Source organism: Arcobacter cryaerophilus gv. crypticus, assembly GCF_002993025.1.
Classification (GTDB): Bacteria; Campylobacterota; Campylobacteria; order Campylobacterales; family Arcobacteraceae; genus Aliarcobacter; species Aliarcobacter cryaerophilus_B.
Window position 1 is genome coordinate 57672 of sequence record NZ_NXGI01000017.1, and the last position, 101692, is coordinate 159363.

105 protein-coding genes, 1 tRNA gene and 1 pseudogene (1 of these 107 running past the window's edge) are annotated in these 101692 nt (G+C 25.4%); 38 read left to right on the forward strand and 69 right to left on the reverse strand.

Annotated features, from left to right (window positions below; genetic code table 11):
* The 3 genes in view from CJ670_RS07715 to CJ670_RS07725 are tightly spaced (at most 43 nt apart) and all read left to right on the forward strand, a layout consistent with a single transcriptional unit that may run on beyond the window.
* Nucleotides 1–579 carry the final stretch of a cryptochrome/photolyase family protein gene (locus CJ670_RS07715; protein ID WP_105939530.1) on the forward strand. It extends 816 nt beyond the left edge of the window, so the window shows 579 of its 1395 coding nt (coding positions 817–1395); its start codon lies off the left edge, out of view; its stop codon occupies nt 577–579.
* A gap of 43 nt (nt 580–622) precedes the next feature.
* On the forward strand, nt 623–1858 hold the full coding sequence (locus CJ670_RS07720) for a putative DNA modification/repair radical SAM protein (RefSeq protein WP_105939531.1): 1236 nt from the start codon (nt 623–625) through the stop codon (nt 1856–1858).
* Nucleotides 1855–2586 carry a TIGR03915 family putative DNA repair protein gene (locus CJ670_RS07725; protein ID WP_105939532.1) on the forward strand — a complete coding sequence of 244 codons (732 nt, stop codon included), beginning with the start codon at nt 1855–1857 and terminating at the stop codon, nt 2584–2586. The genes CJ670_RS07720 and CJ670_RS07725 overlap by 4 nt, the downstream gene beginning before the upstream one ends.
* A 1-nt stretch (nt 2587) precedes the next feature.
* On the opposite strand, the gene CJ670_RS07730 is transcribed toward CJ670_RS07725, so the two are convergent.
* The 8 genes from CJ670_RS07730 to polA all read right to left on the reverse strand — a co-directional run bounded on the left by CJ670_RS07730 (nt 2588) and on the right by polA (nt 12419).
* On the reverse strand, nt 2588–3973 hold the full coding sequence (locus CJ670_RS07730; RefSeq protein ID WP_425352278.1) for an ABC1 kinase family protein: 1386 nt from the start codon (nt 3971–3973) through the stop codon (nt 2588–2590).
* Between the two features lie 170 nt (nt 3974–4143).
* Nucleotides 4144–4407, reverse strand: a complete 264-nt coding sequence (locus CJ670_RS07735; RefSeq protein ID WP_105939534.1) for a hypothetical protein — start codon at nt 4405–4407, stop codon at nt 4144–4146.
* Nucleotides 4408–4417: 10 nt separating this feature from the next.
* Nucleotides 4418–5488 (reverse strand): EAL domain-containing protein, encoded by a 1071-nt coding sequence (locus tag CJ670_RS07740; RefSeq protein WP_105939535.1) that lies wholly within the window; start codon nt 5486–5488, stop codon nt 4418–4420.
* A 65-nt stretch (nt 5489–5553) separates the two neighbouring features.
* Nucleotides 5554–6264 carry a LytR/AlgR family response regulator transcription factor gene (locus CJ670_RS07745; RefSeq protein WP_105939536.1) on the reverse strand — a complete coding sequence of 237 codons (711 nt, stop codon included), beginning with the start codon at nt 6262–6264 and terminating at the stop codon, nt 5554–5556.
* A complete protein-coding gene (locus CJ670_RS07750; RefSeq protein WP_105939537.1) occupies nt 6261–7256 on the reverse strand; it encodes a sensor histidine kinase in 996 nt (331 codons plus the stop codon). The genes CJ670_RS07745 and CJ670_RS07750 overlap by 4 nt, the downstream gene beginning before the upstream one ends.
* Nucleotides 7257–7286: 30 nt before the next feature.
* Nucleotides 7287–8699: a phytoene desaturase family protein gene (locus CJ670_RS07755; protein WP_105939538.1), complete on the reverse strand. Its 1413-nt coding sequence runs from the start codon at nt 8697–8699 to the stop codon at nt 7287–7289.
* Entirely contained in the window at nt 8696–9649 is a 954-nt protein-coding gene (locus CJ670_RS07760; RefSeq protein WP_105939539.1) for a YbgA family protein, read from the reverse strand. The genes CJ670_RS07755 and CJ670_RS07760 overlap by 4 nt, the downstream gene beginning before the upstream one ends.
* Nucleotides 9650–9734: 85 nt before the next feature.
* Entirely contained in the window at nt 9735–12419 is a 2685-nt protein-coding gene (gene polA / locus CJ670_RS07765) for a DNA polymerase I (RefSeq protein WP_105939540.1), read from the reverse strand.
* Between the two features lie 141 nt (nt 12420–12560).
* Here polA and radA point away from each other — a divergent pair, with 141 nt between their 5' ends.
* Nucleotides 12561–13910 (forward strand): DNA repair protein RadA, encoded by a 1350-nt coding sequence (gene radA, locus CJ670_RS07770; RefSeq protein WP_105939541.1) that lies wholly within the window; start codon nt 12561–12563, stop codon nt 13908–13910.
* 15 nt (nt 13911–13925) lie between these two features.
* On the opposite strand, the gene CJ670_RS07775 is transcribed toward radA, so the two are convergent.
* Nucleotides 13926–14339, reverse strand: coding sequence for a thioesterase family protein (locus tag CJ670_RS07775; protein ID WP_105910753.1), 414 nt, complete (start codon nt 14337–14339; stop codon nt 13926–13928).
* Between the two features lie 65 nt (nt 14340–14404).
* On the opposite strand from CJ670_RS07775, the gene ybeY reads away from it, so the two are divergent.
* The gene (ybeY, locus tag CJ670_RS07780) at nt 14405–14824 is read left to right on the forward strand and encodes an rRNA maturation RNase YbeY (protein WP_105910754.1); all 420 of its coding nucleotides are present in this window, start codon (nt 14405–14407) and stop codon (nt 14822–14824) included.
* A 1-nt stretch (nt 14825) separates the two neighbouring features.
* Here ybeY and CJ670_RS07785 read toward each other — a convergent pair whose 3' ends face one another.
* Nucleotides 14826–15233, reverse strand: a complete 408-nt coding sequence (locus CJ670_RS07785; protein ID WP_105910755.1) for a Fur family transcriptional regulator — start codon at nt 15231–15233, stop codon at nt 14826–14828.
* A 182-nt stretch (nt 15234–15415) separates the two neighbouring features.
* On the opposite strand from CJ670_RS07785, the gene CJ670_RS07790 reads away from it, so the two are divergent.
* From CJ670_RS07790 to CJ670_RS07850, 13 genes and pseudogenes are all read left to right on the forward strand, one after another.
* The gene (locus CJ670_RS07790) at nt 15416–16999 is read left to right on the forward strand and encodes an endonuclease/exonuclease/phosphatase family protein (RefSeq protein WP_105939542.1); all 1584 of its coding nucleotides are present in this window, start codon (nt 15416–15418) and stop codon (nt 16997–16999) included.
* Nucleotides 16996–18339 (forward strand): murein biosynthesis integral membrane protein MurJ, encoded by a 1344-nt coding sequence (gene murJ / locus CJ670_RS07795; RefSeq protein ID WP_105939543.1) that lies wholly within the window; start codon nt 16996–16998, stop codon nt 18337–18339. The genes CJ670_RS07790 and murJ overlap by 4 nt, the downstream gene beginning before the upstream one ends.
* A gap of 53 nt (nt 18340–18392) precedes the next feature.
* Nucleotides 18393–20102: an ABC transporter ATP-binding protein gene (locus CJ670_RS07800; protein ID WP_105939544.1), complete on the forward strand. Its 1710-nt coding sequence runs from the start codon at nt 18393–18395 to the stop codon at nt 20100–20102.
* A gap of 44 nt (nt 20103–20146) precedes the next feature.
* Complete coding sequence (locus CJ670_RS07805; RefSeq protein WP_105939545.1) at nt 20147–21205, forward strand: quinone-dependent dihydroorotate dehydrogenase; 1059 nt, start codon at nt 20147–20149, stop codon at nt 21203–21205.
* Nucleotides 21205–22518, forward strand: coding sequence for a M16 family metallopeptidase (locus CJ670_RS07810; protein WP_105939546.1), 1314 nt, complete (start codon nt 21205–21207; stop codon nt 22516–22518). The genes CJ670_RS07805 and CJ670_RS07810 overlap by 1 nt, the downstream gene beginning before the upstream one ends.
* Before the next feature lie 10 nt (nt 22519–22528).
* Nucleotides 22529–23416 carry a 4-hydroxy-tetrahydrodipicolinate synthase gene (gene dapA, locus CJ670_RS07815; protein WP_105939547.1) on the forward strand — a complete coding sequence of 296 codons (888 nt, stop codon included), beginning with the start codon at nt 22529–22531 and terminating at the stop codon, nt 23414–23416.
* A complete protein-coding gene (locus CJ670_RS07820) occupies nt 23416–24195 on the forward strand; it encodes an enoyl-ACP reductase (RefSeq protein WP_105939548.1) in 780 nt (259 codons plus the stop codon). The genes dapA and CJ670_RS07820 overlap by 1 nt, the downstream gene beginning before the upstream one ends.
* The gene (gene pgsA, locus CJ670_RS07825; protein ID WP_105910763.1) at nt 24195–24737 is read left to right on the forward strand and encodes a CDP-diacylglycerol--glycerol-3-phosphate 3-phosphatidyltransferase; all 543 of its coding nucleotides are present in this window, start codon (nt 24195–24197) and stop codon (nt 24735–24737) included. The genes CJ670_RS07820 and pgsA overlap by 1 nt, the downstream gene beginning before the upstream one ends.
* An 8-nt stretch (nt 24738–24745) precedes the next feature.
* Complete coding sequence (rseP, locus tag CJ670_RS07830) at nt 24746–25804, forward strand: RIP metalloprotease RseP (protein WP_105939549.1); 1059 nt, start codon at nt 24746–24748, stop codon at nt 25802–25804.
* A gap of 107 nt (nt 25805–25911) precedes the next feature.
* Nucleotides 25912–26316 carry a DUF1090 domain-containing protein gene (locus CJ670_RS07835; RefSeq protein WP_105939550.1) on the forward strand — a complete coding sequence of 135 codons (405 nt, stop codon included), beginning with the start codon at nt 25912–25914 and terminating at the stop codon, nt 26314–26316.
* Between the two features lie 245 nt (nt 26317–26561).
* Nucleotides 26562–27245 (forward strand): YggS family pyridoxal phosphate-dependent enzyme, encoded by a 684-nt coding sequence (locus CJ670_RS07840; RefSeq protein ID WP_105939551.1) that lies wholly within the window; start codon nt 26562–26564, stop codon nt 27243–27245.
* A gap of 738 nt (nt 27246–27983) precedes the next feature.
* Nucleotides 27984–28739, forward strand: a pseudogene (locus CJ670_RS11095) (methyl-accepting chemotaxis protein); the annotation flags it as partial.
* A gap of 14 nt (nt 28740–28753) precedes the next feature.
* Nucleotides 28754–29149: a PAS domain-containing protein gene (locus CJ670_RS07850; protein WP_105910768.1), complete on the forward strand. Its 396-nt coding sequence runs from the start codon at nt 28754–28756 to the stop codon at nt 29147–29149.
* 8 nt (nt 29150–29157) lie between these two features.
* Here the strand turns inward: CJ670_RS07850 and CJ670_RS07855 are convergent, their stop codons facing one another.
* The 4 genes from CJ670_RS07855 to CJ670_RS07870 are packed head-to-tail and all read right to left on the reverse strand — an operon-like array spanning nt 29158 to nt 31534.
* Nucleotides 29158–29496: a hypothetical protein gene (locus CJ670_RS07855; RefSeq protein ID WP_105910769.1), complete on the reverse strand. Its 339-nt coding sequence runs from the start codon at nt 29494–29496 to the stop codon at nt 29158–29160.
* Complete coding sequence (locus tag CJ670_RS07860) at nt 29484–30677, reverse strand: sensor histidine kinase (protein WP_105939553.1); 1194 nt, start codon at nt 30675–30677, stop codon at nt 29484–29486. The genes CJ670_RS07855 and CJ670_RS07860 overlap by 13 nt, the downstream gene beginning before the upstream one ends.
* Entirely contained in the window at nt 30634–31302 is a 669-nt protein-coding gene (locus CJ670_RS07865; RefSeq protein ID WP_105910771.1) for a response regulator transcription factor, read from the reverse strand. Before CJ670_RS07865 ends, CJ670_RS07860 begins: the two co-directional genes overlap by 44 nt.
* Nucleotides 31292–31534: a DUF1104 domain-containing protein gene (locus CJ670_RS07870; RefSeq protein ID WP_105910772.1), complete on the reverse strand. Its 243-nt coding sequence runs from the start codon at nt 31532–31534 to the stop codon at nt 31292–31294. The genes CJ670_RS07865 and CJ670_RS07870 overlap by 11 nt, the downstream gene beginning before the upstream one ends.
* An 83-nt stretch (nt 31535–31617) precedes the next feature.
* Here CJ670_RS07870 and CJ670_RS07875 point away from each other — a divergent pair, with 83 nt between their 5' ends.
* Nucleotides 31618–33384 carry an ABC transporter ATP-binding protein gene (locus CJ670_RS07875; RefSeq protein WP_105939554.1) on the forward strand — a complete coding sequence of 589 codons (1767 nt, stop codon included), beginning with the start codon at nt 31618–31620 and terminating at the stop codon, nt 33382–33384.
* Between the two features lie 86 nt (nt 33385–33470).
* On the opposite strand, the gene CJ670_RS07880 is transcribed toward CJ670_RS07875, so the two are convergent.
* From CJ670_RS07880 to CJ670_RS07900, 5 genes are read right to left on the reverse strand one after another with little or no spacing between them, the layout of a single operon-like run.
* The gene (locus tag CJ670_RS07880) at nt 33471–34691 is read right to left on the reverse strand and encodes a sensor domain-containing diguanylate cyclase (RefSeq protein ID WP_105939555.1); all 1221 of its coding nucleotides are present in this window, start codon (nt 34689–34691) and stop codon (nt 33471–33473) included.
* The gene (locus CJ670_RS07885; protein WP_105939556.1) at nt 34688–35206 is read right to left on the reverse strand and encodes a Rab family GTPase; all 519 of its coding nucleotides are present in this window, start codon (nt 35204–35206) and stop codon (nt 34688–34690) included. The genes CJ670_RS07880 and CJ670_RS07885 overlap by 4 nt, the downstream gene beginning before the upstream one ends.
* Before the next feature lie 15 nt (nt 35207–35221).
* Nucleotides 35222–36850 carry an OmpA family protein gene (locus tag CJ670_RS07890; RefSeq protein ID WP_105939557.1) on the reverse strand — a complete coding sequence of 543 codons (1629 nt, stop codon included), beginning with the start codon at nt 36848–36850 and terminating at the stop codon, nt 35222–35224.
* Nucleotides 36851–36856: 6 nt separating this feature from the next.
* Nucleotides 36857–37429, reverse strand: coding sequence for a hypothetical protein (locus CJ670_RS07895; protein ID WP_105939558.1), 573 nt, complete (start codon nt 37427–37429; stop codon nt 36857–36859).
* 27 nt (nt 37430–37456) lie between these two features.
* Nucleotides 37457–38167: a YebC/PmpR family DNA-binding transcriptional regulator gene (locus CJ670_RS07900; protein ID WP_105939559.1), complete on the reverse strand. Its 711-nt coding sequence runs from the start codon at nt 38165–38167 to the stop codon at nt 37457–37459.
* A 125-nt stretch (nt 38168–38292) separates the two neighbouring features.
* On the opposite strand from CJ670_RS07900, the gene CJ670_RS07905 reads away from it, so the two are divergent.
* From CJ670_RS07905 to CJ670_RS07925, 5 genes are all read left to right on the forward strand, one after another.
* Nucleotides 38293–39027 carry an MlaA family lipoprotein gene (locus CJ670_RS07905; RefSeq protein WP_105939560.1) on the forward strand — a complete coding sequence of 245 codons (735 nt, stop codon included), beginning with the start codon at nt 38293–38295 and terminating at the stop codon, nt 39025–39027.
* Nucleotides 39020–39610, forward strand: coding sequence for a Tgt2/MlaC family protein (locus CJ670_RS07910; protein ID WP_105939561.1), 591 nt, complete (start codon nt 39020–39022; stop codon nt 39608–39610). The genes CJ670_RS07905 and CJ670_RS07910 overlap by 8 nt, the downstream gene beginning before the upstream one ends.
* 3 nt (nt 39611–39613) lie before the next feature.
* Nucleotides 39614–42103: an efflux RND transporter permease subunit gene (locus tag CJ670_RS07915; protein ID WP_105939562.1), complete on the forward strand. Its 2490-nt coding sequence runs from the start codon at nt 39614–39616 to the stop codon at nt 42101–42103.
* Nucleotides 42100–42663, forward strand: coding sequence for an LOG family protein (locus CJ670_RS07920; RefSeq protein WP_105939563.1), 564 nt, complete (start codon nt 42100–42102; stop codon nt 42661–42663). The genes CJ670_RS07915 and CJ670_RS07920 overlap by 4 nt, the downstream gene beginning before the upstream one ends.
* Nucleotides 42664–42832: 169 nt before the next feature.
* Nucleotides 42833–43471 carry an HAD family hydrolase gene (locus CJ670_RS07925; protein ID WP_105939564.1) on the forward strand — a complete coding sequence of 213 codons (639 nt, stop codon included), beginning with the start codon at nt 42833–42835 and terminating at the stop codon, nt 43469–43471.
* A 4-nt stretch (nt 43472–43475) separates the two neighbouring features.
* On the opposite strand, the gene CJ670_RS07930 is transcribed toward CJ670_RS07925, so the two are convergent.
* The 3 genes from CJ670_RS07930 to CJ670_RS07940 all read right to left on the reverse strand — a co-directional run bounded on the left by CJ670_RS07930 (nt 43476) and on the right by CJ670_RS07940 (nt 44918).
* A complete protein-coding gene (locus CJ670_RS07930; RefSeq protein WP_105939565.1) occupies nt 43476–44048 on the reverse strand; it encodes an NUDIX domain-containing protein in 573 nt (190 codons plus the stop codon).
* A 156-nt stretch (nt 44049–44204) separates the two neighbouring features.
* Nucleotides 44205–44594: a hypothetical protein gene (locus tag CJ670_RS07935; RefSeq protein WP_105910784.1), complete on the reverse strand. Its 390-nt coding sequence runs from the start codon at nt 44592–44594 to the stop codon at nt 44205–44207.
* Between the two features lie 9 nt (nt 44595–44603).
* A complete protein-coding gene (locus CJ670_RS07940; RefSeq protein ID WP_105910785.1) occupies nt 44604–44918 on the reverse strand; it encodes a DEAD/DEAH box helicase family protein in 315 nt (104 codons plus the stop codon).
* A 210-nt stretch (nt 44919–45128) separates the two neighbouring features.
* Here CJ670_RS07940 and thiD point away from each other — a divergent pair, with 210 nt between their 5' ends.
* Genes thiD through CJ670_RS07955 form a run of 3 tightly spaced genes read left to right on the forward strand, consistent with a single transcriptional unit; the run spans nt 45129 to nt 49068 of the window.
* Nucleotides 45129–45881 (forward strand): bifunctional hydroxymethylpyrimidine kinase/phosphomethylpyrimidine kinase, encoded by a 753-nt coding sequence (gene thiD / locus CJ670_RS07945; RefSeq protein WP_105910786.1) that lies wholly within the window; start codon nt 45129–45131, stop codon nt 45879–45881.
* A 59-nt stretch (nt 45882–45940) separates the two neighbouring features.
* On the forward strand, nt 45941–47179 hold the full coding sequence (locus tag CJ670_RS07950) for a glutamate-5-semialdehyde dehydrogenase (protein WP_105939566.1): 1239 nt from the start codon (nt 45941–45943) through the stop codon (nt 47177–47179).
* Complete coding sequence (locus CJ670_RS07955; protein ID WP_105939567.1) at nt 47176–49068, forward strand: glycoside hydrolase family 17 protein; 1893 nt, start codon at nt 47176–47178, stop codon at nt 49066–49068. The genes CJ670_RS07950 and CJ670_RS07955 overlap by 4 nt, the downstream gene beginning before the upstream one ends.
* A 32-nt stretch (nt 49069–49100) precedes the next feature.
* Here the strand turns inward: CJ670_RS07955 and CJ670_RS07960 are convergent, their stop codons facing one another.
* Complete coding sequence (locus tag CJ670_RS07960) at nt 49101–49718, reverse strand: hypothetical protein (RefSeq protein ID WP_105910789.1); 618 nt, start codon at nt 49716–49718, stop codon at nt 49101–49103.
* 155 nt (nt 49719–49873) lie between these two features.
* Between CJ670_RS07960 and CJ670_RS07965 the strand changes: the two genes are divergently transcribed.
* The 3 genes from CJ670_RS07965 (at nt 49874) to CJ670_RS07975 (ending at nt 51623) form a co-directional block, all read left to right on the forward strand.
* Nucleotides 49874–50590 (forward strand): carbon-nitrogen hydrolase family protein, encoded by a 717-nt coding sequence (locus tag CJ670_RS07965; RefSeq protein ID WP_105939568.1) that lies wholly within the window; start codon nt 49874–49876, stop codon nt 50588–50590.
* A gap of 75 nt (nt 50591–50665) precedes the next feature.
* On the forward strand, nt 50666–51163 hold the full coding sequence (locus tag CJ670_RS07970; RefSeq protein ID WP_105910791.1) for a transglycosylase SLT domain-containing protein: 498 nt from the start codon (nt 50666–50668) through the stop codon (nt 51161–51163).
* 127 nt (nt 51164–51290) lie between these two features.
* Entirely contained in the window at nt 51291–51623 is a 333-nt protein-coding gene (locus CJ670_RS07975) for a DUF2325 domain-containing protein (protein WP_105939569.1), read from the forward strand.
* 57 nt (nt 51624–51680) lie between these two features.
* Here CJ670_RS07975 and CJ670_RS07980 read toward each other — a convergent pair whose 3' ends face one another.
* Genes CJ670_RS07980 through CJ670_RS07995 form a run of 5 tightly spaced genes read right to left on the reverse strand, consistent with a single transcriptional unit; the run spans nt 51681 to nt 55756 of the window.
* Nucleotides 51681–53117, reverse strand: coding sequence for an AMP-binding protein (locus CJ670_RS07980; protein ID WP_105939570.1), 1437 nt, complete (start codon nt 53115–53117; stop codon nt 51681–51683).
* The gene (locus tag CJ670_RS07985; protein WP_105939571.1) at nt 53114–54253 is read right to left on the reverse strand and encodes an MBOAT family O-acyltransferase; all 1140 of its coding nucleotides are present in this window, start codon (nt 54251–54253) and stop codon (nt 53114–53116) included. The genes CJ670_RS07980 and CJ670_RS07985 overlap by 4 nt, the downstream gene beginning before the upstream one ends.
* Complete coding sequence (locus CJ670_RS10855) at nt 54253–54393, reverse strand: hypothetical protein (protein WP_165785199.1); 141 nt, start codon at nt 54391–54393, stop codon at nt 54253–54255. The genes CJ670_RS07985 and CJ670_RS10855 overlap by 1 nt, the downstream gene beginning before the upstream one ends.
* Nucleotides 54394–54402: 9 nt before the next feature.
* Complete coding sequence (locus CJ670_RS07990) at nt 54403–55530, reverse strand: D-alanyl-lipoteichoic acid biosynthesis protein DltD (protein ID WP_105939572.1); 1128 nt, start codon at nt 55528–55530, stop codon at nt 54403–54405.
* Complete coding sequence (locus CJ670_RS07995) at nt 55523–55756, reverse strand: acyl carrier protein (protein WP_105910796.1); 234 nt, start codon at nt 55754–55756, stop codon at nt 55523–55525. Before CJ670_RS07995 ends, CJ670_RS07990 begins: the two co-directional genes overlap by 8 nt.
* Nucleotides 55757–55897: 141 nt before the next feature.
* Here CJ670_RS07995 and CJ670_RS08000 point away from each other — a divergent pair, with 141 nt between their 5' ends.
* Nucleotides 55898–56398 (forward strand): gamma carbonic anhydrase family protein, encoded by a 501-nt coding sequence (locus tag CJ670_RS08000; protein WP_105939573.1) that lies wholly within the window; start codon nt 55898–55900, stop codon nt 56396–56398.
* Nucleotides 56399–56579: 181 nt separating this feature from the next.
* On the opposite strand, the gene CJ670_RS08005 is transcribed toward CJ670_RS08000, so the two are convergent.
* From CJ670_RS08005 to CJ670_RS08025, 5 genes are read right to left on the reverse strand one after another with little or no spacing between them, the layout of a single operon-like run.
* Nucleotides 56580–57131 (reverse strand): phosphoglycerate mutase family protein, encoded by a 552-nt coding sequence (locus tag CJ670_RS08005; RefSeq protein ID WP_105939574.1) that lies wholly within the window; start codon nt 57129–57131, stop codon nt 56580–56582.
* Entirely contained in the window at nt 57115–58725 is a 1611-nt protein-coding gene (locus CJ670_RS08010; RefSeq protein WP_105939575.1) for a methyltransferase, read from the reverse strand. Before CJ670_RS08010 ends, CJ670_RS08005 begins: the two co-directional genes overlap by 17 nt.
* Nucleotides 58718–59692, reverse strand: a complete 975-nt coding sequence (locus tag CJ670_RS08015; protein ID WP_105939576.1) for a radical SAM protein — start codon at nt 59690–59692, stop codon at nt 58718–58720. Before CJ670_RS08015 ends, CJ670_RS08010 begins: the two co-directional genes overlap by 8 nt.
* Complete coding sequence (locus CJ670_RS08020) at nt 59689–60870, reverse strand: glycosyltransferase family 4 protein (protein WP_105939577.1); 1182 nt, start codon at nt 60868–60870, stop codon at nt 59689–59691. The genes CJ670_RS08015 and CJ670_RS08020 overlap by 4 nt, the downstream gene beginning before the upstream one ends.
* Nucleotides 60867–61835: an NAD-dependent epimerase/dehydratase family protein gene (locus tag CJ670_RS08025; RefSeq protein ID WP_342587570.1), complete on the reverse strand. Its 969-nt coding sequence runs from the start codon at nt 61833–61835 to the stop codon at nt 60867–60869. The genes CJ670_RS08020 and CJ670_RS08025 overlap by 4 nt, the downstream gene beginning before the upstream one ends.
* A gap of 294 nt (nt 61836–62129) precedes the next feature.
* Here CJ670_RS08025 and CJ670_RS08030 point away from each other — a divergent pair.
* Nucleotides 62130–62214 (forward strand) — tRNA-Leu (locus tag CJ670_RS08030).
* 172 nt (nt 62215–62386) lie between these two features.
* Here the strand turns inward: CJ670_RS08030 and CJ670_RS08035 are convergent.
* From CJ670_RS08035 to CJ670_RS08050, 5 genes are all read right to left on the reverse strand, one after another.
* The gene (locus CJ670_RS08035) at nt 62387–62617 is read right to left on the reverse strand and encodes a winged helix-turn-helix domain-containing protein (RefSeq protein WP_165785200.1); all 231 of its coding nucleotides are present in this window, start codon (nt 62615–62617) and stop codon (nt 62387–62389) included.
* Between the two features lie 170 nt (nt 62618–62787).
* The gene (locus tag CJ670_RS08040) at nt 62788–63798 is read right to left on the reverse strand and encodes a hypothetical protein (RefSeq protein ID WP_105939580.1); all 1011 of its coding nucleotides are present in this window, start codon (nt 63796–63798) and stop codon (nt 62788–62790) included.
* A complete protein-coding gene (locus tag CJ670_RS08045; RefSeq protein WP_105939581.1) occupies nt 63791–64600 on the reverse strand; it encodes a hypothetical protein in 810 nt (269 codons plus the stop codon). The genes CJ670_RS08040 and CJ670_RS08045 overlap by 8 nt, the downstream gene beginning before the upstream one ends.
* Nucleotides 64597–64755, reverse strand: coding sequence for a hypothetical protein (locus CJ670_RS10860; protein ID WP_165785201.1), 159 nt, complete (start codon nt 64753–64755; stop codon nt 64597–64599). Before CJ670_RS10860 ends, CJ670_RS08045 begins: the two co-directional genes overlap by 4 nt.
* Before the next feature lie 68 nt (nt 64756–64823).
* Complete coding sequence (locus CJ670_RS08050; protein WP_105910801.1) at nt 64824–65225, reverse strand: hypothetical protein; 402 nt, start codon at nt 65223–65225, stop codon at nt 64824–64826.
* 138 nt (nt 65226–65363) lie between these two features.
* On the opposite strand from CJ670_RS08050, the gene CJ670_RS08055 reads away from it, so the two are divergent.
* A complete protein-coding gene (locus tag CJ670_RS08055; RefSeq protein ID WP_105939582.1) occupies nt 65364–65870 on the forward strand; it encodes a ribonuclease HI in 507 nt (168 codons plus the stop codon).
* Here the strand turns inward: CJ670_RS08055 and CJ670_RS08060 are convergent.
* Genes CJ670_RS08060 through CJ670_RS08075 form a run of 4 tightly spaced genes read right to left on the reverse strand, consistent with a single transcriptional unit; the run spans nt 65867 to nt 68107 of the window.
* On the reverse strand, nt 65867–66718 hold the full coding sequence (locus CJ670_RS08060; protein WP_105939583.1) for a sensor histidine kinase: 852 nt from the start codon (nt 66716–66718) through the stop codon (nt 65867–65869). The genes CJ670_RS08055 and CJ670_RS08060 overlap by 4 nt on opposite strands.
* A complete protein-coding gene (locus CJ670_RS08065) occupies nt 66708–67373 on the reverse strand; it encodes a response regulator transcription factor (protein ID WP_105939584.1) in 666 nt (221 codons plus the stop codon). Before CJ670_RS08065 ends, CJ670_RS08060 begins: the two co-directional genes overlap by 11 nt.
* Nucleotides 67366–67731 carry a hypothetical protein gene (locus tag CJ670_RS08070; protein WP_105939585.1) on the reverse strand — a complete coding sequence of 122 codons (366 nt, stop codon included), beginning with the start codon at nt 67729–67731 and terminating at the stop codon, nt 67366–67368. The genes CJ670_RS08065 and CJ670_RS08070 overlap by 8 nt, the downstream gene beginning before the upstream one ends.
* Nucleotides 67732–67735: 4 nt before the next feature.
* A complete protein-coding gene (locus CJ670_RS08075; protein ID WP_105939586.1) occupies nt 67736–68107 on the reverse strand; it encodes a hypothetical protein in 372 nt (123 codons plus the stop codon).
* Between the two features lie 120 nt (nt 68108–68227).
* On the opposite strand from CJ670_RS08075, the gene CJ670_RS08080 reads away from it, so the two are divergent.
* Together CJ670_RS08080 and CJ670_RS08085 are read left to right on the forward strand one after the other, a co-directional pair.
* Nucleotides 68228–69988 carry a Na/Pi cotransporter family protein gene (locus CJ670_RS08080; RefSeq protein ID WP_228154227.1) on the forward strand — a complete coding sequence of 587 codons (1761 nt, stop codon included), beginning with the start codon at nt 68228–68230 and terminating at the stop codon, nt 69986–69988.
* On the forward strand, nt 69975–70208 hold the full coding sequence (locus CJ670_RS08085) for a hypothetical protein (RefSeq protein WP_105939587.1): 234 nt from the start codon (nt 69975–69977) through the stop codon (nt 70206–70208). The genes CJ670_RS08080 and CJ670_RS08085 overlap by 14 nt, the downstream gene beginning before the upstream one ends.
* Here the strand turns inward: CJ670_RS08085 and brnQ are convergent.
* Genes brnQ through pgeF form a run of 4 tightly spaced genes read right to left on the reverse strand, consistent with a single transcriptional unit; the run spans nt 70198 to nt 73530 of the window.
* A complete protein-coding gene (gene brnQ, locus CJ670_RS08090) occupies nt 70198–71493 on the reverse strand; it encodes a branched-chain amino acid transport system II carrier protein (protein ID WP_105939588.1) in 1296 nt (431 codons plus the stop codon). The two genes, CJ670_RS08085 and brnQ, sit on opposite strands and share 11 nt — an antisense overlap.
* A complete protein-coding gene (locus CJ670_RS08095) occupies nt 71494–71964 on the reverse strand; it encodes a tRNA (cytidine(34)-2'-O)-methyltransferase (protein WP_105910809.1) in 471 nt (156 codons plus the stop codon). It lies immediately after the preceding gene.
* The gene (purU, locus tag CJ670_RS08100; RefSeq protein WP_105939589.1) at nt 71964–72797 is read right to left on the reverse strand and encodes a formyltetrahydrofolate deformylase; all 834 of its coding nucleotides are present in this window, start codon (nt 72795–72797) and stop codon (nt 71964–71966) included. The genes CJ670_RS08095 and purU overlap by 1 nt, the downstream gene beginning before the upstream one ends.
* Nucleotides 72798–72852: 55 nt before the next feature.
* A complete protein-coding gene (gene pgeF, locus CJ670_RS08105) occupies nt 72853–73530 on the reverse strand; it encodes a peptidoglycan editing factor PgeF (RefSeq protein ID WP_105939590.1) in 678 nt (225 codons plus the stop codon).
* A gap of 60 nt (nt 73531–73590) precedes the next feature.
* Here pgeF and CJ670_RS08110 point away from each other — a divergent pair, with 60 nt between their 5' ends.
* Nucleotides 73591–74202 (forward strand): class I SAM-dependent methyltransferase, encoded by a 612-nt coding sequence (locus tag CJ670_RS08110; protein WP_105939591.1) that lies wholly within the window; start codon nt 73591–73593, stop codon nt 74200–74202.
* 23 nt (nt 74203–74225) lie between these two features.
* Nucleotides 74226–75023 (forward strand): shikimate dehydrogenase, encoded by a 798-nt coding sequence (locus tag CJ670_RS08115; protein ID WP_105939592.1) that lies wholly within the window; start codon nt 74226–74228, stop codon nt 75021–75023.
* A 496-nt stretch (nt 75024–75519) separates the two neighbouring features.
* Here CJ670_RS08115 and CJ670_RS08120 read toward each other — a convergent pair whose 3' ends face one another.
* From CJ670_RS08120 to CJ670_RS08225, 23 genes are all read right to left on the reverse strand, one after another.
* On the reverse strand, nt 75520–75933 hold the full coding sequence (locus tag CJ670_RS08120; protein WP_105939593.1) for a hypothetical protein: 414 nt from the start codon (nt 75931–75933) through the stop codon (nt 75520–75522).
* Between the two features lie 10 nt (nt 75934–75943).
* Entirely contained in the window at nt 75944–76513 is a 570-nt protein-coding gene (locus CJ670_RS10965) for a cyclic-phosphate processing receiver domain-containing protein (protein WP_207763621.1), read from the reverse strand.
* Between the two features lie 20 nt (nt 76514–76533).
* Entirely contained in the window at nt 76534–77238 is a 705-nt protein-coding gene (locus tag CJ670_RS08130; RefSeq protein ID WP_105939594.1) for a hypothetical protein, read from the reverse strand.
* A 59-nt stretch (nt 77239–77297) separates the two neighbouring features.
* Nucleotides 77298–78236: a hypothetical protein gene (locus CJ670_RS08135; protein WP_105939595.1), complete on the reverse strand. Its 939-nt coding sequence runs from the start codon at nt 78234–78236 to the stop codon at nt 77298–77300.
* A gap of 54 nt (nt 78237–78290) precedes the next feature.
* Entirely contained in the window at nt 78291–79934 is a 1644-nt protein-coding gene (locus CJ670_RS08140) for a type IV secretory system conjugative DNA transfer family protein (protein ID WP_105939596.1), read from the reverse strand.
* A 113-nt stretch (nt 79935–80047) separates the two neighbouring features.
* Nucleotides 80048–80641 (reverse strand): ClpP family protease, encoded by a 594-nt coding sequence (locus tag CJ670_RS08145; protein ID WP_066246780.1) that lies wholly within the window; start codon nt 80639–80641, stop codon nt 80048–80050.
* Nucleotides 80642–80657: 16 nt separating this feature from the next.
* Nucleotides 80658–80870 (reverse strand): hypothetical protein, encoded by a 213-nt coding sequence (locus tag CJ670_RS08150; RefSeq protein ID WP_105913816.1) that lies wholly within the window; start codon nt 80868–80870, stop codon nt 80658–80660.
* 271 nt (nt 80871–81141) lie between these two features.
* Nucleotides 81142–83520 (reverse strand): DEAD/DEAH box helicase, encoded by a 2379-nt coding sequence (locus CJ670_RS08155; protein WP_105939597.1) that lies wholly within the window; start codon nt 83518–83520, stop codon nt 81142–81144.
* 18 nt (nt 83521–83538) lie between these two features.
* The gene (locus tag CJ670_RS08160) at nt 83539–85008 is read right to left on the reverse strand and encodes a hypothetical protein (protein ID WP_105939598.1); all 1470 of its coding nucleotides are present in this window, start codon (nt 85006–85008) and stop codon (nt 83539–83541) included.
* Complete coding sequence (locus CJ670_RS08165) at nt 85009–86703, reverse strand: AAA family ATPase (protein WP_105939599.1); 1695 nt, start codon at nt 86701–86703, stop codon at nt 85009–85011.
* A 12-nt stretch (nt 86704–86715) separates the two neighbouring features.
* Nucleotides 86716–89538, reverse strand: a complete 2823-nt coding sequence (locus tag CJ670_RS08170; RefSeq protein ID WP_105939600.1) for an AAA family ATPase — start codon at nt 89536–89538, stop codon at nt 86716–86718.
* Entirely contained in the window at nt 89535–90728 is a 1194-nt protein-coding gene (locus tag CJ670_RS08175) for a metallophosphoesterase family protein (RefSeq protein ID WP_105939601.1), read from the reverse strand. The genes CJ670_RS08170 and CJ670_RS08175 overlap by 4 nt, the downstream gene beginning before the upstream one ends.
* A complete protein-coding gene (locus CJ670_RS08180; RefSeq protein WP_105939602.1) occupies nt 90725–91198 on the reverse strand; it encodes a ribonuclease H family protein in 474 nt (157 codons plus the stop codon). The genes CJ670_RS08175 and CJ670_RS08180 overlap by 4 nt, the downstream gene beginning before the upstream one ends.
* Before the next feature lie 31 nt (nt 91199–91229).
* On the reverse strand, nt 91230–93323 hold the full coding sequence (locus CJ670_RS08185; protein WP_105939603.1) for a phospholipase D family protein: 2094 nt from the start codon (nt 93321–93323) through the stop codon (nt 91230–91232).
* Nucleotides 93324–93573: 250 nt separating this feature from the next.
* Complete coding sequence (locus CJ670_RS10865; RefSeq protein WP_165596109.1) at nt 93574–93726, reverse strand: hypothetical protein; 153 nt, start codon at nt 93724–93726, stop codon at nt 93574–93576.
* A 278-nt stretch (nt 93727–94004) separates the two neighbouring features.
* Nucleotides 94005–94310: a hypothetical protein gene (locus CJ670_RS08190; RefSeq protein ID WP_105939604.1), complete on the reverse strand. Its 306-nt coding sequence runs from the start codon at nt 94308–94310 to the stop codon at nt 94005–94007.
* Nucleotides 94311–94320: 10 nt separating this feature from the next.
* Nucleotides 94321–95730: an AAA family ATPase gene (locus CJ670_RS08195; protein ID WP_105939605.1), complete on the reverse strand. Its 1410-nt coding sequence runs from the start codon at nt 95728–95730 to the stop codon at nt 94321–94323.
* On the reverse strand, nt 95727–96419 hold the full coding sequence (locus CJ670_RS08200; protein WP_105939606.1) for a hypothetical protein: 693 nt from the start codon (nt 96417–96419) through the stop codon (nt 95727–95729). The genes CJ670_RS08195 and CJ670_RS08200 overlap by 4 nt, the downstream gene beginning before the upstream one ends.
* A gap of 369 nt (nt 96420–96788) precedes the next feature.
* The gene (locus CJ670_RS08205; protein ID WP_105939607.1) at nt 96789–98516 is read right to left on the reverse strand and encodes a hypothetical protein; all 1728 of its coding nucleotides are present in this window, start codon (nt 98514–98516) and stop codon (nt 96789–96791) included.
* Entirely contained in the window at nt 98517–98846 is a 330-nt protein-coding gene (locus CJ670_RS08210) for a plasmid mobilization protein (protein WP_105939608.1), read from the reverse strand. It lies immediately after the preceding gene.
* Nucleotides 98847–99263: 417 nt separating this feature from the next.
* A complete protein-coding gene (locus CJ670_RS08215; protein WP_105939609.1) occupies nt 99264–99968 on the reverse strand; it encodes a hypothetical protein in 705 nt (234 codons plus the stop codon).
* 26 nt (nt 99969–99994) lie between these two features.
* Nucleotides 99995–100807, reverse strand: a complete 813-nt coding sequence (locus CJ670_RS08220; RefSeq protein ID WP_105939610.1) for a hypothetical protein — start codon at nt 100805–100807, stop codon at nt 99995–99997.
* A gap of 19 nt (nt 100808–100826) precedes the next feature.
* Entirely contained in the window at nt 100827–101204 is a 378-nt protein-coding gene (locus CJ670_RS08225; RefSeq protein WP_105939611.1) for a hypothetical protein, read from the reverse strand.
* Between the two features lie 125 nt (nt 101205–101329).
* Between CJ670_RS08225 and CJ670_RS08230 the strand changes: the two genes are divergently transcribed.
* Nucleotides 101330–101554 (forward strand): hypothetical protein, encoded by a 225-nt coding sequence (locus tag CJ670_RS08230; RefSeq protein WP_105939612.1) that lies wholly within the window; start codon nt 101330–101332, stop codon nt 101552–101554.
* Nucleotides 101555–101692 lie beyond the last annotated feature (138 nt).

Here is a 101692-nt window from a genome sequence, read left to right on the forward strand (position 1 = left end):
TGGCGTGAGTTTATGCTAAGAGTTTATGAAGATGACGGAGTAAAACTTAGAAATTCAAACTTCTTTGAGTTTAAAAATCCTATGCCTAAAAAGATAATTGAAGGAAAAAGTGGAATAAAACCACTTGATGATGCTATGAAAAAACTAAACCTCACAGCTTATAATCACCATATAGAAAGGCTTATGATTTTAGGAAATATATTTTTATTACTTGAAATCAAACCAAATGAGGTTTATGAGTTTTTTATGAAAAACTATATTGATGCTTATGATTGGGTGATGGTTGGAAATGTTTATGGAATGAGTGGTTTTAGTGATGGTGGAAGCATAACTACAAAACCATATATAGCAAGTTCAAACTATCTTTTAAAGATGAGTGATTATAGTAAAAATGAGAGTTGGTGTGAAATTTTGGATGCACTTTACTGGAGATTTTTATATAAATACTCTTTTAAATTTGATAAAAATCCAAGAATGAAGATGCAAATAGCACTTTTAAATAAAATGAGTAAAGAGAAGTTAGAAAATCATCTTTTAGTTGCACAAAAGTTTATAGATGAAACTTTTATTGCAAATTGACATATTTTTGGAAGAAAAAATTTATTTAAAGTAAAATTACAAAATGAAAAATGATATATATGAAAAAATGGAAATTTTAGCCAATAGTGCAAAATATGATGTATCTTGCAGTTCAAGTGGAGTTGAAACAAGCTTCAAAAAAGGGGAACTTGGAGCAACTCACACAAGTGGAATTTGCCACACTTTCACACCTGATGGCAGATGCGTATCACTTTTAAAAGTACTACTTACAAATATTTGTATCTATGATTGTGCATATTGCATAAATCGTGTTTCAAATGATATTCCAAGAGCTGTTTTTTCTCCAAGAGAACTTGCAGACATTACGATTAACTTTTACAAAAGAAACTATATAGAAGGACTTTTTTTAAGTTCAGGCATTGTAAAAGATGAAGATCACACTATGACTTTGATTTTAAAAGCTTTGAAAATTTTGCGATATGAGTATAAATTTAACGGTTACATTCATATAAAATTAATTCCTGGTTGCTCTATGGAGTTAGTTGAAGAGATTGTAAAACTAGCAAATAGAGTAAGCTCAAATATAGAGCTTCCAAGTGATAAATCCCTTAAACTTTTAGCTCCTAATAAAACAAAAGAGAAAGTCTTACAACCACTAAAATTTGCACGAGATTTAAGCCTAGCAAAAGAGCAAAAACCAATAGGAATGAGCACACAACTAATCGTTGGAGCAACACCTGAAAGCGATAGAGATATACTTAAACTTAGCTCCGCTTTATATGATAAAGCTTTGTTAAAAAGGGTTTATTATAGTGCTTATATTCCTGTAAACAATGACAAAAATCTTCCATCAATTGTTACAAAACCACCACTTTTAAGGGAACATCGACTTTATCAAGCTGATTGGTTGCTTAGATTTTATGATTTTTCTTGGGATGAGATAGTTACAGATGAGTTTCCAAATCTTGATGAAGAGCTTGATCCAAAAACTTTTTGGGCATTAAACAACCTAAAATATTTTCCTATGGAAATAAATACAGCTTCAAAAGAGGAGCTTCTTAGAATTCCAGGAATTGGAGCTAGAGGAGTTATGAAGATTTTAAGTGCTAGAAGATTTAAGAAATTAAGCTTTGATGATCTGAAAAAACTAAAAATTTCAATTAAAAAGGCTAAGTTTTTTATCACTTGCAATAAAGATTTTCAAAGACAAGTTCCATTTTATAGGGAAAACCTCAAACTTGCACTTATAAAACCAGAACCAAAAAAACTGGTTCAAGCTTCACTTTTTGATTATAGTTCAATTACAGGTGAAATATGATTTTACTTTATGATGGAACTTTTGAGGGATTTTTATCTTTGGTTTATGAGGTTTATTATAAAAAATTAAAACCTATAAAGATATATAAAACTCTTCCAAATGAGATGATTTTTGAAGAGATTTTAGAAATAAACACTTCAAAACATGATGCTACAAAAGTTTTAAATGCCATAAAAACAAAATTTCCAAATGAGTTAATTCAAAGGATTTTAAATATTTTTATGTGTGATTCAAAAGAATTTGAACTCTATTTATTAGAGTATATTATTATTGGTTTTAAAGAATCAAAACAACTATACAATATCAATAACTCTTGCGTTTTTTATATAAATAATCTTGAAAAAGAGTTATTTAGAAATGTACATAAAATGACAGGTTTTGTAAGATTTGAAGAGTTAGATGATAAGAGTTTGTATGCCAAAGTTGAATCAAAATTTAATCTTGTCTATTTTTTGGGAAAACATTTTCTAAAAAGATTTAACAACCAAAATTTTATAATTCATGATATAAATAGAAAATTAGCTTTTGTAAAAATGCAAAATGATTTTTCAGTTCAAGAGGTTGCTTTTTTTGATGAACCAAATTATTCATCAAGTGAGCAAAAGTTTCAAAAACTATGGAAAAGTTTTTTTAGTGCAGTTGCAATAAACGAAAGAATAAACCCAAAGCTTCAAAGACAGATGGTACCACTTTTATATAGAACTTATATGAGTGAATTTAAAAATTAAACTATTTTATAAACCAAACTCTTAAAAACCCAAAAGAGACCAAAACCAAAGCTAGATTTTTTAAATTATCATCATAAAACATCAAAAATATTCCAAATAAAATAAATGAAAAAGATTTTAAATAAGAGCCAAAATACTCTTTTAAATCTTTTTTTATAAACTCTAGTTGCTCTTTGTTTATTTGTACTTCAAGCTCACCTTTTGAACCTTTTGCAACTAGTTGTTTTAGGTTTTTTATAAATTTTGGAAGTGACTCTAACTCATCTAAAACTATTTGTGAAATTGTAGTTTTAATTCCTAAAGCTTTTGGAAGATTATCTTTTAAGATTGGTAAAATATCTTTTACACCATTAAAATTTTCTATATAAGTTGTGCCTAATCCTTCAATTATTGCACTAACTCTTAGAATATAAACAGCATCGCTTGGAAGTTTAAAAGGTAAATCTCTAGTGCTTTCCAAAACTTCAAATGCTAGTTTTTGCATAGATTCACTAGATAAATTATCATTTGAGAAAATATCAAACATCTTTTGACTAAACTCAACCATTAAACTTTCAGGTGCTTCATAACTAATAGTTCCAAGTTTTTTATTTGCTCTTACAAATGTTTCAAAATCACCTCTGTTTGCACCATCAATTAGCTCAATTATCGCAACTCTTGAGTCATTTGGTATATTTTTAACCATTCCAAAATCAAGTAATATTAAGTCTCCATTTGTATTTACAAGCAAGTTTCCAGGATGAGGATCGGCATGAAAATATCCATTTATTAGCATCTGCTGTGTGTAAAAATTTACAAGTTTTGAGATAATTTGTTTAAAATCAATATCATATTTTTCTAAAGAAGTTTTATCATCAAATCTAAAACCATCCATAAAAGTCATAACTATAGCACTTTGAGAGCAAAACTCTTCAAAAGGTTTTGGAAATAAAATATCACTATCTTTATATACAGTAGAAAACTTTTTTAAATTCTCAAGCTCTATTGTAAGATTCGTTTCATCTTTTATCATAGATGAAAACTCATTTATAACTGCATCAATTGAGTTTTTTGTATAGTATGAGAAGAGTGGTCTAAAAAGTTTGTTAAAAAAGTTTAATATTTTTATATCAACTCTTACTTGTTTTTCAATATTTTTTCTTCTAAGTTTTACTGCAACTTTTGTATCATCTTGCAAATGAGCAATATGAACTTGACCAATAGAAGCACTTGCAATTGGTTCATTTTCAAACTTTTTAAAACACTCTTTTTTGAAAGATTCTTTAAAAACATCTTCAAAATCAGCTTTAGACATTTTTGGAAGCTTATCGTGAAGCTCTTTTAACTCATCTAAATACTCTTTTGAGAAAAAATCAGATCTAGTTGCTAAAACTTGTGCAAGTTTTATAAAACTAGCTCCTAAATAAAATATTGTCTCTTTTAGTTTTTTTGGATTTAAAGCTTTAACAAATAAAAAGCTATCTCTTTTTTTAATAAGTAAAAAAAGAGATAGTAAAAATCTAAATATTAAATAGACTCTAAAAGGTGAAAAAAGTTTAAAATAGATATAAAAAGTTTTTATTTTAAATCCTCTTTTAACTTCTCTAAATCAGCTTTTGTAGCAACTCCTAATTCATCTAAAACCTCTTTAAACATATCTTTTATCTTAGTTTTAATTCGCTCATCTTCATCTTTTCCTTTTTGCTCTAAAGATTCCAAAAAGCTCTTTGCATCACTAGTTTTAATTTTTCCTTTTTCCTCAAGAGTTTTTAACTCCTCTTCAACTCGCTCTTTTAAAAGTAACGCTCCACCAAGTCCTGTAAATAAAATCTCTTTTAACATTTTTAACTCCTTAAAAATTAATTTTTCTAATTGGCTCCGAAGATGGCTTTGCAAAGTAGTAACCTTGAACCAATGAAGCACCATTGTCTTTTAAGTATAAATACTCCTCTTTAGTCTCAATTCCTTCTGCTAAAACAACAATATTATTCTCTTTTGCAATATTTACAATTGCTGTAAAAACAGATTGATTTGCCTTGTTTTTATCAATATCTTTTATAATTTCTCTATCTACTTTTACAATATCAGGCAGAAGTTGAACAATCATATTTAAAGAGGAGTATCCACTTCCAACATCATCTAAAGCTACCATAAAACCTTTTGATTTATAAAAATTTAAAATATTTTTTAAGTGTTCAATATCTTCTATATTTTCACTCTCAACAACTTCAAATATAATATTTTTTGGATCAAACTCTAAAGAATTTGCCCATTTTACAGTAGATTGTAAACAGTGATTTGGATCATAAATTGCTGTTGGAATAAAGTTTATAAAAACCTTTGCTCTAATATTTTTAATAGCAGCAGTTTTTAGTGAACTCTCTCTGCAAGCTCTATCTAAATAAAAAAGCATATCTCCATCTTTTGCCCAAGTAAAAAGCTTATCTGGATAAACCAATGTTCCATCTTCGTTTACACCTCTTGCAAGAGTTTCATAACCATAAATTGTATTAGTTTTTACATCTAAAATTGGTTGAAAATGTGCTGTTAATCCACCTTTTGAAAGTAAAGATGAAAGCTCTTGAGCAGAGATTTGATTTTTATATTTCTCTAAACTCTTTACATTTTTAATTTTTGAGTAATCAAGTTTTTCATTTTCACTTAAACTAAGAATATAAATAGCTTCTCTTTCATGTTTTTTAAATATATTTTTTGAAAGAAGATTAGTTAAAAAATCAATCAAAGAAGAAGTTTTAACAACAACAGTTAAACTATCTTCTTTTAAATAATTAATACCGCTATCATCTAAAAAATCTCTAAATTTTTTAGATAACTCAATAACCTCAAAACCAAAAATTAGATTCGACTCACTATCTTTTAATATTGGTAAAGTTTGACACTTTACACAAGATGATGTAGGCATATTTACTCCTCTTTTTTTAAAATTTTAATAGAATTTAGAAATTTTGGTACTATTTTTGTGCCTCTTTATATACTTTTTTTATCTAAATACTCTCTAAACTCTTTTGCCCCATCTTTTGAGCTAACAATAAACTCATCAATACCACTAAAATATATCTCAAGCTTTGATTGCTCAACACTTTTTATAGATTTAATCTTATCAACATTTACAATGTAAGATCTATGAACTCTAAAAAAGTTTTTATCTTTTAATATCTCTTCTAAATCCCCAATCTTCTTTTTTGCATAAACAAAATTCTCTTTTGTTCGTATAATAATCTCATCTAAATCAGCTTTTATATAAAAAATATCATCCATTTCAACTAAATAAATTTTATCAGAAACTTTTCCTAAAATCTTTTTTGAATTATCTTTTTTTTCCTCTTTATACAAAGATATTTTTTGTAAAGTTTTTTTTAGTTCACTATCTTCAATTGGTTTTAACAAATAACCCATTCCACCTTTTTTAAAAGCATCCAAAGCATACTCTTCATAAGCTGTTTGAAACACTATAAAAGTTTTTGGCTCAATATTAAGTATTAGTTCAGCTAGTTCTAAACCACTAAAATTTGGCATAGAGATATCCAAAAAAGCAGCATCAAATTTTGTTTTAGATACCTCTTTTATTGCTTCAAAAGGGTCACTAAATTCAACTATATCAAAAATATTGTTATCATTTAAAACTCTTTTTAATCTAGCAAGTGCCAAACTCTCATCATCTACTATTAATACTTTCAATTTTTGTCCTTTAAAATAATAGAAAAAGCCATATTGTTATCATCTGCAAAATACTCAAGCTCTCCTACATTTAATATTTTTAATCTATTCTCTAAATTTGATAAACCTGTTTTAAATTTAATATTTGAACTCTTTTTGCCATCATTTAAAACTTTTATAGAGTTTTTATCAAATTTGATATAAATATTTAACTCTTTTCCCAAATAGCCGTGTTTTATACCATTTTCAACCAAAAGTTGAATTGAAAATTTTGGTATTTTTTCATATTGTAAATTTGAGTAATCATCTATGTGCAAAACAATTTTATTATCAAATCTAATATTTTCAATTCCAACATAAGTTTGCACCATTAAAATCTCATTTTCAAGTGTAACTAAACTCTCTTTATTTATTGCGTTTCTTAAAAATTTCGATAGTTGCAAAACTGCATCTTCTGCCTTTTTTTTATCGCTATAGATTAGTTGTGAAACCGAGTTTAAGGCATTAAATAAAAAGTGAGGATTTAACTCATTTTCCAAAGATTTTAGTTTTGATTCTATTATCTCTTTTGCTATTTGACTATTTTTATTTTTTAAGAATACAAATTGATGTAAAATCAAAGCCATCAAAAGTGTTAAAAAACCAACAACAACTGCAATACTAAACCAAAAAGAGCTAACTAACACTACAACTTCAAAATTTGTATTTAAATATAAAAAAAATGCTGATATAAATCCAAAAAAACCAGATAAAAATGAAAAAAACAGACTAAAAATATACCAATATTTTTTATCAATTTTTGGAAGAATAAATCTATTTGAAGAGCTTATTAAAATCATTGCAAAAATAGCTATAAAAAAAGCTGTGCTAATACTAAAAATAATTGTTGAAAAATTTTGTAAATCTTTATTTAAAAAATAGAAAATCAAAGATTGGAAAAAACCAAATAGTATTCCAATTATTAAGATATTTAACCAATCTTTTGATGATATTATAAGTTCATCTTGTGTCATTTTAAACCTTTTTTATTTGTGACATCTTATCTAAATTAAGTTTTGGTTTAAAACTTTAACCCCTAAAGCAACTCCAGGCCAACCTTGCCCTGCAAAAACACAATCTCCAATATTGTAAAGATTTTTAAAAGGTGTAGTTGAGCTTGGAATTTTAAAAATATTTTTAAGATTCAAAGGTGTTGCTCCACAATTAAATCTATTTATATATCTTTTAAATGTTTTACTAGTGGCACTAAACTCTATTTTTATATCATCTTTTTTAATATCAGAAATATTTTTCAATAACTCATCAATTATAAATTTTGTTGTCAACTCTTTTTGTTTTTCATACTCATCTTTTGATAACTCATTCCAAAAAAGAGCCTTTGTATGAAAAGATATAGTTACAGAGTAACCATTTTTGGATAGTTTTTCATCATCTTTGTGACTAAAAGATACAAAAAAACTCTTTGAAGCCGCATTTGGAATAGTATCTTTTAAAATAATTTGATAGTGATTTAAAAACTCTTTTTGTGAATCTATTTTTAGATAAATTACAAAAGCACTTTGATCATAAAACTCAAACTTTTTATAGTAATTTTTAATATCTTCATCTAAAAAAATTTCACTACACTCAAAAACAGGAACATTTAAAACAACTTTTGAAGCAAAATACTCATCTTTTGATGATATTAGTCTATAAAATTCGCTCTCTTTTTTTATATATTTTATCTCTTCACTTTTTTTCACATCTATATCTTTTAACATATCATCAAACAGTTTTCCCATTCCACCGTTTGCATAAAAAATTTTGTGAAAAGGGTATGATAATGCAATTGCAAAAGATAGAAGTGGAATATCTTTTGAATTTGATTGAAGTGTAATTTGAAGTTGAGCATCTATAAAATCTTCATACTCTTTTGAAATATCGCCTAAAACCTCTTTTATAAAACTTTTTGCACTTTTAAACATCAAAAATTTATACTCTTTAAAAAGTATTTCAACTGTTTTTAGAGTTTTTAAGTATGAATTTAAACTATATTTTGCAAAATATATATCTTTTAATCTCCAAAATCTCTCATCTATATCTTTTAGAGTTTGCCAAAAATATCTATTGTTTTTATGGTAAAAAACACTATTTAAACTCTGTATAAACTCTTCAAAATCTGTTTTTCTATCTATAATTTTTCCATTTATTATTGTTCTATATGCATAAGAACTCTCTTTTAAATCAGGTGTAAATTTTGCTTCATCAAAAATATCTTTTATTATATGATTTTCTTCATAACCTACAAAAGTTGTAGCTCCACTATTAAAATAGTTTCCAAATCTTTTAAAAGTAGATGCTGTTCCTCCTAAGTTTTTATCTTTTTCAAATAGGATTAAGTCTTTGTCTTTATTTAAAATAGAGATTAAACTTCCACCTATTCCGCTTCCAATTACAGCTAAATCAATTTTGTTCATTTAAAAGTCTTCAAATCACTTCTAAGTGCTAGTTTTGATGGGTATGGATTTAAAAATTGTTGATTTTTTAAATAAGCTATATCAAATCTATTTATGTAAATATTAAATATCTTAATTACGCTAATTAGTGGAATTACCCTATTTTTAAAATCATACATGCTCTCTAAAATATCAACTTTTTCCTCTTTTGTTATATGTTTTTTGAAGTATCCAAAAATATGAAGCAAAATATTGTAAGTTTTATTTAAAGTTGATTTTGTAGCTATTACTTTTAAAAACTCAGCCTCATAATCTTTATATATATCTTCAATATCTTTTTTCTCATTATTTGCAACTATTTTTCCTAAAATTTTATATGAATTTTGTGATTTTGAATATATTAAATATTTATATGAAGTATGAAACTCTATTAAATTTGAGATTTTTTTCTCTTTTTTTAATAACTCTTTCAAACTTGCATAAGAGTAAACTTGCATTAAAAAGTTTTCTCTAAGCCAAGCATCATTTAATCTACCCTCTTCTTCAATTGGAAGATTTGGCAACAACTCTTTTAATTTTTTTGCAAAAACACCAACTCCATTTTTAACTGATGGAGCATTAAAAGGTTGATAAACTTTAACTCTCTCCATTCCACATGAAGGTGATGCTGATTTTAAAATAAAACCACATAAATCATCGCCACAAGCTTTCAAAGCCATTTTTTCACAAGCATCTTCTAAAATAGTAGTTACATCTTTTGACTCTTTTGTAGATGTAAATATTTTAAGCTCACCATCTATTGAAACTTGTCTAATAGCATCTCTAGGTGCATTCCAAATAGAATTCTCAGGACAATATGGTAAAAGAGTGAAATAATCTTTTAAACTATTAAATACAAACTCATCTTTCGCACCATGACCATCATATCTGCACATATTTCCTAATAAACAAGATGAAACTCCCAAAATCATAGTAAAGCCTTTTTTTATTTTATTTTATAATATAAAAAAGCTTTTTTGTATAGTTATTTTATAAGTTAATAATAATTTATTAAATCTATTTTAAATCTTGCCAAGAATTAGCAACTCCAACAGATACTTTTAAAGGAACATTTAATACAAAAATATTTTCCATAATCTCTTTTATATCTTCTGTTACTTCATCAATATACTCATCTTTTACCTCAAATATAAGCTCATCGTGAATTTGTAAAAGCATTTTTACATTTGGATTATCTTTATATTTTAGATGAATTTTTATCATAGATAGTTTTATTAAATCAGCTGCACTTCCTTGAAATAGTGTATTTACAGCCTCTCTTAAGTATGCAGCTTTTAGCATTGGACTTGCACCTTGAAAATCAAAAAATCTTTTTCTATTTAATAGTGTTTTTACATAACCTTTTTCAATAGCTTTATCTTCTATAGATTTAAAATAATCTTTTACACTTTTAAATGCTTCAAAATATGAGTCAATATATGCTTTTGCCTCTTTTGTTGAAATTCCTAAAGTATCTGATAGTTTTTTACTTCCCATTCCATATAAAAGCCCAAAGTTAATTGTTTTTGCAACAGCTCTTTTATCTTTTGCTTCATCTTCTCCAAAAATTTTAATAGCAGTTTGTAGGTGAATATCTAAATCTTGTCTAAAAGCATTTACAAGTGCTTCATCTTGTGAAAAATGAGCAAGAAGTCTAAGCTCAATTTGTGAATAATCAACTCCAACAAGCTTATAACCATCACTAGCCACAAAAGCTTTTCTAATTTGAATATCACTAAAAGCTCCAACAGGAATATTTTGCAAATTTGGATTTTTTGAGCTTAATCTTCCTGTTGTAGTTCCTGTGTGTAAAAATGAAGAGTAAACTCTATTTTCACTATCTTTTAATCCAAGCTCTAAAAGTGGTTCAATATATGTTGAGTGAAGCTTAAAAGCCTCTCTATATTTTAGTAAAAGTGGAACAGCTATATGATTATCTTTTAAACTATCCAAAACAGACTCATCTGTACTATAACCTGTTTTTGTCTTCTTAGAAGATGCAAGTCCAAGCTTTTCAAACAAAATAACACCCAACTGCTTTGGAGAGTTTATATTAAAACGCTCACCACAAGCTTCATAAATATTTTGTGTTAAATCATTTAGATAAACAAGGCTACTGTCTTTATATTTTTTCAAAAGCTCTACATCTACTTTTATACCTTTTTGCTCAATACTTGCTAATACATAAATAAAGTTAAACTCCAACTCAAAAGCTATATTTAAAAGCTCCTCTTCATCTCTTTGTTTAAAAATCTCAAGCTGTTTATTAAAAAGTTTCAAAGTCATCAAAGCATCTTCTGCTGCATATTGTGTTGCTTTTTCTAACTCAACACTTGAAAAATCTTCACCTTTTTTTACTGTTTGACTAAAAGGAATCATATCTATTTGAAAATATTTTTTTATTTGATAATCTATTCCAACTTTTTCACTTGTATCTAAAAGCCAAGATAAAATCATAGTATCAGCATATAGTTTTAAATCCAAATCAAAATTGTTTTTTACAATTTGCCAATCATATTTGAAGTTTTGAAAAACAAGTTTATATCTATTTAAAATCTCTATTGCTTTTTTAGCAGCATCAACTGAAATTTGATTACCAACTCCTAAATAGTTATGTGATATTGGTACATAATATGCTTTTTTATCTTCATAACAAAATGAAAAACCTACTATTTTTGCTTTTGCAGTATCAAGATTGGTTGTCTCTGTATCAAATGCAATTATTGCATCTCTTGGAATTTTGTTTATTGCTAGACTTAAATCATTTTCATTGTTTAATAAAATATACTCAAGTTGCTGTTCAATTGCTTGTTTTGGAATTTGCGTTTTATAGTTTAAACCATTTTTATTTACTCTTTCGATTATCCTATTCATATCATAAGACTCTAAATCTGAAGCTATTTTTAAAATTGGATTTTCTAATGGTAAAGAGAACTCATCAATATTTGATATAAAGTGGCAATCATCTTTTAAAGTTACAAGTTGCTTTGATAAAAAAGCATTATCTTTACTTTCAAGCAAAAGCTCTTTTGTTCTTTTTTTATCAATATTTTCAATATTTGCATATATATTTTCCAGTGTTCCAAATTGCTCTATTAAAGTTTGTGCAGTTTTTGCTCCAACTCCTTTTACTCCTGGAATATTATCAGCTGTATCACCTACTAGTGCTTGATAATCAGTAAACTGCTTTGGAGTAACACCATATTTTTCTATACATTTTGCTTCATTAATTATCTGTTTTTTTGTTGGATCAAACAAATATACACTATTTGCATCATCAATTAGTTGATATAAATCTTTATCATGAGATACAATTCTCACCTCAAAGCCCTTCTCTTTTGCATCTTTTGCGATTGAAGCCACCATATCATCTGCTTCATATCCAGTTCGTATTGCTATTTTAAATCCCATTTTCTCAACCCAAGAAATAGCAACAGGAAGTTGAGTTAATAAATCTTCTGGAACATCTGGTCTTTGTGCTTTGTAGTTTTCAAATAACTCATTTCTAAAAGTATTTCCTTTTGCATCAAGAGCAAAAACTATATAATCTGTTTTAAAATCTTTTCCAATTCCAGCAACAAAGTTCATAAATCCAGTTAAAAGTCCAGTTGGAAAACCACTGCTTGATCTTAAAGGTGGAAGTGCAAAATAACTTCTAAATAAAAATCCAAATGTATCAATTATTGTGATGCTTTTTTTCATAAATCTTCTTTCAATGTGAGTTTAGAGATTTTATAATATAATAATCCCATTTAAAAATGGGTTTATTGTAAAATTTAAAATTTAAATATCTTAATAATTTTGATTTATCTTACTAAAATTTTATTCCAAAAAGGCGAAATTATGGCAAAGAAAAAAAATACTCTATTTGAGTGCCAACACTGTGGAGAACAATCTAGCAAATGGCTCGGGAAATGTCCTAGTTGCGACTCTTGGGATAGTTTTATAGAGTTAAATGAAGTACAACAAGAGGTTTTAAAACAAACTATAACAGCTAGTAGTTCAAGTTCAAAAGCAAGACCAATAACAGAGATTTTACAAGATGATGTTTCAAGGTTTTCATCTTTTAACTATGAATTTGATTTAGTTTTAGGAGGAGGAGTTGTTCCTGGGAGTTTAACTTTAATTGGAGGAAGCCCAGGAGTTGGAAAATCAACACTTCTTTTGAAAGTTGCAGGAAGTATTGCAAAAAGTGGTAAAAAAGTACTTTATGTATCAGGAGAAGAGAGTGCTGGACAAATAAAACTAAGAGCAAACCGTCTTGATGCAAACCACAAAGAACTTTTTTTATTAAGTGAGATAAAACTTGAAGAGATTATGAGTGAGCTTTTAAGAGAAGATTATGAAGTTTGTATTATTGACTCAATTCAAACAATCTATTCAGGTCATTTAAACTCAAGTCCTGGAAGTGTATCGCAAGTGCGAGAGATTACTTTTGAGCTTATGAGAAAAGCAAAAGAGTCAAATATTGCTATGTTTATAATTGGTCATATTACAAAAGATGGAAGTATTGCAGGTCCACGAGTACTAGAGCATATGGTTGATACAGTTTTATACTTTGAAGGAGAAGCAAGCAGAGAACTTCGAATGTTAAGAGGTTTTAAAAATAGATTTGGTTCAACTAGTGAAATTGGAATTTTTGAAATGACACAAGAAGGACTTGTAAGTGCAAAAGATATAGCTAGCAAGTTTTTTGATAAAAGCAAAAGTCAAAGTGGTTCAAGTTTAACTGTTAGTATGGAAGGAAGCCGTGCAATTATTCTTGAAGTTCAAGCGCTTGTTTGTGAAACAACTTTTCCAAATCCAAAAAGAAGTGCTACAGGATTTGATACAAACCGTTTAAATATGCTTTTAGCTCTTTTAGAGAAAAAATTAGATTTACCTTTTAATCACTATGATGTTTTTATAAATATTAGTGGTGGAATAAAAATTAAAGAAAGTAGTGCAGATTTAGCAGTAATTGCTGCAATAATTTCAAGTTTTAGAGATAGACCAATTTCAAAAGAGTCTGTTTTTATAGGAGAAGTTAGTTTAACAGGTGAAATAAAAGATGTTTACTCGATTGATTTAAGATTAAAAGAGGCTCAAGCTCAAGGAATTAAAAAAGCAATAATTGCTCAAAAAACAAATCTAAAATTAGATTTAAAAACTTTTGCAGTTGATGAGGTATCAAAAGTAATAGAGCTTTTTTAAGCTCTATTACTAAATCTAATTTTTATTTGCTAAAGCTCTTTTTTGTGCACCTTCAATAAGTCTTGAAGTTGAAACAATAGCTCTTGTATGCGTCCCTCTTCCACAAACTCCTGCACTATCACTTACTTCAATCTCAAACTTATAAAGTTTTCCTTCCATTCCTACAAAAGTTGCTGTTGAAATAGCTACATCATTTTCCAAAGTTGCTGCCATATGTGTAATATTTACATTTACACCAACACTTTTTTCATCATCTTTTAATAGTGGTAACATTAATTTTGCAGCACTACACTCCATCAAAGCTATCATTCTAGCTGTTGCAAAAACTTCTGGAAAAGTTAAATCAGCTGATATATTTAGATTTGATGCTAAATCTTTTTTCTCAACTTTATAGTCAATTGATGCCTTTTTCCCTACAGTTAAACTCATCATCTCTCCTTGGATTTATTTTAAAAGTAATATACTATTAGAAATATATTAATTTAGGATAAAAAATGATAGATTTTGAAAATCAAACAGATTTTTTGGTGGATTTAGTAGCACTTGAAAAAATAGTTACATCTCTTACAACAAAAGATTTAGAGTTAATCATTGTAGATAATCAAACAATAAAAGAGATAAATTTTGAATATAGAAAGAAAGATGAAGCAACAGATGTTTTAAGCTTTCCAGTTGATGGTGATTTCGAGCATTTACCTTTAGGAACTATTATTATTTCAATAGATTTTGTAAAAGAAAAAGCAAAAGAGTACGGGCATAGCGAAGAAAATGAGTTGAATTTACTTTTTATTCACGGTCTTTTGCATCTTTTGGGGTATGACCATGAAGTTGATAATGGAGAACATAGACAGAAAGAAGAAGAACTTATAATAAAATTCAATCTTCCTTCTAGTTTAATAGTGAGAAACTCTTAAACTAAGAGTTTGTACATTTGCTACAAACACCACTTAAGACAATATTTGTTGAATCTATTTTAAAAGGAGTAAGTTTAGAAACTTGCTCTACTATATCACTTGAATCAAGCATAATATCTTCAATAAATCCACAATCTTTACAAACTAAGTGAGCATGTTCTGTTTTTATTAACTCATAAACAGATTTTTCATTTGGGATTTTAACTTCACTTAAAAAAACTCTCTCTACCATAGAGTTTATATTTTTATAAATAGTTGCAAGAGAAACAGATGGAAATCTTTGTATCAATTTTCTATAAATTTCATCAATATTCATATGTCCATTTGTATATAACTCTTCAACAATAGCAACTCTTTGTGGAGTAACTTTTAAGTCATAGTCTTTTAATAATCCTGAAATATTAAGCATAAATTTTCCTTTTTTATCTTATAAATAACAAATTTTCACGATTATATCAGAAAAAAAATCAAATTATTCTTGGAAATTATCAAATAATAAATTTTATTAAAAAATAGAGTAATAAATATTTCATCTTTACCTTTTAAAAATAAAATATTTGATACAATTTACCAAAAAAATGGAAACAAACCTTGTATAAATATCTAATAATCTTTATTTTTAGCACACTTTTAAATGCACAAAATTTAAAAATAGCATCTTATAATGTAGAAAACTTCTTTGACTTAAACTACGACAAAACAGAGTACAATGAATATATTCCAAATAATAAATCATTATGGAATCAAAGAAATTTTAATATAAAATTGGAAAATATAGTAAAAATAATAGAAGATTTAGATGTTGATATTATTGCTCTACAAGAGATAGAAAATGAAAATTTAATCAAACTATTAAAACAAAAATTACCACAATATTCATATTATAACTTTACAAAATATCCGTCTAGTGCCGTAGGGCTTGGTTTCTTATCAAAAATTCCAATCAAAAATAGCCAAAATCTAAATGTAAAATTCCAAAAAGGAGTTTATAGACCAATTTTAGAAACAACTTTTAAACTAGAAAATATAGAATTTAAAATTTTCAACAACCACTGGCCTTCTAAAAAAGCTGGTGAAAATTATAGAGTTAAATATGCAAAAACTTTGTACGATAGGCTAAAAGAGCTTCCGAATGATTACTATTATATTTTATTGGGTGATTTTAACTCTGATTACAACGAGTTTCAAACATTTAAAAATAATAAAAGATTAAATATTACAGCTGGTATTACTGGAATAAATCATATTTTAAATACAATAGTTGATGATAAATTTGTTATTTTAGATGAAATTAATAGCTTTGATAAAAAAGTTCACTACAATCTTTGGTTAGAACTTCCTACAAATGAGAGATTTTCAACAAAATTTAGAAAACAAAACAACACACCTGACAATATTATAATAAGCTCTTCTTTGGTAAATAATAAAGAGTTTTCATATACAAAAGGCTCATTTTCAGTCTTTAAACCAAATTATTTATTTGAAAAAAATGATATAAAACGATGGAAAATGAGCGAAAATAGAAATGAAAAAATGCATAAAGGTGAAGGTTTTTCAGACCACCTTCCTATTTTCGCACTATTTTCAACAAATAATTTAAATAACTCAAACCATACAATAAAAAAATTAGATGAAAATATTGAAAAGAAGCTTAAAATATCATCTCTTTACAATAAAGAAAAACTTCTATTTCCAGTCTTTTTAGAAAATATTATAGTTTTGTATAAAAATGGTGACAAAGCAATAATAAAACAAGAAAACAATAGAGCAATTTATATTTTTAAAGATGCAAAAGATTTAAAACAAGGCTTTTCATATAATATTCAAGTAAATCAAATCTATGATTTTTATGGTTTAAAAGAGATAAAAGATTTTAATATTTTAAAAGAAAATAGTAGTTTTAAAAACTATAAAGATTTATTTTTAGATGGCTCAAAAATAGATATTTTTGATTTTAAATATGAAAATGAAGTGATTACAAATTTAAAAGGTTTTATTACTAAAGGTAATTTACAAATAAATGGTGGAAAAACTATTAGATTATTTGCAAAAGATAAAAATATTTTGCCAAAAGATGGTTCTACAATTGAAATATTAAATGCTCAATTAGGCTCTTTTAGAGGAAATATGCAAATAATTTTTCACACAAAAGATGACTACAAAGAGTTAAAATGAATCAAAAAAGTAGCCAAAAGAATAGCCAAAAAAGTAGATTGTTAAAATCAATTTTTACAAACAGTTCTGGTATTTTAGTATCAAGAATTACAGGTTTTATAAGAGATTTAATGACTGCTTCAATTTTGGGAGCAAATGTTTATTCTGATATATTTTTTATAGCATTTAAATTTCCAAATTTATTTCGTAGTATCTTTGCAGATGGTGCTTTTACACAAGCTTTTATTCCTTCATATGCAAAATCAAAGTATAAAATAAGATTTTCATCTATTATCTTTTTACAAATTTTAGCTTTTTTGATTGTTTTATCTTTGATTGTTACTCTGTTCTCACATCTTTTTGCAAAAGCTTTTGCTATTGGATTTAGTGAAGAAACAATTAATTTAGCTGCACCACTTTTTGCTATAAATTTTTACTATTTACCTCTTATTTTTGTGGTAACTTTTATGGGTGCACTACTTCAATATAAACACCATTTTGCTACAACTGCATACTCAACAGCACTTTTAAATCTTTCAATGATTGCTAGCTTGATTATTGCAAAAGGGCTTGAGCAATATACAATTACATTTTATCTATCTTTTGGTGTTTTATTTGGTGGAATTTTGCAAGTAATCGTACATATAATTGCTATTAAAAGAGCAAATTTAGGAAAAATTTTTACATTTAAAAATAATAAGAAAAAAGAGGAAAATAAGTTTTATAAAAATTTCTTTGCAGCAACTCTAGGCTCTTCAACTATGCATATTTCGGCTTTTATTGATACATGGTTAGCTTCAATGCTAATTAGTGGTTCTATATCGTATTTATACTATGCAAACAGAGTTTTTCAGCTACCTCTTGCAATTTTTGCAATAGCAACTTCAATAGCACTTTTTCCAATGATTGCAAAAGCTATAAAAAATGAAGATGAAGATGAAGCTTTAAAACTTATGAAAAAATCAGCTCTGATTTTATTTGCAGTTTTAACAATTTCAATGATTATTGGTATAGTTTTTGATAAATTTATTATTGAACTTCTATTTCAAAGAGGTGCTTTTACAAGTGAAGATACAACAAATACAGCACTAATTTTAAAAATGTATTTAATCGGACTTTTACCTTTTGGATTAGCAAAAATATTCTCACTTTGGTTATATGCAAAAGAGCAACAAATACTAACTGCTAAAATATCAGCACAAAGTTTAGTAGCAAATATTATATTTTCTTTAATTCTAATAAAACCTTTTGGAGCAGCTGGTTTAGCTTTTTCAGGAACACTAAGTGGTTTTGTACTATTTTTTCTTACTCTTAGAGCTTTTGGATTTGATAAATTTATAAAAATGTTTAAGAACTCTTAGTTTTAGTAAACATTTGATAAAATCTAAAACTTTTTTTTAATTTTAGGAAATATATGATAAATTTTTTCAAACAATACACACCATTTTATAAAAACTACAAACTGCAGATTTTTTATGCTCTTATTGGAATTATCCTAGTTGCAACAGCAACAGCTGGAACAGCTTATGCAATTCAACCTCTTTTGGATGATATTTTTATAAACAAAAATGCAGATATGCTCTATATTATGCCAATAATTGTAGTGGTTTTATATACTTCAAAAGGTTTTGGTGGATATATTCAAGCATATTTTATCTCATATATTGGGCAAGATATCACAAGAATTATAAGAGATAGACTTTTTTCTCATGTTTTAAAATTAGATTTAGATTTTTTCCAAAAAACGCACGGTGGAGAGCTTGTAAGTAGAATAATAAATGATATAAATAGAATTCAAAGTGCTGTTTCAAGCTATTTAGCAGAGATAATAAGAGAGAGTTTAACAATAGTAGCATTAGTTGGACTTGTAATTTATCGCTCACCTGAACTTGCATTTTATGGACTTATTGTTTTACCTTTGGCTTTTTATCCTTTAAGCTTACTAGCAAAAAAGATGAAGAAGCTATCTTTTAAATCTCAAGAGAGTAACTCCGATATTACATCAAGTCTTACAGAATCTTTTAATAATATTGAGATAATAAAAGCAAACAACACTGAAAATTTAGAGGCAAAAAAATTTAGTGTATTTAATATGATTTTCTTTAAATACAATATGAAAGCAGTAAAAACAAATGAATTAACATCTCCTCTTATGGAAATATTAGGAAGTTTAGCATTTGGAGCTGTTATATTGGTTGGTGGAAGTAAAGTTATTAGTGGTGAACTTACAACTGGTGAATTTAGCTCTTTTATAGCAGCACTTTTTATGCTTTATACTCCAATAAAAAGAATATCTGGTTTATACAATAAAATGCAAGATGCACTTGCAGCAAACGAGAGAATAAATAGTATTTTTGAAAAATCTCCATCTATTACTTCTGGTGAAATAGAAAAAATAGATAATATAAATAGTATTAAATTTGAAAATGTATCTTTAAAATATGATGATATTGAAGCTTTAAAAAATATAAATCTTGAAGCAAAAAAAGGTGAAATAATAGCTCTTGTGGGAGATAGTGGTGGTGGAAAATCATCTTTAATAAATTTATTAGTTAGATTTTATGACTCAAGTGCAGGAAAAATAACTTTTGATGATATAGATATAAAAGATTTATCTTTAAAAACTTTGAGAGAAAATATCAGTGTTGTAACTCAAAGAGTATATATTTTTAATGATACAATCGCAGCAAATGTATCTTATGGTGAAGAACTTGATGATTTAAAAGTTATAGAAGCTTTAAAGCAAGCCCATGCTTACGAATTTGTTTTAAATATGAAAAAAGGTATTAATACAATTTTAGATGAATTTGGAACAAATTTAAGTGGAGGTCAGCGACAAAGAATTGCAATAGCAAGAGCTTTATACAAAAATCCAAAAATATTAATTTTAGATGAAGCAACATCTGCACTAGATAATAAAAGTGAATCTTTAATAAGTAAAGTAATAGAAGAAGTTAGCAAACAAAGAGTTACTTTTGTAATAGCTCACAGATTAAGCACTATAAAAAATGCTTCAAAAATTGCTGTGTTTAAAAATGGAGAAATTGTTGATATTGGAACTCAAAAAGAGCTTTTAGAAAATAGTCTTGAATACCAAAGATTATATAATTCAGCAAATATTTGATTATTTTTTGCTAATATATTTGAATTTTGAAAAAAGGAAAGCCTTTGTTTAGTTATGAAAATTTGAAAAAAATACTATTCTTGTTTGAACCTGAAAAGGCTCATAATATTGCTGAATGTGGTTTAAAACTTGTTGGAAAATGTAAGTTACTAAAGAACCATTATGAAAAAAAGAATTTTATAAGTGATGAAAGACTTCATCAAAAAATTTTTAATGTGAAATTTGAAAATCCCGTAGGTCTTGCGGCTGGATTTGATAAAAATGCAACAATGGTTAAAGCTATGAAAAGTATGGGATTTGGTTTTACAGAGATTGGAACAACGACTCCAATGCCACAAGATGGAAATCCAAAACCTAGAATGTTTAGATATCCAAATGAAAAATCTGTTCAAAATGCGATGGGTTTCAACAATTTAGGAGGTTTTGAGGTTTTAAAAAATCTAAAAAAAGTTTACCCTTTTTCTATTCCTATTGGAGTAAATATTGGTAAAAACAAAACAACTCCAGAAGAGTATGCTTTAAATGACTATAAAAATTTAATCAAAAAGCTAGAGGCTTATGGAGATTATATTGTTATAAATATATCAAGTCCAAATACTCCAAATTTGAGAGATTTACAAAATGAAAAATTTATAAATGAACTTTTTTCTATGGCAAAAACTCTTACAAATAAACCGATTTTATTAAAAATTGCACCTGATATGGAAGTACAAACAGCAATAGAGCTGTGTAAAAGTGCTGTAAATAGTGGAGCAGCTGGGATTATTGCAACAAATACAACTATTGATTATAGTTTAGTTCCAAATTGTAAAGATTTTGGAGGATTAAGTGGTACTTGTTTAAGTGAAAAATCGGCATTTTTATTTAAAGAAATTGCAAAAGAGCTTTATGGAAAAGCTATCTTAATAAGCGTTGGTGGAATTTCAAATGCAAATCAAGCTTATGAAAGAATAAAAAATGGAGCTTCTTTGGTGCAAGTATATTCTAGTTTAATTTTTGAAGGACCTTCAATGGTTAGAAAAATAAATCAAGAGTTACTAGAACTTTTAAAAGCTGATGGTTATGATAATATTTCTGAAGCTATTGGAGCAAATTTAAGATAATGAGAAAATTCTTAAAAATTTTTATAATTTATATTTTTATTGGAGAGTTTATGAGTGCAAATAGTTTGCCAAATTATTATACAAAAAACTTAGACAATGGATTACAAATTGTTGCAATTCCTATGGATAACAACACAAATGTAGTCTCTGTTGATGTTTTTTACAAAGTTGGAAGTAGAAATGAAGTTATGGGGAAAAGTGGAATTGCTCATATGCTAGAACATTTAAACTTCAAATCAACAAAAAATCTAAAAGCTGGAGAGTTTGATGAGATTGTAAAAGGTTTTGGTGGAGTAAATAATGCAGGTACAAGCTTTGATTACACGCACTATTTTATAAAAACTTCATCAAAAAATACAGATAAATCTCTTGAACTTTTTAGTGAACTTATGCGAAATTTAACTTTAAATGATGAAGAATTTCAACCAGAACGTGATGTTGTAGCAGAAGAGAGACGTTGGAGAACAGATAATAATCCAATGGGATATTTACAATTTAGAGTTTTTAATAATACTTTTGTTTATCACCCATATCACTGGACTCCAATTGGATTTATGGATGATATTAAAAATTGGAGTATTGAAGATATAAAAGATTTTCACTCAACATATTATCAACCAAAAAATGCAATAGTAATAGTTGCTGGAGATATAAAAAAAGATGATGTTTTTTCAATGGTTGAAAAACACTTCAAAGATATAAAAAATACAAAAGATATTCCAAATTCAATTCACACAGTAGAACCAAAGCAAGATGGTGAGAGAAGAGCAATTATAAATAAAGAATCAAATGTACAAATGCTTTCTATGACTTACCATATTCCAAATTTTGAACACGAAGATCAATTAGCTTTAAGTGCTTTATCTCAACTTTTAAGTAGTGGTAAAAGCTCAATTTTACAACAAGTTTTAATAGATAAAAAAAGATTAGCAAATAGTGTTTATGCATATAATATGGAATTAAAAGATCCTGGAGTTTTTATGTTTATGGCTGTTGCAAATGAAAATGTTGATGCTTTAAAAATAAAAAAAGAGATTTTAGATATAATATCAAAAATTCAAAAAGGTGAAATACAAGAAAAAGAGTTGGATAAGCTTAAGATAAATACAAAGGCTGACTTTATCTACTCTTTGGAAAGCTCTAGTGATGTAGCTTCTCTTTTTGGAACTTATCTAGTTCGTGACAATATAAAACCACTTTTAGAGTATGAAGCAAATTTAGAAAAACTAAAAGTTGAAGATATTGTAAATGTTGCAAAAAAATATTTAGTAAAAGAGAACTCAACAACTCTTATTTTAAAAGATGATAAATAGAAAGGAAAAAATGGAAAATATTATAGGTTCTATGACCGCTTTAATTACACCATTTAAAAATGGAAAACTTGATTTAGAAAAATATGAAACTCTTATAAAAAGACAAATTGCAAATGGTGTAGATGCTGTTTCTCCTGTAGGAACAACAGGAGAAAGTGCTACACTTTCGCATAAAGAACACAAAGAGTGTATAGAAGTAGCAGTTGCTACTTGTAAAAATACAAGAGTGAAAGTTCTTGCAGGTGCTGGTTCAAATGCAACTAGTGAAGCATGTGATATTGCAAAATTTGCTCAAGAAATTGGTGCAAATGGAATTTTATCAATAGCGCCATACTATAATAAGCCAACGCAAGAAGGACTATATCAGCACTATAAAACAATAGCACAATCAGTTGAAATTCCTTTTATGCTATACAATGTTCCTGGACGTACTGGTGTTGATTTGTTACCAGAAACTGCTATTAGACTTTTTGATGATGTAAAAAATATTTATGGTATAAAAGAGGCAACAGGTTCTTTAGAAAGAGCAACTGCAATAATATCTCAAAGAGAAGATTTTGTAGTTGTTTCAGGGGATGATAGTGTTGATTTTGCGATGCTAGCAAGTGGTGCAAAAGGTATTATATCTGTGACTTCAAATTTAGTTCCAGATTTGAAATCAAAACTTGTAAACTCAGTTAGGAGTGGAGATTTTAAAACAGCTTTAAAAATTCATAATGATTTATTTGAATTAAACAAAGTGTTATTTTGTGAAAGTAACCCTATTCCTATAAAAGCAGCTATGTATTTAAGTGGTTTATTAGATAGCTTAGAGTTTAGATTGCCATTAACAAAACCAAGTAATGAAACTTTAGAAAAATTAGAAAAAATCTTAAAAAAATATGAGGTAGTAAAATAATGAATTGCAATATGAAAGGTAAAACTTTAGTAATTTCAGGGGGTACAAAAGGTATCGGCAAAGAGTGTGTATATAAATTTGCAAGCAATGGCATAAATGTAGCATTTACATATAATTCTAACCAACAATTTGCTTTTGATATTTGTAAAGATATTGAAGAAAAATATAGTGTAAAATGCAAAGCATACCCTTTTAATATTTTAGAACCTGAAAAATATAAAGAACTTTTTGAAGAAATAGATAAAGATTTTGATAGAGTTGATTTTTTCATCTCAAATGCTATGATTTACGGACGTGCTGTTGTTGGTGGATATGGTAAATTTATGAAATTAAAACCAAGAGGATTAAACAATATCTATACAGCAACTGTAAATGCTTTTGTATGTGGTTCTCAACAAGCTGCAAAAAGAATGCAAAAAGTTGGTGGAGGAGCTATTGTTTCACTTTCATCTACTGGAAATTTAGTATATATTGAAAACTATGCAGGTCATGGAACAAATAAAGCTGCTGTTGAAACAATGGTTAAATATGCTGCAAATGAACTTGGTGAAATGGGAATTAGAGTAAATGCAGTTTCAGGTGGTCCTATTGATACAGATGCTTTAAAAGCATTTACAAACTATGAAGAGGTAAAAGCAAAAACAGCTGAATACTCTCCATTAAATAGAATTGGTCAACCAGAAGATTTAGCACAATCTTGTTATTTCTTATGCACTTCTGATGCTTCTTGGATTACAGGGCACACATTAATCGTTGATGGTGGGACAACTTTTAGATAATGTCAAAGAATCTAAATCTTCCAAATATTTTAGCTCTATTTAGAATAGCATTAGCTCCGCTAATGCTATGGTTTTTTATTGATAGAGACAATTCATTATTCTCATCTTGGCATCCATCTTGGTTTGATTATTTTGCAGGACTTATATTTGTAATTGCTTCGGTTACTGATTTTTTTGATGGTTTTATTGCAAGAGCTTGGAATCAAATGACAAAATTGGGTGGAATTTTAGACCCACTTGCTGATAAAATGCTAGTTCTTGCAGGATTTTTAGGACTTATGGTTCTTGATAGAGCAAGTGTTTGGGCAGTATTTTTGATACTTTCTAGAGAATTTTTTATTACAGGTTTAAGAGTTGTTGCTGTATCTGAAGGTAAAGATGTAGCTAGTACAATGGCTGGAAAAATTAAAACTGTAGTTCAGATGATTGCAATTGGATTTTTAATTATGAATTGGCCATATGCAACTACTCTTTTATGGTTTGCAGTAGCTTTAACTATATACTCTGGTTTAGAATATACTAGAGATTACTTCAAAGCTTAAGGATTTTTTTGGGTACTATTACTTTTTTACTGGTTTTATCTTTTTTAGTATTTTTTCATGAACTAGGACACTTTCTAGCGGCAAGATTTTTTGGTGTAAAGGTTGAAAAGTTTTCAATTGGATTTGGAAAAGCAATTTATAGCAAATATTGGGCAGGAACTACTTGGCAATTCGCTATGATACCACTTGGTGGATATGTACAAATGAAAGGTCAAAATGACTCAAATCCTACTTTAGTAGAAAGTGGCGATGACTCATACAATACAAAAAAACCTTGGCAAAGAATTATCATACTATTTGCAGGACCTTTTGCAAATTTTATTTTAGCTGCTATTTTATATTTTGGTATTGCTCTTATGGGTGCTAAAACTTTAGCTCCTGTTATTGGAAATATTAGTTCTAACTCAGTTGCAGCAGTTGCTGGTTTACAAACTAATGATGAGATTATAAGAATAAACGACAAAGATATAAAATCTTGGGATGAAATAGGTAAAGTTATCACAAGCTCGCAAGGCTCTTTACAGTTTTATATAAAAAGAGACAATCAACTAATAGTTAAAACTATGAATCCTCAAATTTCTGATAGCCAAAATATGTTTAATGAACCTATTAAAAAAAGAATGATAGGAATAGCACCAAAAGGTGAAGTAGTAACTTTAGAATTAGGATTTTTCGACTCTTTAACTTATGCTTACGAAAAAACTATTTTTGCTTCAACTATGATTTTTCAAGGTGTTCAAAAACTAATTTCTGGAGTAATTCCAAGCAGTGAGATTGGTGGAGTTATTACTATTGGAAAAGTTATAAGCGATGCTAGTGAAAGCTCTTTAATAGCACTTTTAACAATTACGGCTTTAATATCTGTAAATTTAGGGGTTTTAAATCTTCTTCCAATTCCAGCACTTGATGGTGGACATATTATGTTTAATCTATACGAAATGATTATGAGAAAAAAACCTAGTGATCATGTTTTTATGTTTCTTACAATAATGGGATGGTTAATTTTAGGAAGCTTAATGCTACTTGGAATTTACAACGATATTAATAGAATATTTTTAAGTAACTAATACAAATACTTACAACTAACTATAAAGCCCTATTTTTAGGGCTTTATATTATTAAAAAAGATATAATTGTCAATAAAACTATATATTTGTTTTAAAAGGATTGATTTATGTTAAAAAAAATGTTAAAAATTCAAGTTATTGTATTATTATTAATAGGTGTTAATATTCAAGCAAATTCTTTAGTCAATTGTGATGAGTTAATTGGCTGTGAAAAGAAAATTTGTAAACTTGAAAAAGAGTTAGAATCAGCAAAAAAAATGAATATTATTTCTAAAGTAGATGGTTTAGAAACTGCATTAGATAAAGTTCGTAAATACTGCACTAATGATAAATTAATCAAAGATTTAAAAGATAAAATTAATGATAAAAAAGAAGACCTAGCCGAACATTTAGAAGATTATGAAAAAGCAGTAAAAGATAATAAAACAGATAAAATAAAAAAATATGAAACTAAAATAGCCGAAGATAAGACAGAAATAAAAGAGCTACAAGAAGAATTAAATACTTTTTAACTCTTTTTCTTACTTTGTGTATTTTTGCATAATTTCACTAAAAAATATACATATTAATAAAGTAGTATAAATTTAGTATTTTGTATAATTACTTACATTTAATTCGATGTTAGATACTATTTTAAAACATACAATATTATCCCTACTTTTTATATAAAATATTCAATTTAGTAGTGATGATTTTATAAACAAATAGTCCAATAGATAGGACTTAATTAATATTTTAAACAACTAAAAGGCATTTTATGGAAAAAACTATTGCAACAAAAAATCTTGACAACTTAATTACAAAAGTTGAAGCAGCAAGACTTAGAGTTAGTGAGCATCATATAGTAAAAATTATTGGTATTTCAAAATACTCAACTATTGAAGATATTAAAACACTTTATAACGTTGGTCAGCGAGCTTTTGGAGAAAATAAAGTTCAAGATTTAAGAGATAAATCTCAAGCTTTAGATAAACTTCCAATAGAATGGCACTTTGTTGGTACTTTACAAAAAAATAAAATAAATAATCTAATAGAGTTAAACCCTACTTTGGTTCACTCTTTGGGCTCTTTGGAACTTGCAATTGAACTAAACAAAAAATTAGTTGAAAAAAATAAAAAAATGTCTTGTCTTCTTCAAATAAACTCAAGTTATGAAGATAGCAAAAGTGGAGTTGATCCAAAAGATGCAGTAGAAACATATAAAAACATTATTAATATTTGTCCAAATATTATTTTAAAAGGTGTTATGACTATTGGAGCAAATAGTGAAGATGAAAAAATAATAAAAGATAGTTTTATGATTACAAAGGAAATTTTCGATTCACTAAAACCTTTTGGTGCAAGATACTGTTCTATGGGGATGAGTGGAGACTTTGAAATTGCAATTGAATGTGGCTCAAACTTAATAAGAGTTGGCTCAACTTTATTTAAAAACTCTTAAAACATCTATTTTATAGTAACTTTTAAGTTTTACTTAAGATATATTTAAAAGTTATTTATCTATAATTTCAAATCTTATAAAAAAGGTTTCTAAATGCTTATGAATCTTACCTCTAAACAACGTTTTTTCTTAAATATGCTTCTAAGCCAAATTGGTTTTGCCGCTATTAGTACTGTTGCGATTTTAAGTGATCACAAAATATCTGCTATTATTGCTGTAAATATTGTATTTGCTATTATAGTTGGGTACATAAACTATAACTCAATGCAAAGGGTTGTAGGTGGTATTAATAGAATAAAAGAGTATATAGAAAATCTTATGGATTATATGTTTTTCAAAACAAATAATATTAGAAAAGCTGAATATATGAAAAATGATGATATTGGAGATATTCTTAAAGAACTAAATGAATATTTTGATAAATATGACAGAATGAGAAAAGATGATATGCATGTTTTGGGAGAATTAGTAATAGCTCTTGATAAAGTAGCTCAAGGTATCTACTCTACACAAATAAATTCAAGTACTTCAAACTTTATGGTACACACTTTAAAAGAAGTTGTAAATAAAATGCTAGTTCGTGCAAATACAAATATTGAAGATTTGGTTGAGATTATAGGACTTTATTCTGAACATGATTATAGAAAACAAGTAAATATAAATCCTGTTTTAAAGGGCAAAATGAAACTTGCTATGGAACAGATTAATCAGCTTGGTTCTGAATTAAACAACAATGCAAAACACAATCTAGAAAATGGTACATTATTAGAGAAAAACTCTTTAACTATGAACAGAAGTGTTGAAAATTTAGCAAACAAAGCAAATGCACAAGCTGCAAGTCTTGAAGAGACAGCGGCTGCTCTTGAAGAGATTACAGGTATAACAAAAAATAATACTCAAAATGCTCATAAGATGTCTAATTTAAGTAAAGATGTAAAAGATAGTGTAGTTTTAGGTGAAAATCTAGCAAATAAAACTGCTTTTTCTATGGATGAAATAAATGCAAAAGTAGAAGCTATAAATGAAGCTATTGAAGTAATCGACCAAATAGCATTCCAAACAAATATTCTTTCACTTAATGCTGCTGTTGAAGCTGCAACTGCAGGTGAGGCTGGAAAAGGTTTTGCCGTTGTTGCACAAGAAGTGAGAAATCTAGCAAATAGAAGTGCAGAAGCTGCAAAAGAGATAAAAGATTTAGTACAAAATGCAACAAGCAAAACAAATGATGGTAAAAAAATATCAGATGAAATGAAAATTGGATATAGCAATTTAAATAAATTAATCTCTGAAACTATAGATATTATTCAAGATGTAAGTATTGCTTCTAGTGAGCAACTAAAAGGAATAGAGCAAATAAATGATGCTGTATCTATTTTGGATAGAGTAACTCAAGAAAATGCCGCTGAAGCTAGCAATGTTGCACTAATTGCAAATGAGACTTTAGATATGGCAAAAATTTTAGTAGAAGATGCAAAAACAAAAAAAGTAAGTTAAACTAAGGAGTAAATATGTCAAAAGAGATAATACTTAATGATTACACTTTTTTAGTAAGTGAAACAGATGAAAAAGGTACCATAATGTTTGCAAATGATGATTTTTGTAAAATTGCTGGTTATGATATAGATGAGTTAATAGGCAAACCACATAATATAATACGACATAAAGATATGCCAAAAGTTGCTTTCAAAGATTTATGGGAAACTATTAAAAAAGGCAATATTTGGACAGGATATGTAAAAAATAGCGCAAAAAATGGAGATTTTTATTGGGTTTATGCAACTGTATTTCCAACAGTTACTAGTGAAAATACAAAAGGTTTTTTATCTTGCAGAAGAAAAGCTAATGCACTTGAGATAGAAACTCACGAGAAACTATATAAGGAACTTTTAGAAAAAGAGATATAAACTCTCTTTTACTTTAACTTATCAAAAAGATTATACTCACTCCAATAAATATCCAAAGCCTCTTTTAATTCAGTATCGCTTAATCTTGTTTTTTTCTTTAAACCAAATCTTTTTATAATCGATTCAGACATCAAGCTCTTCTCTTTTGTAGGATTTTTTAAAAAATCAAACATAGCTTCTTTAACATCTTCTTCACTACTAAACTCGAGTAAATATCTATAGAAATATTTATCTATACTAACAGGAATTCTATTATGACAAGTAACACAATTTCTTTCATATATATTTTTAGGGTTTGAAAAAGCAAAAACAGAAATTAAACATAGAAAAATTACTAATCTTGCCATTTTATTTTTATCCTTGTTCCTACATCAATTTTTGAAATAACATCAATTTTAAAATCATACTCTTTTGCTATAAGAGATACAATATTAAGCCCTATTCCAAAGCCACCTACACTTTTGTCAAATCTTTTATATCTTGTAAAAAGATTTGATAAGTTATCTTTACTCATACCTTTTCCACTATCTTCAATTATCAAAATTTTATCTTTTAAATTAACTTTAATAAAGCCTTGAAACTTATTATATTTTATTGCATTTGAAAGAATATTATCTATTAGTTTTGATAGTTTTTTTATATCACAAACTATAAAAATATCATCTTTTATATCTAAAATAAACTCAACTTTTTTACTACTAGCAATTGATTTAAAAAAATCAACTCTTTGATTTAAAACTTGAGAAAAATTCAACTTTTCATTATTTGAAATTATCTGATTATTCAAAGAGACAAAAGTTAAATCTTCATATATGTTTGAAATTGTTTTTGCTCCTATTTCTATTCTGTTTATCTTTTTTGCTAATTTTTCATCAATATTATTTTTATTTATCATCTGTATATTTGATAAAATTGCAGCAATTGGAGTATTTAATTCATGCGTTGTATCTTTGATAAATCTATCAAGCATTTGGATAGAATCTCTCATTGGTTTTAAAAATAGTTTTGCAATAAAATATCCAACAAAAAGAAGTAAAATAAATGAAAATAAAAACCAAAAAAGCATTTTATATTTAATATTTGTAAACCAAATATTATCATCTTCAATCTCAACTATTACATATTTACTACCTAAATAGTAAGATTCTGGCTCTTTTATTAAATGAATATATCCATCTTTTAAATATATAACTTCATCAAGTTTTACATCACTCATAAGTAAAGTTGAAAAAATCTTCTTTTTTGAGCTATCAAAAATAGCAGAATTAAATCTTTCATCTCTTGGATAGATATCTGATTTATCAATATTAATATGCAACTCTTTTAGATTTGCAATTTGAGCATTTGAGTAGTTTTGCAGAGTTTGTCTTTTATCTTGAAGCATTAAGTCTTTTTTAAATTGATAATATAAAAAAGTAATAACACCCAAAATAACCAAAACTAATATTGAGTAAATTAAACTAAACCCAATAATAGTTCTAGTTTCACTCTTGGATAAATCTATACCCGAGCTTTTTAAAACTAACAATTTTATCTTTTCCCAAAATTTTTCTAAGGTTTTTTATATAAGTTCTCAAAGAGTTATCACTATAATCTTCATCATAATCCCAAACAAAATCATAAATTCTATCGTGTGAAAGTAGCTCATTTGGATTTTGAAGAAAAAATTTCAAAAGCTTTAACTCTTTTAAATTTAATTTTATCTCTTCATTATTTGATTTTAGTTCATTTGAGATTGTATTAAATGTAACATTAGGAGAGATTTCAACTACCTCATTTTTGTTTGAAAACTCTTTTTTTATTAAAGTTTGGACTCTTAATAATAACTCTTTTATCTCGAAAGGTTTTCTAATATAATCATCACAACCACTAAGAAATCCCTCTTCTAATGAACTCATTGAGTTCAAAGATGTTATAAATATAGCTGGTGTTGTTTTTCCTGTAGCTCTAGCCTCTTTTAAGACTTCAAATCCACTTTTCTTTGGAACATTTACATCTAAAAGAAGTAAATCAAAGTTTTGTTCATATATTTTTGACAAAGCTTCATCTCCATCATGAACACAAACTACATCAAAACCCTCTTCTTCAAAATATTCGCAAACTGTTTCGCTTAAGTTATAATCATCTTCTAGCAGTAAAATTTTACTCTTCATCTTCAATTATCTTTCTTTCAGGTGTTTCAACTAATCTTTTTTCATATTGAGCTTTTTCATGAGTATTCATCTTCCCCAATCTTATTTCTAGCTCTTTTTGAAAATCTGCCATATCTTTCTCATCAACAAACCCTATAATTTCTATTAGCTCTTGATTACTCATTTGGCTAAAATTCTCTTTTGAAAAACCAAAAGTCATTAAAATAAAAAAACACAAAATTAACTTCCGCATAAATCCAACTCTTTTTATTTTTACTTTACTCAAGAACTGTAGAATAATTGTTTATTGTAGCTAAAAATTGATATAATGGCTCTATGAATAATAAAATATCTTTAAAATCTATATATAAACTTCTATTAAAAAATAAAAAAGCTCTTATTTTTGGACAAATTATTACAGTAATAGGAATTTTAATAAGTGTTCCTATTCCCCTTTTACTTCCACTTTTAGTTGATGAAGTTTTACTAAACAAACCAGACTTTTTTGTAAACAATATAAATGAGTTTTTCGGTAGTGGAACTGCTTTTTATTATGTTGCTATTGTTACAGTTGTTGTAATTACTTTAAGAGCTTTTCACTTTATTTTTGGAGTAATAAACACAAAAATATTTACAAAAATATCAAAAATAGTAATCTTTGATATTAGAGTAAAACTCTTAAATCATCTAAAAAAAGTAAATATGAATGAGTATGAAAGCTTAGGAAGTGGTAAAATATCTGCAAATTTAATAACAGATGTAAATACTCTTGATAGTTTTATTGTAAATGTTTCAAGTAAACTTATAACTTCTTCTTTGACTCTTTTAGCTGTTGGTTTTGTAATTATAAATATAGATTTTATGTTGGGATTAATGATACTTTTAACACAACCAACAATTGCAATAATATCAAGAAAAATTGCTAAAAAAACAGGTGAGCTTAAAAAAGAAGAAAATGCTACTATTGAAGCTTTTCAAAATAATATAAATGAAACTTTAGATCTATTTTCTCAAATAAAAGCTAGCAATAAAGAAGATAGCTTTTTTAATACATCTATACAAAAAGCTGAAAATATAAAAATAGCTTCAAATGAATTTAACTACAAAAGTGTAGCCTATGAAAAGTTTTCATATACAATTTTTCTTTTTGCTTTTGAAATATTTAGAGCAACTGGTCTTTTATTAGTAGCTTATAGTGATTTATCAATCGGACTTATGTTTGCTATGTTTGGATATATTTGGTTTATAATGTCTCCTGTTCAAGAAATTTTATCTATTCAATACTCTCTTGCTAATGCAAAAGCAGCTATTGGAAGAATTAACAAAGTTTTAGAACTAAAAACTGAAAGTGATGGTAATAAAGAGTTAAAAGATAAAAAAATAGATATAACTCTTAAAAATCTTACTTTTTCTTATACAGAAGATAAAACAACACTAAAAAATATTAGTTTTTCTATAAAAAGTGGTGAAAAAGTTGCAATAATTGGAGCTAGTGGAAGTGGAAAAACTACTATTTCACAGCTTATAGCTGGATTTTATGCAAAAAATAGTGGTGATATTTTGTACAACGATATAAGTATTGATAATATTTCAAAAAAAAGCTTAAGAGAGCATGTATTTTTAGTACTTCAAATGCCTATTTTGTTTAATAATACTTTACGATTTAACCTTACAATGGGTGAAGACATAAGTAATGAAAAGATAAAAGAAGCTTTAAATATAGCTCAATTAAACTCTATGCTTGAAAATTTACCAGATGGTTTAGATACTGTTGTTGGAAAAATGGGAATAAGATTAAGTGGAGGTCAAAGACAAAGATTATCGATTGCTAGAATGATTTTAGCAAATCCTAGCGTAGTTATTTTTGATGAATCAACTTCAGCTTTAGATGTACAAACAGAGACAAAACTTTTTGAAAATCTTGAAAATATTTTAAAAGATAAAACAGTAATTACAATCGCCCACAGATTAAGCACTGTAAAAAATGCTTCAAAGATTTTTGTACTTGAAGATGGAGAACTAGTGCAAAGTGGAACACATATGGAGCTTGAAGGTGAAATAGGACATTACAAAGAGTTTGTAAAACATCAACTAATAAATTAGATTTTAGACACAAAACTTTTTCTCTCACAAAGTGTTGTTAGATTATTTTTAAACTATAATTAATTTTATTTGTTAAATATATTTTACTAACTTCTTTTTTTATCTTGATACATTTTTTTATCAGCGACGCTCAAAAGTGTTTCAATATCTTCTCCATCATAAGGATAAATACTAACTCCAAAACTAAAAGAGACTTCTAAAATTGTTTTTTCGTTGTAGTATAGAGGTGATTTAGAAGCAATAGTTTTAAGTCTTGAGATAGCTTTATCTAAAAACTCTAGTGATTCAAGATTTTTAATCAAAACAACAAATTCATCTCCACCGAGTCTTGAAATAAAATCATCTTCTCTTACACCACTTCTTAAAATATCAGCAATATGTTTTAAAAACATATCCCCAGCATGATGACCTAAGGTATCATTGATAGCTTTAAATTTATTCAAATCAATAAAACAAATAGCAAAAATATCTTTTGTAATCTCACACTTACTAATCAACTCTTCAATATTTTTTTCCAAATTTGCTCTATTGGCTAAGCCTGTTAAACTATCATGATTTGAAGCATATTCAAGCTCTGATTCTATCTTTTTAAGATAAGTTATATCTTGACAAATTACTATCTTATCGCTATTTTGATTATTATCTAAAGGAATAATATCCGCATGAAAAAATATCTCTTCACTATTTTTATTTTTAGCTCTTAAAATATTGTCTATAAAGCTATTTTTAGATTTAATTTGTCTTGATAAAAAATAGTCTGAAAAATGTTTTCCTATGAAATTATTTTCACTTAAGCCAAAGAAATAAATACAAGCACTATTTACCTTTGTAATCATTCCTAGATTATTTATATGAAAACTAATTAGTTTTTTGTTTATTAAATTGTAGTAATTTTCACTAACTGATTTATCATAATGGTTTCTTAAATTATCTTCATTTATTTTTTTTATACTATCTAAATAGCTAATAGAATTATTTAGTTGTTTTGAAAACATTGCAATAAAATATTGATTATCCTCTATTTTACATAACTCCAAATTGATATCATAAAAAAGCTCATTTCTTGACATTAGTGGAATATACAAATAATTTTTTTCTTTAGTAATTATATTTTCAAGTTCCTCTTCAAGTCCAACAAATTCCCAAAAAAATTCTCTAACATCAAGATCTATATCTAATATACTACTACTATCTAAAAAACTTTGCATATTTTTTGTAAAATCTATAATCTTAAAATTTTCATCAAAAATAATATAAGAGATATTATATTTATTACAAACTATTGGTAATACTAACTCTGTTTTCATTTCTTTATACTTTTTACAATTTCTAAATTTAATAGGTCAAAAAGTTCTTTTACATAACTTGTGTTTTTTGCTGAAGTCTTAAAAATTCCTATAATCTCTTCATCAAAGCTATCTTTTAGAGCATCTAAATCAATATTATTTGAGTATAAATCTATTTTATTTAATGCTAAAACAATAGGTGCATCCTTACAAATAGTTTTACAAAGTTTAATATGCTCTTGTATTGAATCTATTGTAGTTTGCCTTGTCAAATCAGCAACAACTACAAAACCTTTTGAACCATTTAAATGATGATGAAAAATTGGTTTAAAATCTGTTTTACCTTCAATATCCCAAATCATCATAGTTGTTTCATATAAAATATCATCTATTTTTACTTCTAAAATCTTCTTAGAAATAGATACTCCTATACTACTTTTATACTCTTCACTAAAAGTATTATCTACATATCTTTTGATTAAACTTGTTTTACCTGCTCCAAAATCCCCAACTAAAACAATTTTATAACTAATCATAATAAAAATCCTCTCCTAATTTTTCCATGAAAAAATAACTTTTCTACCTTGCTCAGGATAATTTTCTTCATCAATATCTTTTGGTATTTCATTTATTCCAATATCTTCAAGCTTTTGTACTACATTACCTTTTAATTTAAGATATTTCATAACACTTAAAGCTCTCTCTTTTACTAAAATCTCATTTCTTTTATCACTTCCCGCATAATCCCTAAATCCAACAATCTGTAAAACTAAATCTTCATCTAATCTATGAAGTAAATTGATAATATTTATTAATTTATACTCTTGATTTTGAGCAATTTGTGAAGAGTTTAGTTCAAAATGTATTATCTCATCAATATTTGGTGGAATAACTTTTATATCAAAATCAATCTTATTTAAACCTTTTATCATTGAAAACTGATTTTGAACATAAATTCTTTCTTTTTTACTTATTACACTTCCATTAATAAACAAATTTGGATATTCAAACTCTATATTTATTCTATTGCCATCTTTTTGATTTAGTGCAACTTGTAAAAATTGTGCTTGATTGTATATATCTTTTGGATTATAAATATTTGAATCAATTTGAATATTATTTGTTATACTTTTTGCTTCAGTTAAATTTTTTAAAGTATCATAAGCAATATCTTTATAAAAAGAGTTTGGAACAACTCCATTTATAAAAACATCTCTATTTTTTACAGTCACATCAAGCCTATAAATAGTTAAATTTGTATTTTTAAATAGTAAGTCATCTGCTTTTTTTTCTAAACTATTATCAATAATATAGTTGTATATAAAAAAAGAAACTATTAAAAAAAAAGTCAAGGGAACAAGATATATAATTGGGTGAATTTTTTCATTTTTTTCTATATACTCTTCATAACTTAAAAGTGTTAATAATATATTATTTATCTTATCTAACGGTAAATTATCCAAATCTCCATCAAAACCTCTAATTTTTTTTCCATATTTTGAAACAATTTGAGCTAGTGCTTCTTCTATTTTTTTATAAGTCTCTTTTGTAATAGCTCCATCAACAATTGCTGCTAAATAACAACTAGAACTACTTTCAATAATAATCTTACTTCCACCATAATCAATAGTATTTAACTCTTTATTCTCTTCATTTTTATCAACCCAATCATTTATAAAACTTCTAATTGCTGTAAGCATAGAAGCAACCATTTCAGGCTCAGAAATAGTACTATTTTTATTTTCTAATGTTGTCAAAACAACACCACTATTTTTGTCTATTAAAAAAAGTGTTTTAATACAAGCCTTACTACTCTCTTTTAGTAAAAGTTCTGTTTCGCTTATTCCTTGTATTTTTGCTCTTAACTTTCTACTAATTGCACGAAAGGATAGTCTATTTCTTATTTGATTATTTATAGAATTAATCATATCTTCAAATGTTCTTGATACATATTTTGTGATCATACTTCCAATAATAGGATATAAACTATCTACAACATCATTTTTTGAGGATTTGATACTTTGTTTTATTGCTGTTGCTACAACAGGAGAAATTTTCTCTTTTATATGCTCGCTACTATTAGATTCAAACTCTAATTTATCAAGCTGTTTTTTTAATTCATCAAAATTTTCAAGCTCTTTTTTTAATAAAAGTTCTTTTATTTTTTGCAATTCTGTCATCTAAAATTACTCTCTTGGTTCTTCTATTAAATTTAACTGACTTTGAATATTATTTCCTTTTATTCTCAAAGCCGCTTCCATCATAATTTCAGCTGCATCATCTCTTGATAGCTTAATATTATTAATTTGTGCTAATTTATCTTCAATAAACTCAAAAACTTCTAGTTTTAAAAAGTTCAACTCTTCACTTAAAGATTTTTTGCTATCAGATTGATCTCTTGTAAGTTGCTCAATTTTAACACATATCTCTTCATTTAATAAATCAATATTTTGTTGATTCTTTTTTTCTTGCTTTAGGTTGCTATCTTTTATATCTGCAAACTCGTCTTGCTGAGTTGTTGTTAGGTTTTTAATTCTTTTTGATATTAATTCAACTTCATTTTCAAGCTTTTGATTAAACTCTTTTTGACTAAATTCAATTTTTGATTTTAAGTCATCAAAAGACCTTTTTATATCAACTTCAAGCTTTTCAAATCTTTTATTTAGCTCTCGTGATTGAGAACCAAATAAAATCTCTCTAATTTGATCAACATTTCCTAATTCACCAGTTTCATTTGGTATTTTATTATTCTCTTGCATTTTTTAACTCCTAAAATTATTAAAAATTTAAGCTATATTTGTATAAACAGCTTGTACATCGTCATCATCTTCTAATTTTTCTATAAGCTTTCCAATATCTTCTTGTTGTGATTCAGTAAACTCTTGTGGATTATTTGGAATTCTTTTTAACTCTGCTTTCATAAGTTCAATTCCAAGCTCTTCAAATTTTTGGTTCATATTTCCAAAATCAGTATAATTTGCATAAGCCAAACACAAACCATCTTCTTCTTCAATTTCTTCAAGTCCTGCATCAATTAGTTCCATTTCTAAATCTTCAATCTCATAATTAGCTGGTTTTGCAAATTCAAAAATAGCCTTTCTATCAAAGAAAAACTCTAAAGAACCAGTTGGTACTACTTGCCCTTGTGTTTTATTAAAATACATCTTGATATTTGCAACTGTTCTTGTATTGTTATCTGTTGCAGTTTCAACAAAAATTAAAACTCCATGAGGTCCTTTTCCTTCAAAATTTACTTCTGAAAAGTTTGCAGCATCTTTTCCAGATGCTCTTTTAATAGCTGCATCTATATTTGCCTTTGGCATATTTTCAGCTTTTGCATTTAAAATAGCCGTTCTTAGTGCTGAATTTGTGTCAGGATCTGGAACTCCTGCTTTTGCTGCAACTTCAATAGCTCTTGCTAACTTTGGAAATATTCTTGACATATTTCCCCATCTTTTCATCTTTGCTGCTTTTCTATACTCAAAAGCTCTTCCCATAAAAAACTCCATAAATTAATATTTTTTAGGAAATATTGTACCTAAATGTTGATTAATTAAATAGTTAAAGTTTTCTCTTTATAAACTTTTGCTACAATATTGCTTTCATTTTAAAAAGGATACTTTTGAAAAAAATATTATTTACATTATTATTATCGGTTTTTTGCTTTGCTGATGAAGGAAATTTTCCTGAAGATTTAGAAAATGAGTTTAAACCAACTTCTAGTGTAGTTTTTGACCCACTAAGTGGATACAACAGAGTTATCACATCTTTTAATGATAGTTTTTACATTTATGTTCTAACTCCAACAGCAAAAGGCTATGCCTATGTTGTACCAGAACTTGCTAGAACTGGTATAAGTAATTTTTTCACAAATCTATATTTTCCAATTAGATTTGTAAATAATCTTTTGCAGTTTAAATTTGAAAATGCGGGAAAAGAAGCAGGAAGATTTTTAGTAAATACTATTTGGGGTTTTGGTGGATTTATGGATCAAGCTACAAATACTTTGGGTATGAAGATTTATAGAGAAGATTTTGGACAAACTTTAGGATACTGGGGAGTTGGTCAAGGTTTTCATATAGTTTTACCAATTTTAGGACCCTCAAATCCTAGAGATATCATAGGACTTACAGGTGATTTATTATTATCACCAACTGATAGATTAGGTCACAATACATTGAATTATAAAATTCCAGAAAATATAGTACAAGAAATAGCAATTGACTCTTTGTATAAAATAAATTTATACTCTTTTAATCCAAATATGTATGAAATTATTAAAAAAGATGCTATTGATTTATATCCATATTTAAGAGATGCTTACAATCAAAAAAGAGAAAGAGAAATAAATGAGTAATATATTTAAAAATAGTTTATTAAAACTTTTAATAATTTTATTAACAATAACTTCAAGTAGTTATGCAGTTCAAAAAGATGATATAAAAGCTCATATGGAGAGTAAAATTGACAATGTACTGTTAGTTTTAAAAAATAAAAGTTTGTCAAAAGAGGAGATGAAAAAAGAAGTTATTACTATTGTAGGTGATACTTTTGATTTTGATCTTATGGCAAAAATAGCTCTTGGAAAAGATGCTTGGAATAACATAGATAAAGCAAAACAAAAAGAGTTTAGTGAAGTATTTGAAGATAAAATCAAAAAATCTTATAGTGATAAACTAGAACTTTATAATGATCAAAAAGTAAAAATTTTAACTCTTGAACCATATAACAATACAAGACTTCAGCTAAAAACTGAACTTGTAGGGAAAGAAGGAAATTATAATATAAACTACAATTTTTATGAAAAAAATGGTGAATGGTTTATATATGATATTGATTTACTAGGTGTTAGTATTATACAAACTTATAGACAACAATTTGCTGGACTTCTAAAAGAGAAATCTTTTGATGAAATGTTTAAACAGTTTAAAAATCAGTAGTTTATGTATAAAAAAATATATGATACTTTAATTTTTAAGTATCCTTTTTTATTTTTAATATTATCTTCACTTTTTGTGGGATACTTATCTTACAATGCAAAAGATATGCAAATAGATGCAAGTGCAGAAACACTACTTCTTGAAGATGATGAGGATTTAAAATTTTTTAGAGAGAGTTTTAAAAAATATGAAAACTCAAATTTTTTAATAGTTACTTTTAGTCCAAAAAAGAATCTTTTGGATGATGAAACTTTAGAGATTATAAAAAATATCTCTGATGATTTTACAAAAGTTGAAAATATTGAAAAAGTTGATTCAATTCTTACTGTACCACTTCTTCAATCACCAATCCGCCCTATTTCAGATTTAGTTGCAGGAGTTGATAGTTTAAGCTCAAAAGAGTTTGATAAATCTTTAGTTGAAAAAGAGTTTTTAAACTCTCCTTTGTACAAAAATGCTCTTGTGAGTGCTGATTTTAAAACAACTGCTTTGATTCTTCATCTAAAAAATGATGAAAAATATTTTGAATTTATTTCAAAAAGAGAGAATCTTTTAGAAAAACAAAATATTGAAGATTTAAATCAAGAACAAAAAGAAGAGTTAGAAAAAAATAACTTAGAATTTAAAGAGTATAGAGCTAATTCAAGAGTAAAAGATAGCAAAAATATTGAAGAGATTAGAAATATTATAAAAAACTATGAAGGTGATGCAAAAATATTTTTAGGCGGAGTTAGTATGATAGCTAACGATGCTGTGCATTTTGTAAAAAATGATTTATTGATTTATGGTGTTAGTCTTGTTTTTATTTTTATTTTTGTTTTATACTATATTTTTGGAAACTTTAGATGGGTTTTTATAGTTTTATTTATCTGTTTTATATCAATATTAAGTACTGCTGGAATTTTAGGAATATTCAATTGGGAAGTTACAGTAATATCTTCAAATTTTGTTGCATTACAACTAATAATCACAATGTCCATGGTTGTTCATTTAGTTGAAAGATACAAAGAACTATACTTTAAATACAAAAATGCAAGTCAATACAAACTAACAATAAATACAGTTTTATCAAAACTAATTCCATCTTTTTTTGCAATCATTACAACAGTAGTTGGGTTTTCATCTTTGGTTTTATCAAATATTGAACCTGTTATAAATCTAGGACTCATGATGAGTGTTGGGATTTTGGTATCTTTGGTTTTAACTTTTATATATTTTCCAATCTTTTTGATACTTATTGGAAAAAAAATAGAAGTAGAAAAAAAAGAAAAAAGAGTATCTTTTATACCAAAACTACCAAATATTATAATTAATCGTGGAAAAATTATAATTACTTTGGCAATTTTAACTATAGTTTTTTCTATTATCGGAAGTTCAAAAATTTTTGTTGAGAACTCTTTTATAAACTATTTTAAATCAAATACAGAGATTTATAAAGGTATGAAAGTAATTGATGAAAATCTAGGAGGTACAACTCCACTTGATGTTATTATAAAATTTAAAGATGATCAAAATATAGTAAAAATAGAAGAAAATAGTGATTTTGATAATTTTGAAAACGAGTTTATATTAAAAAATGATGATAAACAATATTGGTTTTCACAAGATAAAATGGAATTAATCACAAAAATACATGACTATCTTGATAATATTCCTGAAGTTGGAAAAGTTCAATCTTTAGCAACTTTACTTAAAATTGGAAAAACTTTAAATGAAAATAGAGATTTAGATGGAATAACTCTAGCACTTATTTACAATCAACTTCCAGAAGATTATAAAAAGCTTATTTTAAGCCCTTTTGTAAATGTTGAAGCTAACGAAGCTAGAATTAGTATGAGAATAATTGATTCAAATGATGAGTTAAGAAGAAATGAGCTTATTAAAAAAATAAATAGTGACTTAGAAGATATTATCACAAATAAAGAGACAACTTTCAGACTTACAAACCTTATGATTTTGTACAACAATATGCTTCAATCTTTGTTTGAATCTCAAATTTCAACTGCTGGAGCCTCTATTTTTGTTTTAGGAATTATGTTTTTAATACTATTTAGAAATATAAAAATGGTTTTAATAGCTTTGATTACAAATTTAATCCCTATTTCGCTTGTTTTTGGAATTATGGGTTGGCTTTTTATTCCACTAGATATTATGACTATTACAATTGCTGCTATTGCTTTAGGAATTGCTGTTGATGATACTATTCATTTTATGCATAGATTTGACTTGGAGTATAAACAAAGCCATGGAAACTATAAAGTAGCAATAACAAAAGCAATAAATACAGTTGGTCATCCTATGTATCATACAACTATTATTGTTGTTATTGGATTTTCAATCTTAATGCTTTCAAATCTAGTTCCAACTATATATTTTGGACTTCTAACAGCAGTTGTAATGATTAGTGTTTTAATAGCAAATCTTATTTTACTTCCAAGATTGATATTTATATTTAAACCATTTAAAACAAAAAATAAGGAGAGTAGTTTATGAATGTAGCAATTTATTGCGGTTCTGCTTTTGGAAATAGTAAAATATATGAAGAAAAAACTATAGAACTTGCAGAAAAATTATATGAAAACAATATAAATATTGTTTATGGTGGCTCAAACCAAGGATTAATGGGAGTTATTTCAAATAAATCTTTAAGCTTAGGAAATAAAGTAACAGGTGTAATTACTTTTGATTTAGTTGGAAAAGAGCTTGAAAATACAAATATTTCAAAAATCTATAAAGTAGATAGTATGAAAGAAAGAAAAGCAAAGATGGAAGAGCTAAGTGATGCTTTTATAGCTCTCCCTGGTGGTTATGGAACTTTTGAAGAGATTATTGATGTAATTGCATCTTCACAAATTGGTTATCATAAGAAACCTTGCGCTTTTGTAAACATAAATGGATACTATGATAAATTAATCGAGTTTTTCTACTCTTGTGCAAATAGTGGTTTTATGGATAGAAGATTTGTTGATATGTTGATTGTTAGTGATAATATTGATGAAATTATAGAAAAAATAAAAAATTATGAAGCTCCAAAAGCAAAATGGGACAAATAAGATAATATTGCTCTTATTTACTATTTATTAATTTTGTATTTATAAGAGGTTAATGATGAATTTATATAATTCTTTCGTAAGTTAATTAATTTTAACTTTTTCTCCTCCTATAAAAAAAAGGAAGCTCTTAACAGCTTCCTTTTTTTATTCTCTTTTTTAAAGGTTACAGATGAAAGATTTGAAAAAATATATTCTTTTTGACAATGATGGTGTTTTAGTTGAAACTGAAAAATGGTACTTTGAAGCAAATAAAAAATCTCTTGCTCTTTTAGGACTAAATCTTGAGATGGATTTTTATCAAAATATTATGGTAAAAGGTGGAAGTGCTTTTGAACTAGCAGAAATTTATAATATTGAAAAAGATATTATAGAAAAACACAGAAAAATCAGAGATGGTTTTTATCAAGAATTCTTACAAACAAAAGATATAAATATACCAAAAGTAAAAGATATTTTAAAAAATCTATCAAAAAAATATAAAATGGCAATAATTACAACTTCAAGAAGAGTTGATTTTGAACTAATTCATAAAAACAGAGGAATTGCTGATTTTATGGATTTTGTATTATGTGTTGAAGATTATACAAAAGCAAAACCAAATCCAGAACCATATCTAAAAGGTTTAGAAAAGTTTTGTTCAAAACCTTTTGAAGCAATAGTTGTAGAGGATTCTCAAAGAGGCTTAGAGAGTGCAAAAAGAGCAAATCTTGATTGTATTGTTGTAAAAAATGAGTTTACAATAAATCAAGATTTTAAAAAAGCTGATTTTTTTATAAATAAGCTAGATGAGCTTGAAAAACTTCTATAAAATACTATCCAAATAACTTTGACTTAAAACCTTTTATAAATTCTATTGATTTATCTTTATTTATATCCTCTTTTTTATCTGTAAGGTAATAGAAAAAACTTCCAGTTTTAACTTTTCCTACAATCATTAAAGAGAGTAAAATAATAAAAATAGGAATAAAAATATAAATAAGCAATTTTGTTTTTCTATTCATCTTTTTTTTGGGACTAAAAAATTCTCTATCTATTTGAACTTTTAAATCTTGAAGTATATTTTTAGGAAGATTATTTATTAAAAATAGTTCTGATCTTTCATCTGTTTGACTTTTTAGTTTTTTTATTTCATTTTCATCTAAAATAGTCAAAAAATATACAATCTCAATTCCACTTGATGATATTTCACTATCTAATTCTCTCCAATTTGAAATATTTACACCCAATTCCTCTTTGCATTTTTTTATTATTGTTTCAAGTGGAGTTGCATTTAATTCAACTTTTCCACCTATTCCATTGTATAATCCTTTTTCCCAATCTGGATTATTCTTTTTTAATAATAATATTTCTTTATTATCAGTTATTATACCTACAACCACCCTCATTTATACTCATTTCATTTTAAAAATTTAAATATTTTTAAGAAAAAACAAAAAGATAATTTTTTTGTATTGTGACATATTAAAATATAATTAAGATTAAAAAACTTATTTTAATACAAAATTAAGCTATTTTTTTAGTTTTATAATAAAAAAGAGCTTTTAGCTATTTTTTATTATATTTTCTGCCTTATTTGTAAGTTTTTTCTTATGTAAAAGTTCAGTTTCTCTTTGAGTAAAACTATTTTTAGTTTCAAATTTATCTTTTTTCTCTTTTTTTATATTACTTTTTTCATCATTTGTACTATTTCTAAAAAGTGTTAAAATTAAGTAAATAGACAATAAAGAGTTAAAAATTACTATAAACCATTTTAGAGCTAAAACATATTTTAAATATTCAATATTTTGTGTAAGTTTTAGATATTCAACAACATCACCATAAATAAGTCCAGAAAAAAGTGCCACTAAAAGAAGAAAAAAGACAAAAATAGCTCTTTTTCTAAACTTATATAAGTAGTACCAAAAAACAGCTGATTTTACTTGTTTAAACAATTATTATCCTTACACAAAAAAGTTTATACCCAAAGCAGCAAGAGCTACAACTAGGGATTTTGTTTTTAAATCATCAACTATTTTTCTCTCTTCATCAGCAATAATTATCTCTAAATCTTCATCACTAAAATCATTTATATTTTTACTATTTTCTATTAATCTAGCTTTAGTTGCAATTATTGCTTTTTCTCTAATCTTTAAATTTATCATATCTTTTAGTTGTTTGCTTTTTATTTTTGGATAATCAAAAAGTTTTGTTGTATTTTCACTTGCTATATTTATAAGCTCTTTTGATTTTGATTTCAAAATATCTTTTATTTTCATCTATTTTCCTCGTTTTTATCATATTATAGGAGCATTTTAACCTTTTTTTAATTATACTTAACATATTTTAGATTTAACAAGTTTTAAATCAACTCGTTGATTTCTTTAGAGTTTTCCTACTTTTAGCAATTTTCATAAATTGCGTTAAAAAGTAGTCAAAAAATTACAGGTTCCTTTTAAATAAGGAATACGAAATTTAAAAGGAAAAATATGAAAATAGTTTTAAGCATAGCAGGAAGTGATAGTAGCGGTGGAGCTGGTATCCAAGCTGATATAAAAAGTGGATTTTATCATAAAGTTTTTATGACAACAGCAATTACAGCAGTTACAGTACAAAATACTTTAGGAGTTAGCGATGTAGTTGTTTTGAAACCTGAATTTGTAGTAAAACAGATAAAATCAGTAATAGAAGATTTTAAAGTAAATTGTATAAAAATAGGAATGTTAAGCTCAAAAGAACTTATTTTTGAAGTTTTTGAAACTATAAAAGATTTAAATATTCCAATAGTTTTAGATCCTGTTGCTATTTCAAGAGCTGGTTCAAAACTACTTGATGATGAGGCTATAAATAGTTTAAAATCAAACTTTAAATATGCTTATTTAATAACACCAAATAGTTTAGAAGCCAAACTTTTTTTTGATGTAGAAAATATAAACGATATAAAAAATTTAAAAAATATTCCAACAAATATCATCTTTAAAAATATAATAAAAAGTGATAATCAAACAGTAGATGTTTTGTTGAAGAAAAATGGGAAAATTAAAATTTTCAAAGGTAAAAAAGCTAGTATTTCAAATACTCATGGAACAGGTTGTAGTTTTAGTGCTTCTATTGCTTCACTTCTTGCAAGAGATAAATCTCTTTGTAAATGTATAAAAAAATCAAAAAAATATATCTACAAAGCTATAAAAAATGCTCCAAATTTTGGAAGAGGAAATGGACCTATAAATCACATTTTATAAACAAAGCCTATACAAAGTCAAACTTTAGTATATTTACACAAAATTTTTAGGAAAAATCTATGAAAGAATTTCTACAAAAAGCAAAACAAAGTAGTCGTGTTGTAGCAACTCTTAGCACAGCTATAAAAAACCAAACTCTTCTACAATTTGCGGATGCACTTGAGGAAAACTCATTTTTCATTATTGAAGAAAATATTAAAGATATGAAACTTGCAAGACAGCTTGATTTAAGCTCTGCCATGCAAGATAGATTATACTTAAACGATAGCAGAATTCAAGATATGGCAAATGCTATAAGACAAATTGCTTCTCAAACAGAACCAGTTGGAAGGATTTTAGATGGTTGGCTTACTAAAGATAACTTAAATATTCAAAAAGTATCTATTCCAATTGGTGTTATTGCAATTATTTATGAAAGCCGTCCAAATGTAACAAGTGATACAGCAGCACTTTGTTTTAAAAGTGGAAATGTTTGTGTATTAAAAGGTGGAAAAGAAGCTGAAAACTCAAACAAAGCAATAGCTAAAATAATACAAGATGTTTTAGAAAAAAACAGTCTTCCAAAAGAGATAGTTTCACTACTTCCTGATAGTAGCAGGGAAGGTGTTGCAAAATTGATTGTTGAAGATAAATATGTAGATTTAATAGTTCCAAGAGGTGGTGAAGCTTTAATTAAATTTATCACTCAAAACTCTAGCATACCTGTAATCAAACATGATAAAGGAGTTTGTCACACTTTTATAGACAAAGATGCAAATGCAACAAAATCTATAAATATTATAGTAAATGCAAAATGCCAAAGACCAAGTGCTTGCAACTCATTAGAAACTCTTTTAGTTCATCAAGAGATAGCTCCTTATATATTACCAGGAATTCAAGAAGAGCTTAGCACTTATGGGACTATTTTAAAAGGTTGTCCAAAAACTTTGGAGTATATAAAAATTGCTCCAGCAAAAGAGGAAGATTTTTATATTGAGTATTTAGAAAATATTTTAAATATTAAAGTTGTACAAAACCTAAATGAAGCAATAGAGCACATATCAAAACATGGCTCAGGACACTCTGAAGCAATTTTAAGTGAAAACTATACTGCAATAAATAAATTTTTAAATGAAGTTGATGCAGCTTGTGTATATGCAAATGCAAGTACTAGATTTACAGATGGTGGAGAGTTTGGTCTTGGGGCTGAAGTTGGAATTTCTACAAATAAACTTCACTCAAGAGGACCTATGGGAATAAATGATTTAACAACATTTAAATACAAAATTTACGGACAAGGACAAGTTAGAACAAAATGAGTACAAATAGACTTTTTTTAATATTTTGTAGTGTTATTGCAACACTATTTTTTTGGCACTATTTAGGTGAAAAGGCAATTTTAAAAGATAATTCAAATAGCTTTGATAAGCTTCAATGTGTATCTTATGCACCTTATGGAAAAGATGAATCACCATTTTTCTTTGAAAAAGGGATGGTTTTAAAAGAAGAGAACATAAGAAAAGATATGGAACTTCTTTCTAAATATACTTCTTGTGTAAGAACTTATTCAACTGTTGGGCAAGAACTTGTTCCAAAAGTTGCAAAAGAGTTAGGAATGCAAGTTTTGATGGGAATTTGGATAGGTAAAGAAGAGAAGCAAGCAGTTGCTGAAATTGCTACTTTAAAAGAGTTAGCTGCACAATATCCTGAAGTTATAAAAGCAATTATTGTAGGAAATGAGGTTCTTCTAAGAGGTGATCAAACAGATGTACAACTAGCAAAATATATAAAAGAGGTAAAAGAGGCTCTTCCACAATATCCTGTAACTTATGCAGATGTTTGGGAATTTTGGCTTAAATATCCAAAAATAAAAGAACTTACAGATTTTGTAACTATTCATATTTTGCCATATTGGGAAGATGAACCAAAAAATATTCATGATTCAATTGAACATGTAAAAAATGTAAGAATTGAAGTAGAAAAAGAGCTTGGAACTTCAAATATTTTAATTGGTGAAACAGGATGGCCAAGTGAAGGAAGAATGAGAGAAGATGCGGCTCCTAGCAAGATAAATCAAGCAATTTATATAAGAGATTTTGTAAAACTAGCAAATGAAAATAACTGGCAATACAACATAATAGAAGCAATAGACCAACCTTGGAAAAGAAAAAGCGAAGGTGCTGTTGGTGGTTTTTGGGGAATTTTTGATAAAGATAGAGCAGATAAAAATGTATTTAGTGGAGATGTTTCAAACTTTCCAAACTATTTATATTTAGCTTTTGGTTCTTTAGTTTTAATATTTGGATTTTTTATAAGATTTAGAAATGAACAAACATCAACAATTAGACTTATAACTTTTAGTGTTGTAAATACTATATTTGCTTCGTTATTTATGCTTCAAGTTGAACAATATGTTGTAGTTTCAAGAAACAACTTAGAAGCTATTTGGGCTATTTTACTTTTAGGAACACAGCTTTATGTATATTATGAGCTTTTAAAACATATAGTTTCTAAAAATCAATATGAGATTATTTCTAAAGTTGCTTTCTACTTTAGTATGATTTTTATATTTATTATGACTGTAAATATAGCTTACAATGGAAGATATGAGAATTTTGAAATTTACGGATTAATAATACTTGCTATTTCATTCCTATGGTCATATTTTGGAAAATTTGATAGATTAAAATTTGGAAATTTCGAAAGACTATTTGCTATTATTTTATTTATAAATACTCTTGTAATGGTTTACAACGAAACAACTCTAAATATTTTTAGCAATATTTTAGCTGTTATAAATCTTGTATTTGTGATTATTTTATGTGTTGGTTCTTTAAAAAATAGTAGTTTAAATGAGTTAAAAAAACCAATTATTTATATTGTAGCTATTTGTATTGCTATCTTATTATTCAAACATGGTTTTATTATGAATAGAGATATGGATATTTCTTGTAAACTAAATGGTGGTGGATTCTTATGTTCAATTATTGGAAATGTTTGGTATTTACTATATTTTAACTATATTGGAATTGCAGCGATTATAGCTTCTGCATTTGCACTTTTAGTAGATAAAAAACCATTTATAATAACTGCTTTAGTTTTAAGTATCTTAGCTTCAATGCTTACAAATACATTTTTAGGAGCTATTGCATTTATTATCGTACTTTATGCTATAACAAAAGATAAAGATAAAAAACTATTAAACTAAAAAAATAGATTGAAGAAAATCTTCAATCTATTTTATTCTTCTTCACCCTCTGTTATAATTACATCTATAGCTTTTACTGGAAAATTTGGTAGTTTAAATTTATTATCTTTTATATCAATATTAAAGTTTGCATTTTTTGCAATTTGCATTTGCTCAACACCCAAAGATTTACTAATTTGCTTTAGAGGAACACTATTGTAAACCCAAATTTTATACTCACCCAACTCCCAAATATCGCACTTATATCCTAAAACATTCTCATTACCCAAAAATTTTGCACCCATCTCTTTAAATGCTTCTCTATTTTTTGTATTTGCAATAGGATTTTCATCATCAACACTTAAATCTTGAGAATAAATTATCTCATCATTAAAATCTGCTGTATAAATTTTACCTTTTGAAATTTTATAAGTATTTCTCTCTTCTTCAACTATAGAGCCTATTTTTTGAGTAATAATCTCATCAAATAACTCTAAATTACCAAAATCTTTAAAGTACAAAGTACTACTTCCACTAAAAGTATGATCTTTTGAATTTGTAGTTCCTAAAATATCATATTCAACAATACCAGATTTTATATCATATCTGTTATTTTGAGCAAATAAATTGCAAACACTAAACAATAAAATTACAACTGCTATTTTTTTCATATATTTTCCTCATCATAAATTGACAAAATTATACATCTATACAGATAAATTTACTATATACGATTGTATGATTATGTTAGAATTATCAAGCTTTAATAATTTAAATATATTTTTTAATCTATTAGAGTTTATATATAAATTTTAAAAGGAAAAAAATGAACTTAATATCTCTTCAAATGAAAACTTGTGAGAATTTTGAAACAAATCTTGAAAATTTAAAAAATTTAATTCTATCTTGTGAAAATAACTCGCTAATTTTAGCACCTGAATTAGCACTTGTAGGTTTTGCATATGATAAGATGGAAGAAGCAAGTATTTTTTCAATCAAAGCTATAGATGAGATAAAAGAGCTTTCAGAAAATAAAATTATAGCAATTACTACAATTATAAAAGAAGATGATAAGTTTTATAATAGATTATTTATTTTTTTTAATAAAGATATTGTCCATATTCAAGATAAGATAAAACTCTTTCCTCTAGGAGATGAAGATAAATATTTTACTCCATCAAAAGAGAATAAAATAAAAATTATAGAGATAAATGGTTTAAAAATAGCAACTTTAATATGTTTTGAGCTTAGATTCCCTACTCTTTGGGAACAAATAAAAGGTGCTGATATTATTTTAAATCCAGCTATGTGGGGAATAAAAAGAAAAGAACATTATGAAACTATTAGCAAAGCTCTAGCTTTAGTTAATCAAAGTTTTGTAGTTGCAAGCAATAGTTCAAATGATAATATGGCAAAAGGAAGTTCTATAATATCGCCCTTTGGAAATCTTATAAAAGACGATAGCAAAACAATTTTAGAAGCAAAATTTGATAAAGATGAAATTTTAAAAGTTAGAAAGTATATAGATATTGGATTAAATTAATTTTGTTTTACAATTATTACACAATTTTAAATTATTATCTAATCCTATTAAAAAAATTTAAAAAAGGAGAAAACATTGAAATTTAAATCTTTATTACTGATTTTACTATTTATTTCTAATGTTTTTGCATCTAATGTAGATATAAAGAACTTAACACAAGAGCAATTAGAAACACTAAAAGAGATAAAAAAACATGGAGAAGATACTGGACTTAGTTATACTTTGATGGCAATAGCAATCAAAGAATCAAGACTTGGTGAGTATATGGTAAACCTTGATACAAAAGATTTTGGTCTTTATCAAGCAAATATTAAAACTGTTTTAAGTAGACAAAATATAAAAGATACTACTTGGAATAGAAATGTTTTTGCATCAAAATTAGTTTCTGATTTTCAGTTTGCTACAAAAAATGCAATAGAAGAACTTACTTTTTGGCAAAAAATTCATAGAAATGATTGGACAAAAGTTTGGGGAAGCTACAATGCTGGTTATAAATTTAATAGCAAACAAGCAAAAGAGTACTCAAAAGAGATTGCTCTAATAATTAAAGAACTAAAAAAATTCAATGTATAAAATCTAGCAACTAGTTTATTCTAGTTGTTATTTTAACTCTTTTTGATACTAATTATCATATTTTAATAAAAATCAAAGTTTTATTTTACTAATATTTTGATATTAATTATCAATATAAAGGGAAACAATGAGTATTTTAATAATTGGTGGAGACCAAATATCTCAAATATCTTCTATGCTAACACAGCTTGGAGCAAAAACTATAAATCACTGGGATGCAAGAAAAAAATCTTCAGCACCTAAGAAAAAGTTACCACAAGATACAGATTGTATAGTTATGATAACATCTTTTTTAAACCACAACACAATGCTAAAATATAAAAGTGAAGCAAAAAAAAGAAATATTCCATTTATTTGTACGAAAAGGTCTATATCTTGTGTATATGATGAATATGTAAAAATTATGGGCATAAAAGATTGTAGTCAATGTTATGTAAACTGTTCTATTAAAGAGTTATAAAGTTTTATCTATTTTCAATAAAAAAATAATATAAACAAAGAGCTAAAACTCTTTGTTTTAAAGATTTTTATAAATATTTATCAACTCATTTTTATCGATTTTATGGTTTGAGTTATATGGAAATTTATCTAACACAACAATATCAGCTGGAATCATATAATATGGAAGATTTTTTGAGATATTCTGTTTTAAAACTTCAATATCCAAAGATTTGGAACATATAACAAAAGAGATAATTTTTGAAACATCATTTCCTCTTTTTAGTGCAATTGTGATTGATTCATTTATAGTTTTATCACTAAGAAGCTCTTTATCTATCTCTCCTAACTCTATTCTAAATCCATGAAGCTTTATAAGCTCATCTTTTCTATTTGCAAAAAAGAGTAAATTATCTTCAAAATAACCAAAATCCCCTGTTCTAAAACTTCGTTTTTCATACTTTTTTTCAAATTTTTGCTTATTTAAATCTTCATTTTTAAAATATCCAATAGATACATTATCTCCAACTATTTCAAGCTCACCAATATTTTGCTCATCAATATCTAATAAATTTATCTTTGAATTTTCTTTTACATAACCAACTGGTAAATTCTTTGAATATTTTTCTAAAATATCAAAAGTAATCTCTATCAAAGTTGTAGCAACAGTAGCTTCAGTTGGTCCATATGTATTTAAAACAATAGAAGATGGAAAACTATTCTTTATTCTTTTTACAGTGTTTGCTGGTAAAACCTCTCCACAAAAAAGGAAAGTTTTTAAAGTTTTTATATTTTCTTCTACAAACTCAGATGAAAGCAGAAGCTTACTAATAAATGATGGAGTTGAAATCCAAACATCACAAGAGTATTTTTTTAATCTTTCAAAATATAGAAGATGATTTTCTATAATATCTTTACTATTTAAAACAATAGTTGCTCCTAAAGATAAAAATCCAACTAACTCATAAACAGATAAATCAAAACTAAAAGGTGCTTGATTCATAAATACGCTATTTTTTGATAGTCCAAAATCGCTATTTAACCACTTTTCAAAATCCAAAATAGAGTTTTGTGTAATTTGAACACCTTTTGGCTCACCTGTACTTCCTGATGTAAAAATAATATAGATTATTGGGTCACTTAATAAATATGAAATAGATATATTTTTTTCATCAAAATCTATTTTATTTTCTATTGTATCTATCTTAATAGCAGATTTTACAATACTTGCTATTTTATCAACTCTATCTTTTGGATAAATCGTATCAATAGGAATATATGGAAATCCTAAACTCATACAGCTTATAATACTTACTATAAAATCTACTTCTTTATGTCCATAAATAACAACTGGATGCCCTTTTGGAAGATTATATTTTTGAAGTTTTTTCTTAAAAATATCTACTTCATTTTTTAACTCACTCCAAGTTAAATCTTTGTTGCTTCCACAAACAGCCAATTTGTCAAAATCTTTTTCACACTCAACAAAATCTAAAAGTTTAAAATCAAATCTCATAAAGGAACTCTCCCACTAAAAATATATAGAGCAAAAACTGCTGCATTTATCATCAAAAATCTTTTTAAATTTATACTTATAATATCTGGGAAAAATGAAAAATAATCATATCCACCCTTTTTAACATACAAAACATAAGAGTTGTGAATACTTGAATAAATTCCAAATAAAAAACCACTAAAAATAAAATACCAAGTTAAACCATTCCAAACTCCCATAAGCAAAAAAGTGCATGTTATTGCAATATTTTGTATAAGTAATTTTCTTTTCTTTAGAAAATCAAAATTATGCAGATATTTATATAATGGCTTAAAAAAGTAATCAGTTAGCCAACTTCCTAAAGTTATATGAAATCTTCTCCAAAAATCTTGTGGATTTGCTGCAAGATATGGATGATTAAAGTTCATTGGAATAAAAATACCCATCATGATGCTAAGTCCAACTGCCATTGCACTATAACCAGCAAAATCAAAAAAAAGATAAGTTGTGTATGCATATGCACCATTTGCCATATCAAAAAATAAAGTACTATTTTCATCTATTTTTCCAAGCCAAAACAGAGTAACAAGCTTTGCAAAAACGAATTTAAATAAAACTCCAACAGCTAAAATCTCCCAACCTTTTAAGATATTTACTAAAGTTAAATTTGTATAACCTTTTTGTAAATCCTCTTGAAATCTATATGATCTATCTATTGGACCTGCTAGCAGAGTTGTTGGAAATAGTAAAAATGATGTAAACTCAAAAAATGATAGTTTTCCATAGTTATGACTATCAACTATTGCTTGAATAGTCCTAAATGTAATATATGAAATACCAATAAGCTTAAACATAGGATTTTCTAAATCAATTTTATGCAACATCATAGGAAAAGCTATAACAATCATTGGGAAGAGTGTCTCTTTGTACTCATTTTTTACAAAAATATAGTAAACAACATAAGTATAAATAAGAAGTAAAAAAAGTCCATAAGAATCGGGAATAGCAAAAGATATATAAGCAACAACAGCTATAAAAATAAGCATTTTATATGAGATAAATTTACTTAAAATATTTTTAAATGTATGTAAAAAAATAATAAATGCAAAACATATTATAAAAAATCCAACTCCTGAAAAAGGAAAGAAATCATACATTAAAACTCCTCATATACGAATTCAACAGTAGAATCAACATCATTTCCACTTAAATCATTTATATTTTCATAAGCTAAAATATACAAAAGACCAACTATCAAAAGTAGATATATAAAAAAGAATTTAAAAAAATATCTCAAAAAATTTCCTTATTTAACAAAATAATCAACTATTTTTTGATTGGCTTTAACCCAACCAAACTCACCAAAATGAACAATATCTGTTAAAGTTCCAATCTCATAATCCTCTTTTTTATATGTCCACATATCCATATATTCGAAGTTATGTTCCAAAACTTTTGATTTTATTGTTTCCATAAGTAAGTTTGCATTTTCTCTATTTTTTATAAAAATATCAGGATGTAAATCTTGCATTATAAAAAGTGGTTTAATTTTATAACTATCTAAAAAATCAAGTAAATCTAAAAAATCTTGATACTCTTCATTTTTCTCCAAAGATGATGGTATTACTATTTCAAATGGAAAATTATTTTTTGCAATTTGTGGTTCAATATATTTTGAATAATACTCATTTTGAATTCCAAACTTATTATTTGAAGATGAAGTTTCTATATTTTTTGCTTCATTTTTTAAATCATCAAAATTCAAATCTTGCTTTATATAACTAATATCTTGTGATTTTACATATTTTTCATCAAATTTTTCTATTATAAACTTTTTAATTTTATTATTTATATATTCATCTTTTATTTCTTTAAATGTTGTTTCATATATAAAAGTTGGATCTTTGATATATGAGATATTATTTTGAATATAATCGCTTATTAAAAATTTATACTTATCTTGTGTTTGACCTTCAAAATAAAGTTTATTCATCATTCCCAAATTCATATATTCTAAAAATTTTGCCATAGTAAGACCATTATCACTACTTCCTGTAAACCAACTAGGAGATAACATAACTACAACTTTTGCATTTTGCCTTACTTTTTTATTATCAAAGGCTGCTAGTTGAGACAATATAACAAAGGATTGATGACCTTCATTTCCTTGAACTCTTAAAGGTATTTTTAAATCATTATTAAAAAAGTTTTGAGGTAAAAATTTTTGATTAGGATAAACTACTAATTCAGAAGAGCCAAATAATACAATTTTCCCACTTTCTAAATCACTTTGTAGCTCAACTGTTTTTTTAAGAGAGTCTAAATAAGTAAAATAGTAGTCAAATAATTTATCTTTTGTAAGAAAAAGTAAGATAAAAACTACAAGAAATGCAAAAAATAGAGCAGAAATATTTAATACTAAACGATTACTCACCAATTCTACTTTTTATGTAATCAACCAATTTGCTAATACTATCAAAATTACTCTCTATGATATCTCTAGTATCAATTTTTATACTAAACTCATCTTCTAGCATCATTGCTAAATCAACTGTTCCCATACTATCAATCAAATTTGATGTATATAGTGGATCATCTATTTCAACACTTTTAAAAGCAATCTCTTCAACCAAAGGTTTAATCCTATTAGCAATATCCATTTTATTTCCTAAAATTTTTTATCTAAAACAAGTGGAATTATATTAAATATTTTAGAATTTTGAGCAAGAAAATAAAAAATATTTGTAATTTTATTGCTACTTTATTTAAATACAATCCAGATTTATATTTAGGAGTAAATTATGATACTAAAATTTAAAGAGTTTTACCCAAAAATCGCCTCTTCAGCGTGGGTTGCACCAAGTGCTGATTTAATTGGAAATATACAAATAGGAGAGAATAGTTCTATTTGGTTTGGCTGTGTAATTCGTTCTGATATAAATGAGGTGAGAATTGGTAAAAATACAAATATTCAAGATTTATCTTGTATTCATACAGATACCAATTCAAAAACAATTATTGGAGATAATGTAACTGTTGGACATAAAGTTATGCTTCATGGCTGTATTATTGAAAATAACTGTCTAATTGGAATGAGTGCCACAATTTTGGATAATGCAGTAATTGGTGAAGGAAGTATTGTAGGAGCAAACTCTTTAGTGACAGCTGGAAAAGTTTTTCCACCAAAAAGTATGATTATGGGAAGCCCTGCAAAAGTTGTAAGAGAACTAAGCAATGAGGAAGTTCAAGGTTTGATAAACCATGCTATGCACTATGTAGATTATAAAAACGAATATAGTTGATATTTTAAGACTTTTAAGAAAAAATAGATATAATTCCGTCTATTTTTTCTATGCGGATGTGGTGGAACGGTAGACACGCTACCTTGAGGTGGTAGTGCATTACGTGTGTGCGAGTTCAAATCCCTGAAAGACTCTATTTTATTATGGTATTTACAACATATTTTTAAGTCAAAATATCACATCATAATCTAAAACTATTAGTATATAAAGTATCTTTTTCGTTACTTATTTTAAAACCATCTAAATATTTTACAATGTCACTTTCTAAGATATTTACTTTATTATATAAACTATAAATAAATGGTGTAATAATTGCATCATGTGATATAAATAAAGTATTATCACTTTCATTTAGAATAAACTTTTTTAATTCATTTATTGCTATATTAATATTCTTAAAACCCTCAATAGCATTATTAGATAACTGCATATTTATTATATCTACAAGATTATATTTCTCAAATACATTCATTGCTTTTTCAGAATCAGATATAAATACTCCTGGATTACCAAGTAAAGTTGATTCTAAAACTTCTAAGTCTCCATATGTTTCTTTTATATGATTTGCAGTTTCTACGCATCTAATTATTGGACTTGTTACAATTTTACTAATTTTAATATTATTCTTTTTCAAAGACATACCATAGTTTCTACTATCTGTTATACCTTTTTGAGATAATTTTGAATGAACTTTACTATTTTCCTTATGTGCATGTCTAATTAGATATTTCATTTTTTTTAACCTCTATTAAAGATATTAAAGTATCTAAACTATATATATTCTTGATATATAAATTAGCTTTTTTCAATATATATTCAAAATCTTTTTTTGTTCTCTCATATCCACCTACAAAATTTAATAAATGAAATGACAAAGTTATTCCTTTATCATTTTTTGAATTCTCAGGAACAACTGTTTCTAAAAGATATAAAGTATTATTAGAAGTCATATTATTAGATATATTTTGTAATATTTTTATAGCCTTATCATCTTCCCAATCATGTAAAACTCTACATAATAAGAATACATCTGCATAAATTTTATATTTTACAAAAAAATCTATCCTTTTAGAATTAATATTATTTGTATTAATATACTTGTCTATTACAATAGGTTTTATATTTTTATAAATATTTAGAATTTGATTAATAAAACTTCCACTTCCTCCTCCAATATCACATACAATTTCATTTTTTAATTTCATATATTTTATTAAATTAGAATAATCTATATTATAGAAATCATTAATTTTTTGAGATAAATATAAACACTCCTTATTGTTTGCTAAAAAATCAAAATAATGTTCTCTAAATAGTTTAGTAAAAGTTTCACCTCCTTTTTTTAGTGAATCAACTAAATGTGATATTGTTTTAAATGGTAAGTCTTGCCAATATAAAATTATTGGTTTTAACTTATTTTCAATTAACAATCCTTTTTTAGTTAAATTGTTTTCTTCATCAATAAATTTTTCAACATATAACCACCTTAATATTAATTTTTTAGAGATACTCGGTAAATCTATATCTTCAATATTGTTTAATTCTTTTAATATATCAAGTTTTAATATTGAAAATAAAATTTGATACTTGAAAAAAGAAAAGTTTTCTTCTAATATTTCATTGATATTAATTTCATGGTTAGCAATTAAAAAAGTAGAATAGTCTTCCTCATTTAATAATATCTTGTTATTATCAAAGGTTGTTGCTAATGCGAATCCATTATAAAAATCTTCTAGCTTTGTATATCTGTTATCATATAAGGGATCACCATTTTTATTTATATGAAAATAGCCTTTTGTATCTTTTGCTATGGCAAAACCTTTATGAAAAATATTTAATTCATCAAAATACTTCTTATGTATTAAATTTCCATTCTCATCAATATGCGTTGATTTTCCATTTTTATCAATTACTACTGCAATATTATATTTAAAGTCTCCAACATATGAGTATTCTTCTTCATATAATTTTTTACCAAATATATCTATATGAAAATATTTATCATCATTATTTCTAACAGAACATTTATTTTCATTAAAATTTCCAACCCATTTATATTTTTGTGGATAAGCTTCTTTTCCAGTTAAATTAATATGAAACCAACCATTTTTATCTTTTACAGCTGATAAACCATCATAAAAACCATAAGCTTTAATAAAATTTATATCAAATTGCTTTTCATTTTTTTCATTTATAAAAAAAGATTCATTTTGATTTTCAACTGGGGCTATACCATTATGAAAACTCATAACTCTTTTATATCTGCTATCATACAATGGTTTATTATTTTTTATGTGATGAGTTTCGTCAAAAGAAATACTAATCATTAGAAATCCTTAATGAACAATCTTGACATATACTCTCTTTTTTATAGTTTTCAGATAACTTAATATATTGATTAGAATTAAATAATTCTAAAATATTTATATCGATTATATTTCCCCAATTCCCCAATGTATTTCGTAAATCTGATGGAGCACAGCAAATATTATAATTACCTTTATGGTCAATCCATAATTCTCTATTTAAAAATGGACAAGTATAATTATCTGGAATATATGATTTTCCATCTTTTATGTTTAATTTATCAAAATTTACTAACTTTATAAAATCTCTATATTTATCGATTTTATTTATAAATTTATTCCACTCATTTATTCTATAAGGGTCATTTTTTAAGGACTCATTTTCTATTTCATTAAATGTTATCCATAAGTGATGCCCTTTTACTCTATTGATATTATGTTCAATAGCAAACTTAATCAATTCTTCAAGATATTTAATATTTGAATTCAAAAAAGTAACTTGTAATGTAATAGATACATTTGGATATTCATTATCTCTTATTTTGACAAATTCTTTTATATTTTCTAACTTTTTGTATGTATTGTCTTTAACCATAATTTTACTATTAATATCATCATTAATACTATTTATAGATATTTTAATATCACTTAAAATTGGTAAAAGTTTATGAGCCCAATTTTGAATGCTATCATTAGGAAATGTTCCATTAGTAGTTAAATTTAGTTTTACACTTGAAATTGATATTTTGCTAATAAAAATATCAATGTATTTATATATTAAAGGTTCTCCCATAGTAGTAGGAATAATTTCTTTTACACCTAATTCAATAACTTCTTCTAATGTTCTTTCTAAAAGTTCTTTATCCATATATTTTCTATTTGGTTTAAAATCAGTATTATATATGCTATGAGTATCACACATTATGCAATTTAAGTTACATTGATCAGGATTTGTGTCAATTGTAACTCTCCAAGGTTTATTTATCATAATAACTCTTTATAAAGTTTAACTATATTTTTCACATCTTCTTTTATATCTATTATTAAATCCCTTGAATTTTCTAATTCATTTAACATTTCTGGTCTATTTGAAATCATTGTAATTATCTTTTCTAATTCTTTACTATTTCCAGCTTCAAATGTATATCCATTAACACCATTTTTTACTAGTTCAGACATTCCTCCTAAATTAGAAGTAATTACTGGTATTCCTGCTAAAAATGCTTCTTGTATTACAAGAGGTGCATTTTCAAGCCATATAGAAGGAACAATCAAAACATCAATATCATTTAATACTTCATTAATATTATTGTTATGATATGACCCTTTGAATTTAATATTTTCTGTTTCTAAAAATCTTTTTTGAATCCCAATTCCACCATAAATAGATAATGTTTCATTTTCTAAATTTTTAAAACAATCTACTAATACTTTGATACCCTTTGTAGGAATTACTCTTCCCATAAAACCAAAGTTAATTTTCATTGCATTATTAAAAACTTTTCTATTATATTTTATTTTTTCAGTATTAAAACCATATTTTAAATAAGCAATTTTTTCTTCACAAATATCTTGTTTAACAAAAAAATCTTTTAATGTAATTGATGGAGAAATAAATTTATCAATCATATTTATAGATTCGTTCATATGTTCAATTATTAGTTCAACTTCTTTTTCATTTACAACATAATTAGAACAATTAAAACATTTATCAATAGAAGGTCCTGAGCATATCTTACCTTCCTTATTTATAAGTTGTCCTTTTACACAATATAGCCAGAAATCATGAATTGTATAAATTATTGGTATATTATTTTTTTTTACAATCTTTATAAAATTAGTTGATAGATGACTTAAATGTCCAATATGAACTATATCTGGCATAATACTTTTCAAATAATTCTCAAATATTCTATCTATCTCTTTATCATAATATTTATCAGTAAATAAATAATCTTTTTTAGGTTTATTTACTCTTACTATATTTATATTTTCATAACTTTCTTCATATATTTTATAATTATCATCAAATTCGTTTTCTACTCTTGTAAATACAGTTACATTAATATCTTGATTTATTAGTTCTTTAGCTAAATGATATGAATAAACTTCACTTCCCGCCATATAATCTGGTGGGAAACCATGAATAATCTTTAATACTTTCATTTCATAGCCTTTAAATAATTTGGTATAGATTTTTTCAATCCTTCTTCCAATGACATAAATTTTTCACTTTTTAAAATAGTTTTTATTTTTGTTGGGTCACCGATAAATTTTTCGACGTCATAATTTCTTTTAGTATTTATTTTTACTTTTGCATCTTTACCTAAAATATTTTCTATATATTTAATCAAATCGTTTAATGACCAACCAATCCCAGGCAAAATATGAAAATCATCAATTACGTTTTGTTTATCTTTTATATATTTTATTGCTTTATAAATTGTATTAACTGTATCATCTATATGTGTAAAATCTATTATCTGCCCTCCACCTTCAATTTGTAATTGTTCTTCAAATGCAATTGCTTTAATAAAACGTGGAATAACTCTATCAAAAATATCAAACTCATTCCCATAAACATTAGCAAATCTTAAAACCAAACAATTATTATTATTTTTCTTAGCATAATTACTAAATAGATTTTCTCCCTCTAGTTTTGACTTTCCATATATATTTACATAGTTCTTTTCAAATGTTTCTTTTACGGGTAATTTTATTGGTTCTCCATAAACTTCTCTACTACTAGCAAAAATCAACCAAGGGTTTTTTTTGCTAGTAGATTTTTCTAAACATTCTAATAAGGTTTTTGTTCCATTTATATTTATATCTATACACTTTTTTGGATTATTTTGTGCAACAACAACTCTTGAAACAGCTGCTAAATGAATAATCCCGTCAAAGTCATGAAACTCTAATAATTCATTAACTTTACTTTTATCTGTTACATCAATTTTTATAAAATCTACATTTTGTAACTCTAAATAAGGTTTATTTTTTTTGTTATTATCTTCTATATCAATTATTGTTATATGATAATCTAAGTTATGGAGTTTTTTAGTTAGCGATAAACCTATAAATCCCATTCCACCAGTTATTAATATTTTTTCTATTTTATATCCTTGAATAATTTATTCTTTTTATTTTAGCAAAAAGTAAATAATTTTTTTCATTTCCTTTTATAATCTGTATAAACATGAGTCATCTTGGCGCAAAAAATAAAAAATTCCAAGGCAAAGAACAAAAGAAAATTCAAGATTTTTTAGAAGAACAAAATTTTGAGAATCAAGAATAACTTATTGTTAGAAACATCTTTAAAAGATAAGTAGTATAACATAAAATAATGTATCAAAAAGTACTAATTAAATATTACGACTTCATTTTCTAATTAAGATTTATTGTGATAGAATTTCAATCCAATTTATGCGGATGTGGTGGAACGGTAGACACGCTACCTTGAGGTGGTAGTGCATTACGTGTGTGCGAGTTCAAATCTCGCCATCCGCACCAAAATAAAACAACAAAATATCTCTAGCTTTTTATCGATTCTAACTTTAATTTAAAATTTATTAAAAATCAAGCTATTTGCCACACAAAAGTCACACTAATTTTGTATTATTATCAAAACTTATAAAAATCAAGGGAATAATATGCCAGAGCTTGAAACTGCTTTTAAGTTACACTATTTTATATAATAACCTTCATCTAAAATATTTTTTATAGTATCTTTTGGAAGTTTTGCTCTTAGCCTTTTTATCAATGTTCTTATTGCAACAGAAGTTTTAGCAACTCCACTATATACAAACTCTTCGATTTGATTGTGAGTAATTTTTTTACCTCTATTATTTAGGAGTAAAAATAGCAAATTTCTCTCTGATTTTGTAAGAGTTATCTCATTTTCATTTTCATACAAAGCTCTTTTTTTGATATTAAAAAAAAGATTTTCTATTTTTTCTATCTCAAATTGATTTGTAATTATGCAATATTTAACAGATGAAGATTTTGGTGAAGATGATGAAAATGGGTGGATTGAGATTTGAAGTTTATGATTAAATTGTGGTTAAAATAGATTGGAATTTCAATCTATTTTATATTATCTATCATTCTTTTTTTTGTTGAAGTATTTTTTAGTTCATTTTGATAATTTATTGAGATTGTATCAACCTGCTCTAAAATAGGCTTATAGTTAAGCTTTAACTCTTCTTTCGCTTCATTTAAAGAATTTATAATCTCTTGCTTAAAATCATCTCTATTAAAATATTCATCTCCACTTACAACAATTGCATCCGTTCCAAACCAAGCAACAACAGCTGCTCCAACTCCGCAAATAATTGCTGCTGGTCCACAAGCAGCAACTCCAGAGGTTGCAGCAACTCCAGAAGCTGCTGCTTTTGTTGCAATTTTAGCAGAAACTTTTGCAGTAACCTTAGCAGAGATTTTTGTAGCTATAGAAATAGCTAGTTTTGTAGCAATTGCAGTTCCTATAACTGTTGCTTTTATATCTACAAGATTGTGTTCTATATTATTTCTTATATTTTGTGTTAATTGCGATAAACTACTTTTATTCAACTCTAAATCCACATTTTGTGTTGCAATATTTGTAGTGAAATTTATATGTTCAAATATTTGTTTATCTGTATCATTGACTATTGTATTTGACATTGCATTTAATTTCTCATTAAAATCTTTTCCTAAAACTTTTTCATTTATAAGTTCATTAATATTTCCAAAAAAATCTTCAAATAACATAGCTCCAAATTCTGTATATTCGCCTTTTACACTATAATGAAAATCCAAATATCCATCTAAATTTTTATCTATAATCTCATCAAAAAGTTTATCAATATTTTCATTTATTATAGAGTTTATATTCTCTTTTGTAATTTTAAGATTTTCTAATATTTGAGGAGCATTTTTTTCAAGATTTTGTTTCATTTCATCTGTTAAAATTTCAACATATTTTGAAGTTATAGGAGTTTTTTCTAAATTATCACTTTTTTGTTGCTCATTATTTTGTTTTATAAAAATAATAATCAAAAAAACCAAACTTACAAATATGAAAAATATAATAGTATTCCAAAAATATTTACTCATTTGTTTCTATCTCTTTTTTGTCTTCTATTTTTTCTCTAATTTTAGAGCTTAAACTTACAATTTGAACTATAAACCTATTTAATCCCAAAATTGAAATAGCATTTACAACTATAAACAAAATCCAAACTATATTTTTAAGTTCTTGATTCTCTAGTATTTGTGAACTTTGTTTTGTAAAAAACCAAAAATGTGTATCAAGTTCTACTTTTAATCGTAAAATGTAATCCAAATATTGACAATTTGATGATAGAGAATTTGTTGCAAGTTTCAAACTCTCTTCTAAATTAGTTGTTAAATAACTTGGTTCATAACTATAAATAAATAAAAATATATAAACAACAAAAAGAATCAAAGATGAAATTTTTATTGTAAATTCTTTTGCAAAAATCTCTAAATGCTTTTCGTGAACAATATTTGAAAACCATAGCAAAAGTTTATGATATAAAACAAAAACAAAAGCTATAAAAAATCCCAAAAATATATAAAAATACCACTCAAAAGAGACCACAACATAGATTATAGAAATAGTATAAATAAGTGAAATAATAAGATAAAAAATCATAGTAAAATATGGGGAAGTTATGATTTTTGCTATAAAAGTATCCTCTTTAAAATAGCAGTTTTTAAAGCAATTTTTTTCTCTCATTCGTTTTTGAAAAAAACTGTAAGATATTAAAAAAACAATAAATACATAAGCTATTAAAGAGTAACAATTATATTTATAAGTAACTTGTATAAAAAACAGAACCAAAATAGGAAATAGTATAGAAAATATTAGCGGTTTTATTTTATTTGTTGTCATTTTAATCTTTTTTTATAGTTGTTATATAAAGAATTTGATAACTCTTTAAAATTAAATGCTGGAATAAACTTTTCTCTAGTTTCGAAATACTCAAGGATAAGCCCATTTAAGTTCAAAAAAGTAAATATATCTTTGTAGTTTATTAAAGTCTTCATTTACACTCCTTTTTCAAAGTAAAATTATATAAAACTATTGTGACTTTGATATTGCATTTGTTACTTTACTATAAACTATATTGCTCTTTAAAATTTGCAAAAGCAACTTCAATACTTGGTATAGATTTATAATGTGTTTTAAGAAATCTTACTTTTTTTGTTTTAAGATTGCATACTGCAATTCTAAAATTTGAACCAATAAATGGCTCTACTACACAAATAATATTATCTTCAACTTTCCTTGTAGCATAAATAGTGCCTTGAAGTTCAGAGAAAAAATATTTTGGATAACTCAATGGAGTTATCTCTACAATATCTATATTTTCAGAATTCTCAAGAGTTTGTGCAAGAGTTAAAGCATCCTCATAATTATCAAAAGAAACGCACCAGTCATCAAATTTTTTATTAAAATGTTGTAAATCTTCATCTAAAAATCCACCTGCTAAATATTGTAAAGCAAAAATAGCCACATAAACACCTTTTAATTATATACAATTTTAAAAATTTATTCTAACATAATGAACTATAACAACAGATGAGATTTTTAATAGCAAAACTATGATAAGCTTGTATGTTTTAAAAAATAATATACTAAATAAAGATAAAAATTGGAAAAAATAGAACTTTTTACAGATTCAAGTGTAAATCCACAAACAAAGATAGGTTTTGCTGCATTTTTAGCTAAAAATGATGAAAATATAGTTTTACAAGAATTAAATAAAAATATAAAAATAAAGAAATTTGAAAATACTAGCTCAACAAGATTAGAGCTACAAGCTCTACTTTGGGCGATAAATGAGATAGAAAAAGAGAAAGGTAGTTTATTAAATATTTTAATTGATGTTTATACAGATTGTCAAAATATAGTTAATCTAAAAACTAGAAAATCCAAGCTAGTAGACAATAATTATCATTCAGGAACTGGAAAACTAATAAAAAATCATGATTTATATAAAGAGTTTTTTGAAAAAGAGAGTAGATTAAATCTTAATATTATTAAAGTAAAAGGTCACAAAAAAACAGCTCTAAAAGATAATATTGATAATATTTTCAACCTTGTAGATAAGGCTTCAAGAAGTGCATTAAGGAATGAATTTAAAGATAAAATAGTTTAGTTTAAAATACTCCTCAAATTTAGATTTATCCTATTTCCATCTTCAAAACTTTCAATATTTATTCCAATACTATTTTTATCGCAAAACTCTTTTACAACAGCAAGTCCTATTCCATAACCAATATTTTGTGAATTTTCTTGAAAATATCTATCAAAAACTAGCATAATATTTTTCGTATCAATTCCCAAACCTTTATTAAAAATTGATAATACACTATTTTCAAATGATATTTTAATATATGGATTTTCTTTACTATTATATTTAATTGCATTAGAAATAAGATTATCTAAAACTATTATAAAACCATTATAATCACTATGTAAAACTACATTATTTGGAACAAAAACTTCAATAATTGTATCTTTTTTTATATCTTCAAATTTATCTAAAGAGTTCTTTAAAGCATCAAGTAAAGAAAAATCTTCTAAATCAATATTTTCAAACTCTTTTTTAAATTCGTACTCCATATTGTTATACAAGGAGCTTAAACTATCATTTGCTTTTTCTATTCTTTCTAGCCTTGTTAAACTTTTTGTATCTGTTAAATCTTTTTTTAGAAGATGAATATTTATTTTTATTGTAGATGTTGGAATATTTAATTCATGCAGTCTATTTTTTATACTATTTTTTATATTCTCTTCGCTTTGAAAAATTGGTTTTAAAATTTTTGTAGATATTAATAAAAAAAACAAAGAACCAAAAAGTGTTAAAAAAAGTATAAAAATAAAACTATTTTCTATGATTTTTATCTCAAAAATTAAAAAATAGTTTAAAAAAAGAACAAGCAAAATAGTAAAAAAAACTAAAATAAAACTTGAAATAAAAAAATATATTTTTTTAAAGTTCAAATCTATACCCTATTCCTTTTATATTTGTTATTACATTTTGTTTTTTTTCAAAAATATTTTTTAAGCTATTTATATAAACTCTAATTGAGCCATCGCTATGAGTTTGAGATTTACTCCACAATCTATCTACTATCATATCTTTTGAGATAATTTTTTTCTCATTTTCTATAAAAAGTTCCAATAAGTCCAAAACTTTTACAGGAAGTTTTAAATCATTTTCATCTTTATACAATCTTTTCTCTTTTTTGTTATAAATCAAATTTTCTTCCAAAACTATATCTTCAAAACCTTTATTTTCTCTTTTAAATATAGCTTTTATTCTCAAAATTAATTCATCTAAATCAACTGGTTTTTTCAAATAATCATCACAACCTTTCAAAAAAGCATCTTTTAAAGTATCTTTGTCTTTATATGAAGTTAAAAAAATAGTTGATGTATTATCAGAACTTCCTCTTAAATTTTCAAGAGTTTTTAATCCATTTATTTTTGGAACATTTATATCAAAAATATATAAATCATAATTTTTATGAAAAGTAAAATCAAATACCTCTTCACCATCTTTTGCAATATCTACATAAAATCCTTCACAAACTAAGAAATCTTCAATACTAGAAGCAAATAATAAATCATCTTCTAAAAGTAAAATACTATACATTTTCTTTTTTCTTTTTAGGTTTTTGTTTTGATATATTTGAATATTTTCTATCTATTTTTTTTCTCTCTTTTAGCTCCATTTCAACAGAAAGAGTATCATTCTCTCTTATTCCTAATCGCTTTTCAATAGGAATTTTGCCTTTTAATCTTGGATTTAATCTAAAAAATTCATCAATATCTATATCAAAAGCTTGACCTTTGTTGTGAAGTTCTGCACTTTTTGGATAGCTTATAATATAACAACCTTGAAAATCGCTCTCAAGCCTTCCACCATAAGATATTTGCTTTAAGACATTAAATTTATTTAATATAAATAAAAAAATAAAAATTGATATAATAAAAATAGTAGTATCGATCATACTTTTATACCTTTATATTTTTTCTAATATTGTCATATATTCTTTTGTATTGAAAAGTTTCATCAAAAATTTTATTTTTATGATCTATTATAAAATCTAGTTTATCTTCTGTTGTAAAATCTTTTGAATCTAAACCAAAAATTTTTATTAGCATCCAAATAGGAACACCTTTTTGACCTAAAATATTATCAGAACTAGACTCATTTCTTATACTAATATAACTATAGTTATCATACCATTTACCATTAAAATCTATTTTCCATGTAGTTCCATTTCCAAAGGTTGCAATACAATCACTATCCTTTTCTAAAAAGAAATCAATTGCTAAAAGTTTATTTTTTGCTAAAGACAACTCTTTTTTATATTTTTCATACATTACTTGACAATTCCCAAAATATAGATTTTTTTAGCAAATATTTTAACTAAATCTTGCTTATTAACATTAATTTACTTTTGGATACAATCAAAAAATATAAAATTCACAAGGAGAATTAATTTGTTAAAAAGTGCTGCTATTCCTTTTTTCTTATTACTTTTAGGGTATGTAGTTATGGCTGATGAAAATTTCACTGTTATTTTAAGTGGAATTGCTATTTTTATAATTGGTATGTTTTTTATGCAAGATGGTTTCAAACAACTATCAGGTGGTATTTTAGAGAAACTTCTAGAAAAGTTTACTAGCAATACTTTTTATGCTATTATGACTGGATTTTTATCAACTTCAGTGGTTCAAAGCTCAACAATTATTACTTTAATCGTTGTATCATTTTTAAGTGCTGAACTTCTTACTTTGGTTCAAGCAGTTGGTATTGTTTTTGGATCAAACATAGGAAGTACAACAACTGCTTGGATAGTTTCAAGTTTAGGGGTTGATGTAAAAATTTCAACATATGCTTTTCCTATGCTTGTTTTTGGAGTTGTTTTAAGATTTTTCAAATCAAATGGAATAAAAGGAACTGGAAATGTTCTTTTAGGTTTAGGATTTATTTTCCTTGGTATTTCATATATGAAAGATGGTTTCGATATTATGAAAAATTCTATCGATTTGGCATCTTACGCTATGGAAGGACATTTAGGAATTATTGTTTACATCTTTATTGGAATTTTGATTACGGTTGTTATACAATCAAGTGCTGCAACTTTAGCCATAGTTATTACAGCTTTAAATGCCGATAGTATTACTTATGTAAATGCAATAGCTTTGGCTATTGGAGCAAATGTTGGTACAACACTTACAACAATTTTAGCCTCATTTGCTTCAAATGAAAATGGTAAAAGAGTTGCTCTTATTCACTTCTTGTTTAATATGATTTCAGCAACATTTATAACTATTTTTATCTATCAATTTATAGATTTAACAGATTTTGTAGCACCATTTTTAGGAGTTAGTGATACAAATCATGGTATGAAACTAGCACTTTTTCATACTATTTTTTCTGTAACTGGAGTTGTTTTATTAACTCCAGCAATATCTATATTAGTAAAATTATCAGAAAAGTTAATACAAAAAAAGGTATCTTCTGCTTCTAAACCAAAATATCTTAATTCATCTGTTTTATCAAATCCAGATGCCTCTTTGGCGGCTTTGAGAAAAGAGATTATAAATCTATATGAAAATTGTCAAAAAGCTATGTTACATGCTTTAAATATACATACAACAGGACTTACAAAAGAGACTTTAAGCGTTCAATTATCAAAAGAGTTAACTATTATAGACACAGATATTGATGAAATTTATCAAAAAAATCTTAAATCTCTTTATAGTGAAATTATAAAGTTCTCATCTTTTGCACAAGAAAATATGTTTGATTTTCAACACAAAAAAACTGATGAGCTTAAACGTGCAGCTGTTTTACTTGTAGAGGTTTTAAGGGATACAAGAGATATTCAAAGAAATGTAAACTTTTACTTAAAAAGTAAAAATGAGTATATTAAAGAAGAGTATAATATTTTAAGAAAAGAGTTAGCAGAGATGTTAATAGATATAAATACTCTTTCAAGTTTTGAAAATGATTCAGACCAATTAACTCAACTAGAACTTATAAAAACAGAATTAGCCCAAAATGATTTGGCAAGTAGCGAAGAGTTAGATGCACTTATAAGGGAAGATAAAATAAAAGCAACAATGGCAACTTCATATATGAATGATAGTGCTACGGGTTACTCTATTCAGAAAAAACTTTTAAAAGTTGCTAATATTTTATTTTTAAATGATGGTATAGTAAAACAAATAGGAGATGAAAATGAAACTAAGTAAAATTGTTGATAAAGTAAAAAAGTATTTAGAAAAAGATAATCTAAAAGTTTCTCAAGAAGAGAAACTTTTAAATATAATAGAAGAGCTTGAAAATAAAAAAAGCAAAATAAAAGATGAATTAAAAACTATAGATAAATATAATATTAAAAAAAGAGTTGAGCTAGAAAAAAAGTATAATGCTGTTTCAAAAGTTCTTAAAAAGAGCCGTTCTATACTTTAGAACGAACTCTTTTACTTTTAATTAAAAAACCAATAATTCCAAAAAATATAGCTGGTAAAATCCAACCTAATCCCTCTTTTGCCAAAGGAATATTTTCAATGAATGATAACTTTAAATAACTATTTGATACAAGTTCAAAAATTGAGTAAATAATTGCTCCAAAACTTGAAAATTTATAAATATTTAGATTATCTATATAGTTATCAAAAAATGCCAAAATAACTAAAATAATAGCAGCTGGATATACTATAAATAAAATTGGTGCAGCAAAGTTTATTATAGTTTCCAAGCCAAAGTTTGTAACAACTATTGCAAAAATAGATGTAATAATAACTAACTGTTTATAACTAAATCGTCCATGGCTTACTTTTGAGAAATATTCAGCAGTTACACTAACAAGTGCAGCTCCTGTTGTAAAACAAGCCAAAAATACTACAAATGCTAAAATAATAGCTCCATTGCTTCCAAAAAGTTGAAATATTATATTATTTAAAAGTGTTACTTTTTCAATATCATTTTCATAAACTAAACTAGAAGTTGCTCCTAGATATGTTAAACCAAAATATACAAGCATTATTCCAAAAGCAGCAATTAAAGAAGCCAAACCAACTATTTTAAAGTTTGTTTTTTTATTTGTATAACCTTTTGTTTTTAATATTTTTATAATAATAATTCCAAATGCCAAAGCTGCTAAAATATCCAAAGTTTGGTAACCCAAAAGAAGTCCATCTAAAAACAATCTATCATTTGTACTGTTTTGTGATATCTGCCCAATTGGTGTAAAAATTCCTTTTATTATTAAAATAATTAAAGATAAAAATAATAAAGGAGATAATACCTTTCCTAATATTTCAATCATAGAAGTTGGTCTTAATGTAAAAAATAGAATCAAACCAAAATATATTACAGATGTGATTAAAGAGTTAAAAGCGCTAGCTCCAAAATATGGAACTACAAGCATTTCATATGTAACTGCTCCTGTTCTTGGAAGTGCTATTAATGGACCAATACATAAAATAATTATTGCCATAAGTATTTTTCCGTTTATTGCTCCTAACTTAGAAGTTAAATTATCTACATTTCCTCCAACTTTAAGTAAAGCAAACATTGCAATTGTAGCAAATCCAATATCAGCTAAAAAATATGCAAAAAATGATATTTTCCAATCACTAGAACTAATTAATCCCAAATATGGTGGAAAAATAATATTTCCAGCACCAAAATACATAGAAAAAATTGCAAAACCTAAAATTAAAGTATCTCTTGTTATGTTAGATGTTTTCATTTAAATAGTCTCAAAATTTATATAGTTTTGTCTTAAAGCCTCATAACAAACAATAGATACGCTGTTTGAAAGATTTAAACTTCTTGCAATTTTTGCCATTGGAATTGTTATGCAACCCTCTTTATTTTTATCTAAAATATATGAAGGAAGTCCAGCATCTTCTCTTCCAAAATATATATAATCCCCTACTTCAAATTTTGCTTCAAAATAGAGCTGATTTGTCTTTGTTGTAGCAAAAAAATGTCTATTAGAAAATGGATTTTTTGCCCAAAAATCCTCTATATTTTCATACTCAAAAAGTTCTAAATCTTTCCAATAATCAAGTCCAGCTCTTCGTACTTCTTTTTCAGTAATATCTCCAAATCCATAAGGTTTTATCAAGTGGAGTTTACATTTCAAAGCAACGGCTGTTCTTCCTATTGTTCCTACATTTCCTGGCATTCGTGGTTCATGAAGTACAATATTAAACACTACAAAATCACCGTTTTATTTTTATTTATAAACACTCTATCATTTAAAAGTAGTTCAAAAGCATTTGAAAGTACTATTTTTTCAACATTTCGCCCAGCATTTCGCATATCTTCCCAACTATAAGAGTGATCAACTCTTACAACATCTTGGAAAATAATCGGACCTTCATCTAAATCATTTGTTACATAATGTGCAGTTGCTCCAATAATCTTAACTCCTCTTTCAAATGCTTGTTTATATGGATTTGCTCCAATAAATGCAGGTAAAAAAGAGTGATGAATATTTAGAACTTTTCCTTCATATTTTTCTACAAACTGCGATGATAGTATTCTCATATATTTTGCCAAAACTATAATCTCAGGGTTAAATTCATCTATTTTTTGAGAAACCAATCTTTCATGCTCATCTCTACTAAAATTTGTAGCGCTTATACTAAAAAATGGAATATCAAATTTTTCAACTAAATTTCTTAAATCTTCATGATTTCCAATAACTGCTTTGATATTTGCATTTAGCTCATTTGAGCTATATCTTATAAGTAAATCACCTAAAACATGGCTCTCTTTTGTAACAAGAAGAACAACATCTTTTTTTATATTTTTATTTAAAGTTATATTGGCACCATCTGGTAAAACCTCTTTTAACTCTTTTTGTAAAATAGTTTGCATAACTTTTCCGCTAATTAAACTTCTCATAAAAAACTCATTTGTCTGTTCATCTACATATTCGGCATTTTGGTCAATGTTTAAATTATTTGCAAAAAGAACTTTAGAGATATTATAAATAAGTCCCTTTTCATCTTTTGTAGAAATTTTTAGTATATATTCGTCCATTTTTATCCAATCTTTAAAACTTAAAACCTAGATTTTACCATTTTATTGATTATAGTTAATCTTTTAAAATAATTATTCCAGCAAATCTTCCAGTTTTTTTATCTTTTCTATATGAAAAATATGGTTTATTTCCACATTTTGTACAAATATCTGAAATTTCTATATTTTTTACTCCTAAATCATTTAACTGTTTTTTATTTATTCCTTGTAAATCTATATGATTATTTTCTACAAACTCTTTTCCAAACGAGTTTTCTACAATTTTTGATAACTCATCACTAACTTCATAACAACACTTTTGAATAGAAGCTCCCAAAACAACACTTATATCTTTTGGATTTGAAGAAAATTTTTTAATAAAAATTTCAGCTGTTTTTTTTGAAATTTCTAAAAAAGTTGAGTTTCTTCCAGCATGAATGGCTGCTATTATTCCTTTTTTGTTATCAAACATCAAAATAGGAATACAATCAGCAACCATAACCATAAGCGGAAGATTTTTACTTCTTGTGATTATTGAATCACAATTATCAATTAACTTTGGGCTATTTTCATCTACAACTATAATATTTGCACCATGAACTTGATTCATATAGACTAAAGCTTCATATTTGTAAGCTAATTTTAAAGCTAGATTTTGTCTGTTTTTGATTACATTTATTTCATTATCTTCTACATGAAATGCTAAATTACCATCATTTTTATCTGTAAAAGTATAAAAAACTCTATTTTTCATCTTCTCTTCTTTTTATTTGCTTTTGGTATAATTTAGCCAAAAAATCTTTAAGGATAAATTTTGAGTAGATTCGATGAAAGGGCAAAAGATTGGGACAAAAAAAATGTAAGTCTTGAAAAATCTGACGCTTGTATAAAACATTTAAAAAATAATATAGATTTTAAAAATATAAAAGATATTTTGGATTATGGCTGTGGAACTGGTCTTATAGCCTTTGATTTAGTAGAAAAAGAAAATAATGTATTAGGTCTTGATAGCTCAAATGGTATGGTTGAAGAGTTTAATAAAAAAGCAAAAGATAGAAATCTTACAAATATAAAAGCAAAAAAACATGATATTTTAAATGACAATTTAGGAGAAAATTGCTTTGATTTGATTGTTATTTCAATGTCACTTCATCATATAGAAAATCTTGAAATATTTTTTGAAAAGAGTTTTAAAGCTTTAAGAAATGGTTGTTATTTGTGTATCAATGATTTAGAAAAAGAAGATGGAACTTTTCACAAAAAACACAACAATGAAGGCGTTTTTCACTTTGGATTTACAAAAGATGAACTTGAAGAAATTTCCAAAAAAGTTGGTTTTAGTAACTTCATTTTTGAGAGAGTTTTTGTTTATAAAAGAGATTATGGAGATTTTCCTATATTTAACTTTTATGCAAAAAAACTTTAATTATAAAAAAGGCAATAAATAAAATGAAAAAAATTTGTATATTTGGCAATCCTGTTGCTCATTCAAAATCTCCACAAATGCAAAATGCAGGATTTAATTACTTAAATTTTGATGCTTTTTATGAGAAATTTCACTTAGAAAATGGAAACAATATAAAAGAAGAATTTATAAAAAATAGTTTTTGTGGTGCAAATATAACTGTTCCACACAAAGAAATAGCTTTTAAACAAGCCGATATTGTAAGAGGAATTGCACAAAAAATAGAAGCTGTAAATACATATATTATGGAAGATGAAAAAGTTGTAGCCTACAATACAGATGCACCTGGATTTTTAAAAGCAATTGAAAGCTTTGGTGATATAAAAAGAGTTCTAGTTTTAGGTGCTGGTGGAACTGCAAAAGCTATAGCTTTGGTTTTACAAGAAAAAAATATTGATGTAGTAGTCTTAAATAGAAGCAAAGAGAAACTAGATTTTTTTAAAAACAACGGTATAAAAGCTTTTAGTTTTGATGATTTTGATTTTAAAAATGAAAAGTTTGATTTGGTTGTAAACTCAACAAGTGCTGGTTTAAAAGATGATTTGTTGCCAGCTTCTAAAGAGATACTTGAAAATATTTTAAGTAAATCATCATTTGCTTTTGATTGTATTTATGGAAAAATAACTCCATTTTTAGCATTAGCAAAAAAGTTTAATAATGAGATAAAAGACGGCGAAGATATGCTTTTATATCAGGGTGTCCTTGCCTTCGAACTTTTTACCAATACAAAAGCCGATAATATGGTAATTGAAGCAATGAGAAGAGGATTAAAAGGTGAATAAAATTTCACCTTTATCTAGCCTATATCTAGCTATAAAGAAGTATTTTTACACAATTTTCAGACTTTGTTAATTGATATTCAACAACTTTTTGAACTGGATAGTAAATATTTTTCCCTTTTACATCCAAATACTGTGGACAATCTGTACAAGATTTTCTTCTTTCATCTAATGTTCGAGTACTTATAGCTAAAATATCAGCTACTACATCGCTAGTTAATATCTTTTCCTAATTCATATACTAAGCCATTCCAGCCATCTTTAAACTCAAAAGCTACTTTTTGATATATTTCTAAACTATTTAATTTTTCTATGTTTTCTGTTTTCATTTTTTTATCCTTATTTTTATTGTTAAACTTTACACTAAAAGAATAAAACTTTACAAAAATTTGCTCAATTTTCTTAGGGTATTAAGTTTAAAAATTACAGATTGAGTTTAAGCGATAGCATAAATTTCTTATTAAAAAAAGCAACAGAGGAAAAAACTCCTATCTTAGATTTAATCTAATTCAAAACTATAATCCCCTATTTCATTAAAAATAGTCGGATTAATAACCGTTAAAACATCATTTTTACCAATAATATTCTTTTTAAATCCAAAATAAAATATAGTATAAATACCTGAAGCACAATATGCTGAATCTAAGGGAAACCCAAAATTCTTATTTATAGTAAAAAGATTTGACCCTTTTTTTTCATTAAACCAAATAATCTTTTTATCAACTAAATCTTCTAAATCTCTTTTAAACATCATTTGTACACTTTTTGAATTGAAGTTATAGCCAAGTTCATTTTTATAATAATCTTTTAACTCTTCTTTTGTTAAACCATCATCTTCTATAATTTTTTGTAAAATCTCTTTTATTCTTGTTTCTTTAGTATATTTTCTTTTTTCTTCATCATCATATGGCATTTTATATCCTTTATCTAGATTTTAGATAGTTATTTAAGTACCCTTCAATATTAGCTTTTCCAACTGGATTTGCACTATGTACATGAAAAGTAAAATTTTCTGGAAATTTATAAATATTATCCATATCCATATCTACAAGCCACTTTGCAAAATCATATCCAGTAGGTAGTAAATTTTCATTTTCATCAACACCTAAATCATGATCAAATGATATAAAAGGTGGAATACCATGTTGTTTTACATAATTTACAGCTTCTTCATAGCTTCTAACAAGTGTGAAACTATCATCTGGTAAATCTCTAACATCATCTAAAAATAATTCGATTTTTTCTTTATTTCTTGTTGATTTTATTTTATCAATATTTATATCATTTAAAATATCAATAATTTCATCTCTTGAAAAAATATTCTCTATTTTTTCAAATTTTACCATTTTAAATAATTTATAAGATAATTGTTCTTTTGAGATAGGAGAAGTTTTATAGTATTTATTAGTTAAAATATCATAAATATCATTTTCATTTAAATCATAATCCCAACAAGCAGCTCTTAATGGTCTTTTATTAACATTTAATACCATAATCATTCCTTTTTCTTTTATTATTTATTTAAAGAGTATTTACCATTTTTATAAGTGTATATCTCTTTGTAAGTTTTAACAACCTTACTATTTTTAAGTTCAGTTACATCAAGTTTTATATCATAAAACTTTTTATCACTTTTTACAAAAGAGTACTTAGTTTGTATTTCATCATAAGGCATTACTGAATCTCTCATATATTCAATTAAAATTGATGCAATTTTTTTTAATTTATTTTTATCCATACTAAAAATTGTAAGATAATTTTCTATACCTCCATGACCGTTACTTGAAATATAAGATAAAGAATAATTGTTTTTTCCAACTTCAATTAGTTTAAAATTTGGTGCTTCTCCAAAAGTACTATATACATCAGCTTTTAAATCTTTTGAGATTAATTTCATTTTATTATCTATTTTTTCATATAAAAATATATTTGTTGCAACACTACAAGCAAAGCAACTGTGACTATTTGTAGCATATGTAATAAAATAAATTTTATTAGAATTTGGAACTAAAATAACATCTTTTAATTTAAACAATATATCTGCTTTTTTTTCGCCATCACAAATATTATAAACCTTACAATCTCCATGAGCTTTTAATTGAGAAACTATCTCTTTTTCAAAAAACTCTTGCTGCTCTTTTGATATGCTCTTTTCATTTTCAAGAGCTAATAAATTTGTTGTAAGCATCAATAAAATGCTAATAAATATCTTTTTCATTTTCTTCCCCCCTACTTTTTTTATTTTATTATAGATAGATTTTGTTTAATTAAAAATTATTATCTAAAATTTGGTCTAAAAAACTCACTATTAAAAAATTTATTTAACTGATTAAAATAGATATCTATATTTCTAACATTTGTTCTATTTTTTAAAGAGTGGATTTTTTCATAAGTATTTAATGAAAAAGTAAAACCAAAAACATCTTCATAAATTGTAATCTCTTCTAAATCATCACTTGTTCCATCTTCATATTCACAAAACATAATATTATCACTAAGACTATTTTCATCAAAAATATCTAATTTTGAGTATTTATATGATTTGTCTATTTTATTTGAATTTAAATTATCATCATACTCTATAAAAGCAGGTATATTTTCATCATTTTTATAATCATGATATTCCATAGCCGTTACATCAAGATTTATAAATTTAACATCATCTTTTAAGTTATCTGCAAACTTATCCATAAATTTTTTCATTCCATTTTTTTCTTTAAAGCCTCTTTCACTTATATCCTCTTCTCCTATAGAAAAAATAGCCATAACATCTTTACAATCATCTCCTAAATTTTCAACTCTTAAAGATAAAAGTGCTAAAAGTGTTGCATTTGTAATTGTATTATCTAGTGGTCCAGATATTTCATCTTCTAGCTTATCTAGTTTTGAAAAATCATCTTTAAATTTATCTAATACTTCTTTTTTATTAAATTTTGAAATCATATCTATATGAGAAACTACTATTAAATCTACTTCTTCAAGTTTTTCTTTAATAGCTTTATTATTATTTTCATGCTCTTTATTAAAGCTATTTGCAACAATAATTCCATATCTGTTATCAGCTATATAATCTAATTTTAACTCATCTAAACACTTCATAATTGCTTTTGCTTTAAATGAACTATTTATATCATATTCACTATTTTCATTTTGTGGTAAATGCGTAGTTATTATTTTATTTGTATATCTTTTAATTCTTTCGATTGGATTTGCCATTGTTTTTTCCTCTTTTGTTTTTATTTTTTGTTAATATTTTATGTTTCTATGCTTTTAAGAGCATAGAAACTCATCCATAATTGTTTTTAAATCTTCTTTTCCATTGTATTTTGTACTAACACTATCCAAACCAACTTTTGCTAGACAAACTTTCTCGAAAAGTTTGTCATATCTACTTTTTTCAATACCTTTTGATATATTTACAATTATGTTGTTACTGTTTTCATCTTTTAAAACAACTTGATACTTATCAAATAGTGATACATCTGAAACCAAAATCATATTTTTGTATTTTTCATCAATTCCATACTTATCATGTAGTTTTAAACTATCTTGATACTCTTTTTCTACATCAAAAAGCTCTTTATCTTCCAAAAATATTGGTTTTGAAACTCTAGTTTTAATACTATCTTTTTTACTTAAATCTTTATATTCAAAGCTTTTTAGTTTTGATAGACCAATTTCGTTGTTTTTAAATACAAATCTATGTGATAAATTCTTATATAGTGCCTGATAAGCAGAAATTCCTATTTTTTCAATCATCAAATCTTCATTTTGATATGATAAAAATAGTTCAACTTTTGCTTCTCTTAATACATCTATTGGCAAATCAAACTCTTTTGAAACTACTCTTTGTGCTTCATCAATAAATACAGCAATATCGCAAACACTATTTTTTGTTACTCTTTTTTGCAACTCTTTAAAAATTGAGTAACTATAATTTGCAAGTACAACCTCTGATAACTCTTGAGTATTTACTACAACTATTTTAGAGCTATTTAAAGCATCAATTACATCAAAACTATCACCATTTAGATAATCTTTTGTTGCAAAACCAGCTAAAGGTTTATTAAGCGCTGATAAAATTGAAGAAAAATTTGTACTAGATTTATCTTTTTGAAAAGTTTCTAATACTGGATAGTACTTTTTGATACTATCTTCTAAAAGACACAACAGTTCTAAAACATCTTTATATTTATTATTTATATCTTCAAGTTCCATATCTACATCATCATTAAATATTGTATCTTGTATCCCTTTTTCTATATGCATACAAAGTGGATCTAAATTTGAAATAAATAATTTTATGCTATCTGTTGATGCTGTAATCTCATATAAAGATTTTAAATTTTTTAATGTTGGAATACCTTTTAAATATCCCCTATCTTTATTATCAATTTTTAGATTTGTTCTAAAACAGTTATGTATAAGCGAATCTTTATTTTCTAGTTTATTCATAGCTGCTATTAAATCTTCAAGTTTGCCAATAATATTTAAACAAGCAATACCCAAATTTGTACCAGAACTACTCCAGTAATCATTTTTACCATCATTTAGTCCCAAAATACCAACTATAAAATCTTCAAGATTTGCTTCACTCATATATTTAATAATATTTATAGACTCACCCCAAGGTTTACCTATTTCTAGAACATCATTTAATCTATTATGTCTATTTGCGAATACTTTTACAGCATTATGCTCTTTACCTTTATAATCCATTACTAATATTCCATCATTTAAAGAGATTCTCTCATTTAAATTTGGATATATATAACTTGTTGTTTTTCCACAACCTGTTTGTCCAACTGCACAACTATGTGTGTATAGTTTTGGAACAATCAACTCTTTACCTTTTTTTGCTTTATTCGAACTGTTTTTTATTTTTGTCGGGATAAAACCAATTGTAGCTTTCATATGTTTCTCCTAGATTTTAATTGTTTGATTTTATATTGAATTAATATTTGTTGTTTTTATAACAGAACACTTTCTTTTTAACTATTTAGCTAAAGAGCTTGATTTATATATACCTATTTCATCTTTTTTACCTCTATTTTTGAAATAATTTCATCTGCTAAGCCATACTCTATTGCTTCAGTTGCAGAAAAATATCTATCTCTATCTGTAAATTTTTCTACTTCTTCTAAAGCAAGATTACATCTAGTAGCAATCATCTCATTTATATCTTTTTTCATTTTGATAATTCTATTTGCTGTAATTTCAATATCACTTGCTTGTCCACTAACTCCTCCTAAAGGTTGATGAAGCATAAGTTCTGAATGTGGAAGCATATATCTATTTGTTCCATTTAAAAATATCAAAGCACCCATTGAAGCTGCTAATCCTATTGTATAAGTATAAACAGGAGCTTCTATTAAATTCATAGTATCAATAATTCCATATCCATCTAAAACACTTCCACCTGGAGAGCTTATATATAGATGTATTGGTTTTTTACTATCTTTCACATTTAAATATAGTAGTTGTGATATTACACTTGTCATTGATATATTATTAACAGGTGTCATTAACATAATTACTCTATCATCTAACATTTTTGTAAGCAAATCACTAACAACCTCTTTATCATCTTTTTTATAAATTATATTTGGCATAAAACTCATTTTTAACTCCTTGGGTTTATTTTATTTTTTCAGATTTTTCTTGTTGTTTTCTAACAAACTCTATAAAACTAGCTCCACCATCTGTGTAGTCAATATTTGGTATTTTATCTTTTGATTCATATTCAAAATCATCATCTAATCTTCTAGAAGATTTTTCAAAATGTTTTGAAAAACCAAGCATCAATTTATCAAATAGTTCTTGTGTTGTTTTGTTAGTATTATCTTGCAAAATATACTCCTTGTGTTTTATTTATTTTGAAATTATACAAATAGTGGTAACAAAAAAATGTTACTAATTTTTGATAAAATTAAAACTTTTTTTTATTTCACTTTGCTTTCGAACAAGAGAATTATAAACTATTAAGTGGACAATATTTTGTCTTATTTAATTAATTTATAAACTTTTTTATTCGTAATAATTTTTGTAATTGGAATTGTAGAGTATTTAAATTACCAAACTAAGTAATTTATAGCGGTGAGATACCATAAATTAGAGTTTTCTAACTGATATATTTCGTGTAAGAATCATGTTTTGTTGCAATCAAATTTTTAATCACATCAGAATTACAATGTTTACTTTTAAGAATCTCTTTCATTAATACACGCTTTTGATCAAAGAATTCAGAAAATAAATCAACATTTTGTTCATCAGTTTCTATTAATTCACCTTTTGAAGGTATTGAATCTAAACATGCAAAAAATACATCTTTTGATTTATAATTTTTAAGTAAATTTATTTTTATATCAGCTTCTATGCTTTTTGCTAATTTTAACTGTTTTTCTTTTACTAAACCTTTTTGTGTAGATAACTCTTCTCTAGAATAATAATCCTGATTTTCAATTTCTTCACACAACATTTCATTTGTAAAATTTGGATTCTTTTGAATTATGTTTCTTATATTTTCATCTTTATCTTTTGCAAATTTTTGTAATAACTTTAAAGAGATATATTCATTTGCTGCAACATACATTTTTAATTCAGGATTTTCACTTGCTATTTCTAAAAATCTTTCAACATTATTTACAAATTTATTATCAAGTTTTTGTATATTAAATTTATCCTTTTCTAAATAATGCCTTTTTTGAATTTGTGTTTTTTCTACTGAACTTAGAAATTTAATAATAAATTTTAATAAATTTATATCCGTATGTTTACAAATAGTATCAATTAATTTATTAGTGCATTTTGGATGAGTAATAGATTTTAATAACATATAATGATATGGTTTAATTAAAGATAGTTTGTCATAAAAAACATAATTTTTCTTGTGTTCTACTACTTCTAAAAGTGCTTCTTTAGTAATTTTTTTATTATTTAAAAAATCTATTGAATCAAAAATTTCAAAATCATCTTTTGCCATTTGAATAAGTGTTTTTGTAGATAAATTTTTATGTCTTGTCACCATTGCTCTTATTAAAGATTCAGAGTTTTTAGAAAGTTCATCTAAAGATTCTTCACTTATATCATCTGATTTTAATCTCTCAATATTAAACTCTTTTTGCAATTCATTTGAAAGCTCTCTAAAATCTATATTATCATCATTTAACGAGCCAAGATTATTAACAAAACCACATAGACAATTTAAACTCATATTTTCATTTTCAAAACTAAAATTTGAATAATCCATTTTAAAATCATAGTATCTACTACAAGAAGTACATTTATATATAAATTTTGGTTTAAAATCTAATTCATCTTTACAATCTGGGCAGATAGTCACTGTTTTCTTATAATTATTATTGATTTTAAAATTTCTTGGTTTTACACTTTTACATTTTTTACAACAATAAGGTTTTCTAACTATTTCATCTTGTTTTATTATCTCTTTTATAGGTTCAAGTGGCAAACCTAGTCTTGACACAACTCCTCCACAATCAAGTAATATAGCTTCCTTTTTATTTGTTGAAGGAGATAATCTTAAAGCTCTTCCAACAATTTGTTTATAAAGATTTTGACTTTGAGTTGGTCTTGCTATTACAATAGTATCAGTTTGTGGAACATCAAATCCTGTTGTTAATTGATCAACACTAACTAAAACTTTAGTATCACCATTTTTAAACTTATCTACTATCTTTTTTTGATTCTCTTTTGAAATATTTGAATGAGTTACTTCACTTTTTAATCCAACTTTTTGATAAGCTTTACAAATAGCTTCAGCATGGGAAATATTAATACAAAATACAATAGTTTTATCTCTATTTTTTAATATATCTTTTGTTGCTGAAACAATTTTATTTACAATTTCAGGTTTATTGAATCTAAAATCCAATTCATTTATATCCCAATCACCAATTTTTGTTTTAATACCAGATAAATTAGGAGTAAATGCTTCAAAAGATTTAATATTTACTAAATATCCATTATCAACCATATATCTAGCATCATAATCATCAATTATCACATCAAAATTTTCTGTTAATAATTTTCCCTCTTCATCGTACGGAGTAGCAGATAATCCTATGATTTTACCCTTATGGATATTTTTTATAATCTCTTGCATTTTACCTTTTACACCATAATGCATTTCATCAAAGATTATATAATCAAAATTCATTGATGATAAGAAATCTACTCTTCTACTGATTGTTTGAATAGTACTTACAAATGAGTGAGCTTGAGTGTCTATCTCTTCTTTATTTGAACCATGAATAATTTGAGGGTTTAGATTTGAAAAAGCTTTTGCTGTTTGTTCAAGCAAGTTTATTTTTGGTGCTAGAAATAGTGTTTTTTTATTTGAATCTTTATGAAATTTTACTATCTCTTCAGCAATTACTGTTTTTCCAGAACCTGTTGGTGCTTGAATTAAAATATTACCTTTACTTTTTATTGCTCTTGTTATAATATCTTTTTGATAATCTCTTAACTCTATTTTATGCATTTTGTTTCCATTAATTTTTTAGTAAATATAGTTTTCTTCAAAACTATATTTACTACCATCAAATTCTACACTTTTTGTAGCAAAGTAATAACATGTTAGATTAGTGTTTTCTTCTGTACATTCTTTATCTCCAAAAATATATTCTTTATACTTGGAGTACCTATTGTCTATTTCATAACCTGCATGATATAAATAATTGTCTTTGTAGCAATTCTTTGGTATCCAAGGTTTGTATCTAATATTAGGATATAGACAATGTTTTTTACTCTCTTCTACTAATAATTTATCAATAGTATTTTTTGTTTTATATTCTTCAGCTTCTTTATATCCATTATTAAATATTTTCAATAACTCTAAAATATCTAATTTGATAAGATAAAGATTATGATTGTAAACTCTAAACTCTTTTATTGGTTCAATATCATTAGGACTACCTGGATAAATTAAATAAATATTTGAGTCAACTAATAGATTATTTTTTAAAGGATTAATCTCTGTATTCAAAAAATTGTTAATATAAATAATTTGCTTAATCCAGTCTCCATCTTGTTTATTAACTTCTTTATATTTAGCATCAAAAATATGTAAAGTTGATGGCTCATTATTCCCTTTTTTAATTATTATAGTATCAGGTTTGATTGGAATTTTTTTACCATTTTTCTTCTCAATTGAAATCTCATCTTCATCAAAAACAAAATCTTCTCCATATATTTTTTTCATACATGAGGTAAAAAGATATTCCCAAGCCAATTGAAAATTATCTATTCCAACTATTGTATCTTTACCAAAAATTAAATTTTTAACACTACTTATTAACTCTTTAATATCAGCAGTTAAAAGCTCTATATGTTTTTCTATATTTTCCAATGTAGAGATTAGTCTATTTTTAGTTTTCTTATCATTTAAATCAATACCTTTAAAACCATATTCATTTTGAAAATCTTTTGATAGTGATTTAAAAATAGATTTCATATCCTGTTTAATACTTAGTTTCTCTTTATATAAATCCAAAATAAATGAAGCAAATTTATACAGCTCATCTTTATAGTGAACCCTATACGTTTCATCAATATTTAGTAATCCTTGATTAAAAATAGGACTGTTGTTTGAAGCTAACAAAAAAGTACCTCTTGATATTGTTCTTTCAATTGATTTTGATTTAAAAATATCTGTGTATCTATGCATAGCAGATGGTTTATTTATTATAGTTTTTCTTAATTTTCTTTCTAACCTACTCCAAGCTTCTAACTTTGATGAGTGAATAGTCATGTTCTCATCAAATTCTCCATCTTCATTTGCTTTTTTAACTATTTGAGGAGAAAAATTTTTATTTTGTAATTCTTGAATAAATTTATTAACAAAAATTTCAAACTCTTTTTCAAACTCTTCATTGCTTGATTCATTATCAAAGTTTTTTGGTAGAAAATATTTTTCTTTTTTTCTACCTACAAAATTATCCTTATGTTGTTTATAAACTTGATAAGCCATTTATTGTGCATTTCCATTTTGTGTGAATATTGTTATAAACTCATTATATTCACCAACAAACTGCTCAAAAGTATTTACATTTTTAAATTCCTTGTCTAGCTTGTATAGCTTGTATAGCTTGTCTAGCTCTTCTTTAAGAGTATCTCTTCTATAACCACTAAATAAATCATACCAAAGGTAGTACATAACAGTATATTTTATATCTTCTTCTAAAATAAATCCACCTTTAGGTTTAACAAAAAATGCTCCAATAGTAGCATTATCAACATCTTCTACTTCAGCATTTTTCACAATAAATTCATTTAAATTTTTTAAGAATTTTTTCCAACTAATATCTTTACCATCTTTAGGTTCTATTTTAATATTATCATCTTTAAAATATTCATTAATAGAATTTTGTGCAGTTTTAAAACTCTTATTAAATCTTCTTTGGAATGCTTTATCTAGAGAAAATATAGTTTGATCAGATGTATTCATAGTACATATTATAGATAAGTTATCAGGTATATATATTTTTAAACTCTTATTTTCTTCATCATACATTTCGAAGTTAGTTTTTGAATATTTTTCCAATGTACTTAAATGTAAATCTCCTATTTGTTCTTTTAACCACATAGCTTCCATACCATAGATATTTAAAGGATATTCAGAAATACCAATATCATTTCTATCTAATAAATTAAATAATCCACCAAATATAGATGCAGCATTTCCTCTATTAAGTTCATCAACTACCAAAATAACTTTTTCTGGATTTATAGGTTGCTTAGTAATGTTTTTATAAGCCTTACTTAATGCTTGTGCAAAAGGTCCTGGAAGAAAATCATATGATATTTGTCTATTTTCATATTTTATAGGCATAACTTTTCCAAAGAAATCATAATAGCTATATTCAGGATGAAATACAGTATGAACTGTCTGTTTTTCAAAATTTTCTTCAGATATATTAAGTCCATCATTTTCGAGATTATTTGAAACTAATTTTTTTATACTGAAAGTTTTACCAACTCCAGCTGGACCATAAATAATTAATTGTTTATAATTAATATTACTTCTTCCATCTTCTTCAATAAGTTTATCTCTTTCTGCAACAATTTTTGGTAATAATTTTTCTTGAAGTTCTGAATTATTATCTATCTCTACAACTGCTTCAATTAAATTTCTAAATTTTCGTGCGGTAACTGCTGCTTCAACTAGTTTTGGCAATAACTTATATTGAGTTTCTGGATTATTATCTATCTCTACAACTGCTTCAATTAACTCTTTTAACTTCCCTTTTTGAACTGCTAAGTTGATCAAAAGAGGTAATTTATTTTTTTGGGATATAAAAATTATAATTTCATATGAAAAAATTCCGTTTTCATCTATTTTCCTGTATTCATCAGTATTATTTAATAGTTTTATACAAGAATAAGTATCGTGCTCTTCTTTGTTGTCAAATTGTAATTTGTTAGTAAATAAGATAGTTTTTAGTTCCCCACCATCTTTATCACCAAATTTTGTAATAAATAATTCTTTATCTTTAAAATTATTTTCATTGTTAAAACCATTTCTATGATTAGAATTACCATTTTTCCCAAAATTTTCTACATAAACTGTATCCCTATTATCTGATTTATAAAAACTTTGTTTCTCTCGTGTATCTGTAAATGTTGGTAGTATTGTATCTATTACTTCACTAACTTGTAATGGCATGTTTTTCCCTTTTTATATATTTTTACTTAACTCTTCTACTCTTTTGCTATGAGTAAAAAAGATAACTTGTGTTGTTTTTGAAAAATCTTTTAAAAGATTTAAACCTGATTTGATTCTATCTTCATCAAAATTGATAAAAATATCATCTACTAAAAACGGTAATTTTTTTTGTGATTTTGAATTAAAAAGTGAAATAAATGCCAATCTTAAAGATAAAAAGAGTTGATCTCTTGTTCCCTCGCTCATTTTAGTATGTTCCAACCTAATTTGCTCATCATAAAAATCATGAGCTAGTATATTATCAACACTCAACTTAGAGTTTGATTTTTTTCTAACACCCACTAAATACTTATTTTCTATCTCTAAGTCTTCATAAAAACCATTTGTAATAGTCGAAAAATAACCTTTCGCTAGATTAATAATCTCATCTTGATTCTCTTTAGAAAGCTCATTTATAAGTATTGGAATTGTTTGTGAAGAGATTTCTAGCTTTAAATACTCTTCAACCATATCTTTTAATTGCTCTTTTAAAGATACAATTTCTTGATTGTTTAAAATGATTTTTTCATCTTTATCTAGTAAATCTTTTATTTCAATATTTTTTTGATTTAAAGTTGTTTTTTTTTCTTCAAGAGAAGTTTTATTTTCTTCAATTTCTTTTTCATTTTTTTCATCTTCATTAACTATCTCTTCTTTTTTTTCATATTTTTTCAAATAATTTAAAATAGTTTCATCTATTTTTATATTTTCAAAATCTGCTTTTGTTTTGTTATAAGAGATAGTTTTTTCAATCTCTTGTAATACTTCTTCAAGAGCTATACTTTTTAAAGAGTCAGGAAGCTCTTTTTGAAGATTTTGTTTTTGTTTTTCTAACTCTTTCTGCTTTGTTTCTAAATCACTATTTGCAGTATTTATACTATTATTTAGGGTATCTTTTGAAGCTTTATTTGAATTAGCATTTTCTAAATCTTTTTTTAGTTCTCCCAAAGTTTTTTTTGTGTCTAAATTATCTAAAAGTACTTTAAATTTCGAATCAAAATCGTCAATTCCTTTTTTATAATTTTCAAGATTCTTTTCTAACTCTTTTTGCTCTTTTATTTGATTTAAAGTTTGCTCTCTTTTACTATTCCAGCTGTCAAACTCTTTTATAGTTAAAATTGGTTCAATACTTAAATCGATATTTAAACTATTTTCTAAAAAGCTATTCCAAGAAGATATTAATTTTTTTAGCTCATCTTCTAAATTTTTTTCTTTTTGATACAACTTATTTAATTCTTCATCATTTGTTTTAATAGTTTCTAGAGCAACTTTTTGCTCTGCAAACTTATTTGCATTTAACAATATATTTTCAACACAAGAAGAAAACTCTTTGTCGCTTTTTTCATAATCTGCTATTAATTTATCGTTTAAATCGTTAATAGTTGGAATTTGTTCTTTTAAAATTTTCCAATTGCTATTTTTTCTATCTTTAAATGATTCAAAATAAGATACTTTAATATCTTCTAAATTTTTCTCTATCTTTTGGTTTAATCTATTTTTTTCATCTTCTAATCTTTTTATCTCATCTTTTATCTTCCTTATATCATCTTCAAAATTTTTAAAACTAGTTTTAAACTCATCTATTTTAGTAATATCTATATTTGTTGGTATATTATTAGAAAGATTTAATTCTAAAGATTTAATTAAATTTTCTAACTCTTTGTCTATATTTGTTGAATTTGCAATTTTATTTAAATCATTAGCAGTAATAGGTTTAAAATCTTTTTTTATCTTTAACATTTTTAAATTTATTCTGCAATCATCTTTTATATCTTCAATATTTTTTTCTAGATTAGTTAAATTTTTTTTATTTTCAGTTATCAAAGATAAATCTTTATAAAGATTTTCTATATCCTCTTTGTGATTTAAAATATCTTCATCTACATTTATTTTTGAAAGCTCTTCTTTATTTACATCAATTTGATTTTTTAATGTTTTAATACTAGGTTGAAATTTTATATATTCATTATAATCACTCTTCCAAGCATTTAATTTTTCACTTGTTTCTATCCATTTTGGAATATTCTTTAGTTTTTCTTCTAAAACTGTTTTATTAAAATATATATCAGCATTTGATAAAAGTAATGTTAAATGTTTTTGTTTGATTTTTAGTTCTATATCTTTTTTATTTAACTCTTCAATTTCATTTTCTAAATTCTTAATTTCATTATTTTTTTGAATATATAAAGAGTTATCAAATCTATTATCATTAATCTCTTTTTTAAGTTGTGTTATTTGCTTAACAATATAAGAAATTCTAGGTTCATCTCCTTTTGTTTTTAAAAGATTATCGGCCTTTTTTTCTAATTCAGATGGTAAATTATTTAAAATTTCACTTCCACTCATAGCTCCAAAAAGCAAATTTGTAATATTTGAATCATTATGAAATAAAGCTTTACTCTCATCTCTTAATCTTTGATGATTTAATCCAAAAATATTTTGATAAAACTCTTTTGTTACACCATTTGGAATAAATTTATCTTCAAAAGCTTTTCTTGTATTAAAATCTTTTGCTTCGCCTCTTTGTGTTATTTGAGAAAAACTATTTTTTTGAGAAAATTGAAAAGTATTATTTTCATCTTGAATCTCAAAATTTATCTCCATTTGCTCACTTGAGTAAACCAAACTATAAGTTTCTTTGTCAATCTTTCCAAATATTGCATCTATAATGGCATTTTGTGTTGTTGTTTTACCTGTTTCATTGTCTCCACAAATGAGATTAAAATCATCATTGAAATCATATGTAATATCATTAAAATTACCACAGTTTTTTAGATTTAATTTGTTTATTTTCATTTCATTGCCTTTGAAAGTTGTTCTACCACTATCTCTTTTAAATATTTTGTATCATTTATATTTATCTCATTTTTAAGTTCATTTTTAAGATCATCATCATACTTATCAATTAAGCTATCAAATATATTTTGTTTTAAAAATTCTATTTCATTTTCTACTTCTTGTTTTTCAAAACATTTCATTAAAGTTCCAATAGTATCTTGCATTTGTGCTATTTCATCTTCTGATTTAGGAAAAGTTGTCTCATTTTTAAATTTAACAAGCTCAATATTTGTTGGTAAAGATAGTTTTATATTTTCTACATTTATTTTGTAGTGCAGTTCTGTTTTACCTGTTAGAGTTAATTTTAGAAAACTCTCACTCACTGTAATTGGTAAATTTTCTGTAATTTTTGTTTCTAGTGTATTTTCATCGTCAACATCTTCTATATGTACTTTAATATCTAAAAACTCTACTTTATTTAGTTTTTTAAATATAGGAGTTATGCTATGATTTTCATCTATTTGTACTAAAAAACACCCCTTTTCTTCACTCTCTTTTGAGTGTCTTCCTTGAATATTTCCAGAATAAATAATTGTAGGATTTGCCTCTTTTACTATCTCTTTTTTATGAATATGACCTAATGCCCAATAATCATAGTTTTTATTTACTAAATCATTTATACTACAAGGAGCATAATTATCATGCCCTTCTTTACCATCCAAAGATGTATGTAGCACTCCTATATTAAAATAGCCATCAACTTTTTGTGGATATTGTTTAGCTAAATTATCTGTAACCGATTGAGTTTTAAAGCTCTGTCCATGTACCGCTATTTTTTTCTCTTCTATTTTAAATGTTTCTGCATTATCAGCACTAAAAAATTTCATATATTCACTATTTGAAAAAGTAAGACTATGTTTTCCTTCGGCATCATGATTTCCAAAAAGTACATAGGTATATATCTTTTCTTCTTCAAGTGGCTTCATAATTGATTTAAATTTTCTTCCAATAGACGCATTTGTCATCTTTCCATCAAAAAGATCTCCAGCTATTACTACAAAATCAACATTTTCTGAAATAGCTAAATTAACCATATTTTTTAATGCATTCTCTATTGCATCATTTAATAAATCTTTTTTTTCTTTACTTGCAGCTACCAAAGGTGATCCTAAATGAACATCTGCACAATGTATAAATTTAATACTCATTTTTCCTCTTTTTTTGTATTGATATTTTGTTGTTTTGGTTCTGGGGTAATCTTAACATTTTTTTCATATTTAATATCTGGAAATATTAAATCATAAATAAAATCTATAGTATAAAAAGTATCATCTTTTTTAGTTGGTTGTAGTTTTGCAACCTTATCAGCTACTACATTTATCTCTCTTGGTATCCAAGTGATTTTAATATTGTATTCATCGCATATTTTTAAAATATTTGGATTTTTTGCAACACTTTCATTGTCACTTAAAATAACAGTTTTTTGTAACTCTTTTGATTTTATATATGTTATTGCATTAACAACAGCATATTGTTCTGCAATATTGTTATTGTCAATATTTATTAATTTTATAATTGAAGTTAAATTAATTTCAGGATCATAAAGAGCTATTTGAAACTCTTTATTCTCATTTTGTCCAGCATCTACATATATAACTCTTCTTTTTACTTTATTCATAAAAAAATTCTCCCTCTATTTTTTAAATTAATTATGAAAATATCTTTTGAAAAAATCCAATATTTCTTGAATTTTGCTTTATAAAATCAAAAAAGTTTTTATGATTTAGTTTTACTATTCCCTTCTCCTCGACTAAAACTCCAATAGGTAGATACTGAAGAAGCTCTTTTTTTGTGCCATTTGAATTTAATTTTATTCCAAATACAATCTCATCATTAAGCAATATTGTATTTGTTTTTTTATCTTCTTTAAATCCATCATACTTCATATCATATAAATCTCTCCACATTTGTTGCCCTCTTATATAATAATCATCAATTCTCTCTTCACTAAAATAACTAGGTATTGGCATATCTAATATTTTAAAATACTCTTTAAAAACTTCTCTTGAAGGTTTTAAAATATCATTTGTATCAATTTCATAACCACTATTTAGTTTTTGCTCTAACTTAAATAAAAAGTCTTTATATAAATCATTCCCAAAATCGTGCAATAATGTAGTAAAAATATCATCCATTTCTGATTTTTTTGACACATCAAATGGATTATTTAGTTGAATATAATAGATTCTTCGCATAACTTGAGAGTTTGCACTAAAATCAGTATTACTAGAAGCTATCATACAAGGATATTTACCATCTTTTGCATTTGTTAATTTTTTTATAAAACCTTCTCCCATATAAGAACTAGTTGAACTACTATTTGAACTAAAATAATCTTTTATAATCTCATCAATAAATATAGGCATTAAATTCTCTTCTTCAAAAAAATTATAAATTGTTTGAGGATTTATTTCACTCATTGAAGAGAGTTTTGAACTCTTTGAAAAATGGTAATAATTTCCTAAATTTCCCATAATTTGACTTATAAATTTTAAAAGATGAGTTTTGCCACTTTGAGATTGTCCTGCTATTAACATAAAAAGTGGAACAGCACTTTTTGATTCATCTCTTCCTTGTTGCCACATAATATTTTCTCTAATCTTCCAAATACAAGGTGATGTAAACGCATATAAAATAGCTTCAAAAATTCTCTTTTTTGTAGCTTCTTCTTTATTCATTGTATATTTTGTATATACATTTATAAATTTATCTAAAAGTTCTAATTTTTCTTTTATTATAGTTTTATCACACTCTTTTGTAAATTGCTCAAGAGTATTATCTTCTGATTCTTCACTTTTAATGTAAAAATGGTTCTCTAAAGGACTATAAACTAAGTTCATTCTACTATCTTTGAACTCTTTTATTATAGTTTGTGGTTTTAATACTTTTGTGATTAACTGCTCTTTATTTTTTATAAATTGTGCTGGAGTAATAAAAGTAGTTATCCCCTTTGTTGCTTTTGTTACGATTTCAATTACTGTTTTAGTTTGCTCTATACTTTTAAGCTCTTTTTTTAGATTCTCTTCTTGATTTACTATAACTTTTTTTGTGCTTTCAATATTTTTACTTAAATCTTCAGGTAAAACAACTCCTATTTGAGCATTTTTTAATCTATCTTGTAAAATATCTAAACTATCTTCAGCATTTAAAATGATAATTTTTTCCTCATCTTTTGCTTTTTTTCTTATAATATCAGGTATAAAATCGTTTGTATGTTTTTTTATATCTTCATATCTTTGAAGAAAAATATCTACAATTTTTGAGTTATATAAACTATCATAAACTACTAACTCTTCAAACTGTCTATCTCCACCAAATGCTTTTGTTGAAAAATTTGCACTACCAAATATAACTCTTGTATTATTTGTTTTTAGATTTTTTAAAATATAAATCTTTGAGTGAATAGTTGTACCTGTGCTTGTAAATCTAATAGATACATCATTATTTAATATTTTTGTTAAAGTTTTTTTGTCTAAATTTGAAAAGAAACTACTTGTATAATTTGGATCAAATAAAAATTTTTGAGCATTTTCACCATCTTCAATTCCTAAAAGAAGCTCAATTTTATCAAAATCATTTACTTTATTAAAAAAGTATTTTATAGATGAAACAAAAGTACATACACTAAGAGAGTTAAACTCTTTATTATCAAAAAGATTTTCAATATTTCCTGTATAAACTTCATCATTATAGATGATATTTAAATACTTTACCTGATTGTTGCTAGAAAAAAGTGATGTCATAAAATCCTCCTTTTTTTATCTTTTAAATTATAATAAACCAATAAGACATTTTTCTGTACAAAATTATAGTATTAGTAAATTACCAAAGTAAGTAATTTAAACTTATATTTAATACTTTTTCACTTGTTGCTTCATTATTTTTTGATAAAATAGTTTCCTATACTTTATTTTCATCAATAGAAAAGTTATTTAGCTTATTACAATTACTCATTTATAATTTATTGTTTTTTATTTGAGAATAATTTAAAAATTATTCATCTTCTTCTAACTCTTTTTTTAATTTTTCTATTTCTTCATTAACTTCTAAAATTTCTTCTTTTAGTTTTTTTATTTCAAAATCTTTTGCTTCAACTATCGACATAAGCTCCATTAATTTTTCTTTTTCCTCTTTTGTTAATTTCATAACAACTCCTTTTTAGCATTTTATCTAGCTATATAATCTTTAATAATATATTAAATTGTAAAATAATAACAAATAAAAGCTTTGTAACATTGGCTATTTGTAGACATTTGTTCATAAATGTAACTTAATTAAAAAAGGAAATATAGAAGGTATTCTTTTGTTTCAATGTGTACTTGCCTTCGAACTTTTTACTTCAACAAAAGCTGATGATAGCTTAGTTGAAGCAAGGAGAAAAGGTTTAAAAGAAAAATAATATTTTAAATTTTTATAGCCTATATCTAGCTATATAGTAATGTTTTAATACAATTATTAGATTTAATTAATTGATATTCAACTACTTTTTGAGCTGGATAATAAATGTGTCTTCCTTTTCCTTCTACATATTGAGGGCAGTCATATCCAGATTTTCTTCTTTCATCTAATGTTCTAGTGCTTATAGCTAAGACTTCTGCTACTTGAGCCGAAGTTAAAATTAAACCATATTTTATTATCAAGGCATTGAGCATCATGTCATATAACTTATCTTGCCCAATTATTTGATTATCAAAAGTAGTTATCTTACTAATTTTATCGTATTTATTCATTCTATGTCTCCTATAGTAGCTTATCTTGGTTATCTTCGCTATCCATAAGTTCGAAAATTAATTTATTGTTTTCTTTTGTTAGTCTGGTAGCTTTCCAATACTTATTTTTTCCATTTTGTATAATTTTATTTACTTTATCTTTATTAAATCCTACATTAGTAAGATGTTTTAAAATATCGCTATAAATAGGTTTATCTTCCTCATTTCTTATAAAATTAATGATTAGTTCCCTAATCTCAAGCTCTTCTTTTGTCTCCATTGCATAATCGATATCCACTTTTGAGAGTGTATTATCTTGATTATAAGTAAAAGCAATATAATTTGAAATATTATTTCTATCTTTTAAAGGATGAAATATATAAGTTTGTTTATCGTCATTTCTTTTTAACTCATATGCAAGTGCAATATCTTCCATAAATGCGCTTGAGCCAGCAAAAGCAGAATTAAAATCTTTATTCAATTTATTTTGGTGATGTAAGAAAATTATTGTAGCACCATTTTTTCTAAGTTCTTTTAATATATTCATCATATCAGTTACATCTTTATGAGAATTACGATCTCCTATAATAAAATTTTTTATCGAATCAAAAATAATTAAAAAATCGGCTAAATCTTTCTTTTTTAATTCTGTAATAATTCTATATAGATCCAAATCTGATAATTCAATAAAATAATTAAGTCTATTACCAAACTTATCCTTTACTAAGTCAATATTCCTAGATTTTATGGTGATGTGAGAATTATCACCATCAAGATAAAATACTCTTTTTACTGTTTTAGCATCTAGTAACATATTACATAGTGCTAATGCCATTAATGATTTTCCTACACCTGGTCTTGCTACGAACATTATAATATCATTCTTAATAATAAATTGATCATAAAGGTATTCAATTTTTTTATTTTTCAGTTTTTTAAGATCTAAATCAAAATCACTAATAAATTTTTCAAATTTATCATCAATTTTTTTTAGATTTATTTCGCCATTAAGATTTTCAAATTTTTCTTGTAAATCTTGTAGTTTATTAATTTGATTAAAATTACCTTCTTTAATTTTTGCAGCAACTGTTGTTATTTGTCTTTGTAAACTATATTCTTTTAACTTTTTAATAGAATCAGTAATCGAATCTAAAGGAGTTGCAGCAATAACATCAATATAATATTGCTCATTAATATTTGTTTGATTTGTTAAAAAAACATTATTTTCATCAACTCTTTGATCATTTTTATGAAGTGAAATTATACTATCGTATATAATTCCATGTTGCTCGTAATAAAAATCTTTTGATTCAATAATTTTTAAACAATCTTCTATTTTATCTGTATTATTATTTGTGATAAGAGAACTTAAAATAGCTCTCTCAATTCCTAATAAGCACTCAATACTGTATTTTAAATCATAATTTATATTATTTATCATGCAACACTACCTTCATCAAAAACTAAAGTTAATTGATAGAAATTATTATTTAAAGATTCTTTTGTAATTTTAAATGCGAAACTATATGGATCATAATTTAAAATATCCAAAGATCTAAATCCAAACTTTTCACATATATCTTGAAAATCTTGCATATCAAAATCCATATCTACAATTGAATTTTCCCAGACTTTTTTAAGCCCAATTTTTATTGTTTCTCGATCAATTTTTTCTAAATCTATTTCCTGCACAATTTTTTCAAAAGCATCATCTAAATCTTCCATTTCATACAAATAATTGTTAAATTGTGTATAATTAATCTTTCTAAATGGACTAAAGTAATTTTTAATATTATTTGTTATCCTTGATAGGATCTTATGAATTATTTTAGTATTACTGTCATTTTCTAGATCAAAAAAATATCTCTTATTTATTTGTTTAATCGTAGTTTCAACACCTATTTTGTAAAGATCATCATCTGATAGTTGGATACTAATAAATCCACCAGTTCTTACAAACAAATTAATACATTTTTGGCGCAAATAAAAATCATATAACCATGAATCTTGATTTTTTAGATGAATCAATAATTCATCTTTTCCCATACAATTAATCTTTTGTATTTGAAAATCCTCCAAAATATTGTTATAATCCGATAATAAGTAAGGGATTGATTTTTTTTTAGACATGCTATAGTCTCCTTTATTTTTAATCTCGATCCATTTTCCTTATAAACTTTTGGCGAAGCTGGGGAATTTGGATCGTTTTTTATTTGTGATTTATTGAATCACTGGAAAAAGTTTACCATCAAATATTTTACATGTCAATACTATTTATCTGCTTACATACACCTAATTATCGAACTTATTTAAACTTTAACTAAAATAAATTCAGTATAAAATAACACTTAATTAAGCTATTTTTAAGAATAATGTATATATTTTAATACCATTAGTATATATACAATTTATGTATATTTTTTGTACATATATGAAAAAAATTGTACATAAAATTTTTTAAAAATTGTATTTTTTTATAAAAATATATAGTAAAAATATCTAATTTTTTTGTTTTTTTCTATTTTTTTCAATATTTTTCACTTCTATATTGTTTGCTTTTTCATAAATTTTTATAGCAATTTCTATAGATTCTCTTGTTGTAAGATTTAACTCTCTTTGTAAGAAATCAATTGCATTTTTTGGTTTTTGATTATTTGTTAAATTTTTTATCTTATTATCAACTGTAATTTCATATTTATTTTTATCTAGCTTATAATTTTGAACTGCAAATTCAAGCACAAAATTAGCATCTAATTCTTCTTTTATTTCTGATAGATTTACTTTTTGCGATAATTCTTTGTCCTTTATATTAAGGGTTTGTTGCTGTAAGTCAGTTTTTGCTCTTGGAATAATTATTTCTGCTTTAATACTCTTATTTTTACGCTCTTTTTCAATTAACTTTGCAATTTGACTATTAGCCTCATATATAAAATCTTCATCTCCATATGGTTCTATATTTTCAAGTTTCCAATCTTTTGCAAGTGCTATATCAATCATGATTTTAACTTGCTCTTCTAAATTTGTTGAATTCCTAAGAGATACTATTTCATTACCTGCATCAACTATTTTAATATTTTTGGAAAAATTACTAACAATTACTTCATTATTCTCTTTTTTTACATAATATCCCTCTAATTTATCTTTTATTAGATAATCGTAGTGTTCAACAAATAGTTTTTGTTGATAGCTTAGGTATTTAAAACTATTTTGAATATTTTTATTTGACTTTATTTTAGAATTTTCAGATTCATAGATATTATTTAATTTTTCTTTTGATTTTTTGCTTTTTCTTTTATAGATATTTTCTATTCTAGTTTCATAATAGCTTAGTAAAATATCTTCAAGTTCTTTTTTTGATTTATGTCTTGGAAAGGTTCTATTTTTATCATCTTTTAAAATAAATCTTAAAAAATCTTTACCATTTAGATTTAAAGAGTTTGATTTTTTATTTCTTTCTTGTAGATTTAATATTTTTATATATTTATATGTTTTACTTCCAGCTATTTTAAAATCTCTGTTTTCTTCAAATTTTAGGTCATTTTGTAAAAAGTATAAAAGTTCATCTGCTGTTTTTATATCTTTTAACAGTTCTATCCAATTAGCTCTTGTAATTGCTATTTTACTTTTTATTTTATCTTCTAAATTATTCTCATCTTGAATCTTTTCATCAGTATCGTTTTTTTTATCTTCATCTTTTCTAGGAATTTCAAAGCCATATTTTTTACAAACATAACTTTGTAAAACATCATCTAAAAAAGAGTTATTAAAAAAAGTAGTTCTTAATTGTGTATCATCCAAAGGATTATATTTTGCAATTGCAATATGAATATGAGGAAATCTTTGTCTGTTTTTTTCATTAATTTGAATTTTTGGCATATGGGCTTCAGAGTAAGCAATTACTTCATTTTCCAAGTTATATCCACTTGTATGATGTTTAATATATATAAGAGCTAACTCTTTAAATAGTTCATCTCTTTTTTGCTCATCATCTATTTCATTTAATTTATCCATATCTTCTTGTGAGAAAGATAGAGTGATATGAATATAATTGCTTTCATAGTTTTTATATTTATTTAAATATTTTTCAGTTTGTTTAAAAATTTGAAGATTTCCATATAGAGTAATAGTTTTATCTTTTTGGTCTCTTGTATAAATACTATCTTTTCTAGCACCACTTATTAAATAATCTGCAAATCCCTCTTTTGCTCTGGAAATCCTTGCTAACAATTAAAACTCCTTTTCAAGGATTGAATCTAATTGGTTTTCAATGATAATTAATTTATTAATTAGATTTTTATAGTTATAAGAATCAAGTTTTTCCAGTTGGATTGAATAATTTAATCCATGACTTAGCTGATTGATGTTAACTCCAATTTTATTTATATTCCAAATTAACTCTTTTAAATCTTTTTTATTGTTTATTTTTACATTGATATTTGAAGATGAAATAAATTGTCTTAAAAACTCACTTGAGTTCATATTTGCTTCTTGTGATTTTGAATTCAAAAGATCTTTTAACTCTTTTGATATTCTAAATTTAAACTCATCTTTTTTCATAACAATCCTTTTTAAAAAATGTTTCTTATATATATTCACAATTTTTAGATTTATTTTGATTTTTAAATTTGTTATGCCTTTTAATATTAATAAAATTTTATAGATTATAGAGTTTATATATTTTTTGGATTAAAAATATTTGTATTAATATTTATGTGTAGATAAAGTTTTTGGGATTTTTAAGGGCGAGCCCTTAAAGAACGATGTCATTTGGAGAAACGTAGTGTACCCACAATGGCTGTCGTTCCTATTCTAAAAAACAATTCAAATTTAAACTATATTGTAATAATTACATACTTTTTCATTAAATTATAAAATATATCAAGATTTTATAAACTTATCTAAATCTTTTCAATAAATAATTCAATTTTATACTATTTTACAAATAAATATAATTTATCGCAACTTATTATATATTTAATTAATCTTATTAGTACTTGTAGTACCATCTCTAAATGAGTAAAATGTTATGTATGTATCTGTTATTTTTAAAACTTTAATATCATCAATAAAATCGCCCTCTTTTATGATTTTTTTATTGTCATAAACTAAAATGGTTTTAGAATCTTCAATCATTGTTATAATTCTTTTTTCATTAATAGCCTTGTATAAGTCAGAAAAATTTTCAATTCTATTACTAATTTCATGATATTTATAAAAAAATATTGATGCAAAGAATCCAAGAAATATTGCAATAATTGAGCATAAAATTAAAGCTTTATAGCCAACTATTTTCTTATAAGCTTGTAAATGTTTTTGATCAGATTCTAAAACTTGTTTAAAAAATAAAGAGTTATCTGCAATTTTACTAATATTTGATTCAAGGGTTTTGTTATTCTCAAATGCATTTTTTAAAACTTCTACTACTTTATTATTCAAATAGGTTTCAATCTTTTGCTTTGCATCATTTGATAAATTAGTTGATAATTTTCCTAAAAACTCTTTAGTTGAAGTTAACTCTTTTAATAAAATATCGATATTAATTTTTTCATTTTCCAACTTTTCAAGTCTATTTATATTTGGAGTAATTTTACTATTAAGCAAAGTAGATAGATACTCATATCTATCTACGATATCAATTAGTTCTTGCTCACTAAGTTCTATAACTTTTGCTCTTGCCACAGTTTATCCTTTTATATTAAATTATTTTAATCGAGTTTAAAATTTTCAATAAAAGTGTTGCAATATTTATAAATATGCTCATTAATTCTATTTAATTTTTTATTTTTCAAAAAAATATCTTTTCCTTCTTCAAGCCATGAAGCTTCAATAGAATCAATATTTTCCATAATTAGTTTTGCTTTTAAGTATGCATCTAGAAGTGAGTATTGGTGCTTACTACTTATAATATCTGGTAAATCTGTTTCTAAAATATAGTTTATATTTTTTACTTTATTTTGGAACTCTTCAATTCTTGAAGGCAAGTTAAACTCATCATTTCCAAATAGTGCTTTAAACTTCTCTTTTATTGCTATAAAATCATAATCTGGGCATCTATTTAACACAAGATTTATATTTGCTGTTTCATCAAACTCTAAAATCGTATCAATTGTTTGAATAGCATTATCAACGTTAGAAATACTATTTGTAATTGGAACAATATAAGTTAATCCTTTCAATTCTTTCTCATTTAGAATTCCTAAAACTTTCATTGTATCATCACCTCCTCCACAATCAATTATGTTTATGGAATCATCTTTTGATGTTAGAGTATTAAATTCAACTTCATCAAGTGCGTCTAAACCATCATTTACTCTAAATGTTTTAAATTTAATTTTTTCACTATTGTCAATCAATTTTTTTGAGTTATTGTTATTATCAACTTCAAATATAAATATATTTTTATCTATAAATAATAGAGGTAACTTTTGAATAGAAACCATAGATTTTCCTTCACCACCCTTTGTGTTACACACAACAATAATATTATTTAAACCTCTTTGTACATTTTTTTTAGCCATGATATATTCCTTTTTTATTTTATTTTTTTGGAAGATTTTTTGAAATAAAATCTAAAGTATTATTTGTTAAATCATCAACATTATTCACAATATTTTTAGCATTACTATTAATTTTTGAATCTTTAACACCCGCCCTACTTTTCGAATCAGACTTTGAATCTAAATCTATATTTTCAGAACAAAATAAATATAACAACGATAGGGATAAATCTTTTTCAAACACAGTATTAATCATTAAATGAATCTCTTTTTTTGAGTAAAACCTAAGTAGAGTTTTTATTTCATCTTTTATTAAAAATAAAAACTTTGTTGGTTGAATACTTTTTAGTTCATCTTCACTTAAATAATTATTCAAGATAAACTCTTTTTTCTTTAGTAAAATATTTTTACTTTCCAAACTATTTACTCCTTTTACATATTTTTTCAAAGATTTTTAATCTTCTATATATATTCACAAAATTGTAAAAAAATTTAAAATTGAAAAATTGTGAATATAGTAAACCAAATAAAAAAGGATGTAAGATGGAGTTGTTTAATAACGATAAAAATATTAAGAAGATAGAAGATTTAATTTTTAATCTAGAATTAGATCTATCTAGAATAAAGTCAGACATTTTAAAATTTCAATTTGAGTGTTATGAAAACTTTAAAAAAATAGAAGATTATGAAAATAAAATGCATGAGCTAAAAAGAAGTATTAAGTATGAGAAAATAGAACAAATATTAAGATTATATCAAGATTGTTGAGACGCATGAATTTGGCCACCCAAACGCATAAAGACTTGGCCAGTTGAGGAGTTAAAAAGTATTCTTACAAAATTATATCATAAGTGGCCAAATGTTTTTATTTTTTTGCTAAATATTCTCTCATTGAACCACCTCTTA

Excerpts from the sequence above, each read along its gene's own strand:
- CJ670_RS07720 (WP_105939531.1), top strand. The coding sequence starts at position 623 with ATGAAAAATGATATATATGAAAAAATGGAAATTTTAGCCAATAGTGCA.
- CJ670_RS07725 (WP_105939532.1), top strand. The coding sequence starts at position 1,855 with ATGATTTTACTTTATGATGGAACTTTTGAGGGATTTTTATCTTTGGTT.
- CJ670_RS07735 (WP_105939534.1), bottom strand. The coding sequence starts at position 4,407 with ATGTTAAAAGAGATTTTATTTACAGGACTTGGTGGAGCGTTACTTTTA.
- CJ670_RS07740 (WP_105939535.1), bottom strand. The coding sequence starts at position 5,488 with ATGCCTACATCATCTTGTGTAAAGTGTCAAACTTTACCAATATTAAAA.
- CJ670_RS07750 (WP_105939537.1), bottom strand. The coding sequence starts at position 7,256 with ATGACACAAGATGAACTTATAATATCATCAAAAGATTGGTTAAATATC.
- CJ670_RS07755 (WP_105939538.1), bottom strand. The coding sequence starts at position 8,699 with ATGAACAAAATTGATTTAGCTGTAATTGGAAGCGGAATAGGTGGAAGT.
- CJ670_RS07760 (WP_105939539.1), bottom strand. The coding sequence starts at position 9,649 with ATGATTTTGGGAGTTTCATCTTGTTTATTAGGAAATATGTGCAGATAT.
- polA (WP_105939540.1), bottom strand. The coding sequence starts at position 12,419 with ATGAAAAAAAGCATCACAATAATTGATACATTTGGATTTTTATTTAGA.
- radA (WP_105939541.1), top strand. The coding sequence starts at position 12,561 with ATGGCAAAGAAAAAAAATACTCTATTTGAGTGCCAACACTGTGGAGAA.
- CJ670_RS07775 (WP_105910753.1), bottom strand. The coding sequence starts at position 14,339 with ATGAGTTTAACTGTAGGGAAAAAGGCATCAATTGACTATAAAGTTGAG.
- ybeY (WP_105910754.1), top strand. The coding sequence starts at position 14,405 with ATGATAGATTTTGAAAATCAAACAGATTTTTTGGTGGATTTAGTAGCA.
- CJ670_RS07785 (WP_105910755.1), bottom strand. The coding sequence starts at position 15,233 with ATGCTTAATATTTCAGGATTATTAAAAGACTATGACTTAAAAGTTACT.
- murJ (WP_105939543.1), top strand. The coding sequence starts at position 16,996 with ATGAATCAAAAAAGTAGCCAAAAGAATAGCCAAAAAAGTAGATTGTTA.
- CJ670_RS07800 (WP_105939544.1), top strand. The coding sequence starts at position 18,393 with ATGATAAATTTTTTCAAACAATACACACCATTTTATAAAAACTACAAA.
- CJ670_RS07810 (WP_105939546.1), top strand. The coding sequence starts at position 21,205 with ATGAGAAAATTCTTAAAAATTTTTATAATTTATATTTTTATTGGAGAG.
- dapA (WP_105939547.1), top strand. The coding sequence starts at position 22,529 with ATGGAAAATATTATAGGTTCTATGACCGCTTTAATTACACCATTTAAA.
- CJ670_RS07820 (WP_105939548.1), top strand. The coding sequence starts at position 23,416 with ATGAATTGCAATATGAAAGGTAAAACTTTAGTAATTTCAGGGGGTACA.
- pgsA (WP_105910763.1), top strand. The coding sequence starts at position 24,195 with ATGTCAAAGAATCTAAATCTTCCAAATATTTTAGCTCTATTTAGAATA.
- CJ670_RS07835 (WP_105939550.1), top strand. The coding sequence starts at position 25,912 with ATGTTAAAAAAAATGTTAAAAATTCAAGTTATTGTATTATTATTAATA.
- CJ670_RS07840 (WP_105939551.1), top strand. The coding sequence starts at position 26,562 with ATGGAAAAAACTATTGCAACAAAAAATCTTGACAACTTAATTACAAAA.
- CJ670_RS07850 (WP_105910768.1), top strand. The coding sequence starts at position 28,754 with ATGTCAAAAGAGATAATACTTAATGATTACACTTTTTTAGTAAGTGAA.
- CJ670_RS07855 (WP_105910769.1), bottom strand. The coding sequence starts at position 29,496 with ATGGCAAGATTAGTAATTTTTCTATGTTTAATTTCTGTTTTTGCTTTT.
- CJ670_RS07865 (WP_105910771.1), bottom strand. The coding sequence starts at position 31,302 with ATGAAGAGTAAAATTTTACTGCTAGAAGATGATTATAACTTAAGCGAA.
- CJ670_RS07870 (WP_105910772.1), bottom strand. The coding sequence starts at position 31,534 with ATGCGGAAGTTAATTTTGTGTTTTTTTATTTTAATGACTTTTGGTTTT.
- CJ670_RS07875 (WP_105939554.1), top strand. The coding sequence starts at position 31,618 with ATGAATAATAAAATATCTTTAAAATCTATATATAAACTTCTATTAAAA.
- CJ670_RS07880 (WP_105939555.1), bottom strand. The coding sequence starts at position 34,691 with ATGAAAACAGAGTTAGTATTACCAATAGTTTGTAATAAATATAATATC.
- CJ670_RS07885 (WP_105939556.1), bottom strand. The coding sequence starts at position 35,206 with ATGATTAGTTATAAAATTGTTTTAGTTGGGGATTTTGGAGCAGGTAAA.
- CJ670_RS07890 (WP_105939557.1), bottom strand. The coding sequence starts at position 36,850 with ATGACAGAATTGCAAAAAATAAAAGAACTTTTATTAAAAAAAGAGCTT.
- CJ670_RS07895 (WP_105939558.1), bottom strand. The coding sequence starts at position 37,429 with ATGCAAGAGAATAATAAAATACCAAATGAAACTGGTGAATTAGGAAAT.
- CJ670_RS07900 (WP_105939559.1), bottom strand. The coding sequence starts at position 38,167 with ATGGGAAGAGCTTTTGAGTATAGAAAAGCAGCAAAGATGAAAAGATGG.
- CJ670_RS07910 (WP_105939561.1), top strand. The coding sequence starts at position 39,020 with ATGAGTAATATATTTAAAAATAGTTTATTAAAACTTTTAATAATTTTA.
- CJ670_RS07915 (WP_105939562.1), top strand. The coding sequence starts at position 39,614 with ATGTATAAAAAAATATATGATACTTTAATTTTTAAGTATCCTTTTTTA.
- CJ670_RS07920 (WP_105939563.1), top strand. The coding sequence starts at position 42,100 with ATGAATGTAGCAATTTATTGCGGTTCTGCTTTTGGAAATAGTAAAATA.
- CJ670_RS07925 (WP_105939564.1), top strand. The coding sequence starts at position 42,833 with ATGAAAGATTTGAAAAAATATATTCTTTTTGACAATGATGGTGTTTTA.
- CJ670_RS07930 (WP_105939565.1), bottom strand. The coding sequence starts at position 44,048 with ATGAGGGTGGTTGTAGGTATAATAACTGATAATAAAGAAATATTATTA.
- CJ670_RS07940 (WP_105910785.1), bottom strand. The coding sequence starts at position 44,918 with ATGAAAATAAAAGATATTTTGAAATCAAAATCAAAAGAGCTTATAAAT.
- thiD (WP_105910786.1), top strand. The coding sequence starts at position 45,129 with ATGAAAATAGTTTTAAGCATAGCAGGAAGTGATAGTAGCGGTGGAGCT.
- CJ670_RS07950 (WP_105939566.1), top strand. The coding sequence starts at position 45,941 with ATGAAAGAATTTCTACAAAAAGCAAAACAAAGTAGTCGTGTTGTAGCA.
- CJ670_RS07955 (WP_105939567.1), top strand. The coding sequence starts at position 47,176 with ATGAGTACAAATAGACTTTTTTTAATATTTTGTAGTGTTATTGCAACA.
- CJ670_RS07960 (WP_105910789.1), bottom strand. The coding sequence starts at position 49,718 with ATGAAAAAAATAGCAGTTGTAATTTTATTGTTTAGTGTTTGCAATTTA.
- CJ670_RS07965 (WP_105939568.1), top strand. The coding sequence starts at position 49,874 with ATGAACTTAATATCTCTTCAAATGAAAACTTGTGAGAATTTTGAAACA.
- CJ670_RS07975 (WP_105939569.1), top strand. The coding sequence starts at position 51,291 with ATGAGTATTTTAATAATTGGTGGAGACCAAATATCTCAAATATCTTCT.
- CJ670_RS07980 (WP_105939570.1), bottom strand. The coding sequence starts at position 53,117 with ATGAGATTTGATTTTAAACTTTTAGATTTTGTTGAGTGTGAAAAAGAT.
- CJ670_RS07985 (WP_105939571.1), bottom strand. The coding sequence starts at position 54,253 with ATGTATGATTTCTTTCCTTTTTCAGGAGTTGGATTTTTTATAATATGT.
- CJ670_RS07995 (WP_105910796.1), bottom strand. The coding sequence starts at position 55,756 with ATGGATATTGCTAATAGGATTAAACCTTTGGTTGAAGAGATTGCTTTT.
- CJ670_RS08000 (WP_105939573.1), top strand. The coding sequence starts at position 55,898 with ATGATACTAAAATTTAAAGAGTTTTACCCAAAAATCGCCTCTTCAGCG.
- CJ670_RS08005 (WP_105939574.1), bottom strand. The coding sequence starts at position 57,131 with ATGAAATATCTAATTAGACATGCACATAAGGAAAATAGTAAAGTTCAT.
- CJ670_RS08010 (WP_105939575.1), bottom strand. The coding sequence starts at position 58,725 with ATGATTAGTATTTCTTTTGACGAAACTCATCACATAAAAAATAATAAA.
- CJ670_RS08015 (WP_105939576.1), bottom strand. The coding sequence starts at position 59,692 with ATGATAAATAAACCTTGGAGAGTTACAATTGACACAAATCCTGATCAA.
- CJ670_RS08020 (WP_105939577.1), bottom strand. The coding sequence starts at position 60,870 with ATGAAAGTATTAAAGATTATTCATGGTTTCCCACCAGATTATATGGCG.
- CJ670_RS08040 (WP_105939580.1), bottom strand. The coding sequence starts at position 63,798 with ATGAGTAAATATTTTTGGAATACTATTATATTTTTCATATTTGTAAGT.
- CJ670_RS08045 (WP_105939581.1), bottom strand. The coding sequence starts at position 64,600 with ATGACAACAAATAAAATAAAACCGCTAATATTTTCTATACTATTTCCT.
- CJ670_RS10860 (WP_165785201.1), bottom strand. The coding sequence starts at position 64,755 with ATGAAGACTTTAATAAACTACAAAGATATATTTACTTTTTTGAACTTA.
- CJ670_RS08065 (WP_105939584.1), bottom strand. The coding sequence starts at position 67,373 with ATGTATAGTATTTTACTTTTAGAAGATGATTTATTATTTGCTTCTAGT.
- CJ670_RS08070 (WP_105939585.1), bottom strand. The coding sequence starts at position 67,731 with ATGATCGATACTACTATTTTTATTATATCAATTTTTATTTTTTTATTT.
- CJ670_RS08075 (WP_105939586.1), bottom strand. The coding sequence starts at position 68,107 with ATGTATGAAAAATATAAAAAAGAGTTGTCTTTAGCAAAAAATAAACTT.
- CJ670_RS08085 (WP_105939587.1), top strand. The coding sequence starts at position 69,975 with ATGAAACTAAGTAAAATTGTTGATAAAGTAAAAAAGTATTTAGAAAAA.
- brnQ (WP_105939588.1), bottom strand. The coding sequence starts at position 71,493 with ATGAAAACATCTAACATAACAAGAGATACTTTAATTTTAGGTTTTGCA.
- purU (WP_105939589.1), bottom strand. The coding sequence starts at position 72,797 with ATGGACGAATATATACTAAAAATTTCTACAAAAGATGAAAAGGGACTT.
- pgeF (WP_105939590.1), bottom strand. The coding sequence starts at position 73,530 with ATGAAAAATAGAGTTTTTTATACTTTTACAGATAAAAATGATGGTAAT.
- CJ670_RS08115 (WP_105939592.1), top strand. The coding sequence starts at position 74,226 with ATGAAAAAAATTTGTATATTTGGCAATCCTGTTGCTCATTCAAAATCT.
- CJ670_RS08120 (WP_105939593.1), bottom strand. The coding sequence starts at position 75,933 with ATGCCATATGATGATGAAGAAAAAAGAAAATATACTAAAGAAACAAGA.
- CJ670_RS10965 (WP_207763621.1), bottom strand. The coding sequence starts at position 76,513 with ATGGTATTAAATGTTAATAAAAGACCATTAAGAGCTGCTTGTTGGGAT.
- CJ670_RS08130 (WP_105939594.1), bottom strand. The coding sequence starts at position 77,238 with ATGAAAAAGATATTTATTAGCATTTTATTGATGCTTACAACAAATTTA.
- CJ670_RS08135 (WP_105939595.1), bottom strand. The coding sequence starts at position 78,236 with ATGGCAAATCCAATCGAAAGAATTAAAAGATATACAAATAAAATAATA.
- CJ670_RS08140 (WP_105939596.1), bottom strand. The coding sequence starts at position 79,934 with ATGAAAGCTACAATTGGTTTTATCCCGACAAAAATAAAAAACAGTTCG.
- CJ670_RS08145 (WP_066246780.1), bottom strand. The coding sequence starts at position 80,641 with ATGAGTTTTATGCCAAATATAATTTATAAAAAAGATGATAAAGAGGTT.
- CJ670_RS08155 (WP_105939597.1), bottom strand. The coding sequence starts at position 83,520 with ATGCATAAAATAGAGTTAAGAGATTATCAAAAAGATATTATAACAAGA.
- CJ670_RS08160 (WP_105939598.1), bottom strand. The coding sequence starts at position 85,008 with ATGGCTTATCAAGTTTATAAACAACATAAGGATAATTTTGTAGGTAGA.
- CJ670_RS08165 (WP_105939599.1), bottom strand. The coding sequence starts at position 86,703 with ATGCCATTACAAGTTAGTGAAGTAATAGATACAATACTACCAACATTT.
- CJ670_RS08170 (WP_105939600.1), bottom strand. The coding sequence starts at position 89,538 with ATGAAAATAAACAAATTAAATCTAAAAAACTGTGGTAATTTTAATGAT.
- CJ670_RS08175 (WP_105939601.1), bottom strand. The coding sequence starts at position 90,728 with ATGAGTATTAAATTTATACATTGTGCAGATGTTCATTTAGGATCACCT.
- CJ670_RS08180 (WP_105939602.1), bottom strand. The coding sequence starts at position 91,198 with ATGAATAAAGTAAAAAGAAGAGTTATATATGTAGATGCTGGACAAAAT.
- CJ670_RS08185 (WP_105939603.1), bottom strand. The coding sequence starts at position 93,323 with ATGACATCACTTTTTTCTAGCAACAATCAGGTAAAGTATTTAAATATC.
- CJ670_RS10865 (WP_165596109.1), bottom strand. The coding sequence starts at position 93,726 with ATGAAATTAACAAAAGAGGAAAAAGAAAAATTAATGGAGCTTATGTCG.
- CJ670_RS08190 (WP_105939604.1), bottom strand. The coding sequence starts at position 94,310 with ATGAATAAATACGATAAAATTAGTAAGATAACTACTTTTGATAATCAA.
- CJ670_RS08195 (WP_105939605.1), bottom strand. The coding sequence starts at position 95,730 with ATGATAAATAATATAAATTATGATTTAAAATACAGTATTGAGTGCTTA.
- CJ670_RS08200 (WP_105939606.1), bottom strand. The coding sequence starts at position 96,419 with ATGTCTAAAAAAAAATCAATCCCTTACTTATTATCGGATTATAACAAT.
- CJ670_RS08210 (WP_105939608.1), bottom strand. The coding sequence starts at position 98,846 with ATGAAAAAAGATGAGTTTAAATTTAGAATATCAAAAGAGTTAAAAGAT.
- CJ670_RS08220 (WP_105939610.1), bottom strand. The coding sequence starts at position 100,807 with ATGGCTAAAAAAAATGTACAAAGAGGTTTAAATAATATTATTGTTGTG.
- CJ670_RS08230 (WP_105939612.1), top strand. The coding sequence starts at position 101,330 with ATGGAGTTGTTTAATAACGATAAAAATATTAAGAAGATAGAAGATTTA.